Source organism: Nostoc sp. DedQUE09, from assembly GCF_034530915.1.
In the GTDB taxonomy this organism is placed as follows: domain Bacteria; phylum Cyanobacteriota; class Cyanobacteriia; order Cyanobacteriales; family Nostocaceae; genus Nostoc.
In genome coordinates this window covers 1-115,343 of the sequence record NZ_JAVRCE010000020.1, presented here as the reverse complement: position 1 = coordinate 115,343, position 115,343 = coordinate 1, and the positions used below count along the sequence as shown (strand labels likewise).

Sequence of the window (115,343 nt, the reverse complement as noted above, 5' to 3'; positions counted from 1 at the left end):
AATGTACCGTATCCCCATCAACAAATTGAGTACTACTGAGAACCTATAGACCACTCATTTTGATAGTTACATCTAAACAGTAGTCTTTGTAAATACCAGTGGCGTAGGCGCAGCCCGTCGTAGACATCGCTTAGTAAAATCCACCATGCTCCGCTTGTGCTATCTAGTTTGTACTAAAGTTAACTTTATTCAACCGAGAATTGCTATTTGATGGTTGGTTGCTGTTAGTACAAGCATCAATGACACTGCTATTAATTCAGATAGAAGTGTATTGAATAAAACTATGGCGACTAAGGTGATGAATTGTTGTTGATGAGGATGATAACGGATTCATAAAACAGTATGATGCTTTCCCCTATCTGCCGTTGTAGCTAAATCTAAATGTACATTCTAGAATCAACTTTTGATTCACTAGGGAATAAGGCTGAATTTCTAAAGCACGTTGAAAAGCTCTGATAGCTTGACTATACTCTCCTAGTGCTGCATAACATAAGCCCATACCATGAAGCGCCCCAAAATGTATTGGATTTATCTGTACAACCATCTGACAATCAGCCAAAGATTTTTGATAATCGCCAATACTGTAATAGAGGAAAGCTCGACGATTCCAAGCTTCGGCAAAATCTGGCTGGTCTTTAATTAATGCTGTCAGCGCTGTTTCCGCTTCAGCAATTTCACCTGCATCTAGTAACTTTTGACTGCGGTCAATTATTTCCAGCCCATAGATTCCCTTTTGCTGAAACCAGATCCGCCAGATTTTTCTGGTTGCCTTGTCGCGCACTGTTGCATCCGGGTTTTTCAACTCTTCAAGTAAGGAATTGATAAATAAAGAATCCATGAATTTGAGATCAGTGAATATACCTTTGTATTAACTTTCTCACAAAATATCTCGATTAAATCATTTTTAAAGTCATCTTTAAATTAGCCGTGATTAATCGCTAATTATGAAATTACTGTGTGATTGATTGTGTTCAACAATACGACTAATACCACGCTAGATATTTAGAGTCATAAAAATCAAAACTGACTAGAGGTAGCTGACAGATCCCTTTGGCGCTATTACTCAAGCTCACATCAATATGCCAGAACTGTAAGATGCACTAGACAAAGGTTGTTTAGCAGGTAGATGGCAAGGTTATGAAACCAGGTGGTACTTTGGTTATTATCAAAGCCGGAGTTGAATTAGTTTGGTATTTACCAGGAATTATCAAGCACTTTGACATTGCAGAATCACAGTTGCTTTGCCCGTAAAAAATGTCTTAAATAAATGCATAATCAATACATTACATGCACACACAAACTTCAGAGAAAACAGCGATGATTTTTCTCAACTAATCCATAATCATCTACTATAATGTTGGATACTTACATTTCCAGATTAAAACGATAAATATTACATAGTAGGTACTAATGGGACAACCGACTATTGGACAATTAGAAACAGAAATATCACAGCAAATTATAAATTTATATAATGATAGACTAGGGAAATCTCCTAGCCAAATTATTTGTCATTTTTTTGATACTGAAATCGTAATTTCTATAGAAAACTCTGTTACCCAAGCTGAACAAACTTTACTGAAAGGAGGTTGTGATACTTTAGCTGAACAAGTACGATTATATTTAGAGAAAATAATTAAACCAGATTTAAAAAATTTGATTGAGGAAATTATTGATCAACCTGTTCTCTACCTGATGACAAACACCAATTTAGCAACAGGTCGTACTGGGATTGTTGTAATTCTCAAGGAATTACCTGAATTTTGTAACCCCAAATCTATTCCTAAGATAAATGTTAAGAATTTAGCTGAATGATGTGGCGACTGATTACCACTTCTAATTGATTAAAATCATAGGGTTTAGTAATGCAATCATCAAATGCTGTAAGTATCGTGGACTGATCGTCTTGTACAGTTCTTAGAGGTGTGACTGCAATGATTGGAATGGTAGCAGTTTTTGAGTCATGCTTAAGATCGTCAATGACTTGGTTCGCACTCAAGTTAGATAGCTTCATATCTAGCAGGATTAAATCTGGTTGATGAGTTTGTGCCAACATCACAGCCCTCACCCCTTGTTTGGTACAAATACATGAAAAATTTAATATTCCTAGATGAGAATTAAGTAGCTCTAAATCATGTAAACTCTCTTCTACAACCAAAATTAAAGGCTGTTCATTCATAAGCAGTTCGTCCTGTCCAAGAAAAGTTAGGCATAAAAATTCCACCCATCAGGAAAACCTGAAAGTCTTTGTTTATAGTAAATGTTTAATTCAATGTACGAGAGTATCTTCAGAGGACCAACTAAGGCATAAAAATGAATAAGTTACTATATAATCCATCCGGTTGTCCATTAGCGCTAAATTTTAGGAAATAATATAGCAAAGCAGTCATAACATCAAGCAAATAGTAGCATAACTGATGTATGTAATTGCAAGGATTGGCTATAAAGATCGGTATTTTATGGTAACTAGGGGATACTTAAAGTACTTAAGATTGCAGATTTATTAGTTTTAGCCAGTTTAGCCAAGAGGGACAAAATTACGTAAGCATCACTTTTGTTACATTATAATAAATTAATTAAGTATATTTAACTATCAAGTAACTGACGTGCATAAGCGATCGCCTCTGTTGGAGTTGAAAGTTTCCCCTCAGCTTGTGCTACCCCAATTTCAGTTAGCAGTTGACCGATAATTGGCGAAGCTGGAATATCTAATGTTGTAATCAACTCCTTCCCGCTGACTAGGGGGGTGGGATGAGCGATCGCATCATCCGGGTTGAGGTAGCGATCGATCAAAGGTGCTAAGATTTGGTAGCTCATTGCTTTCGTTTCCACTGCTGTGTCTAGTGGCTTGTCACCAGATATTGCCTCTACCAAATTATTAATTGCTACAGCTAGCACTGCCGTAGCGGGGAACACAATATCTGCGTTATGAAACAAAAAGTATTGTTCTCGCAACGACATATCAACTACTTGAAATTGCGGTAACAGTTTCAGAGCAGTAGTTACACCTCGGATTTCGGCACGACTATAAGTTAGTTCCTGTAGCTCTATTTCTGCTAATACTGGATCTGGGTTGACAAGACAAGCAAGTTTGGCAATACCTAGCCAAGTAGTTTTAATACTATCGCGGACATATTCTTGCAGTTGTGCCCCTAGTTGTTGCCACTTTTCTGTGAGTAAGGCGGCTGCTGTGTCAACTGCTGCTAGTTTGATCAAGCTTTCACGGGTAGCATTTTTGAACAAAGGGGCAAGTAAACCATCTTCCCAAGCCGTTGCAATCCAAGGAGTACCCTGAGAATTTGCCAGTAGATAGCCAATTTCTACCCTAACTCTTTCGGCTGCAACTTTGCTGATATGCGATGCCAAAGAACGAATTGCGGCTTGGGTAGCTGGCTCAATAGTAAAACCTAGTTGAGCGGCTTGGCGATAACCTCGCATTAACCGCAAAGGATCATCTTCTAGGTTCGCAGGTGATACCATTCGCAAAATGCCTTGTTGTAAGTCTACATAACCTTGCAGAGGATCGATAATTTCTTGCGTGTGGGGATTATAAGCGATCGCATTTACTGTAAAGTCTCGTCTGTGCAAATCAACTTCTAAGCTATCTCCTTCTTGTTGGGCAAAGTCAGCTGTAGCGTGGGGAAAAACCACACGCGCAATTTGCCGTTCTGCATCGAGTAACACAAAACCAGCTTTGTAATGATGAGCGATCGCTCTCGCTACCTTCACCGCCTTAGATGGTATAACAAAATCTAGATCCAGATATTCGCGAGTTCTGCCCAGGATCGCATCTCGGACAGCACCACCTACCATGTAAGCGGGTTGTGGCAAGAATTCCAAGCTAAAAGGCCAATTTTCGGGAGCGAGGGTAGAAGGAATTGATTCAAGCATTGTAATAAAAATCAACCCAGCAACTCATGAATAACAGTTGGGCTTAAGTTAGATTAACAATAAAGGCCCCTGGAGTTGGTTCTATTATGTGTATTTGCGTGAATTGCCACTATGTAGACAGCTGTGTTACCTATCATGCCGTAGAAGGGCAGCACCAACAGCCTCACTTGACTGAAACACCAGATTTTGATCCCAATGAACCTTCTATCAATGTCAACATTCGGACTAAAGATGATGTAATTGAAATGGAATGGGACGTTGTTGGTTGTTTGAGTTTTAAACGAGAAACAGGTAAGTGGTCGAAGTTGCGTCCTGGTGAATTAGTGCCGACTTGAAACGTCAAGGTATATTATGCCTCAGTCCATTAATAACAGAATCTTGACAATTCAATTCTAAGTTTCCTAGTGCAAGCAAAAGTATTTATTTAAACTTTGCACACGTAAGTTTTTCGCGGGGGTATAGCGATCGCTATACCCCTCATTTCTTTCGTTGACCCCCTCGAAATGCTGTGTAAGCGTTTGAGGGGGTTTATTGTTATCTTTTTATCAATATTGTCAATAATTTAAGCTGATTGACGAATCAATTAGACCTTTTCTAAAATTACTCTTTAAAACCATTCACAGTAAGGGTTATACAAGGGTGAGTTTTTCCATAACTTACCCCTCACGGGGATGGAAACGCATTAGTGTTGATGAAAATTTCTTCATCAAAAGCGAAGTTTTGCAATCACTTACCTCTTATGGGGATGGAAACTTGACTATGATGTGGTTGAATATATAAATCAAGTCATCTCTAAAAAATAAATATTTTAATTAACTTTGACCACAGAACTAAAACACCTCACAACAAAATACGCTTTAGCGTTGCACACCACTACTCCCGAATTAGGACTAGCAATTAGTAATTTTTCAGGTGATACTCGCTCTCAAATTTGGAATTTGGGGCGTGATTTATCTAGCTTAGTACATCAATATTTAATTGAATTTATCAAGCCGCAAACTTGGGCGAATTTGTCCTTTATCGCAGTTGCGAAAGGGCCTGGTGGTTTTACAGGAACTCGTATTGGTGTTGTTACTGCTCGTACTTTAGGGCAACAGTTAGATATTCCTGTATTTGCGATTTCAACTTTGGCTGCGGTAGCTTGGTCAGAAGCCAGCAAAAGCCAAAATCTAACAACTTTTGCTGTGGAAATGCCAGCACAACGAGGTCAAATTTTCGCTGCTATTTATCAGTTTGAACCAGATAATTATAAACTAAAAGTTTGTTTGTCAGATAGAGTATTGACACCAGAAGCATGGCAGGAAACTTTAGGTAATTGGAACACTAATTATCAATTGATTCAAGCCCAATCTGGGCTAGCAGCAACGGTGACAAGTATTTTGGAACTAGCTAATCTTGATTGGCAAGAGGGCAAATTTCCTAATTGGTCAGAGGCTTTGCCATATTATGGGCAGCATCCAGTAGAAGTTTAACTAATATCTAAAATATGTATGATGTATGTTTTTCCAGTACTCTAGCTCTGTATAATAATTCTTTTACCACAATAAGGGAATAAGGTAGTAGGGCAGACATAAAATACCTGTAATAATGCCAATCCAATAAGGAAGGTTACTATTTTTACTAAATGTTTGCTTAATGATGAATAAAAAAGTATAAGACAATATTGGAGAGGTCAGCAACCACAAAATTAAGGCTCTATCACTGTATGAGTAAATGACTACTCTCACATCAGCAGAAGGTTTTCCTCGTACAAGTTCAGCCATGTAGTTTGACAATTGCCCGGAACCAATAACAGAAGATATTGCCCCAACGATCGCTAACATATATTTGATAGCGACTAACCAAACCCTCGAAATTAGTCTTAGTCGTGAATGATTCTGGACACCACCGCCAAAATGCGCTGCTAGCAACACACCCAATCCGTAAGTTCCTGGGAATGAACCTAACAAATCGTAAAATAGCGCCCAAGCAAAGTATTCCTTGCCTACCATTGCTAAGGTAATGGGAAAACCAAGATAACCAGTATTACCCAACATTGCGGCTAATATCAAGCTAGCCTGAGTTGGTGGTTGGGGAATAGTCTTTCTAAAGTAGGCTTGTCCTTTAATGGCTAACCAAGCTAAAAATGCTCCTAGTAAAATGGCTAGGTAAGCGATCGCAGGTGCAATCCAAATTTGCCCTGATAAACTGGATTGACGCAAAAACGATACTATGCTTATGGGTACTCCCACCCAAAAAAGAAACAGTCCCAAACGTGTAGGAACTGTTACAGGTAGTTTGCGTCCCAGGATAAAACCTACCAGGACTAATCCTCCCAGCTTGACGTATAGTTCTAAAAGGTTTGTCAAGATTGTGCCCAAGAACCACAGATGTAAAATGCTACCTGTTACGTTTACTTTTGTCCAGTGCAAAATCTGTTATGGCCATTCCACAAAAACAGGAGTTTACCGTTGAATAAGGCAGGGTTTTCTGGAAAACCGCAAAACTCATCGAATGACCTTGGTGATGATATCCCAGTGGCTGTACGCGATACCCCTGATGCAACACCTAAGTTTTGGTTGCAACCCCGAATTGTGCTGATTGGGGGAGTAGCGGGATTTATCTTGCTAGCTTTAATTAGCAGTTTTTTGTTTTTCGTCACAGCACCCAAAAAAACCGCCGATTCTCAACCTTTACCAGCTACTTCTGCTCCTGCAACTCCAACAGCATCTAATAATTCCAGCGATACTGTATTAGGGCATTTTCCATACCCAGAAGCCCTTGAGTCAGAACTAGTAACCATCTCCGCAAATAGGGGCATTAGAATGCGAAAAGCTGCTGCCCAAAAGTTTGAGGAGATGGTAGCAGCAGCCCGGAGTTCAGGTGTAATTTTAGTACCAATTTCTGCCTTTCGCTCAGTCAAAGACCAGGAGCCGTTGTTTTTTGCTGTCGGTGCCCAGCGAAATCAAACGCCAGCAGAACGAGCTGCCCTCAGCGCTCCTCCTGGTCATAGCGAACATCACACAGGTTATGCTGTGGATGTTGGAGACGGAGCAGTACCAGCAACTAATCTCCAAACAAACTTTGACAATACCAAAGCTTATCGGTGGCTGCAAGCTAATGCAGCACGTTTTGGCTTTGAAATGTCATTTCCAAAAGATAATGCTCAAGGTGTGAGTTATGAGCCGTGGCACTGGCGTTTTGTAGGCGATCGCAATAGCTTGGAAATGTTTTACAAAGCTAGAAATTTAAAACCCGCTAAGATATCACCATAAAAGACAGCAAACAGGAGTCAGGAGCAATTGATTTTATCCCTCTTGCTCTCTCTTTGCTAATGGAGGCTGAAGCACTAGTTCTGTAAGGGCTGGAAAGTAGTATTCAGCAATTTTCTTAGCGATCGCATCTGGTCGGGAAATTTTATCTAGATTGCAAAGTAAAATCACGGTAATTTTGCCATCAATGAAGCGGGTAATGTTACTTGCAAATCCTAATATCGAACCGCAGCCTGGTAGTTCCTATTTGGGTAACACTCAGGCTGATCAGCAGGTATTTCAAATTGATGATAATTTTACCCACTACTGTCAGACTAAACTTTTAGCCAGCGGCGAAGAGAATGATACTTTAGCAGAATCTGCGGGAATTATATAACTATAACTATCGGGAAAAACCCTTTTTCCAACTTTCTGCATATAACGTAGATCGGTGGAGAAATTTATAACTATGTCCCTAGCGAACGCAGCGATCGCAAAGCGTGTCCGGTTGGGAATCAGTGAAGTGTTCGCGTAGCGTCTCGTAGAGAAGCAATCGCAAAGGTTTCAAGCTTTTTATATCTCGTTAGATAGTTAGATTTATTTGTGCTTACCTACCTTAGACACCAAGTTGATTCTGAGCAAAGTGAAATACTTGTTTCATAATTATGCTCAACCACAAGTCCCATAAATACCAAATTTACCATACCTGATGTATGAAAATATTAATTCAACACCGTCATTACGACAATGAAATTAGTGGAGTTTTAACTTACATTTATTCTATTATTCCTGAGTTGGAAGCTAGATTAATTGAAGTTAAAACTATTTCTACCAAACAAGATAATATTGCAAAATGGTTTAGTTATATTGCTTGGGCAGATATAGTACACATGAATTCAAATGATTTGATTTTTACTTTAATATGTAAATTTTTGCACAAAAAAATAATTATTAAATACCATTATTCTCTTTATCAATCTACTCATACTAGTTATAAGCAGATGACATTGACGCAACGTTTAAAAGCTGAATTTAAACACACATTACCGAAAGCCAATTATCCACTCAAGTGGAAATTACACACTTTTGTCAAATGGGCGCGCCTAACGACCCGGCTTTCTACTGCCTTCTTAGCCGATTATCATACAGCTTGTAGTAACTTTTTAGGAGAATCTTCTGCTTTTCCTTGGCTAGTTGATACTTTATACAATCCGATTGAAATCAAGTCGGAAAAGCAGCTTAAAACTTTAGAAAATTTATCTCGACCATATAATTTTATTTTTGTCGGTAGATTAGCTACAGACAAAGGTGTAGATATTTTATTAAAAGCAGCGCGGATTTTACAAGATCAAAATAAAGAATTTAAAATTACTATTATTGGGGATGGCGGACAATCTCAAGAATTAAAACAGCTAACGTCTGATTTAGGAATTGCCAACAAAGTTGATTTTTTAGGTAAAGTTACTCAAAAAGAAGTACTTCTAAAAGTTCAAGATGCTTTGGCTTTAATTGCTCCATCTCGTTGGCAAGATCCAGCACCTTACGTAGTGCAAGAAGCCTCTAGCGTTCAAACCTGCTCGATTGTTTCAAAAATGGGAGGATTGTCAGAAGTGGCAGGACCGCACAGCCTATTTTTTGAAAATGAAGATGCAGAAGAATTAGCCAAATGTATGCGATACTGCTTAGATAATCCGGATGAAGCCATTAACCTGGGTTTTCAGTCCAGCCAATATGTTGCGGAAAAGTTTTCGGCTGCGCGTGCTGTTAATAGACTACTGGAAATTTGTAGCGAACTTACTCCTAAAGCATTGGTAACAAAATCTGATACATAATTCCCGTTACAGGGTAAGCTAATCGTCATTCATTTTTCCAGAATGAATCCCTTTTCTGAAGTTGTCACCAATAGTCTCAGACTAGGAATACCGTCAATACTTTTCGGATAAACCTAACAATCTCTCTTTTGATCTGGGGTAAAGGTTAAAGGGGAAAGGTAAATTCAAACCCTTTTCCTTTCCCCTTTCACAGTTAACCGGAAAGTATTGAAGCAGGGGGACAAGGTGATTTAGTCTTTCCCCTTGTCCTCTTCCTCTTACCCAATGCCCCACACTTAATTTCGTCTGCTATTTCCTGGATTTTCAGGCACTGGTTTCTGATACTTACCTGGATACTTGTGCTGAAAATATTCTTCCATAATTTGTAAGATCATGGGCGCAGCAATGCTACCACCACCGCCACCAGAATGTTCAGCAAATGCCACAATCACAACTTCTGGCTGTTCAGCAGGTGCATAGGCTCCAAACCAAGCGTGATTTTGCTTAACACGCCCTTTCCACGCTTCAGCAGTGCCACTCTTACCAGCCACTGTGGGAACTGTTGGCTGCTTCAAAGCTTTACCTGTACCTTCAGCTACTACTTTCCGTAGTCCCTGACGGAGAACACTTATGGTTGTCGGCTTCATATTTAAAGATTCTCGCCAGCTTTTTGCTTCTTCATTGTCTTTAAGCAAATGTGGCTGGACTCGATAGCCACCATTAGCAGGCACGGCAAACATAATGGCGACTTGCAAAGGTGTAGTTTGTAAAGCACCTTGACCAATTGACATATTAATGCTATCACCTACTGTCCAAGGTATCTTCCAAGTTTTCTGCTTCCATGCCTCATCTGGTACTAAACCTTTTGCCTCTTCGTTGCCAAACTCAAAGCCAGTTCTTTTACCAAATCCATACTTGCGAGTCCACTCAATTAAAGTTGGGCCGCCGACTCCGCGACCAATTTGATAGAAGAAGGTATCACTACTCCACTGTAATGCTCCGACAAAACCCAATGGTCCGAATCCGGCGTGATTCCATTCACCAAATCGGGTGCCGCCAAAACTTAAGGAACCATAAGTTTGCAGGACTGTGCTAGGAGAAAATTTACCTGATTCTAGACCGGCTGTGGTGGTAACAATTTTGAAGGTGCTAGCGGGTGGAAAGGCACTGAGAGCGCGATTTACCAAGGGATGATCTGCACCTTGGACAAATTCCCAATCTTTTTGGGTGAGTTTCTGCTTCGAGAAAATATTTGGGTCAAAGGTGGGATGAGATACCATTGCTAAAACAGCACCGTTCTTGGGGTCAAGAGCCACGATCGCACCATCGCGATCGCCTAAAGCTTTTTCTGCTGTCTTTTGCATATTTAAATCTATGGTCAAGTGCAAATCATTACCCGCTTTTGCCTGTTTCTCACCCAAAACCCGGAGCGGGCGACCTGCACCATCAACTTCTACTTGCTGACCACCCCATTCACCCCGTAGACTTTTCTCATAAGCTTTTTCAACTCCCATTTGACCAATCACATCACCCAATCTGTAACCTTCTTGCTTCTTTTCTTTTAACTGCTCGGCGGTCAGTTCTCGCGTATAACCTAATACATGAGCTAGTTCCTTGCCGTGGGGATAATAGCGAACCGCCTCTGTAGAGATTTCCACGTCTTGAAGTTCGGCTTGATACTCCTTCAATGCTGTGATTTGCGCCTCGTTCAAGTCACGAGCGACCCGAATCAGTGAAGAAGAGTTAGCACCTGCCTCTTCTAATTTCTTTTCCATCTCTTCTTGGGTAACTTCGAGAATTTGAGATAGACGTGCCCCTACAACTGGCCATGCTGGCTTGGTATGTGCCATCGGCCATAAATATACAGAGCGAGGATAGCGAGTACTGGCTAAAAGTTTGCCATTGCGGTCAAAGATATTGCCTCGTTCTGGTTGTTTGGGGATCATCCGAATTCGATTTGACTCGGCTCGTTTTCGGTGGCTTGCTCCTTCAGTAATTTGTAAATATGCCAAACGAACACTGATACCAGTCATCATCAGTAGAGTAAATATAATTAAAAATATCGGCTGGAAACTCCTTCCTACTGTACGTGTATTTTTTTGTCCGCCAAGTGGAGATGGATTCAATAAACTCATAAGCCAAAGAGGATTTCAAGATTAAGATTATTTTTAAACAATTAATTCTGTACCATTATTCGGATCGAGTGCTGCGATCGCACCTCGGTGATTTCCCAAAGCTTTTTCGGCTGCATGACTAAACGCAATCCCGGACAGCCTTTTAGCAATTGCTAATATGCAATTTTAAGGTATTTTAACTTCATTACAGAATATTTAATCAAAAAGTAGTATATAAAAATACCATAGTATAATTGCCATTACTGAGCATAAAAGAATCGGGCGAGTATATTCTTGAACAATTGTTTTTGGCGGATACAATAAACCAAAGTGTCAAATATAGTCTGCCCAAAAGACTAAAGCAATTGACAAAATAACGTAATATCACGGCATTCTACTGAGGATTATGGCTCAAACTGTCATGCACAATCAGAGGGGGATAACAAGTTTTCAGGCACTTGATGTTGAACTGCGTAACGTCTTCAAGTTTTTTAACCAAGAACCAGCAGTAAATGGAATTGATTTGGATGTCAGACAAGGAGAATTTTTTAGTATTTTAGGCCCCTCCGGTTGTGGTAAAACAACGACACTGCGCTTAATTGCTGGGTTTGAAATTGCTGACGCTGGTAAGGTGTTAATTCAGGGTCAGTCCATGACTAATGTGCCCCCTTACCGCCGACCCGTCAATACTGTATTTCAAAGTTACGCTCTATTTAACCACCTGAATGTCTGGAATAACATCGCCTTTGGACTGCGGTTAAAAAAAATACCCAAATCTAAAATTGAAGCTAGAGTCCAAGAAGCTTTAAAACTAGTGAAAATGGAAAGTTTGCGATCGCGCTTTCCCAATCAACTTTCTGGTGGTCAACAGCAGCGAGTAGCTTTAGCAAGGGCTTTAGTCAACCGTCCCACCGTGGTACTACTGGATGAACCTTTAGGGGCGTTAGATTTAAAACTACGTAAAGAAATGCAGGTTGAGTTATCAAATTTACACAAAGACTTGGGGCTAACCTTTGTGATGGTGACACACGACCAAGAAGAAGCATTGTCTTTGAGCGATCGCATTGCCGTGATGAATCAAGGCAAAATTGAACAAGTTGGCACTCCCAGCCAAATTTACGAACGTCCCTGTACATCCTTTGTTGCTGATTTTATTGGTGATACTAATTTATTCAGTGGTGAAATCGTCGCGGTAGACTCCTCTAATATTAAAATTTCCACAAAAATGGGACTGTCAATTGTTATTAGCCGCGCTGAAGATACACCAACTCAATTATCACAAGCTGTAGTAGTAAGTGTGCGTCCAGAAAAAATACAGCTTTCGCTGTATCCACCTAATTTGCCAGTTAACTGCTTTGAAGGACGGCTTGTCAACGTTATGTATTTGGGCACACACGTTAATTATGTTATGGAATTAACAAATGGCATTAGCATTAATGTGTTGCAACCTAATACTTTGGGCACTTTACCAGACCGCGACACACTTATTTACGCCTGGTGGGCAGAAACTGATTGTTTAGCTATTAATCAATAGTCAACCCCTTTGGTTAAGTCAAAAGTCAAAAGTCAATGGTCATAGAAAACAGCGATAAACCAGTACAAATTCATGGTTAAAAAGTAAAAAGATAATCCCGATAAATAAATTTAAAGGTTAAGAACCATTCTTTATTTTCTTTCTTTTGCCTTGTTGATCAATGCTGAATTGGAATTGTAATTATAAACTCTGTTCCTACTGCTGGTGATGAATGACATTCCAGTTTGCCACGATGTGTTTCTGTGATAATTTGATAACTGATAAACATTCCCATACCTGTTCCCTTCCCTACAGGCTTGTTGGTGAAAAATGGATTAAAAACTTGTTTTTGAATCTGTTCTGACATACCTATTCCATTATCAGCGATCGCAATTTTTACCCAACCGGAATCTATGACTGAGGTACGAATGACAATCGTGGGAGTTAACAACCCAGTTAAATTGTCTATTCTTAATTGCGCATTCTCAATTTTCCATTCTTCTAAAGCATCAATGGCATTTGCCAATATATTCATAAACACCTGATTGAGTTCTCCGCCATAGCATTCCACTAAAGGTAATATGCCGTAGTCTTTGATGACTTGAATGGCTGGAAGTTTTGTTGTTTCTTGGAAGCGATGTTGCAATACCATTAGGGTACTGTCGATGCTTTCATGAATATCCACTGCTTTAAACTCGGCTTCATCTATGCGTGAGAAGGTTCGTAGCGACAACACAATCTGACGGATGCGCTGAGTACCAACTTTCATCGAACTCAATATTCTTGGTACATCTTCCTGGATGTACTCTAGGTCAATTTCCTCACACAAAGCCTGAAATTCCAACTTATTACCAGATTGCTGCTGATGGTGAATTATTCGTAACAGGTCTTGAGTATATTCCTCAAGATAGCTGAGATTACCGTGAATAAAATTAACGGGGTTGTTGATTTCGTGGGCAACTCCAGCCACAAGTTGACCCAAACTAGACATTTTTTCTGCTTGAATCATTTGTGCTTGAGTTTGTCTGAGTTCTTGAAGAGTTTGTGCTAAATTTTCTGTTTGTTGTCGCAATTGGTCTTCCATCTGTTTGCGTTCACTGATATCCCTGGCGACACAAACAACGGTGTTTTCGTCCATGCTGGCAATATTCGCCTCAAACCAAACCTCTTGCTCGCCTATAGGCAAGCTATATTCTACCTTCACAGTTTTTTTAGTTAAGAGTGCTTGTTGAATAGAGTTGAGAAAATAGTCGGCACAAGCAGAGGATAAAACCTCATGTATTTTGCTGCCTAGCAGTTCCGCAGGAGGTTGGTAGATTAAAGGCGCACCACTAGGAGCGATTTTGAGGTATCTTCCTTCGGCATCTAAGACAAGAATTACATCCTGCATAGCGTTGAACAACGCAAGTAATTCTGCTTGCGAGGCTTTGATTAATTCTTCGGCTTGTTTGCGACTGCTGATATCGCTAATAGCGCCATGAAGACCAATAATTTCACCGTCTGAGTCGAAAATTGGCGAAGCCACTGACCTCATCCAGCACCAATCTCCATCCTTTTTTAGGTGGCGAAATTCTATTGCGATCCGCTGCCCCTTGGTTTCCACCATTTCTTGGATTTTTCTTTGGGCTAGGGGGAAATCATCAGGATGAAGCAGGGGGGCAAAGGTTTGACCAAGTAGGTCTGAAGGTTCCCATCCTAAAACATTTTTATACTGTGGTGAGACATAAGTAAAAAGACCTTGTACTGACATGGAAAAAATCAGGTCGCTGATATTTTCCACGAGTTGGCGATACTTAGCTTCACTCTCAGCCAAAGCAGTTGCCGCCGCTTGGTGATGCTGTTTGCGAATTTTCTTTGCTGATTCTACAAAGGCAGAATTATTTGCCAATTTCGACTGTAATTCTATCGGTTGTAAATCCTGTGGGACTTCATCAGTAACTAATTCCCAAATTTGATGTTGTTCGACTAACAGCGTAGTTGAATAAAGGTCTTGCAGTGCTTCTAGCTGTTGCAGCAATTGGGTATTTTGCTGACGTAAAAGCGATATCTCTTCATTGTTGTTGTTAGTAGACATGTTCAACTCCGATTTACTTTATTTAGTGCTGTTTGCTAGGGTTGAGCTAGTCCTGCCTGACTCAGGACTTATGCAAAAATTGCTCAAAAGCTTAATTTATCAAACCGCCAAGATGCCTTTCTGGCGTGAACGCTACGTGCCCATGAGCAACTGGGGTGACAGAATCTTCTTAGCTAAAGTTGGTCTACTCAGCACTGTTTATTGCCTCGTTGGAATTGCAATTACAAACTCTGTACCTTTTCCTGGGGAAGAGTTACAGTGTATTGAACCCCCGTGTTTTTCCACAACAATTTGACGGGCGATCGCTAATCCTAAACCCGTTCCTTTTCCTACAGATTTCGTCGTAAACAAATGGTCAAATATCTTTTGCTTGACTGCTTCATTCATGCCATTAGCATTATCAGCAATCGTTATTTTAACCCGATCACCTTGCAAGGAGGTTTGGATTTTAATCTGGTTAGGATTATCTTGGATATCTGCAAAACTCCGCCCAGCATTAGACTCATCCAAAGCATCAATGGCATTAGCTAGGATATTCATAAATACCTGGTTTAATTGTCCAGGAAAACATTCAACTTGAGGCAAATTTCCATAATCGCTTATTACTTCGATTGCTGGACGCTGCTCATTAGATTTGAGGCGATGTTTGAGAATTAAAATTGTACTTTCAATCCCTTCATGAATTTTAAATGGCACTTTGTAATCTCTATCGGTACGAGAGAAAGTTCTTAAACTAGTACTGATATTTTTCAGGCGATCGCACGCCATCACCATTGAATCTATTGCCTTGGGTAAATCTTCTAAACTATAATCTAAGTCAATTTCTTCTGCATGGTCAATAATTTCAGCACCTGGATTAGGTAAACTTTCTTGATAAAGTTTTAAGTGTTGCACAACATCAGCAATAGTGGGTTTAACTTGTTTGAGACTCGCAGAAATAAAGCCCAAAGGATTATTCATTTCATGGGCTACGCCAGCAACTAAATTACCCAGTGCTGACATTTTCTCACTTTGAACAATTTGTAATTGAGCTTGCTGTAAATCTTCTAAGGCTGTTCCAAGTGCTTGAGATTTTTCTGTAACTGCTGATTCAGCTTGTTTGCGCTCGCTAATATTAATAGTTGTTGCAACTATGCGATAAACTTTGCCCGCCTGATCTTTTAATGGACTGAGTGTGGTTAACCACCAAGTTTTCTGCTCGTTAAATGTTAGACATTCTTCATAGGTGATGGGTATTCCGCTTTGGAAACAACGCAGATAATTTTGAGATACCACTGCACCTTCATCACCATGTAAATCTTGCGGAGTTTTACCCAGAACTTGGGAAGCAGGTATACCAACTGTTAATTCGCACGATTGACTCCATCCTGTGTACTCAAATTTACCATCATCCCGAACATCAATCACACAGATCAAACAGCCAACACCTTCGTAAATACTACTGAGGAACTTTTCTCGCTCCTGGAGATGATTATATAACTGGGCATTTTCCAAAGAAATTGCGGCTTGAGTGCAGAGAAAATTAACAACAGAAAGGCGATCGCTAGTAAATACCCCTTGAGTCAGTAGATTTTCTAGGTAAAGAATCCCTACTAAACGCCCTTGATTAATAATCGGGGTACATAATACACTTTGGGGTTGTGTTCGGCGCATATATTCCCCAATCAACCCAATAATGTCTGTTTTGCAATTGTCTATAACAACTGTTTGTTGAGTATTTTTGACGTAATTGATAATTTTTGCAGGAATATCTTGACAATTAGCGAGTGATTGTGGCTCAAGAATGGTTTGTATTTGGTCATGATTGATAAAGGTAATTGCCCTAACTTCCCAATTATCATCAGACACTTTCTTCAACAAGGGTTCCCCCCGGACGGTAGTATCCTCATCTTGGGGAAGAATGAGTACAGCTTTCTTGGCGCCAGAGTTTTCTAGGATAATGTGGGTCAAGCTGGCAATGAGTTGATCTAATTCCAGAGAACTGGAGATAGCTTGAGCGGCTTTGAGGACAGAGGTAAAATCTAATGTCTGGGAAATACTAGTGCTGCCAGTGGTAGAAGTGCGAGTAGATGAGGAAGTGCCACGAAAGCTAATAGTTTCTAAGGTATTGAAGTTGATTCGTTGCTGTTGCAGAATTGATTGGAGTAGTTGGGGATAGCGTTTTTCTAGGTCTTCTATTTTGGCTCTTGCGCCCCAACGAGCGTAACAGTAGTAAGCTTCTTGCATATATGCTTGGGCAACTCTTTCTTTACCCCAATCGAAATAAAATTTGGCTAGTAGTTCATTGCTAAGTGCTTCTTCTTGGATGTAGCCGTTGGCTTTAGCTAGAGTTATGGCGCGATCGTAATTTTCAAGTGCTTCTGCTTTATTGCCTAAAACTCGTTGTTTCTCAGCCTCAACTAAATGCCATTTATGCAGATGATTTGTAGGAGCATTTTGCGCACAACGGTACAGAGTGGTTTGATGGATTTCTACCTGGGCAAGAATTACAGAAAGTTCAATTTCTGGCTGGGTGGAAAATAGGGCTAGATACGTCAAGGCTGCATAGAAATGAGAAATCGGAATAAAAATCAATCCTGATACCGCAAGTAAATACTTTTCCCCTTCGTCAATGTAAGCGATCGCAGCTTTGTAATCACCAAAAGAATAGGCAAGCAACAATTTGTAGATATACAACTCAGCCATCACCGTGAGTTCATTAGCCTGACGATGTTTGGCAATCATCACCGTTTCATCGTAGATACTGCCGCTCAAACAATCGGGCTGAATTTGGGTTTCCCTAAAGTTCTGTGCCGCCTGCCGCATAATACTTACATAAGTCTGGGCAGAATGTTGCTTCGCCTGAGTTAAAGCGGCGTTGTAACTTGCTATATCTAATTCTAAATTGCTAAGTTCAGAGCCACTCCAAAAGACCGCATAGCTGTAACAACATACGTTATAGCCAGCGTGTAAAAAATCACCAGTTTCCATACCAGAGGTAAAACCAGCTTTCAGCAACGGTATCGTTGCCGAGAGAGCTTCTTGGTGATGTTGAATAAAGCCACCAAACAACATAGAAATCGTGGATTGAAATTCCCGCACATTGAACCGATCCAGCAAATTCAATGCCAATTGCCCAAAGCCGTAGCCCCCTTGAACCTCTCCGAAAAAGGCACACAGCACCATTCCGTGCAGCGCATACCCCACAGTGGAGGCGGGTGTATTCCCAAACTGAAGCGATAGAGTCACCATTGTGCAGCTAATCAGAGGCAATAAACCCGGCATTCCTTGGAAAACAGGTGCAAACAACATTCCTAACAGTTGCATGGCTGCCTGTGCTTGGGGATCGGTCATCGCTCGTAAGTCAGCTAATTCCTCAATTCGTTTGCCTGCGAGTTGACAAGCAAGGGCTTGTATGGCTTTACCAATCTCAGCATTGTTTGGCTCAATGGGTAGTTCAACCCCCAATTGTTTTAAAGCATCTGTGCCAACTGCGATCGCTTCTAATAGTCTGCTCTGGGCTGTCTGGGCAGCAATTTGAATTTCGTAAATTTTAACTTTGTCTAAAATTGTCTGCGCTGATTGCAACACCTGTACTGCTATCTGTTCCATGCCATCAAAGTCAGCATTTAAGTAAGCGGCTTCAGCGGCGGCAATATAGAGACTCAAAGTCAATTCATATTGATCTTGCCAGCAATTCACTGTGAGTAGCTCAATCCCAGTTTGTAAATAGGCCCTGGCAGCAGTGTATGCGGTGGAATTTTTGGCTTTAGCTCCTGCTGCCAAGTTAAGTCGAGCCAAGGCTTCTCGCTCGTTTGTTTGGGCGATCAACTCTTGCCCTAAATTCAAATGGCCGACAATATCAAATAGTTTTTCTTCTTGTTCTATTTGAGAAGAATTTTGTAGAAGTAATTGACCAATTTTGAGATGAGTTGCTTGTTTCTGGTTATCAGGAATTAGAGAATAGGCAGCTTGTTGTACTCTGTCATGTAAAAATCTATAATAAGCTGTCCTTTGTCCTCTGTCCTTTGTCATTCGTTCGCTCTTTTCTAATGACAAATGACCAATACTTTGACTTACCTCGACTTCGCTCGGCACAAGTCGCTCAGTACAAGTGACCAATGACGAATCTTGATAAAATTTATAAACATCACTAATTGGTAAAATCAACCCTTCTTGTAAAGCTTTCCATAAGCTAGCAGCTGTTTCAATTTCTGATGACTCCCAAACAATCGCCAAAGTTGCTAAATCAAATTGATTGCCAATGCAAGCGGCTAACTGTAATACATTTTGAGTTGATTGAGGCAATCTTCGTAATTGAAATACCATGAAATTAACAACATCATCTGTAACCGCTTGCTGATTTATTTGGGTGATATCACATTGCCACCCACCCGAAGCCTCTCCTTGATAAGAGGGGGTTGGGGGGGTGAATTCAATTAATCCATCTTGGTGTAATGCCTTGAAAAACTGTATGGCAAAAAACGGATTACCCTGAGTTTTCTGAAATACCAATTGAGAAACAGGTAATGCCAAATCTTTTGTACATTTAAGTGTATCAGCAACTAATTGATTCACTTGCGATTGACTTAGAGGCGCTAAAGTAATCGTATTAATTGTAGCTGCTGTTTTTTGGATATCATTCAAAGTCAATATTAATGGATGTCCTGAATTGACTTCGTTATCACGATAAGCACCAATTAAGAAAAGATGTTTTGTATCAGCCATTAATAACTGTATTAACATCAACGATGCTGAATCTGCCCATTGCAAATCATCTAAAAACATCACTAATGGATGTTTTTCACTGGTAAAAACTTGGGTAAATTTATGAAATAATAAATTAAACCGATTTTGGGCGGCAGTTCCTGATAATTCTGTAGCAGGTGGTTGTTGACCAATAATTCTTTCTAATTCGGGAATGACTTCAATAATTACCTGTCCATTATCACCTACAGCCGCTAAAATCTTGGTTTTAAATTGCTGGATTTGAGTATCGCTTTCTGTTAATAATTGCCCCATTAAATCGCGGAAAGCTTGGACAAAAGCAGAAAAGGGAATATTTCGTTGAAATTGGTCATATTTCCCTTTGATAAAATAACCGCGCTTTTTGACGATTGGTTTATGAACTTCGTTAACTACAACGGTTTTACCAATACCCGAAAAACCAGCTACCAACATCATTTCTGTAGCACCTGTACTAACACGCTCAAATGCTTGCAGTAGAGTTTCTACTTCTGTTTCTCGTCCATAAAGTTTATCAGGGATAATAAAGCGATCGCACAGATCCCGTTGAGCAATTGGGAAATGCTTAATTTCACCAGTTTCTTGGAGTTGAGATAAACAAGTTTCTAAATCAAATTTCAACCCCAATGCACTCTGATACCGATCTTCAGCATTTTTTGCCATCAATTTCATGACAATATCTGACAACACTTGCGGAATCTCTCCACTTTTAATTTCCCAAAGGGATGGTGGAAGTTTTGCTAGATGACAATGTACCAACTCCATCGGATCGTTTGAATGGAACGGTAACTCACCCGTAAGTAGTTCATAAAAAGTGACACCTAAAGAATATAAATCAGTCCGGTAGTCAATCCCCCGGTTCATTCTTCCTGTTTGTTCTGGAGAAATATAACCAAGTGTCCCTTCCAAAACATTAGGATTCATCAGTGTTTGAGTTTGCCGTGGTAGTAGGGATGCAATACTAAAGTCAATTAATTTAACTTGTTTGGTTTCTGGATTAATTAAAACATTGGCAGGTTTGATATCTTTATGAATAATCCGGTCGCGATACAATATATCTAAGGTGTTGCACAGTGCGATCGCTATCTGTAAAAACTCCATCAAAGATTCCAGGTTTCCTCTCACTCCCCATTCTTTCAGAGAAATCCCGCCAAAGTCTTCCATTACCAACGCATAGCCATTTTGGTAGGGTTCCAGGCTATAGGTTTGGACGATCAGAGGTGAGTTGAGATTCTTAGCTATGGTGTACTGGTTGCGAAACGATAAGAGTTCGCTGAAACTCGGATAAGGATTTTTCAGCAGTTTAATCACTACGGGTAATGAGTCAGTCTCTCGATACCCTCGATAAACTATGGTTCTGGAACCATTGTAGAGTTCTTCGCTTACTTTATATCCGGGAATATTGACAAGAGTGCTAACCATACTGCTAAATCTTTAATACTTCCAGATTTAGTGTTCCCAGAATATATAAATTTATTTATAAAGAAGAGCAAAAATTTTCGCCGGAATTTCAATGAAAAACTCTGTACCTTCACCTAGAACTGAGTTAAAAATCAATTTCCCGCCGTGAGTTTCCTCAACTATTTGATGAGCGATCGCCAACCCTAAACCCGTCCCTTTTCCAACGGCTTTAGTAGTAAACAAATGGTCAAATACCTTTTGTTTTATTTCTTCATTTATCCCCTTGCAATTATCTTTAATATTAATAATTATTTGTTACTTATCATCGCTAACTTGAGTAACAATTGTAATGCAATTGGGATTAACTTTAATATCTTCAAAACTATGTCCAATGTTTGACTCTTCCAAAGCATCAATAGCATTTGCCAGAATGTTCATAAACACCTGATTCAGCTGCCCAGCAAAACATTCTACTAATGGTAGTTGACCATATTCTTTGATAACTTTCCAATTCCCTGTTTCTAATTGCTTGGCGGCGCTGTTGAGTTGTAAAATTGGTAGCACTACCAGCGATCGCGATAGCCAACGCACTAAAAATACAGTCAATAACAACACAGCCAAAAAAGTTACTAGAGCAAATCCGGCAGCCCGAATTTCTAGGCGCACTACAGAACTTCCGTCTAATTCAACCACCAAGAATCCATTTACCCGACCCTGGAGATTGGTAATTGGGGCATAACCGTAAAGAATGGTTTCGCCATTTGCAGTTTGCTGAAATTCCTGACTCCAGCCCTACTTTGTTAGTAATCTGTTGCCATTTTTGTTCAATCGCGGCATCCTTTACTTTTGGTGCTGCCTTGGCATGAATTACACTTGTCCATACAAGAGCCATAGTCTGGTGTACCGTCACCATTCAAGTCTTTGCCGTGAAACTGTTTAGCGATCGCCACATACTCATTCCAGTTTGTAGGAGGTGTTAACCCTGCCACGCTGGGTTTCCTTGATAATTTGACGATCGCTCGTTCGCTTTGTTATTTTTTATAACTCAAGCTTGATTAAAAACCGTGACTAACACTAGCTGACAGCAGTAACTTATTAACAGTTGCACAGGTAGATACACTTAAGTTAATCTTTAAACTAGCTATGGGCACTCCAATTAAAGGCATATCTAAAATCAATCGGCAACAACACAAAAGATGATTGACTATTAACTTAATGACTAACAGACGCCAATTTTTAAAAGGGGTGGCAGCACTTTCTAGCTTATCTTTAGCTGGTTGTGGCTGGAGGCTGGCTGAAGTACGTGCTAATTCTAATACGAATGGTCAGCGTGACCAACTTTATATCTTTACCTGGACGCAATATACTGACAACCAATTATTGAAAACTTTTAGCGCTCAAACTGGCATAAAAGTGTTGGCAGATGTCTATGATTCCAATGATGTCATGCTGGCTAAATTGCAAGCTGGAGGCGGGGGCACTTACAGCATTATCAACCCATCTGATTACATGGTGCAGAAGATGGTAGATAAAGGTTTATTAACAGAAATAAATCATGATCGCTTAATCGGTCTAGAGAATTTATTTACCCGGTTTCAAAATCCTAGTTATGACTCCAATAACCGCTACAGTATCCCTTTTAACTGGGGGACAACAGGTTTCCTTTACAATTCCGAAAAAATCAAAGATGCACCACAAGACTGGGATTACCTTTGGCAAAATCAAGAGCAACTTAATCAGCGAATGACCTTGCTCAATGATGTTCGAGAAGTCATGGGTGCAACCTTACGAATGCTCGGTTATTCTTATAACTCAAAAAATGAACAAGAAATCAAACAAGCTTATGAAAAATTGAAGATGCTAAAACCTGCGATCGCGCGTTTTGACACCGACGCTTGGCAAAATCAAATTCTGGCAGGAGATTTACTACTAGCAATGTGTTATTCAGCAGATGCAGTGAAAATATCCCAAGAGAATCCTAAACTCAAATATGTAATTCCTCGCAGTGGTTCTTCATTATGGACAGATACTATTGTAATTCCCAAAACAGCCCCCAACCAAGCTGGAGCTTATGCTTGGATTAACATGATTTTGCAACCAGAAATAGCAGCCCAAATCACTCAACGCCTAAATATTTCTACGCCGAATAGCGCTGGATTTGAGCAATTACCAAAAACAATCCAAAACAACACTAATTTGTTTCCGCCAGAGTCACTGTTAAAAAATTGTGAACGTGTTACACCTGTAGGAGAATTTGAAGAGGTTTACGATCGTTATTGGACTCAATTAACTAGCAGCTAAAAGAGTTAGAAGTTAGGAGTGATTAATTTGGAAAAAAATGAGATTTCTAAAATAGAAGAATTGCAGCACCCCGTCAGAAATTGGCTGCAACCCTTAGTATTGCTTGCACCATCTGGGATTTGGTTATTATTTTTGTTGGTGCTGCCAACTTTGATAATTTTCGAGTTAAGTTTAGTTGCAGACATCCGACCAGGAGATTTGGTCAATCCCAACGGATTCAAAAACTACATCCGAATATTTGACTCCCTTTACCTGCAAGTAATTGGTCGATCGCTATTTTTTGCCTTTGGCACTACGATAATTTGTTTAATTTTGGGCTTTCCCGTCGCCTATTGGATTGCTCAAATAGCGCCGCAGCGTTGGCGAAATTTGCTGCTATTAGCCTTTGTTCTACCTTTATGGACTTCTTCATTACTCCGTTCTTACGCTTGGATTACAATTCTTCGGCCTACTGGTTTATTGAACAGTTTACTCAGTAATTTAGGCTTGCCTACTTGGGAATTACTTAATAATAGTCAAGCTGTATTAATTGGCATGAGTTACAGCTTATTACCCTATATGGTTTTGATTTTATATGCTTCTCTTGAAAAGCTAGATAAACGATTGCTAGAAGCCGCAGCTGATTTAGGTGCAAATCCAGTAGAAACTTTTTTTCAAGTAACTGTACCGCAAATTTTTCCGGGAATTGCGGCTGCTTCCATGCTTGTATTCATCACAGGCTTGGGGGATTTTGTTGATCCAGAATTACTCGGTGGTGCTTCTAGTATGACGGCGGCGCGGTTAGTTTACAATCAGTTTCTTGGAGCAACGCAAAATTGGGGATTTGGTTCAGCCTTGAGTATGACGTTAATTTTGCTTGTTAGTATTGCGATCGCATTTTTAATTAAGTTTGGAGAAGCTACACCCAAACGTTAAAATTTTGGTCGCTCATTTATAATAAAGGCATCAAACGCCAGCGAGACAACGGTTATGCTCTCACCCGATCTCAAAAATGCGTTACCAACTACCGATGAACTTCCCTGTTCAGACGATACGCCAGTGGATAACGAAGATCAAAATTTTTTGCCCAATATTTTACTCTTCTTACTTAACTCCATTTGGGCAAATCGCATGGATTGGTACTTCGGAGTAGATATGGGAGTGTATCACACCACAGGAGTAAATCCCAGAGTACCTGTAGTCCCAGATGCTTTTTTAAGTCTGGGAGTAGAACGGAAAAAGGGTGGTAAATCACGCAAAAGTTACGCGGTTTGGGAAGAAAATGGGATAGTTCCAATATTCACATTAGAAATGGTATCCCATACTCCAGGGGGTGAATACGACGAAAAGCTAGATATATATAGAAAACTTGGTGTATTGTACTACGTAATTTATAACCCTGAATTTTGGCGACGCGACCAACATCAACCCTTTGAAGTGTATAAGTTGCTCGATGGAAACTACCAACTACAAATAGGTGAACCTTATTTGATGCCAGAGGTGGGTTTAGGCATAGGGCGACACCAAGCTGTAATTGGCGGGATACAACAGGAGTTTTTATGTTGGTATGACGAGCAAGGAAACCGCTATTTTACAGATGCAGAACAGGCACAACAAGAGCGATCGCGGGCTGAACAAGAACGGCAAAGGGCTGAACAATTAGCCGAGTATTTACGCTCTTTAGGAGTAGATCCAAATAACCTACCTGATAATTCGTAATTCGTAATTTGTAATTAAAAATTGTTAATTATTTTTCACTATGAGTAAATGATCTAAATCATCTGCATTACTGTTCATTAACTCTTTGATTTTAGAGATAAACTCATGCTCTAAAAAAGGTTTGGTTAAGTAAGCTTTTGCCCCCAACTCTTTAGCAAGCTGTCGATGTTTTTCAGCGCTGCGAGAAGTAAGAATCACAACAGGAATTTTTGCTAAATTTGTGTATTGGCGGAAATTGCTCAACAACTCAAAACCATTCATCCGTGGCATCTCTAAATCAGAGACGACAACTTTAATTTCAGGATGTAACTGCAATTTTTCTAGAGCTTCTACACCATTTTGAGCTTGTATTACTTGATAGCCAGATTTTTGGAGAGTCAGAGAGAGAGTTTGGCGGAGACTAATTGCATCATCTACTACTAAAACAACTTTTGGTGATTTATAATCTGGCTCTTGAGAATAACTGAGTTGGGTTTCGATAGTTGTTGTGGAAGTCGATGCCGCAAGTAATGGTGTAGATGAAAAAGTATGCCCTGATATCGGCAAGGCTTTTTTATTTGATGAATAAGCTACTGGTAGCGCCCTGATATCAAGTGTTGTTTGTTGGATTTCGCTAGATTTTACCAGCAACAAAGCATCAATTACTAAGATGAGATTACCATTAGCTAAACTACTACAACCATAAATGTATTTTGGCGGTGCGATCGCGTTTCCTAAAGGTCTGATTACCAATTCTTGTTCGCCGATTATTTGGTCAACTTCTAAAGCAACCTTTCCCTGATTTCGCTGTAGTAAAAGCACCGGATTCTTTGCTACACTTTGGTTATGAGTATTTGAAGTATTGTATGGAGTCTCGTTATTAATGAATGAACCATTATAATTAATCAACTTTGAAAGTTGGCGAAGGCTGACCATAGTAGTTTCATCATTGTCTATATTCAAATGTAAGACTTTTTTCCCTTCAATTTCTTTAATCTGTTGTTCAGAGGGAATCAATATTTTTTCGATACTGTCCAACATCAGACCATAAACAACACCTTTGGCTTGAACTAGCATTAACTTTTCTGTAGTCATAGAAAAAGGGATTTTGAGGATGAATATTGTTCCTTGGTTGGGTAAGGATTGAACTGAAATTGAGCCGTTGAGCGCGTGCATCTGAGTACGCACAATATCTAAACCCATACCGCGCCCAGAAATTTCACTTACTTTATTTGCAGTAGAAAATCCAGGCGAAAATATCAAATCTAAAAGTTCAGGTTCAGCCAGACTAGAAGCATAGTTTCTAGTTTTTTCTTCAGTTTGTATGGGATAAAGTTCAGCAGCTTTTCTGCGAATTCTGTCTAAATTCAATCCCTGACCATCATCTCGAACTTCGATAATAGTTTGGCTACCCTGATGATAAGCGCAGATTTCGATTAAACCTTCTTCTGGTTTACCAAGCTCTCGGCGAACTTGCGGAGCTTCAATACCGTGGTCAAAAGCATTACGCACTAAGTGTAACAAAGGATCGTAGAGCTTTTCTGCGATCGCTTTATCTACTAGTACTTCACTACCAGTAAGTTTCAATTCTACAAGTTTGGCATGAACATTCCCCAACTTATTTACCATGTGGGGGAAACGATTCAGAATATTGCCCAAAGGCGACATTCGTGCTTCGACTAGGCTATCTATAATATTAAGAGTTAAATTCTCTTGTTTATCACTAATTTGAGTGGCTTGTGTCAAAAGTAAATCAAGTGACTCTGTGGTTTCTTGTAGTTGCAGTGTCTCTTCTATTGCTTCATGCAATGTCATGTGAAATTCTGTATATACATCCATTTCTAGAGAGTCAAAATCCACTGCAAAACTTTGCGTTTGTTCTGATGCAATATTTTGTATTTGTAAAGGTAGATCGCGTAACTCATTTAAAGTTGTTTGGTGTCTAGTTAATTGCTGTACTAGCTGCTCAATTATTTCTTTGACTTGTTCATCTTGCAAACTATGCCGTTTTTGGGAAATCAGCAATTCTCCTGCTAGATAATTGAGGTGTTGCAGTTTCTCTGTATCTACGCGAATAAATGAAGGTTGGCGAAAGTTTTTAGTTTGAACATACTGTGATTTGTCTTCTATTTCTTTGTTGATTTGTATAGCTATCTCAGGCATGACTTCAATAGCTGCTTCCGAAACATTTACAACTACCTGTTCGCTGACACTTAATGAATCAAGCTTTCCTGAAGAGTCATCAGTCTGGGTTGTCACAACTTCAACAGCAAGGTCTTGCCTAGCTTCTGCTCCCCATATTTCTTCTAGCAAGTTATCAGTTGATTGAGAAGATACAATCTCTTTAATCACTAACAGGTTTTGTAAATTGGGGCTATCAAGCCAATTTTTCTCTTCGCTAGTAACAGGGGGGTAATTTTTATATTCTTTTGCTAATTTGTGAATTTGGTTTTGTAATAATTTAATTCCTGAAAGGTGGCTATCAGATGCTTTCAGAGAATATTGAAACTTTGCAACTGCAAATAGGATAATTAAGATTATACCACGTCGATAAATACAAAGACTTTGACTATCTTCTTCATCCTGAACAAAATCAAGAAAGTCTTTTAGCCAGTTTTCGATATAATTAAGCAGATTTTTTCTTTCTAACCTGGGAACTAGTAAAGTCAAACTGAGTTCCGCTTCTGGTATTTGCATCTGGTGATTAAACCAGCCATAAATGTAGCGAATTACTTTTAAATAAAACTTGGCAGTTGTTGGCTTTACCGATTCATTTTTATTGTTATCAGATGTAGTGAGAAACTGATAAAATTCTTCTTCATGGATAAAAAGTTTACTAGCAGATGAATCATTTTGTAATTTTTTAGATAACTCATCATTTGCCATTATTGTGAGTTTTTGTAAACCTGATGAAGGTTCTCCACCAGATGTGCGATCGCCTGCTAATACTAATTTTTTTGCTTGTTGTAAATCTGCAAGGGCAATTTCTGCAATTTGCTGTACCTGAGTAGGATTTGCTTGCAGCGCTGAGAGAATTGTTTGAGAAATTTCTCCCAATCCAGGTAAATTTAGAGATTCTGCCAAGCCCAGAAATACTTCAGCTTGAGAGTGTAAAAACTCAATAAATTCGTCATTATTTGGTGGATTGTTAACAAAGCCAGCAATACTGTTTAGACGTTGTTCTACTCCTACTTCAAAAACAGATTGTACAATATCAAATCCCAATTCTTCAGAAGTGGGAATATGAGATTCAGCACCAAATGCATCACCCAGCTTTTCTTGCAACTGTGCAAATACCAAAGTTGCTCGCTGAAGCAGTTCTTCGTCATTAACAGTACTACCTACTAATTCAGTATTTAGTGCTATACTCAAACACTCATAAGCTTGTAATAAAAGTGTTTGTAATTCTGCATTAACTACCACTTTTGGATTGTATAAAGCTTTAAATACATCTTCTAAAAAATGGGCGATCATCTTAATTAATTCTAGCCCAACGTTAGCTGCACCACCTTTAAGTGTATGAGTAGCTCGCATTAGATTGTGAATTTTAGCAATGCTATAATCTTCTGATAAGCTAAATAGTTCTTGTTCAATAATTTGGACTAATTCTGGGGCTTCAGCTAGAAAGTAGATGTATCCTTGTTCGCGAATTTCGTTATCTGTAATCATAAGTAGGGAGTGGGGTGTAGGAAGTTAAAAGTTAGGAGTTAGGAGTCAAGAGTTGATCGACCAAGTGATTTTTCAGTTGTCTTGACTATTGAACTCAAAATCCGAATGATTTCGTCTGCATAGATTAGTTCATTAGTTAAATCAATCTTTACTAGTTTGGACTGTTGTAGTAGACGTAGCCAGTATTTGGTTTCCCTAGCTTCTTTGTATGCAATATACATTTTAGCCAAGAAATCCTTTCTACTCTGACCACCGCTAGCCTCTTCAACATTCGCGCCAATACTTGTCCCACTTCGTAGTAATTGCTTAGAAAGCACATATTCCCGTTGCTCTTGCAGTTTAATATATAGGTTAATAATTTCTAAAGCAAATTTAAAACTTTTCTGTTGAATAATGCTCTCTGCTAATTACTCTTCTCCTCTGTTTAACTAAAAAATTAAAAATAATTAAGTCAAAGCATTTTATATTTGCCAATAAAACAGTGTTTTATATAATTAATGCTTTGACCTAATAACTTCTAACTCTTAACTTTTAACTCCTAACTCCTAACTATTTTTCATTTCACTTTAAACTTACTAGCAGTTGTTAATAGTTCTTGCGCCATGCCTGATAAATCTTGGAACACAGTCGCAATCTCTTGAGATTCCGCAAAAGTTTTATCGGCAATCTCTGCAACATCTTGCATTGATTTAGTTACTGTTACAGACTGCGCCATTTGTTTTTGAGTCGCTGCGGTAATTCGCTCGATTAGCTGACTAATTTCAGCAGTCGCAGAAACGATCGCATTTAAGTTTTGGCGAGTGTCACTAACCAGATTTGTACCTTCTACTACCTGCTGAATACCAGTTTCCATCGCTACTGCAACTTCTCCGGTTTCTGCTTGAATCTCCTGAACTAATTTTTCAATTTCGATGGTTGCTGCTGCTGATTGGCGAGATAAAGAACGGACTTCATCAGCCACAACTGCAAAGCCTTTGCCATATTCACCAGCACGAGTAGCTTCAATGGCTGCATTCAGAGCGAGTACGTTTGTCTGTGTAGCAAAATTACCAATCAAATTCACCACTTTAGAGATCTTTTGCGAGGATTCGCTGAGGCGTTTAATCTTTTTGCTGGTTTGAGCAACGGTTTCACGAATTCCTTGGATTGCTTTTACAGTCAGGTTCATGGCAGTATCGCCAGACTCTACAGTTTGATTGGCTTTTTGCACTGCTAGTTGTACTAACTCAGCATTCGTTACTACAGCTTGAGTTGAGTCCACCATCTGTTGAATGTCACCTAAAGCTGCGCTAATATCCTCAGACTGTTGTTGTGCCAGATTGGTTAGTCCCGCTAATGAAGACTCGCTATTGCTAGAAGTTTGGGCAACTTGTTGAGCAGCACCTTGTACTTGAACAACAATTTGCCGCAGTGCTTGCAGAGTATTATTGTAAGCATCTGCGATCGTGCCTAGTTCGTCTTCTGTAATCGGTGCGCGTACCGTTAAGTCGCCGTTGAGAGCGGGTCTAAGGGCTGTTAGGAGTTGAATTGATCGTTGTTGGAGTAACTCCTTGGCTGCCTTTTCCCGTGTTGCTGCTTCTGCTAATTTTGCTGACTGCGCTTGTACTTGTTGCAAGTATTCGGTGTGTTGTAATGCCAGTCCTAACTGGCTGCCAATACGTGCTAACAAAGTAACTTCCGATTCTTCCCAATCACGAGTGACCGAATTTTGATAAGCTGCTAGCAATCCCCACAATTGTTCCCCTGCAAATACAGGAACAATTACATAAGCTTTGGCTTCAAATTGCTCTAAAACTTCAATGTGACAAGGAGAATGACCTACCTGATAGATATCATTTACAACAAAGTTTTCTCCTTGGGCATATCGACCTCCCTGAGTTTCTTGTAAGTGGGTATCTTCCCAGACGGTTTTGATATCGGGGCCTACCAATTTTACCCACAGATGACCTGCTGACTCTGCGATAAATTCCCCACTCCAGTTCGGATTGAAACGATACACGGCAACGCGATCGCATCGCAGTAATTGCCTTACTTCTTGAGTAGTTGTTTTGAAGATTTCTTCTACATCTAAAGATTGCCGGATGCGGTTACTGATCTTGGTAACAGCTTTCTCTTGTTCTGCTATTTGAGCTAGTTTCTCAGATTTCACCCGCACTAATTCCAAATAGTCTATCTGTGATTTAGCTAGGCTAAATTGCAAGCTAGTTTGAACCAAAAAGTTCACTTCCCAGCTTTGCCATTCACGGGAGCTAGAATTTTGATAAGCTGCCAGCAATCCCCACAATTTATCCCCGAAGAATATCGGAACAATGATATAAGCTTTGGCTTCAAACTGCTCTAAAATCTCAATATGGCAGGGAGCTAGCCCTACTTCATAGATATTATTAACGACAAAGTTTTCACCTCTGACATACCGACCTCCCTTGGTTTCTTGCAAGTAGGTATCATCCAAAACGGTTTTAATATCAGGGCCTACCAGTTTTGTCCAACCAGTACTCACAGACTCAGCCACAAATTCACCACCCCAGTCAGGGTTAAAACGATAGACAGCAACGCGATCGCATTGTAGTGATTGACGCACTTCTTGAGTAGTTGTTTTGAAGACGCTTTCTACATCTAAAGATTGTCTGATGCGGTTGACTATTTTAGTGAAAACTTTCTCTTGTTCAACTATTTGAGCTAGTTGGTCAGATTTTGTCTGCACTTGTTCGAGATATTCCCCTTGTGAGATAGCTACACCAAATTGCAACCCAATTTGAGTTACAAAGGTTTCTTCCCAAGGTTGCCAATCACGAGGCCCAGAATTTTGATAAGCTGCTAACAAACCCCATAATTTTTCTCCAGCAAATATGGGTGCAATGATGTAAGCCTTCATTTCATACTGCTCTAAAATGTCAATGTGACATTGAGAATGGCCCATTTGATAAATGTCATTAACTACAAAGCTTTCACCCTTGGCATAACGTCCTCCTTGAGTGTCTTGTAAGTGACTATCTTCCCAGACCATGTAAAAATCAGGGCCGACCATTTTTATCCAGCCATTACCCACTGACTCAGCAACAAACTCACCACTCCAGTCAGGTTTGAAGCGATAGACACCGACGCGATCGCATTTTAGTAATTGGCGTACTTCTTGAGTAGTTGTTTGAAAAAGCTTATCAACATTTGATACCCGCAGAATTTTGTCGATGACTTTAGCTACCGATTTTTTTGCTAGTAGCCGCTGTTGCTGTTCTTTTTGGAATTCAAAGCTTTGTAATTTGTAAATCAGTTCTGTTGTCAGTTGAGATAGTAGGCTAATTTCTACTTCTTGCCACTGCCGCTTTGAGTAGCAATTATTGACTGCTAGTAAGCCCCACACTTTACCTTCTACTACAATCGGTAAACTCAAACTAGCTTTAATTTGAAATTTATCTAGCAGTTGCTTTTGATAAGGAGTAAGTTGAATCTGATTGATATCATCAATAACTACAGCTTCTACATAGTCTTGATTGGTATATAAACCAAAAATAATTCCGGGAATATTTTCGCCTAAAGTTGGAGTCCAACCTAATGTTCTTGATTCTGCTAAAACATTACCTGATTCTCGCGAAGTAAACTGATAAATTAAGGCGCGATCGCAGCCAATCTTTTCTCTAATTTGTGCTACGGTAATTTTAAATAATGTATCAATGTCTGGGGCTTGGCGCATGTGACTTGTGATGTCTTTCATCTGTCGCCGCCAAGTTTTAAATTCTTGAGCGATCGCACTTAATAAAGATATTTCATTACTAGCAATATTTGCTATATGAGCGTTACCATTTTGATTCTCTAATTCAGAGATTAGATGCTCGTTCTCATGGCTATTGTTATACAAAAATGTCATTTGATTAACCTCAAAATTGTGATTGGTAATAACTGGATATGTAGCAAGCGATATTTATTTGATATTTACTCATTAAGAATTAAGAGTTTTCACAATTCACATCTTAATAAATATTCAATTATGAATCCCCCATGCTGAAGATTGAATAATAGTTGTCGCATCCAAATTAAAAATTATCTCCTCCGAATCATTAATAAAGTATCCCTGTAAAAAAGGTGATATTTTTGGATAAAACAATTCAGTATTTGTAGCTTTCATTTCTTTAGCATCCAGCCATTCAATATCTATAATTTGCCGCACCAATAGTCCCAAATACTTACCTTTATTTTCTAGAACAATCGCCATCATTTTTGAAACTAAATTTGACCCTGGGGAAATTGGAGGATAACCTAACATTGCCTCTAAATCGACTAACCAAAGCATCTCACCGCGCCAATTATAAATACCCAAGACACTACTTGGCATTTGAGGAACGCCGCATATTTCTGGTAATGATACTTGCAAAACTTCTGCGATGTGTCGTAAAGAAATTACGGCTGTATCAGTTACTCCCAAATTAAAACTTAAAAACTTTTCTTGGGTTTCCAAAGCTATCGATCCTTTGTTCTTGATTATTTATATTTAACCAATATTTGCAGTTATTGTTTATTCTTGAAAAAATTCATTTAAACAATTGTGGTTTTTATTATTTGTTAATTTATGATATTTTACTAATTAAGTAGTCGCTTTAAAATTACCACTAATTCGTCTCGGTCAATCGGTTTTGATAGATAACCATCAGCCCCTAACATATTACCCCAAATTTTATCTACATCACTATTTTTTGTAGAGCAAAAAACTACGGGTATCTTGCTAGTGTCCGGATTATTTTTGAGTTCTCTGCAAATTTCAAAACCACTTTTACCCGGTAAAATTACGTCAAGAAATATTAAGTCTGGCTTATTTTTATCTATTTTGTCTTGAGCCTCTTCACTACTAGTGGCGCTAATCACAGAATAACCTGCCTGTTGCAAGTAACGGCTGATTATTTCCATATCTGTTAAGCCATCTTCAACAACTAAAACAGTATTCATGGCAATTACTCGTTAACTTTCTCTCAAAATATAAACAAAATAGACAAATCCTAAATGATTCCTTAAAAAGACATGGAAGGGACTAGAGACTAGCCCTAACCCCTCTGCCCTAAACAATATTTAACCAATTAAATAGGACTGCTATAAATACAAGAATTTGTATTTGTCTAATTTTGATACAATCTTGATGTATCAACCTCAGAAAAAGTACGTAATAAATATAAATCAATAGGATATAAAATATCTTTAAAATATAATTTTAAATTTTGTATTGAATATTGAAAATTTCACATAGACTAAGAGCAAGATAATTTTAAGGCAAGAATAAATCTAAAATTCTAAATCAATTGACAAGCCTTTGATTTGATAAATAGAGTAAATATAAAATTGTTTAACCTCAATAAATTAATTTTTACTGAGGTGAAAAAATCTAGAAATTTTGAGGAATAATTCAGAATCAAAAATTGCTTTTAATTCTTCCTAATTACAAACCTCTAAATTAGATTTTCTTTTATCGTGGGATACGTTGGATATGCTCTGTGTAGGTAAATACTTACGTATTATACTCATTACCTTATCAGCCACTACAGGTTTAGTGAGAAAATCTGTAGAACCAACTACTTTGGCACGAACTCTATCTAAAAGACCATCACTGCCTGTTAATATAATTATTGGTGTGTTGGAAAATGTAGATATTCTTCGTAATTGAGTACAAATTTCGTAACCACTGGCGACTGGCATAATCAAATCCAAAAAAATCAGGTCTGGTTTATCCTGAATCAGAGTTGGTAGAGCTTGTACAGCATCTTGAATTTTGACAAACCTAAATCCATTGGAAGTGACAATATGCTCTACCATTTTACATACTTGAGGGCTATCATCGACGCAAGCCACTAGTGGAGCAATCCGCTTCTTGGCTTGTGTGGTGGTAGAGTTATTGTTAACTTCAGTAATTCCTAAAGGTAAGTCAGGTACTTCTACTAATTCGATGATTCCTTTAAGGATATAAGGAAGCAATGAACGAGTCAGTGGTAATACACTCTGCTTCATTTTCATGGCTAAATCTCGCAGAGTGAATTTGCCATTGATTAAATTTACAAAGTTTTTGTAGACAGATGGACTTACCATCTGCTCAAGTTGTTCTGGTCGCCGTAGAATTGGTGCTAAGTCAGGAGAGAAATTTGCTAAACCTGTTTCTGACCAAATTTTCCATGAGTCTTGCATGTGCTTTACAGACATTTCTGCACTCGTGAAACTCATTGGAGTTTCTAAGATAACTTCCTGGGTACGATTGCAACTTAGAGAAGCAAAGTTTCCTTGTAAAGCTAAGTCAAATAATAATTCTGCTATTGTATTTTCTGCAATAGATTGAATCTGTTCTCTCTGAATTTTCTGTTTTTTATAAAATACTTCTATAAGTTTATAATCCCAGTAATCAATTGATAGGTCTTGCCCACGGAACTGCAACTTATCAACATCAATCTGGGGACAATTTTGAGCTATATGTCTACGCCAACGTCGGAAGGGATGAGTTCCTCCTGTTGCCCAAACTATCCGTCCTAGTCGATAGTAAAAAGTCCATTGGCTGCCTTTTGAACTTTTAATATTTAATTTGCCATTGTATTGCAACTGAGTACAAGTTTTGAATTCATTTACTAGGTTATTTGAAATAAGTTCTTGATGAGGCATAGTTTGTTCCTTTTATTAAAAATCTAGCCATTAAAAACCGATACTAGTAGAACGCGCCGTAAATCCACCTACCATCTCAAGTAACCAGACAAATTTATTAGGTCACTTGTTAAAGATAGGCAACACTTTGATGGCAGTGTTCTAGCTATATAGCGATGGCAGATATATGAATAAGTGCAAATGCATTTGATATATAGCAGTCTAAATCAAGATTATTAAAAGCAACGCAGATGTTAAAATGGCAAAACTATTGCTAGTAAATAATTTATCTAGCATAAAGTCTTTATTGGCAGAGTTTACTTTTCTGCTAATATTTATAACTAAAGTAGGTTGCCATAGTCAACATCATGGTGTACTGATATATTATTTTAAGAATTTTCATACTGAATCATATCCGTATAAGTTCTGAATTTTTGTTTAAAAAACATTAGCATTCTCCAAAGAGTTATACTTTAGTTATTCACATTGAGAATATATGTTAAAAATATTTATTTAAGTTTACTATTCTTAATTATGCTAATGAATGTTAGCTTTTCTAAGAAATATTTTTCTTAAAAAAAGGCGTGCTACTAAAACAAGTAGCAGCCAGATTAGAAAGTATTTATTTAGAAAATGTATTCAAGGTTGTTTGTGGTTTTCATAGCTGACAACAGCTGCTCTGAGATTACTTTGGTGTTCTGAAAGTAGACGATCGCCTTCATCTTTTTCCAAACCAGTCCAGTGCATCAATAGCGCCAGCTTGACCCATTTACCACTACGTTCTAGTAAAAAACCCGCAGTTTCCCGACTTAAACCTGTGAGGTCTTGCAAAATTCGCAAAGCGCGATCGCGTAATTTTTGATTTGTTACTGCTACATCCACCATGCGATTGCCATAAACTTTGCCTAGCTTGACCATCACGCCGCTAGAAAGGATATTTAAAGCTAATTTAGTGGCTGTACCAGCTTTCAGGCGAGTTGAACCGGCAATTATTTCTGGCCCTGTTAATAGACGAATGTCAATATCAGCATCAAAGCTAACTTGTTCAGCAGGAACACAGGCGATAAAAATAGTTGTAGCTCCTCGCTGACGAGCAGCATGAAGCGCACCGTGCACATAAGGCGTTGTCCCACCAGCGGTAATGCCAACTACGACATCTAATTGGGTAACGTGCCGCCCGGCGATCGCAGCCTCACCATCTTCAATACTGTCTTCTAAATCTTCAGAACTGCGTACTAGTGCGCCAGCACCACCAGCAATAATCCCCTGTACCAACTCTGGGGGTGTACAAAAAGTAGGTGGACACTCCGCAGCATCTAACACCCCTAACCTGCCACTTGTACCCGCACCGATATAAAATAGGCGTCCTCCGTGGCGCAAACGCTCTGCGGTGCGCTCAATTGCCTCTGCCAACTGAATTTTAGCCGCTGCAACTGCTGCAACAGCCTTTTGGTCTTCGTCATTAAATAACTCTACCAATTCCAGGGAACTAAGCTGGTCTAAGTTCAGACTATTAGGATTGACCAGCTCAGTTAAAAGATGCCCGCGTTCTTGCAAATTTGTCATTTGTCATTTGTCCTTTGTTCTACCCTACGCCGCCCTTTCTTTGGGCATCTATCTATGTCCGTTGTCATTAGTCAGTTAGCGACCAATGGCTAATGACCAATGACCAATGACTAATGACTAATGACTACTTACAACAGCCCTTCCAATTTGCGACGAATTTTCTCTAATTCAGAATCAGACAATTCTGGTTCTTCTAGCGGCTGTTGATTGAGAGGGAAAGTGTCTTCAACAGTATCCTCCTTCTGGGCATCTTCTTGCCAGTCAGTTTTTTCGACGTTAAGTTCTGGGGGAGTTACAACTAAATTGCTGTTTTCTGGGATGATTTCCCATTCATATCCAGCACTTTCGCAAAATTCCTTGATTTCTTCAGCATCGATCGGCTCCGGTGTGGGCGCGGGGAAATCTTGAGCTTCTAACATTAGGGCAAAGCGTGTCGCATCGTCTTCTGACTCGAACATCAGAATTTTATTGCGATCGCCTTCCCGAATTGTGTGAATCCCCTCATTTTCCGTTCGAGCATTAAAAATTAACACAAAAACACGCATTGGTGTAATCATCTGTCCTTTTTAAGGTTTATTCATATTAAAGTTCGAGATTGTGCCTCAAGGAAAGTCACAGGAATAATTTTCACTCTATTCAGATTTTCCTGAAAACGCCAATATTATTAAGCATAAGTATTGGATCGATAAAATACCGTAACTCAACCAATGGGGTCTTGGGTTTAGTTGGCGTATCCTGGAAATGGCATACTGAACCAATGTGCCAGTTAATGCTTGTGTGTGCCAGCGACATCCGGCAATTAATACAGTGAAAGCAAATGACTAAATCTACCAATCAAGATATTCATTCCCCCTCCCTTATCCGCAAACGTTTGTGGTTGCTGGTGTTGAGCCGGGGTAGCATTGCCTTGAGTGGACTTTTGCTGTTAGGAGTTATCGTTGGTATTTGGCGGTTGTGGACTTTTGTCCAAACAGAGTTAACGCCGTTAGCACAACAAAGTCTAACTACTACACTCAACCGTCCGGTAAAACTGGGAAGAGTCACACAATTTTCGTTGACAGGTGTACAATTTGGGGCTTCAGCTATCCCAGCCACACCTACAGATGCAGATCGGGCCACAGTCGAATCTGTAGAGGTGGGTTTTGATCTGTTACAACTAATTTTTAATCGCCATTTAAAGCTAGATGTAACCTTAGTCAACCCAGATATTTACATTGACCAGGATGACCAAGGGCGTTGGGTTTCCACTACCATTGCGTCGTCAGGTGGAAGCAGTGCAATTAAAACCGATTTGGACTACCTGCGGTTTCGGAATGCCAAGCTGGCCTTGATGCCGGATGAGAGAGTAGAGGGAGATGAGGGGGTAGAGGGGCAGGGGGGCAGCACTTCGGCTACGCTCAGTGACCGGGGAGCAGGGGAGCAGGGGGGCAAGGGAGAAGACCCAAATTCTAACTCAGCACTGGCTCAACGCGCTGCTACTACTAACAATACTCAGCAATTGCCTGTGCTATTTTCTCAACTCAACGGATCTGCTCGACTTCTAGCAAATAACCAGTTGATCCGATTTGAAGTTGGGGGTCAAGCAGACAGTGGTGGCAATATTTCCATTCAGGGAGAGACACGTTCTAAGGTGCTAGCTGGGACTTTCCAGGTGCAAGCACAAGATTTTCTGGCTGAGAATATTACTCGGTTGATTAAATTACCAGTGAACTTACAAGCGGGTCGAGCCAATGGCGATTTGTTAGTTCGGTTGGCACCAGGACAGCAAACTTTATTGTTTGGTAACGCTACTGTGCAAGGGGTAACGCTACAAATACCCAAAGTCTCGCAACTGTTGAGCAATAGTCAAGGAAACCTCCACTTCCAAGGAACAGAGTTGCAGTTAAATAATGTGACTAGCAACTACGGCAAAATTCCTTTAGTGGCTACGGGAATCGTCGACACGAAAGCAGGCTTGAAGTTGGCAGCGCGTGTAAATGCGGTGAGTTTGGCGAATGCCCAAGAGACTCTTAAGGTAAAATTACCTGTACCGATCGCTGGACAAGTGCAAGCTTCTTTGCAGATTACCGGATCGACAAAAGAGCCAATACTCTCCGGCTCAGTTGCCACAATCCAAACTGCCAGAGTTGACAAAGTTGATTTTAATAGCATCAGTAGTAAGTTTGAGCTTGTTACTAGTTCTTCTTTAATTACCCTAAAAGATATTCAAGGTAAAGCTAAAGTTGGTGGTGAGATTACTGGCGCTGGTACAATTCAACTTGGTAAGAGTCCGCGACTGGATTTAAATTTCGCTGCCAAGAATGTTCCAGGAGATGCGATCGCCAAAGTCTACGAAGCAACGCCCACCTTTCAAATCGGCAATGTCTCTGGTACCGCTCAACTAACTGGCGCTCCTACCAATGTCCAAACTGTGGTACAGTTCCAAGCTCCTAATGGAACTTATCCCGGAACGGGCGAAGTTGCGATCGCTCCAAATCGCACTGTCTCTTTCCGTAATGTGGCTCTGAATATAAGTGGTGGTACAGTTCGGGCAACTGGTAGTTATTTTAATGAGCGTTGGCAAGCTCTGGCTGTTGCCTCTGGGGTAAAATTAGAACCCTTTGTAGACAAGAGTCAACTGCAAAATGTCTCCTTGGCTGGGGCACAATTCAATGGTCGTCTCATCCTCTCAGGCAGCACAGCACCATTTGAAATTGCCACAATTCGCAGTGATGGTGCAGGAGTTCAAATTGGTGGCGGCACAGTTGCAGTTTCTAATATCCAACTGCAAGACCAAAGTTTCTCGGCTCAACTTGTAGCTAATGGTGTGCGGTTGGGACAAATATTGAAACAGTCTCCCCCAGCTTTAGATAATCCTTTGGCGGGAACGTTCCAAATCGCAGGTAGCAGAGATGATTTCAGCCTGAAAACCTTCCGTGGCAGTGGTGAGGGTCGCCTTGCTATTGGCAAGGGTACGGTTACAGCCTCTAATATCCAAGTGGCAAATGGTGTATATCAGGCACAAGTTCAGGCTAAGAATGTGCCTGTGCAAAAGTTGGCAAAAGTACCAAAGCAGTTTCAAGGGGCGTTAACTGGTAAGTTCGATGTAGCGGGTTCTGTTGATTCTTTTAAACCACAAACTATTCAAGCCAGTGGTCAGGCGCGGATAAATGTTGGGCGTGGGACGATCGCAGCCTCTAATATCCAACTTGCTAATGGTGTATATCAGGCACAAGTTCAAGCAAATAATGTACCGGTGCAGCAGTTGGCAGCAGTACCACCGCAGTTTCGAGGGACGTTAACTGGTCAAGTAAACGTAGCGGGTTCTGTAGAGTCCTTGCAACCGCAAACTATCCAAGCCAACGGTCAAGCGCGGGTAAATGTTGCAGGTGGAACCATTACAGCCTCTAATATCCAAGTGGGTAATGGTGTATACCAGGCGCAAGTTGAGGCAACTAATGTACCGTTACAACAGTTAGCAGCAGTACCACCACAGTTTCGAGGGACGTTAACTGGTCAAGCAAACGTGGCGGGTTCTGTTGATTCTTTCCAACCGCAAACGATCCAAGCTAACGGTCAGGGACGGCTGGATGTTGCAGGTGGAACGATCGCAGCCTCTAATATCCAAGTAGCTAATGGTCGCTATCAAGCTGTCGTCGATGCTGCCGGTGTGGAATTAAATCGGCTCAATCAGCAATTACGAGGTCAGTTTGGCGGTCAATTGCAATTAGCCGGTACGCTCGGATCGTCCAAATTAGCTGATGTGCGTGCAGCTGGACAGGTGCAATTATCTCAAGGTATCCCTGGTTTAGAGCAACCCTTGACGGCTGCGATCGCTTGGAGTGGTGAAAGGCTGACCATTGAACGAGCAACTGCTCCCGGTTTAAGTGTGACTGGTAACATATTAGCCAATGCAAAACAAGCAGGGATACCGGAAATTACTGCCCTAAATCTCAATGTCCAAGCGCAGAATTACAACTTAAAACAGTTACCAATCAATCTTCCCAATCAAGTTGCTGTGGCGGGGAAAGTAGATTTTAATGGTCAAATCACTGGTAAGTTGCCCTTGCCAAATGTCGTAGGGCAAATCAACTTACGAGACTTGGTTGTGCAAGATATTGCTTTTGAGCCATTGTTAACTGGAAACATCGATTCAGTACAGGGACGCGGTTTGAGTTTAAACTTGGCAGGTAATAGCGATCGCCTATCTTTCAATTTAGATGCCAATAATCGCCCGAAATCTTTCTTAGTCAAGTGGCAGCAAGCATCAGCTACAGGTAACGTTCAAGGAAATGATTGGGCACTGAAACTGGCAAATTTCCCCTTACAAATATTGAATTTGACTCCGCCACCGATTACTCGCCTGGGTGCTGGTAAGATAGCTGGATTGTTAACTGGGGATTTGCTGTTTAATCAGCAGACATTTGCCGCTACGGGAAATTTAGCGATCGCAAATCCCCAAATTGGCCGGGTTAAAGGCGATCGTTTAGCTGCTCAATTCCGCTACGGTAACGGTAAAGCCACACTCACTAGTAGCGAATTTGTTAAAGGAAAAAGTAGCTACACCGTTGTCGGTACTGTGGCTCAAAGCCCTAAAGGGCCTCAATTACAAGGCAAACTGAACATCAAGCAGGGTGAGATCCAAGATGTTCTGGCTGTAGCACGAGTATTTGATTTACAAAATTTGCCAGGTGGTTCGCCAGAAATTTACGGCACCGCAGCGGATCTGGCTACCAAACCCCAAGGAACGCCAAATGAACCCTTATTAACCCAAATCCAACGGTTTTCTGAAATTGAAGCTTTGGTGGCAGAACAGGAAGAACAGCGACTTAATTCCACTCCAATACCAGATTTAGCAGACTTAAAGGGGACTTTCAATGGAGAAGTGGCTGTAAATACAGCTACAGCCAATGGATTATCAGTGGATTTTAATTTGAATGGACAAGACTTTGCCTGGGGTAAAAAGGAAGAACGAAATCGTTTTTATACTGCCGAAAAAGTGATTGCCGAAGGCAACTTTGAGAACGGTGTTTTAAGTTTGCGACCATTACGAATTGAATCTCAAAACAGACTGATTGCATTTACGGGTAACGTTGGTGGTGATGAACAATCTGGTCAGCTGCGGGTGAATAATTTTCCCGTACAACTATTGAATAATGTTGTCAAATTACCAGTTGGAATCACAGGTAATCTTAACGGTACAGCAGCTTTAGCAGGCAGCATTGCTAATCCCCAAGCTAGAGGGGAATTGCAAATCACAGAAGGAGTACTCAATCAGAGCAAAATAGAGTCAGCAACAGCAAGTTTCAGCTATGCCAATGGACGCTTAAACTTTGGTAGTAGTGTAGCAGTTGCTGGACCAAAACCTGTTGATATTACTGGCAGCATCCCTTATAAATTGCCTTTTGCTTCCGTCGCACCAGATAGCGATCAAATCAGTTTGGATATGAAATTGGAAAACGAGGGATTAGGGCTGTTAAACGCATTGACTAATCAAGTGGTATTTGAGAAAGGTGAAGGAGAAGTAGACCTCAAGGTACGAGGAACACTGAAAAAACCTGAAGTAAATGGAATTGCTACTGTTAATAATGCTACTTTTTCAGCCCAGGCTTTGCCACGTAAGCTGAGAGGTGTCACAGGTAGAGTGCTGTTTAATTTTGACAGTATCTTAGTAGAAAATCTTCAAGGTAGATTTAGCCGTGGGACGGTACAAGCTGCTGGTGAAATTCCCATCTTCAACAATGAGAACGTAACTATCAAAAATCCCCTGACTGTTAATCTCGATCAGTTAGCGTTGAATCTCAAGGGACTTTACCAAGGAGGCGCTAGTGGCAATTTGCAAATTACTGGTTCTGCCCTTAATCCCATAATTGGCGGTAGAGTAAATTTATTTGATGGTAAAGTATTGCTGGCAGAATCTACCGCCGCCACGACATCTGAAAATGGTAGTATTGGCGTATCGCCCACAAAAGATAATAAGCAGAGCAAATCTGAAATTGGGAATGGGGTAGGAAATGCGATCGCCAGATTTAATAATTTAGATTTGGAACTAGGTAAAAACGTCCAAATTACCCGTGACCCTATTCTCAACTTCCGCGCCAGCGGTAATCTCATAGTTAACGGCTTAATCAATCAGCCGATACCCGATGGTACTATTCAGTTAGAAAAAGGAGGAGTAAATTTATTTACTACCCAATTTAACCTTGCTCGTGGCTATAAACACACTGCAACCTTTAGTCCTTCTCAACCCCGCGACCCCAACTTAGATATTCGGCTATTTGCCAAAGTACTAGATGTAACTCAAAGTAATGACTTCAGCCGGGTAAATTCTACAGGTTTATCAGCGTTAGAGAGTGTTCGAGTCGAAGCCACTATCAACGGTTTAGCTAGCAAACTAAATGAAAATCTAGAATTAACAAGTAGTCCGTCACGTAGTCAAACCGAAATTGTTGCTCTTTTAGGAGGTGGATTTGTAGACACCCAAGGACGTGCAGACAGTACTTTAGGTCTGATTAACATCGCAGGTTCGGCTGTGTTTAACAATTTTCAATCAGCTTTTAACCAAATTGGGAGTACCTTTGGCTTAAGCGAACTGCGGATATTTCCTACCGTTATTTCTGAAAATCCCGAAGCTGGAAGAAGCAATTCCACTTTAGAATTAGCAGCAGAGGCTGGGGTTGACATTTCTTCCAAAATATCCGTTTCCAGTATTAAAATTTTGACAACAAACGATCCCTTTCAATGGGGTATTAATTACCGGATAAATAATGAATTTCGTGTGCGTGCCTCCACTAACTTAACCGATGACAGTCGTGCTGTAGTGGAATATCAAAAGCGGTTTTAAAGAAATCTCTTCAATTACAAATTACTTCCTGTTCCCTCTTCTCCTTGCTTTTCAATAGCTTGTCGTACCTGTTTAACATCTAACTCTAATGCTTCAGCAATTTGCTCTATACTTAAACCCAACTTAAGTAGACGGGGTATAGTATCGAGCTTTGTTTCTTTGCGAACCTCTTCTTTTACTTCCTGCTTTGTTTCTTCCTTTACTTCTTGGTAAAATTTAGTTTTTCTCCAATCGGTTAATCCAAACATTGCTTCTAACTCCTGCTGACTTTTGTTTACAAATTTGTAGATAAGCATTCTCTCTACTAATTCTAAAAGATTGTTACGGTTAGCTTCATCCGTTTGTTGTACTTGTTTTATCAAGTTTTTCGCTTGCTGTACGGCTTGATCTTCTGCTGCAACTACTAACTTAATTATGCCTAGCCCAATTGAAGATGATGGTACATTATCTAATTCGTCTAAATAAATTATACGAATTTGCTGTGGAGCTAATGATGTTTGATAAATGAATGGTATGCCTGGGTCGAGACTACGTTGAGCAAAAAGTAATACTGCTTGCCAGCGACGTTGAGGTTTATATTGATTGATATAGAGGAAAGCTTCTGTGATTATTCGCCAGTAAATATCATCATCGCGCTGAAACTGTACCTCAACAAAATAGATTGTATCTTCTGGAAATTCAGGTTTGGGTAAGAATAAGCCATCGATACGACGTGCTAGTTCTTTGATTTCTACTGAGGTAAATTGCTAGTTTAATGCTAAAGCTTGCGATTGTTCCAAAAGTTCAAATAATACACCTGGAAGAGTTTGGAATAAGGTGTAAAAAATCGTGTCTGTTTTCATGCACTCTCGATATTTAAATATTTTTAGATTATCGAGGTTGAGGAAAGATAATTTGTTCTAAATTTATTAAATTGTGATATCATCACCTTGCTGATTAATAGCTAATCGCAAAATTGACAATCCTAAAATTATTAAAAATAGCACTAGACCGATCGTGCAAGCATAGCTAATTTCTAAGTTATTGAAGGCTTGCTCATATAAATAATAAACAATCGTTTTTGAGCTACTGAGTGGGCCTCCTTGAGTCATAATGTAGACTTCTTCAAAGACTTTGGTCGCAGAAATAGCCGAAATTACTGCCACTAGGGCTAGATATGGCTTCATTAAAGGTATGGTAATATCCCAATGTTTACTGATACCATCAGAGCCATCAATAGCTGCGGCTTCGTACACATCAGCAGGAATTGATTGCAACCCCGCTAAATAAATCACCATGTAGTAGCCTAATCCTTTCCACACGGTGACAGCCATGACGCTGGCAAGAGAAATTGGTACAATGCCAAAAATTTTTGCTGGGCTAGTTAGCCAAGGAATACCTTCTGGAAAAAGACCTAAAGCTTTAAATAACTGATTCAGTAATCCATTTTCTGCATACAGCCATTTCCAAGCTATTCCCGCAACCACCATTGAAATTACCACTGGAGTGTAGTACGCTGCTCTAAACCAATTCATTCCCCGCAGTTTCTGATTTACCAAAATTGCCAGTACTAAGGGAGCGATTACTAAAATTGGTACTACACCTACAAGATATAAAAAAGTGTTCTCCAAGGTTTTCCAAAAAACTGCATCCTTCCAAAGCTTGAGAAAGTTGGCGAAACCTATCCATAGTGGCGGCTGGGCAATGTCTTCATAGCTGGTAAAGCTGAGGTAAAAAGCTTGCAATGCAGGCCAAAAGACAGTTAAGCCTAAAAGAACTAAGGCGGGTAGTAAGAACAAATAAGGGGTAAGCCGCTGTTTGATGAACATCCAATTTTTAGGTATCAATTGATTCATAAGAAGTTTAATAGTTGTTTTTGCTTTGTTAAAACAAGAATTTGGAGATGTGAGTAGATTTAAGCTTCAATATTTTAAGGGCATTATTTGCTTGTGTAAGCATTGGCGTAGCCTCTCGTAGAGAAGTTCGTCGTAGACATCGCTAATTAATAACTTGGAGATCAATTGCAATGGAAACTCAGCATAATCCGCCAATTGAACATCAAAATGTCCCCATAAACCACCGTGGACTGCATGATTTTTTGTATAGTTCTGACAACGAACACGCCGCTATTGAGGTGAGTATAACTCCTGAACTGGCAAATAATGGTACTGAAATCATTGAGTTTGAGGGTTGGAGTGTAGCTGCTCAGAACGCTAAAATTGCCGGAGTTTACGCAGTATTAAATGCTCAACGTCGCACGCAGTACATTGGCTATTCTCGAAATGTGTTGCTTTCCCTAAACAGCCATCTTCGCCAAAATGGCAGGCAAAAGTGTGCTTTTGTACGTGTGCAAGCATTCAAGTTTCCCAAACGCCAAGAAATGGAAGATTTGCGAGATGCGTGGATAGCAGAACTCGAAAGTACGCCACCTGGTAATGCAACTGAAAGCGGAATGTGGGCTAGTACGGTAGGTGAAGCAACTAAGGCGGTAATGTCAGAAGCCCAACTTCAAGCCTACGAGGAGAAAAAGCTAAAACTGCGGAAAGCAATGGCTGATACAACCCTTTCTAAAGAGTTAGAAACAATGGATGCGAGTGAAGCTGAACGTCAGCGTCAACTTGAAGCTGCTGTGAAAAACGATGACTGGAGTGTAATTATTGACGCACAGACACAGGAAACCAAATATTGATTTTTGTCTGCTTGAGTGCGCTATCTGACTTTTTGAGTAAGTGGCATGAAAGTTCTGTGAAAGATGAGAGTTAAGATTTTAAAACGCAGAGGGGGCTGAGGGAAGCGCAAAGGTTCGCAGAGGAGTGAATTCTTTGCGTTCCTCTGCGTTAAAAAAGGATATATATGACGACAAAATTAGATGCTCTAATTAATTCTCTAGAAGCAAGGTTCTTCAATTCCAAACTCAAAATTAGCAAACTACAGAAACACGTATCAGAAATTTCTCTGTATATTTGTGTAACCTACCTCTAAAAAGCTAGTTGCTGGGCGTTTATAATTTGTGGTTTGATTTTAACAGCCGTGGGGATAACCCAAAATCCAACATTCCAATAATCGCCCATGATTGAAATTGACGGTTCCTACGGAGAGGGAGGCGGACAAGTTCTTCGCACTTCCTTAAGCCTAGCCGCCATTACCGGCGAACCCATACGAATTACAGGCATTCGCGCTGGACGCAAAAAGCCAGGATTAGCAGCACAACACTTAACAGCAGTTCGGGCGGCGGCGAGAATTTGTAATGCCCAACTACGGGGTGATGCTTTAGGTTCAATGCTGCTGGAATTTATCCCAGGTAGTGCGGTGCAAGCTGGAATTTATACCTTTGATGTTAGTAAAGCACAACAAGGGGGTTCTGCGGGTGCGATCGCTTTAGTTTTACAGACAATTCTTTTACCTTTGGCATTAGCATCTGGCAATTCTCTGGTGACACTAAAGGGTGGAACTCATGTGAACTTTAGCCCGACAGCGACGTACATTGAGCAAGTGTATCTACCCATACTGCAACGCATGGGTGTAGAAGCCCAAGTCAAGTTAGGCGCTTGGGGGTGGTATCCCCAAGGTGGGGGAGAGGTAGAGTTACAAGTAGATGGCGGTGGTAAACTCGGTGGGATCGACTTGCTGGAACGGGGCGATTTACAACAGGTGCGAGGACTAGCAGTGGTGACAGAATTGCCTTCCCATATTCCGCAACGGATGGCGAATCGTGCGGAGAATTTATTACGGGAAGCCCATTTAAAGGTTACTGTACAGACTTTGCGAGAAAGAGGTGTGGCACCTGGGGCAGGTATTTTCTTAACTGCTGAGTATAAAAACAGCTTAACTGGCTTTGGTGGATTTGGGCGTTTGCGGTTGTCGGCGGAAACAGTTGCAGAGATTGCTTGTCAGCAACTGCTTGAGTTTCATTACACAGGCGCACCAGTGGATGAACATTTAGCAGATCAGTTATTATTGCCAGCTGCTTTAGCTTCACAAGAAAGTCAGTATCGAGTGGCTGAGGTGAGTAGGCATTTGACGACAAATGCAGCAGTTATTGAACAGTTTGGGCTGGCGGAGATTAGAGTAGATGAAGCTGAGAAAATCGTGTCAGTTATTCCTATAATTAGTGGATAAGATTAAAGACTAAACACTTTCTTAAGAGCCTTGATTTTTGTAGTATCAATGCCACATTCAAGTTTTGAGATAGGATTTAAGCTTTTCCATTTGCCTTTACTAGCACTGAATATAACATCAGATGATTTTTCTAGATCAATTGCTTCAAAACCATCTATTTGGAATTTTGATAAATAACTCAAACGAGTAAACACTTCATCTCTTGATGCAGATTTAATACTCACAATTTTTGGTGGTGGTAAAGGCTCTGGCTCTGGTGATGGTGAGAAAAAGAATACTTTGGCAAGAGTATCCAACTTTTTACCTTTAGTAATTCCACATTTCAAGGTAAGAATAGGGTTAAAGTTAAACCAAGTTTTGCGATTAGATTCTGCAATTCGGTTTGTGGCAACAATAGGATCTACGCCTTTTAATGCACTACTTGGTTCTGATATTAAGTATCTGAGTGCAGCTAGAATAGTATCTCGTGATGCTGTATTCAAATTTACTTTAGGTAAAACTTCTCTAGCTAAAATTTTTGCCTGCTCAATACTTTGAGAATTTGGTGAAATGACTATACACCAGACTCGCTCTAACTTAGCTTGTTGAGCAACTATATAAATAAAGTGGTTACTAATAACTTGATATTGATAATCACCAATTTCTTTAACAATAATAGGAATCCAATTTCGCCCATCAGCTTGTAAGATAGACTCTGCTGCTGCTTTGATGATAAATTCCGATTCCGAAAACTGCTCTCCAGATTCAATATCAGTCAACTTCAGATGCATTAGTTTGCCAATATTATCAAAATCACTCATAAAATAAAGTACTCCTTAGCTAGACCACGATAATATTCAGCAGCTGTAGAATTTTTGAAAGCTGCTGGGATTCGAGAAAATGCAGCATTTGCTACAATCGCATAGCTTGGCAGACTATATATAGTTTTGTCAATGTTAGCTCTTGTAGTCTTTGGCCAAAAGTAAGGAAGTAAATTAAACTTAGATACTTGCATTTCTCTTGTAATAATGGCTTCAATTTCCTGAGTTGCTGTTTTAAGTTGAGGAGGAGTGATACTTTCACCATTAAAAAATATAGGTAAGGCGATTGGGCCACCATCTCGTCTAGCTGCCTTAACTTTTGGTACTAACTCTTTAATTACTTTAGCTGCATTATCTAGAGATGCTAAATTATTGTGTTTGGTAGGTATTAAAACCACATCACAGGCGTAAAGACTACTTTGACTAAAAAACATCCAATTTGTTGGACAGTCAATAAATATATAATCATATTCATACACAAAAGCTTTTAGAGCATCTTTTAACCTAGCAGACCCCTTTTCAATTCTTGTAGCTAAGTCTTGCTCTGTCAAATTTTCCAGTTTGGGATCTGCGGGAATAACGTCAAATTGTAATGATTTTCCAGATTTAAATTTGACTGTAAATGGTTGAACTGTATCGTGAATGTTTAAATATCTATCGGATAGACAATCATATAAACTAATTTTTCTTACTTGTAGACCAAGAGATTTAGTTAAATCTCCTTGCTGTGGATCAAAGTCAATTACTAACACTCGCTTTCCTTGTTGTACAAGAGTAGCTGCTAGATTAACAGTTGTTGTAGTTTTTCCCACACCTCCTTTGTTGTTGTAAACACAAATAGTTAAAGCTTTGGGCGGATTGTGAATTAAATCTTTTAAATTGGAAACAATAGCATTAATATTATCTTTTTTAATTAAAATACTTTGAGTTGCAGGAAATACAACTTTTCCATGTCGCCGAAATAGCTGAATATGAACTGAATTAGTAATAAGACCCCATTGAGATTTGTTGCACTTAGAAGCAAGTAAATATCTTTTTATTTGCTCTCTAGTATTTATGTATTGAGGTGTGTCTTCTGATAAATTAAATTTTGCTCCTGCTCCTGTTGCTGGTGCTTTGACTTCAATCAGTAAATAGGGATTGACTCTAGACAATGCAAAAATATCACTGTCAACATTCTTACGCGCAGCAAAATCTACTGTCCCATTCCCCGTAGTAAATTCTGAAAAATGCTCTTGCTGATTAAATCCAAGTGCTTTTATTAGAGGTCTGACAAAAATATCACTGATGTATGCCTCACTACTTTCATCAGGCAAAATATTGTCTAAAATGTGGTTCCAGTCTGTAAGTAGCATTGCTTAATAAGCAAACGGGAACAATGACAAAACCGTTTGTTTGATTAATTGAATCAAATTTGCCACTTAATCAACCTCAGTATTTATAACTAATTGAATTGATTGCTATATTAAAGCTTGTCCCTAAAAGCGATCGCTAGCAAAAGAAAGATTAAGCATAAGTCAATATACTAGGTTAAGGAAAATACATTGCAGCACTAACATTTTGCCTATATCCCCGATGACAAAATTACGCATGGGTGTATAGCAACATAGAAAATTGCCTCATTTCTAAGAGTTGAAATGAAGCAAAGGAGCTTATACAAGTGAAGACAGAAAACTTTTGATACTTTATCTAGTACATTGCAAGTAGGGTTAAAACTGAGTTCCGTTGTTCTTGATACTTACTATTTAATTAAATATCGAACATAGCCTTTGAATTTACCTCTGCTAAAGGCATATATTTAGGTTAAGTTAGTTTGCGATCGCAAATACAAGGGACTGGGCATGGGGCATCGGGGATTAGACACAGAGATATTTGTTGTTGACTGTGTCTATGCCCAATCGGGTATAGGACTTTTTTTTGCATTTAGTAAATTATGCTCTAGGATAAACCTCTGAGCTTTGTCGATGAACGTTTAAACTTTCTGGACGAACGTTTGAACTTTCTGGACAAACGTTTGAGATTTGTCGATAGACCTAATTTTTGCCAATGGGATCGTGCATGGAGTGTTCAGCAAAATAGAAATTTGCCCTATTCCCAACACTGTAAATAAGGCAAAGGAGTTCTTATAAGGGGAGATAGAAAACTTTTGAGAAGTATAGCAGCGTAAATAATTAAAGGTTTGTAGTGATGATTTTAGCCCTCTTTACGAGACGCTACGCGAACAAATGAGGGCTGAAACACTTACTATAAAATAATCTTCAGTTTTTTTATATTACTTAATATAGTTTTATTTATTCTTGCTGACTTACTTAGTTTATCTAGGAGCATTTGCAATTGAATCCATAAAGCTGCATTTATTGCAACAATAAGCAACTGACAAATGTACTAGGCGACTGCAAGTATCGTTCGAGAATAAGTTCAGCCGTTCTTAATATTTACTACTGACTTAATATAATTCGATAGCATTGAAGTAGCTGTTAAAAAACATGGTAATAAATTTATTAGGAACATATATAGAATTGGAACAAAACCATGATTGATGAACAAGAAATAGAAAAATTGTGGCAGGCTTTCAAAGTATTAGACGTAGACGGCAACGGAGCGATCTCAACTGAGGAGCTAGGGGAGGTAATGCGATCGCTAGGGCAAAATCCCACGGAAGCGGGGCTGCGGGACTTGATTAAGGAGATTGACGTTGACTTGTCAGGCACTATCGATTTTGAAGAATTTAAAACGCTGATGATTGCGAAAGTAGGCGATCGCCAAAGCCGCCTTAAGTTAGCCTTCAGTGCCTTTGATGAGGACGGTAGCGGTGAAATTACTGCCGTTGAACTGCGGACAGTGATGACTCAGTTTGGGCTGACAGACGCTGAGTTGAAAGAGATGTTGCAGGAAGTAGATCATGATGGCGATGGCTCAATTGACTTTGAGGAATTCTGTCAGCTAGTACCGGAGGAGTCAAGCAAAACTGGTTATCAAGACTCACCAATTTCTCTAAATAGTTCGCTCAAGACAGTTGCTACTTCCAATGAGGCCGCAGCAGCTAGCACCCAGCCGACGCCAGAAGCAACGACTCCAGAGTTGGCACAGCTAAGAGAACAGTTAGCGCAACAACCAAACTCACCTAATCAGAAAAAAAGCGGTACGTCTCCCTTACAAATGCAGATTGGTTTGTTTCGTTTGATTCAAGGAGCAGCCTACCGCAGTTTCCGTGAGAGTTTCTCTGCAAATCACGAAACTCACTTGCGGGTGAAAAACTTGCCATACAGAATTACTGATTTTGTGGAGTTTGTTAAACAGGCGATCGCACTGTACAAAGCATTAGGTATAGTATCCGAGGATTGCTACCCTGTCCTGGATGCAGTGGTTGAATCAATTGCCGATGAATATGCCCGATTGCAGGAGCGGATCAAAAACTGGCAAACAGTGGCAAAAACACCAGAAATGTTGGCAGAACAGCAAGCGATTTTAGAAGCACGGAGTAAATTTGCCAATGTCAAAGAAAAGTTTGCTGCTGGAGTCGAGTTTGCAATTACGATCAAAAAGAAAAGTCTCAGCTTGGGTGACATCGTAGAAGGTGTGCTAGCCATTAACGAACTCAATCGTCTCAGGGGAATAGAACTGAACGAAGAAATGGCTCCACCACCAACTAAATCTCAGGCAAATCCAAAAGACTATTTGCACAAGTGGAACCGCGTCATTATCTCCCAGGCAACCGAGGAAATAGATGGTGCAATCATGCCAGTAGCATACTGGTATGAGGACTTTATGCCAAAGTTGTTAGCAGCGTTTAGTATTTCTACCACAGCAGATATCCAAAGTAACACCGTACCCGACGAGACGGCTTTGGATGAATGGTATCAGTGTACAAAAAACTCAGGAGAATTTAACCGTTATGGGGCAGATGTTGCCGAAAATTTTCCCCATTGCACTCCCAAACAGAAATTGAGCCTCAAACAAGCATGGCGGTTAACGCATCACTACCTAAATGGAGTACAGAAACGCCGCGAACGCTTAGAGTTTGGGCGAGAATCAGGTGCGCTATCGCAGTATGTAGCATTCATTGATGTCTATTTAGATCGGACTGAGGTGAAGGATTCGCAAATGCGAGTCAGCTTCCCCTACTACATCGGCCCAGCAGTGTGGCGCTTCTTCCATACCACAGCTGAGATTGTGTGTACAAAGACTGATGTACAGCAAAAAGCCGCAGTAGCAATCTTCAAAGATTTCTTCCAGCTGTTTGCCACAATGTACCCCTGTCCTTACTGCCGCCACCACCTGAATATGTACGTTGTGCAAAATAAGGAAGTGGATATGTATCCTGTAGAGTACCTTATACTTGGGCGCGATCCCAACCTGACTGACTTTGAAGTGTCAATGCAGGCAAAGCTATCCACCGTGGTCGATGGTTCCTCCCTGCGGTTATTCTTCTGGAAACTGCATAACACCGTTTCCTCTTCCATTGCGCGATCGGAAGAATGGTATCACAAGGATGAGAAAGCGTTCTACACCACCCGTTTTTGGCCCAGCCTTGACTCTGAGTTAGCAAGAGCCAATGCACTCAAATATACCAGCATAGAAACTGCTCGGATCTATAACATCTACGGAATTCTCAAGCCATTGGCACGGCTGACAGGGGTAAAAACAGAATTGCCAAAGCTGCTGGAGAAGGGCGATGCGAATAACCTCAAGGAAGCGTGTATAGTTGCACAGAACCACATCAAAGATTTAGAGGAAGCTGTCATTAGCGGACAGTTTCTCCAAGAAACATACTACTTTGAACCTAGCCTTGTCGATAAACCCCCACTCTTCACCCCTGAAGAAGAAGAGTTTGCCCGAACTGGTATGTTTACAGAAACGATTTAAATACTTAGGAATGCTTTAATTCCCCCTCTTTCAAAGTTGCATCGGTAGGGGAATTAAAGCGCGACCCATTAAAACCCATCTGCTTGACCTACAGCCTGCCAAATGCTTGTGGCTAGCGACGCCGTTGCAACATTATGGATTGTCTAATGAGAATCGCCCTTGGTAGCTAGCTTGAAATATCGATGATATAAAGGAGACAATAAAAATAGCCAAAGTAGAAGCTTGCCCCGAAAAGGCAATTTCAATGCTTTGAAAAGTCACAGCAGTGTTGGTATCTCACCCTGTATATGCCTTTGAATATCCTCTAAAATTAATGTTTAGAAGCGTAAAAATCTAATTTATAGAGGATTTTTTCTAAAAGATAACCACCGATGTAGCCTGTAACCGTACATGACCAATCGAGAGGAATTAATGAAGAACGAGTCAACGTTAGCAACCAACGCCAACGTAAATTTCCTTATCGGTGGAGGTGAAATGGGGGCTAGGATGCGAGAACAGGATTGGTCAAAAACGTCCCTTGGGCCAACACAGCAGTGGCCACAAAGTTTGAAGACTGCCGTGCGAATTATGCTAACTTGCCGTCAACCGATGTTTGTTTGGTGGGGTGAGGAACTGATTAACCTTTACAATGACGCCTACAAAACTATTATTGGCGGCAAACATCCAGAAGCATTTGGGCAGCCAGCTTCATACGTATGGCGGGAAATATGGGATCAGGTTGGGCCTCGCGCCGAATCAGCGATGCTAAAGAATGAGGGTACTTACGACGAAGCGCTACTGCTAATTATGGAGCGCAATGGCTACCCAGAAGAAACCTATTATACTTTTTCATATAGCCCGGTTCCTAATGACCAGGGCGACACAGGTGGGATCATTTGCGCCAACACAGAGGACACGCAGCGAATTATCAGCGAGCGTCAGTTGGCACTTTTGCGCGAACTAGCGGCAAGGACAGCAGACGCGCGGACATTCGATGAAGCCTGTACACTAAGTGCAAGTTGTCTGGAGAGCAACCCTTACGATCTCCCGTTTGCCATGATTTATCTGGTCGATCCCGATAAACAGGAAGTTTTTCTGGCTGGAACGTGCCGCATTGGGCAAAACCACGTAGCAGTTCCAGAAACAATGGCTCTCGATGCTGATGGGGTTTGGCCCTTTGCGGAAGTGAGCAAAACGCATCAAGCCAAACTGATTTCCGATTTGGAAATGTCTTTTAGTAGTCTACCCTGTGGTGTTTGGCAGCGATCGCCCCATCAAGCGATCGCAGTACCCATTGCCGCATCTGGTCAAAGCGGAAAAGCTGGTATATTAATCGCTGGTTTGAACCCCTTCAGGCTATTCGATGACAATTATAAAGGATTCATTGATTTAGTTGCGGCTCAAATTGCCGCCAGCATCGCTAATGCTCAAGCTTACGAGGAAGAACGCAAACGCGCTGAAGCCTTGGCAGAAATCGATCGCGCCAAAACCGTCTTTTTCAGCAACGTCAGCCACGAGTTCCGTACCCCACTGACTCTGATGTTGGGGCCATTAGAAGACACCTTAACCACTTGTGCTACTCTGCTTCCAGCCAAAGAACGAGAGCAGCTAAAAATGGTGCAACGCAACGGACTTCGGCTGCTGAAACTGGTCAACAGCTTGCTAGATTTTTCACGCATTGAAGCCGGAAGGGTTCAAGCCTCTTATGAACCCACCAATCTTGCCACCTTCACCGCAGAACTAGCTAGTGTATTTCGTTCCGCAGTAGAACGGGCAGGGATGCAGTTATCAGTTAATTGTCCTACCCTGCCAGCACCAGTGTATGTAGATCGAGAGATGTGGGAAAAAATTGTTCTTAACCTGCTCTCGAATGCCTTCAAGTTCACGATGGCTGGAGAAATTGCGGTCAGTTTGCAGTGGTTAAATGACCATGTTGAGTTTGCAGTCAAAGACACAGGCATCGGTATCCCAGCAGAAGAAATCACCCACCTTTTTGAACGATTCCACCGCGTCAAAGGGGCGCAAGGACGAACTTTTGAAGGGTCAGGGATTGGATTATCACTGGTGCAAGAATTGGTGCAAATGCATGGTGGAACAGTTAATGTTACCAGTGTTCTCGGAGCAGGCAGTTGCTTTACTGTGTCAATTCCAACAGGATATACTCATTTGCCTCCAGATCGGATTAGTGCCCCGCGAACTTTAGCTTCAACTGCATTAGGTGCAACACCTTATTTAGAAGAAGCCCTGCGGTGGCTACCGGAAGAGGCAGGGGAGCAGGGGAGCAGGGGAGCAGGGGAGCAGGGAATAGGAAATAGGGAAGAATCTTACCTATCACCTCTCACCTATCATCTGTCACCCTCTCCTGCTCGGATTCTCTTGGCGGATGACAACGCAGATATGCGCGATTATGTTAAGCGGTTATTAAGTCAGCAGTATGAGGTGGAATCAGTGCCGGATGGTTTAGCTGCTTTGGATTCGGCTCGTGGACGTGTCCCCGATTTAGTACTGACAGATGTGATGATGCCTGGATTAGACGGCTTTGGACTGCTGCAAGCTTTACGAGCCGATCCGCTGACGCAAAAAGTTCCAATCATTCTGTTGTCGGCACGGGCGGGGGAAGAGGCACGGGTGGAAGGCTTAGAAGCGGGAGCCGATGATTATCTGATTAAACCTTTCTCTGCCCGTGAATTGTTGGCGCGGGTAGAGGCAGCCCTAAAAATGGCTCGTCTCCGCCAAGAAGCAATGGAACGCGAGCAAGGGTTGCGAATTGAAGCTGAGGTCGCCAAAGCACACCTAGAGACTGTTATCGCTGGTATTCAAGACCAGTTCTTTGTATTGGATCGAGAATGGCGTTATAGCTTTGTCAATGAACAGGTAGCAGAAATTGTTGGCATCCCCAAGGAAGAGTTGCTAGGTAAGATCATTTGGGAAGTGTTTCCCGATGTGGTTAAAAGCGAGTTTTATACTGAGGTTCATCGGGCGAAGGCAGAAAACACCGTTGTTCAATTTGAATACTTTTATGCGCCTTGGCAGCGCTGGTTTGAGAACCGCGTTTACCCCTTTGCAGAAGGAGTCAGCATTTTTGTTACAGACATTAGCGATCGCAAACAAGCAGAAAAAGCACTTCGTGAAAGCGAAGAAAAGTTCCGCAACATGGCTGATAATGCCCCCTTCATGGTTTGGGTGACAGATACTAATAGCTACTGCACCTATCTCAGTCAAAGCTGGTACGATTTTACAGGTCAGACCGAGGAAATGGGTCTGGGATTTGGCTGGTTAAATGCTGTGCATCCAGAAGACTATAATGACGTTAGGAATGTTTTTCTGGAAGCTAGTAGCAGTTACTCGGCCTTCCGTTTGGAGTACCGCTTGCGGCGCAAAGACGGCGAATATCGCTCTTGCATCGATGCCGCTAATCCGTGGTTTGGAGTGGACGGTGAGTTTAAAGGTTACATCGGCTCAGTAATTGACATTACCGAACGCAAAGTCGCAGAAGCCGAACGCGATCGCCTCCTGGAACTTGAGCAAGCTGCTAGAACTGAAGCCGAAAGAGCCAACCGGATTAAAGATGAGTTTCTAGCGGTACTTTCCCATGAATTGCGATCGCCTCTGAATCCGATTCTGGGTTGGGCGAGACTGTTGCAGACTCGTGAGTTTGACACAGCAGCCATAAAGAAAGCGATCGCAACTATCGAGCGGAATGCTCAATTACAAGCTCAACTAATTGAAGATTTGCTTGATGTCTCTCGAATCTTACAAGGCAAGCTCAACCTGAAGATGTTACCTGTCAACCTAGTACTGGTGATTGAGGCGGGATTGGAAACAGTCCGTTTGGCAGCAGAAGCTAAAAATATTCAAATTCAGACGATGCTGGATGCTTCTTTCGGGCAAGTTTTGGGTGATTCCGGTCGTTTACAACAAGTTATTTGGAATCTCTTATCGAATGCCGTTAAATTCACTCCGGAAGGAGGAAAAATTGATATTCAACTAGAGTGCGTTGACGCTGAAGCTCAGATTACCGTCAGCGACACAGGTAAGGGAATCAGCCCTGAGTTTCTACCTTATGTGTTTGAATATTTTCGTCAGGCTGATGGCACGACAACCCGAAAATTTGGTGGATTGGGGTTAGGGTTAGCAATCGTGCGTCATTTGACCGAATTACATGGCGGCACGATTCAGGCAGAAAGTTTAGGTGAGGGGCAAGGAGCTATTTTCCGAGTCCGGCTACCACTAATTAAAAAAGATTTAACCCCAAAACCAAACATAGATATTGCTGCACTAAATTCTTCTCCTCCGATTGAAATTCTGACAGGCATCCAAATCTTAGTTGTAGATGACGACGATGATACCCGTGACTTCCACACATTTGTACTAGAACAGGCTGGAGCAATGGTGACAGCAGTGACATCAGCAAAAGAAGCATTACAAATTTTGGCAGAGTCAGAATCAGATATGCTGCTCAGTGATATTGGGATGCCGGAGATGGATGGCTATATGTTAATGCGCCAAGTTAAAGCATTGCAGGCAAATCAAGCCAAACAAATTCCGGCGATCGCTTTAACTGCTTATGCCGGAGAAATCAATCAGCAACAAGCACTTGAATCAGGGTTTCAAAAGCATCTATCCAAACCCGTCGAACCAGATGAGTTAGTCAAGGCAATTGCAACTCTAATTGGTAGAACTGGAAATGTCTGAGTATTCAGTAGCAGTGCATAAAGCGTGTAAATATCTTTACACGAAGAATTGATAAATTTATTCGTGGAAGAAATACCAACATTAGATATTTTCCCCAAAATCATTCAATCGAACTTTTGCACAAATGCAAAATTCGCCCTCATCTCCCAACCCCTTCTCCCAATTTTGAGAGAAGGGGAGCTAATTTCAAAGTCCCTCTCCCAATTTTGAGAGAGGGATTTAGGGTGAGGACTTTTGATTTATGGCTTATATCATGTCCGCCTAATTAGTTATGATTTCCACAGTCATTGCACCCCACACGCCAGATGCTCCACTTGGGGAGACCCCAAGACCGCACTGGCTCCCCTTAATCCCCTCCCCGCTCTTCGGGAGGGGAGACGAAGCGTAGCTTTGGCGGGGTGGGGTTCTTCGGGTTTAGTAAGTAATCAAGCGAACATGATATTAATATATTAACTTGTTTCAAATATTTTGTTATTTCTTGAGATATATTTGTTTTTCAAAAGATATATTTATTTTGAATTAATTTAGTTAAAAACTGTTTCTAATCTGGCTGATTTAACCTTTATTTTGTAACTTAAATTGTTAATCTAACTCTTAAGTTTATTCCTTAATTGCACAAAATGTATCGGCAATTACTTGAGTAGTCAGTATAAATTTTAGTATGTGCTACTAAGTTGCTTACTCAGCTAAATTATTCAGTTTATTTAACTCATCAAATCTTCACGTAATTGAAGTATAGTTTATCTTTTAGACTAAAAATATTGGGAATAATAGAGTACATCGGATTGAGCAAATTCAAATTATTTAGCTATGAGCCAAATATGTCCTATCTCCAAAACCTGTGCTTGTCGCAATGTTGCACGCTGCCAGAATAAGGAGGCAGGTAGGCTTTTTCTCTGGTTTCCCGTTTCACATACCCTGATAAAAGTCACCTCCTATCTACAGCAGTTTGCCCTTGAGTATGAACTGATGCACGAACGACCAGGTTTGAGTTTGAATTGTAAACCTGGACAGTCCCTAGAAATTGCTCGTAATCTGGCCAAACTACTTGCACCAAGAGAATTAAAAGAGACGCAAGTCCTTTTCATTCAAGGTACTTTCCAACCTCAACTCCATGATTTTAGTGACATAGCCTCATTACAACGCTTCATTAAGTTGAACCAATCCGACTGGCTGGTTGAAATGCTGGCAACACAACGATTTACTAGTTACTTCCAACCAATTGTCTCAATTAAAGATACATCGCAAATTTTTGGGTATGAATCGCTCTTGCGAGGGCTGGATGAAGAAGGTAATTTAGTGCTACCGACACCAATTTTAGAGTTAGCAACCGAAGCCGGACTCATGGCACAACTCGACCAAGTTGCTCGTCTGAGCGCAATCACTCAATTCAGCCGCTATCAAGTGAATGGGCACATCTTTATCAATTTTGCACCAACGTCACTTTATGACCCAGCTTTTTGCCTACGTAGTACGGTAGAGGCAATTGATACTGCCGGAATTCCCCACGATCGCGTTGTTTTTGAAGTCGTAGAGTCAGACAATCCTCAAGATTTAGCCCACCTCAAGGCAGTGCTTCAATACTACCGGAATGCTGGATTTTTAGTCGCTCTTGATGATCTCGGTTCTGGCTATTCCAGCCTAAACTTGCTGCATCAGTTACGTCCAGACTTTATCAAGCTGGATATGGAGTTAATTCGAGATGTACATCAAGACCTTTACAAAGCATCGATTACCGAGAAGCTTCTAGAGATTACTCAAAAGTTAAACATCCAAACTGTTGCTGAAGGAATTGAGTGCATTGAGGAACTGAATTGGTTGCGAGAACGAGGTGCAAATTTTGCTCAAGGCTATTTGATTGCTAAACCCAGTGCAGCGCCTGTCACTACAACCCCTTACTTTGAGCAGATCGCATTAACTGTAGCATCGACACATTCTCAGCAGGTTGTGCAGCGTGTCCAACACCAAAGCGAGTCTGAGCGAATTGTTGCGGCTGTAACGCAGCGCATTCGCCAATCGTTGGAGTTAGACGAGATTTTGCAAACCACAGCAGCCGAAGTGCGACAACTGTTTGAGGTAGACCGAGTGCTGATTTACCAGTTTGAGCCAGACTGGAGTGGATTAGTCGCTGTAGAATCCTTAGCAGAAGGGTGTATGTCGATTTTTGGATTTCACGTCATGGACACGTGCTTTAAATCCACGCGTGCAGCTTACTATCAGCAAGGTAACACCAGAGCGATCGCAGATATTGAAACTGCGGGTCTATCATCGTGTCATGTTGACCTCCTTAGAAGTCTGCAAATCCGGGCAAACCTTGTCGTACCAATTTTGCAGCAAGAGCGTTTGTGGGGATTATTGATTGCTCACCAATGCCGTCAGCCTAGACAATGGCAGCAATCAGAGATTAACTTGTTTAACCAGTTAGCAGGTCAAGCTGCGATCGCTATTCAGCAATCAGAACTTTACCACCAATTACAACAAGCAAACCAGGAATTACAGCGTCTTGCCTGTTCCGATGGTCTAACCCAAGTGGCAAATCGACGCTGCTTTGATGACACGTTAAACACGCAGTGGCAATGGTTGGCACGAGAGCAAGGTTCGCTATCTTTGATTTTGTGTGATGTCGATTACTTTAAGCTTTACAACGATACGCATGGGCATCTGGCAGGAGATGATGCACTTAGACAGGTTGCTAAGGCAATCTCTCAGACAGTTAAACACCCTGCTGATTTAGTGGCTCGTTATGGCGGAGAAGAGTTTGCAGTTATTCTGCCGAATACTAATATTGAAGGGGCCATTGCAGTTGCAAGAGATATTCAGATCAATGTTAGTGCATTACAAATGCCTCATCCCCATTCTCAAGTCAGTGAATTTATTACCCTAAGTCTTGGTGTAGCAACCATCACTCCTCATAGTCAATTATCTCCTGCAACCTTAATTGCTGCTGCTGACCAAGGACTCTACCAGGCAAAAGCACAAGGAAGAAATTGTGTGGTGCAGATGGATTGTAAGAATGCTGATGCTAAATAATCCTCTTTTATCCCGTCTACCAGCTTTCGTTGGAAGGATAATCATTTCCCCCTGACAGTGCCAGTAAATCTTTTTCACAGCTAGCCGTTCCTGAAATGATTTTTTAGGAATCCCAATGGAACAAAAACCTTTTCTCAATTGGCTAAATTCAAGGGTAATCATCTTCAGCATCGCTTAAATAAAGCGGCATCAATAATTAAAGGTTTGTAGTGAGTTCAAATGAGGGCTGAAACCCTCACTAAAAAATAATCTCAAGATTTTTACATTACTTAATTTACTTCGATTTATTCTCACTTACTTAGAGTTGGTGAAGATAAAACGAAAATTGAACATGTGAATAAAATGTTAATGGCTTGACAAGGTGTGATTATATGAAATAATAATCATCTATGTATAGAAATACTTGATGTTATCAATATATTTTCATATACAACTGTTAAATTAATTCAGTTTTCTGTTCATATATGAATATATTAATTATTTTGGCTGAAGTCAGCTTGATAATCTTTGTTTTTTTATTACTGAACTGGGTTTTCAGCAAATTATTCAAGCTATTTACTAAAACCTTTATACCTAAAAGCGACAATAGAAGTATCAAAACCCTCCGCCGAAATATCACAGGGTTATTGTTACTTGCTTGCGTGGTGTCGTGCATTATGATTGTGGGTGTTAATGCTTATCTAGTTTATCAGGGCGAAAACCTTCAGCAATACACACTGTTGTTGATTGAGCGTATCCCATCAGGATTTTGGGTGACATTAGGAATTGGCATAGCTCAGAGTCTTGGCACTTTGATTTTAGCGGCGATCGCGCTGAAATTTCTAAAATATTGGCTCAAGGTAGCTAGCGCTCGCACTAAGAACTTAGAAAAAAATACTGCTGACGATGAAAGTATTGATGCTTTCTTTAACGCCTTCTATGACAGAATCAGTGGTGGAATCTGGTTGTGGGCTACCATCTTGTGTGCCCATTTTCTCAAATTGCCAGCAACGGTTTCGGAATATTTGTACATTGCGCTGCGAATCTATCTAATCATGGCCGTCGGCTTGCTTATACTTAAAGCAGTCGCTGCGATCGTTGATAGCCTAGATGCTCTCAGCATCAGATACTCCAATCCTGATAACCTGCTAAGATTCTATGATCGCCTCCGACACCTGATACCTTTTTTAAAGCGCTGCTTGGAATTTGTCATTTATGTCTGCATGGCAACATTGGTGATTCAGCAGGTGCAGTTAATAGCCAATGTCGCAACTTTTGGCCCGCGAATTATCAAGATAATTGGTATCATCTTCATTAGTCGCGTGTTGTTTGAGGTCGTTTACTTACTTATTGAAGAGGTGCTGTTCAAAGAGCAGAATCTAACTGATATTCAAAGAAGTAGACGCCTGACGCTCGTTCCTCTGTTTCGTAGTTTCTTACAATACTTAATTTACTTTGGTGCTACAGTTTTCATTCTCTATGCCCTGAGTATCGATCCAACTCCCATACTTGCGGGTGCTGGTATTGTCGGCATCGCTGTAGGTTTAGGGGCACAAACACTAATTAATGATATTGTCTGCGGCTTCTTTATTTTGTTTGAAAATTACTACTTAGTAGGTGACTATATTGAAGCTGGAAAGGTTGAAGAAAAAGTTGTCGAAGGTATTGTCGAGGCAATTGAACTCAGAACTACTCGTATTAGACATCCTAATGGTCAATTGCAGATTATTCGCAATGGCGATATTGGCTCAATTACTAATTACTCCAAACAGTATATTTTTGCAGTAGTAGAAGTTGGCGTGCCTTATGATTCCAACTTAGCGCATGTTTACAAAGTCATTGAGGAAGCGGGAGAGCAGTTAAAAGCAGACTACCCAGATGTACTCGAAGCCACACAAGTGGATGGAGTCGAAAGCCTGGGAGAGTCTAACTTGTTGCTGCGGACATTGACGAAAGTAAAGCCAGGAAAACATCTTCAGATTCAGCGCGTTCTTCGGAAGATTTTTACCAATGCACTGCTGCGGGAAGGAATTGTAATTACCGTGCGCGCTGAAAGTGCCGAAGGTTAATTTGGCACTTTTTTCTACATTAGATTAGGCGGATTTATACCACTGCAATTGGCTTTATAGTAGAGGCACTACGCCGACGACGCGATCGCAACATTGAAGTGTCTAGATGCTGAAGTTTCGGATTGCGTGGCAGTTGAAGATTCTATCAGTGGGGTAAGGGCTGCCGTTGCTGCTGGAATTGGGCGGATTATCGGTTATGTAGGGGAAATTCATCTAAGCGAGGATGAACGAAAAAGCCGTGCAGATGCTCTTGAGTCGGCTGGTGCCGAGCAAGTTATCGAGCGGATGCACGATCTGATCGGGCTATTGTAATCATGGTAACAGCAGGTGTGAAAAATCAGCTTTTATCAAGAATAGCTTGGGCGACAACTTCATCGGTGATCAGTCCCGTAATCAACTTGCCACGCAGAGCCGCCAAAATTGACTCCACCTTTTTCACACCTCCTGCAATACCGATAATCAGCCGTTGGGCAGTTTGTTCGAGCGGGACACCGGCAACTCGGCTGTTAGTTGCACCTTGAATTAAGACTCCTTGGCGATCGTATGCCCATCCTGCAATTTCCCCAACTGCCCCCAGTTCAATTAATTGGGTCACTTCATCGTCATTAATGAATCCGTCTTGGTGTAACGGTGCATTCCAATCAATTGGGCTAATACCTACAAAGGTTGCTTTGGCTTGCTCCACAAGGGTTTTTACGGTGATAAACGATCGCTGAGTTTGCAAGAGTTCTCGTTCTTCAATACTGGTTGCTACGACTGGAGTTGGAACTGGATATACTTGGGAACCAACGCGATCGGACAAATGCATCACCACTTCATAACGACCTGCACGCCCATATTGAGACATATTCCCAACTATTGAGACAATCTTATGCTGAGGTTGATTCATGGATGGGATTTGCTCCACCATCGATCGCAAAGTCCGACCGGTAGAAAATGCCAGGATTGTTGGAGTTTTAGCAACAAGGTATGTCTCTAAGTGAGTGGCAGCACATACAGCAATTCCGTTGAAGGTATCGCTACTCCCTGCATCACTTGGAACCACTTCACAAAGCGATAGTTCAAATTTGTCTCTGAGCAATTCAGCTAAAGCAATACACTCATTCAGAGGATGATCGAGGCGAAATTTGATCAGTTTTTCACTCACCGCTAGTGCGACCAAACGCTGTGCCGCCTGCCGGGACACGTTCAACTTTGCGGCAATCTCTTCCTGTGTGTTTCCTGCAATGTAGTAGAGCCAAGCTGCGTGAGCTGCTTGGTCTAACTTGCGAGTCCGAAGGGACAAGCCACGCTCTAAGAAGGGTTCTTTCATATTGCACCTATAGGAAGTATGCATCCCCCAAAGAGTAGATAAGGTATTTGAATATCTGCTCAAGGACACATTTTTTGCTCAATCATTTATGTATACGTTATCACATTCTAAGTTAATAAAAGTGGTCTGAAATAAACTCAAGCGCAGCAAAACATTGCAGTAATAATCCTGGAGGCTGACAATATTACTACAGCAGATTGCAAGTAGATAGAGTACACCCCTCTCCTTACCAAGGGGAGGGTTGGAGATAGGACGGGTGGGGTGGTGGGTGTACTTCATTTAGATGAAAAGTGCTGTAATTTGGCAATACCCGTTTTCCCTATTGCCCGCCAGTAAGCTCCAAATTAAAGCCCGTAATGTAGCTTGCTTCATCGCTCATGAGAAATGCCACACTGTTGGCAACTTCTTCAAGGCTCCCTAAACGCCGCATCGGTACTGAATTAATCATTTGCTGTTCTACTACTTGAGGATCGGCATCAAAGTACTGTGACCTTACACCCGCCTGCAATTGAGTCTGTCGCGTCCACATTACACCAGGGCCAATCAGCGAAGGCGAAAGCGCATTCACCCGAATGTGGTAGGGAGCCAAGTCTTTTGCTGCTGTTTGAGTTATGCCAATTACAGCAAACTTTGAGGCTGAGTAAGCGATCATATTTGGAGGGCCGACTACTCCTGCATAGCTTGCCATATTAACGATCGCTCCTCCACCCGATTTGCGTAAGTGTTGTGCCGCCGCCTTGAGAACGTGAAAAACTCCGACAACATTGATGTCAATTACCTTTTGAAAATCCTCTTCGGGATACTCGTCGGTTTTGGCAAACACTCCTTGATAACCCGCATTGTTAAAAACATAGTCGATCCGCCCAAATTGCTCTACAGCAGCAGAAAAGGCTTGAGCAACCTCATCAGAAACGGTGACATTGCAGCAAAACGTAGCAACTGGAATTTTATAAACTTCTAATTCGTGAGAAACCTCTGCCATCTTCGCTGCGTTTAAGTCTAGAAGTACTACACCTGCACCATCTCCGGCAAAACGCTGTGCAGTAGCCCGACCAATATCACCAGCACCGCCCGTAATCAAGATGGTTTTGCCAGCAAAGTGATAGCTTGCTTTAGCTGCCATATCTTCAAACCCTTGTGAATATATATTGCAAATAGTATTTAACTGCTCAGTATTTAATATCAGCTAGTATGATTCAATTATTGGGACTTTGCCCAATAGTAGAGCATAAAATCATTTTTTTCTATGATTTTAATACTAAAGGAGCTGTGCGATGCGTATGCCTCGCTTCGCTAAAATCTTGGTTTCATTCCTCCTTGGAGTAATGCTGGCACAGCTGCTACATGGCTGTGTGGGTTCGCAAGCAGCAGCGAAAACAAGGCTGACGATCGCTACTGTCAATAACGGCGACATGGTGGTTATGCAAGGGCTTTCCCGCAACTTTGAACAAGCCAATCCAGATATTCAACTGCGGTGGGTTGTCTTGGAAGAAAACGTCTTGCGCCAACGCACCACCACAGATGTTGCTAGCCAGGGTGGACAATTCGATGTCCTGACAATCGGTTCCTATGAAACGCCGATTTGGGCAAGACGGGATTGGTTAAAACCATTGGATCTCCCCGCAAGTTATGACGTGAATGACCTGATAAAACCCATCCGAGAAGGGCTTTCCAATAACGGCAAACTCTATGCTGTGCCTTTCTATGGGGAGAGTTCCATGCTGTATTACCGAAAAGACTTGTTTGAAAAAGCAGGGATTACGGTTCCTGATCAGCCAACCTATCCCCAAATCAGAGAATGGGCGAGTAAGGTTCACGATCCAGCGCATGGAGTCTACGGTGTTTGTCTACGCGGAAAACCAGGTTGGGGCGAAAACATGGGGTTTGTGTCCACATTGGTCAACACCTTTGGCGGACAGTGGTTTGATATGAAGTGGCAACCCACTATAAATACTCCAGCATGGAAACAAGCGATCGCTTTCTATGTCGATTTGCTCAACAAATATGGCCCACCGGGTGCTAGTTCCAATGGATTCAATGAGAATTTGGCACTATTCTCAACGGGTAAGTGCGGTATGTGGGTAGACGCAACCGTTGCCGCCGGGCTGTTATCTAACCCAAAAGAATCTCAAGTTTATGACAAAGTTGGCTTTGCCCGTGCGCCAATTGAGAGATATCCAAACGGCTCGAATTGGCTCTGGGCATGGGCATTAGCGGTTCCAAAAACCTCAAAATCTCCCGAAGCCGCTCAAAAGTTTGTTGCTTGGGCAACCTCTAAGGAATACATTCAATTAGTTGCTAACCAAAGTGGCTGGGTTGCTGTACCACCAGGTACGCGGACTTCCACTTATAACAATCCCAACTATCAAAAAGCCGCACCGTTTGCTTCGATTGTGCTGAGGTCGATCCAATCTGCTGATATTAGCCGTCCAGCCGCACAACCAACCCCTTACAAGGGTATTCAATATGTAGATATTCCCGAATTTCAGGCGATCGGTTCTTCGGTCGGGCAAACTATGGCAGCAGCACTAACCAACCGCCTTTCAGTCGATCAGGCGTTGCAGCAATCGCAGAGTTCGACTGAACGGTTTATGAAACACACCGGATATATTGAGTGAACTCGGAGTTCCCCTCAACGACCCTTTTTAAGGGGGATTTAGGAGGATCTAAATCTGACGGAGAAGTTTGAAAATAAGCCAATATCTGTCTATAAAACTTTCACAATCTAAAATCCAAAATTTATCAGGCTATGTCTTCTTCAGTAGCTGTAACGCGTCACCACGAAACGCCACCCACTAGGCAACGAACAAAGCGACAGGCATCAACCTTACCCCTGGTTGCGCCTTCTGTGATTGCCTTGCTGCTGTGGATGATTGTGCCTCTGGTGATGACACTATGGTTTTCCTTTCAGAGGTATAACCTGCTCAATCCAGAAGCACGCAAATTTATTGGAATTGAAAATTTCACGTTCATCTTGAGCGATCCAGGTTTATGGACTTCGATCGCCATCACAATAATTCTGGTTGTGTCGGTTCTGGCGATCACAATTGCTCTAGGCACACTTCTAGCAATCCTATTTGACCAAGACTTTTATGGCCAGGGGATTGCGCGGGTGCTAGCGATTTCTCCGTTTTTCGTCATGCCTACAGTCAGCGCCTTAGTCTGGAAGAATATGCTGATGCATCCAGTAAATGGACTGTTTGCTCAATTCACAAGAAGTTTGGGTTTGGGGGCGATCGATTGGTTTGCAGATTTTCCCCTGCTTGCCATCATTATCATTGTTTCGTGGGAATGGCTTCCCTTTGCTCTGCTGATTTTATTGACGGCAATTCAATCACTCGACCATGACCAGCTAGAAGCAGCCCGGATGGATGGAGCAAATGCGATCGCTCTATTTCGTTTCGTCATGCTACCGCATCTGAGCCGCGCCATTGCTGTAGTCGCCATGATCGAAACGATTTTCTTTTTGACTATCTTTGCAGAAATCTTCGTGACTACAGGTGGCGGCCCCGGAGTGGCAACAACCAACCTTGCCTATTACATCTTCCTGAGAGCTTTGCTGGAATTTGATGTCGGCGGAGCCTCGGCTGGGGGATTAATCGCAGTAATTCTTGCCAACATTGTGGCAATTTTTCTAATGCGTAGTGTTGCACGTAATTTGGATACATAACTATGGCACAAAAAACTTATCGCCGTTGGCTATTTACCTTGCTCGGTTGGTTTGTTGCTTGCAGCTTGTTTTTCCCGATTTTCTGGATGTTTCTCACCAGTTTCAAAACGGAGGTGGCGGCGGTTGCAACTCCTCCTCAGCTATTTTTCCTGCCGACATTGGAAAATTATGTGGCGATCCAAGATCGGGCAAACTATTTCAACTATGCCCTCAACAGTGTGGCGGTTTCACTCGGATCGACCATACTTGCGCTGCTACTTGCCGTACCTGCCGCTTATGCGATGGCGTTCTTCCCAACGAAACGCACTAAAAGCACCTTACTGTGGATGCTTTCTACTAGAATGCTGCCACCCGTTGGTGTGTTGGTGCCGATTTACATCTTGTGTCGCAACGCTCGTTTGCTGGATACCCGCATCGGTTTAATTATTATTTACACCTTGATCAATTTGCCAATTGTCGTCTGGATGATTTATAGCTTTTTTAGGGACGTTCCCAAAGATATCCTGGAAGCCGATCGCATGGATGGGGCAAACACACAGCAAGAACTGATTCATGTTTTACTGCCACTGGCATTACCTGGAATCGCTTCCACAGCATTACTTTCAATTATTTTGTCCTGGAATGAAGCCTTCTGGAGCCTCAACCTTACAACAGCTAATGCCGCTCCTTTAACTGCATTTATTGCTTCATTTTCCAGCCCTCAAGGATTGTTTTGGGCAAAACTTTCGGCAGCATCAACCCTGGCGATCGCACCTATCCTGATTTTCGGCTGGCTGAGTCAACGGCAATTAGTTAGGGGTCTGACGTTTGGTGCTGTGAAATAATCATCTGCTTTTCTTAAACTCTTTAACATAAAAATTCTATGTCAACAGTTGCTTTAAGAGATATACATAAACAGTATGCTGATACTGAGGTGATCAAAGGCATCGATCTTGATGTTGGCGATCGCGAATTTGTGGTATTTGTCGGCCCGTCCGGTTGTGGAAAATCAACCTTGCTCCGCATGATTGCCGGACTAGAAGAAATTACCTCCGGCAAGTTGTTGATTGATGGAGAGGTAGTGAATGATGTACCTCCAGATAAACGTGGTTTGGCAATGGTATTTCAAACCTACGCCCTTTATCCTCACATGACCGTAGCGGAGAATATGGCATTTAGCCTCCGTCTTGCAGGTGTGCCAAAAGCCCAGCGTTATGAAAGGGCGCGTGAAGTCGCTCGTGTCCTGCAACTGGAACCACTGTTAAACCGCAAGCCCAAAGAGCTATCGGGAGGACAACGCCAACGGGTAGCGATCGGTCGTGCCTTGGTTCGCAATCCCAAAGTGTTTTTATTTGATGAACCACTGTCAAACCTGGATGCAGCTTTGCGTGTGCAGATGCGGATTGAACTAGCTAGCTTACATGAGAGCTTGCAATCCACCATGATTTATGTGACGCACGATCAGGTGGAAGCCATGACACTTGCTGACAAAATTGTAGTGTTGCAGGGCGGCATTATAGAACAAGTCGGTTCGCCACTAGAACTTTACCACCATCCCCGCAATCTATTCATTGCCGGATTTATTGGTTCACCTAAGATGAACTTTATTTCGGTAACAGTAACAGCCGTCAATGACTCTGGTATAAGGGTCAAACTTCCTGGTGATGCCAGTGTAATGATTCCGGTGAAGCCTGGAAAACTGTCGGTTGGAGATAAAGCTACATTGGGGATTCGCCCCGAACATCTGCGACTTGATCGCAATAACCCAAGCGTGAATGGCGAAGTGTTAGTTGTAGAACGATTGGGTGGACAAACCTATCTCTATGTCAAGATTGAGGGAGGAGACACCGTAGTAGTACAAACAGACGGAGATAATTCCAGCCAGTTACGAGATCTTGTTCCTATCCACATTAGCGGCGAGCTTTGCCATCTGTTTGACTTACAGGGTGAAGCAGTTTCAAAAAGTCGTCGTCACCAACTAGCATAAATAAGATGAACAGCAATACCAGCACAGGCTCAACAATCAAGCTGAATCAAGCATCCCTGTCTCATTTACCTGGAAACGTTCGCGTACCCAAATACGATCGCCATCAAATCACTAATGGAATTGTGCATATTGGGGTTGGTGGATTTCATAGATCGCACCAAGCACTCTATCTTGATGATTATTTCCACCAGAATCCTGGGAGTGATTGGGGAATCTGTGGTGTTGGATTGCTGGACTCTGACTATGACAGGCGTATAAGGGATGCGCTGCTGTCTCAAGATTGTTTGTATACCTTAGTTGAGCAATCGCCCCAAAGCGATCGCGCTCGAATCATCGGTTCCATCACTCGATACCTGTTTGCACCAGACGATCGTCAAGCAGTCATCGAAGCAATGGCAAGTCCCGAATGCCGAATTGTAACTTTAACCATTACTGAAAGCGGTTACTACTACATCGAAGGAAGTGGCGAATTAGACGTAAACCACCCAACGATTCAGCACGATTTGCAACATCCTGACCAACCAATCGGCACATACGGTTTTTTGACCGCCGCACTCGAAAAGCGACATAAACAGGGGTTAGCACCTTTTACAGTACTGTCCTGTGACAACATTCAGGGCAACGGCAACATGGTACAGAAAATGCTAACGACATTTGCCCAAATGCGCGATCCAGATTTAGGACGTTGGATTGCTGAATACGTTACCTTTCCCAACTGCATGGTCGATCGCATTACTCCGATGACAACGCCAGCAGATATCAAAATGGTGGCGGAATTTGGTATTGATGATGCATTTCCATGCGTAGCGGAGCCTTTCACCCAGTGGGTAATCGAAGATACCTTTTGTGCAGGCAGACCTGATTGGGAATCCGTTGGCGTACAGATGACTAACGATGTTCATCCCTACGAGATGATGAAAATTCGGCTGCTCAACGCCAGTCACTTGTTAATTGGCTATCTCGGCTCTTTGGCAGGTTATACCTATGTTTATGAAGTTATGGCTGATCCCTTGTTTGAGCAAGCAGTCGCTAAGTTGATGGACGAGGTGACACCAACGCTCCAGCCTGTTCCTGAGATTAATTTAGACGATTATAAAAAGACTCTAATTGAACGATTTTCAAATCCCAAAATTCGCGATCAACTTCCGCGCCTGTGCCTGAATGGATCAGCTAAAATTCCTAAGTTTGTTTTGGGATCGCTCCGCGATCAATTACAACTTGGAGGTGCGATCGATTACCTAAGTTTAACGATCGCTGCTTGGTGTCGGTACCTCACGAGTCAGGATAAACAAGGGCAACCTATTCCCATTGATGACCCATTAGCAGACATCCTCATTCAACACGCCAGCTTGAGCAAATTAGATCCTAAGCCATTGCTCAGTATATCTGAAATTTTTGGAGATTTAGTAGAATCACCACGTTTCGTCGAGGCTGTTGCTGACCAGTTGCGTAGTTTGCATGAGTTCGGTGTTAAAGGAACACTAGTCCAATTCTCGCAAGCACACTAAGGCATTATCAACTTCATGAGCGATTTGTAGCTTTATTAAGCAACAAATCTAATTTGGGATTCTTAACTTTTAAGTATTTGAGGACTAGCCTAATGCTGCTTGGCATAGATTTAGGAACAGGCTCTGCTAAAGCATTGCTCCTAGCGACAGACGGAACCGCTATAGGTGAAGCATCAAGCTCATATCCTGTTCATGCACCTCATCCCGGATGGGCTGAGTCGGAGCCGGGGGATTGGTGGTCAGCTGTTGCCTTGGCTGTGAGAAAGGCAGTAGGAAATCATGCTGATCAAGTACAGGCGATCGCATTTTCAGGGCAAATGCATGGTGTTGTCCTAACAGATGAGTCTGGTGAGCCACTGCGTCCTGCTATCCTCTGGGCAGATACTCGCTCTAGTAACACGCAAAACATTTATCATTCACTTGATGCCACTATTTTAGAGCGATTGGGCAACCCGATTACAGCTGGAATGGCTGGCTCAACTTTGCTGTGGCTAAGAGAACATGAGCCTACTATCTACACCCAAGCGCGTTGGGTACTCCAGCCAAAAGATTGGCTACGGTTCCGGCTGACTGGAGAAATTGCAACCGAACCATCTGATGCTAGCGGTACTTTGCTTTACGATGTTGTATCGGACAACTGGGCTTGGGATGCAATCTCAGCCCTGAATCTGCGTTGTGATTGGTTGCCGAAAATTATTCCCTCTAGTGCGATCGCAGGTTACTTAACAGCTGATGCTTCAGAGCATCTAGGCTTAAGAGTTGGCTTAAGAGCGATCGCTGGTGCTGCGGATACAGCAGCCGCCGCACTTGGTAACGGACTACTAGAACCTGGTTTGGTTCAACTAACCATTGGCTCAGGTGCTCAAATCATTACACCTCGCTCCCAACCAATTCTCGATCCTCATGGTCGCACACATCTATATCGAGCCGCCGTACCTAACGGTTGGTATACTCTTGCAGCAATGCAAAATGCCGGGTTAGCGCTTGAGTGGGTGCGAAGTATCCTTGGCTTGAGCTGGGAGCAAGTCTATACTAAAGCGTTTTCTGTTCCCCCAGGATGTGAAGGGTTGACATTTTTGCCATACCTCACAGGTGAGCGAACTCCACACCTTGACCCCTATGTACGCGGGGCATGGGTGGGGCTTGGACTTCATCACACACAGGCGCACCTAATGCGGGCAGCTTTAGAGGGAGTTGCTTTTGCCTTGCGGCAAGGTTTTGAGGCACTTGAGGCAACAGGTTTTAAAGCCACAGAACTGCGTTTAGCAGGCGGAGGAACGGCAGAAATGCCTTGGAAACAATTACTAACTGATGTATTGAGAATACCTCTCTATGCAACTACCGTTGCTGCTGCATCTGCGCGTGGTGCTGCTCTATTGGCGGGTATCGGAATTGGCATATATGCAGATGCTAATGACACAAGCAAACTGGCAGCCGCACCAACGCTTGTTGCAACTCCCCAGTCAGTTGATTCAGCCTTAGAAGATGCTTGGATGCGATATCAATCTCTTTATCCACGACTTAAAAAAATCTCATAGAAGTTATGCCTCAAGACCGTAGCACTAAAAGGTATTTACAGAATAAATTGTTAAGATGAGGCTGTTTAACATCAAGTCAAGAAAAGAAGTGAGCTTACTAAGAGCATAAGTAGTGGCTTTCATAAATCTCAACTAACTAGGCCATTTGCCGAGCCATTAACTGGGCAAATAGACCTTCAACAGCAGCAAGTTCCTCAAAAGTTCCATGTTGGGCAATCCGGCCTGCTTGCAGCACATAAATACGATTAGCGTTGCGGATGGTGCTAAGTCGATGAGCGATCGCAATTCTGGTAACTTGTAACTTATCCAAGCTTTCACTGACAATCGCCTGGGTTTTGTTATCTAGCGCACTGGTAGCTTCATCGAATAACAAAATCCGGGGTTTTAAGGCCAAAGCGCGAGCAATCAATAACCGTTGTCGTTGCCCTCCAGAGAGATTGCCACCTCCTTCACTAATCACAGTATGCATAGACATAGGCATGGCTGCAACATCGTCAGCAAAACCAGACATACGAGCTGCCTCCCAAGCTTCATCGAGTGTAATCTGAGCGCCGCTAGCAATATTGTCAAAAATAGAAGCTGACATAATCCGGCCATTTTGCAGAACGACACCTAACTGTCGGCGCACTGCCTCAACATCCAACCCAGATAAATCTTGACCATCATAATAGATAGTGCCATCTTCAGGAGTTTCAAACCCTAATAGCAATCTAAATATAGTAGATTTACCGCTCCCAGAACCGCCTACAAGTGCAATAAATTCCCCAGGCTCGGCATACAGACTCACATTATCTAGGATCAGAGGCCCATCTTGTCGGTAGCGGAATGTGACATGATCTACAGCGATTTTGCCTATGAGCCTACCAGGATCAGCTTTGCTCAGATCCACTTCTGGTATAGTTTCTAAAATTGGTTGAGCGCGTTTCCACTGAGGAACAACTTGCAAAGCGCCTGTAACTGTATTGCTTACGTCTGTAGCACCTTTAATAAAAGTACCAAACGCACTGTTAAAAGCTAGGAAAGTCCCAATTGTTAGTCCGATCGCACCTGTAGTCTGAGCCTCTTGAAGCTGTTGGATGGTAAACCAAAACAGGATGCCAGAAGTTACCGTGGGCATAACTGTATTGAAAAGAACCACAGCGTCTTCAACATTCTGGGTACTAAGTTCCAGTTTTATTTGCCGGCTGTAGTTTTTACTCCAAGAAGCGAAACCCCGCTCTTGGGCCCCAGCGACACGCAGTTTAGAAATGCCATTGATTAGTTGTACTGTCTGCCCAAAGATACTTCCCTTTATTTCCAGCAGTGGGCGAACTTTGCGGACGAGGAGCATACCAGAGAGTGTAGTTACAGCTATAACAACTACTGCTACAGCCACAGCAACTAAAGCTAATTTCCAGCTGTAGTAAAACAAAAGTCCTAAGTTTAATAATGAGAACAAACCAGTGATTAGAGTAATCAAGGTTGTACCACTTAGTAGACGACGGATTGTACTAATCGATGTCACACGGGACTGAAGATCCCCTGTGGTATACTGGCGGAAAAATGATACTGGCAAGTTTAGCAGCCGATCCCATACAGCAGCTTGGGTGGAGGCATCGGAAACTGTTTCCACGCGCAAAAGTGCGAATCCTTGAGCCAGCCGAAATACTGCCGTCCCAAAAGCTGCAACCAGCAACCCCAAACCAACTTGTAGTAATAATCCGCGATCGCTATCTGGAATGGCGTTGTCAATTAAAATGGCAGTGGCGTGGAGTGTGAGCATTCCTAGCAGTGTCGCGGCAATACCAGTTAAAAAAACGATTAGTATATCTCTGCCACGATTCTTAACCGCGAACCGAAATAAATCGTTAGCCTTAAGAACTTTATCAGGCAAAGACCGATAAAACATATAAGCAACGGGCGCTAGTGTCGAAGCAATTTCAGCATCTACAGGATGACGAGTGCGATCGTTTGGATCAAAGATTTCGTAGCGAGTAGCAGAAACGGGCAGGAGTGCCACTGGTCGGTTATCCTCTTGGGTGTAGGCAACCAAAGGGCCACAGTCCTTCTCCCACCAGTTATCCCGCAACAAAATCTGTCGCATCCTTAACCGCGAAGCTCTAACAATTGCCTCCAATGGCTCCTTCACCCGCTTCAGGTTCTCTGACTTAGCTGGGGGGCGAATTTTCACACCTAAACACCTGCCCACAGCACCAGCAACAACTAACAATGGCGCACCTTCGAGGAAAAAGGTTGCTTCTTGAGTTCCTAAAGAAGATGCTAGTTCGCCTAGAGCTTCTGCTGTCACCTGATGATTGAGACGTTCCCGATCACTGAGCCGTTGTAGTTCTTCTTGGGTTTCCTGCTGTTCTAGGAAGTTGATATATTCCAGCAGTTGAGTATGAAACTGGGAAAGCCCCTCAAGCAGGATATCTGCGTTGCGGATGGCGCTTGTGGTTTGAGTGGCAAGCTGAACTTCCCCTACAGCTTCTAACCATATACCATCGCTGAGGGGGAAAATTCCCGATGTCGGATCTAGAGTTAGTTCCTCAAGCCCCATCCAGTGGACATTTCCTTGCTGAATTTGTACCCAAGCGATCGCCTGGGGTTCTGGCTGGAGAGTTTGACCATCAATTAGAGAAAATCGCGCTTCTCCTGCTGCTCGGACTTGAATTGCTGGAGTGGTAATATGGGAAAGTGTAGTGTTGATTTGCTCTACCCAACCCTCCACCAAAGAAACTATTCTGGTATCCCCATCAACAACTAACTCCTCAAAGTATTCTCGGTCTACCTTCAGCAATTCAGTTTCTCCCATCGGCACTGCTAAAAGTTGGCGGTGCTGATCAATACAGTCAGAAGCTGTTCCAAAAAGAGCCTCTTCGGGATGAAGAGTGAACAAATAACGGCGAGTTCCTTGGGTGATGCCATTTTTAATACTGACAGCAAACAACGCTACAGAGCCAGACTGCACAATCCAAATGGTCTGCGGGTCGTCTAGGAGTATTGGTTCATTGCCTTTAAGGCTGTATAGTTGCCCCTGTAAGTCTTTGCCCCTGATTTGGTTAGTGACCATAATTAAGCTCCCTCTTCACTGCTGATTAACCGTGAGTACACCCCCTCTACTTGCCATAATTCCTCATGAGTACCTCGTTGTACCACCTTTCCCCGTTCAAGGACGATGATTTCATCACAGTCGCGGATCGTGCTTAATCGGTGTGCAACAATTAGGCAGGTACACCCACGTCGCCGCAGATTTTGGTCAATAATTTTTTCCGTCTCGGAATCTAGGGCGCTGGTAGCTTCATCCATAATCAGGATTGAAGGATTATTAACTAAGGCGCGGGCTATTTCTAATCGCTGTCGTTGACCTCCACTTAAATTGGCGGCTCCTTCAATTAGTTCTGCATCAAATCCGCCAGACATAGAGAAAATCACATCATCAATAGCAGCATCCTTACTAGCCCGCACTAGATTTTTATCTGGTACTGTGGTATCCCATAAAGTCAAATTTTCCCTGACAGTTCCGCCAAACATCAAAATATCCTGCTCTACCAAAGCAACAGAGTTAGTTAATATCGATTGCGGAATCTGCTTTCTAAGTTGACCATCAAAGCAAATTTCTCCCTCCCAAGGTTCGTAGAGTCCGCTTACCAGTTTGGCAATAGTAGACTTACCAGAGCCGCTCCCGCCTACTAAAGCTACTCGTTGTCCAGGCTTGACCGAGAGGCTAAAGTTTTCAATCAAAGGCGGATCTAAACGGCTATAGCCAAATGTGACATTCTCTAATTCGACGTACCCCTGTAATCTAGGCAGAGGAGATGAGGAAGACAAAGAGATTTTTTCTTCCCCTGTTCCCCCTGCTTCCCCTGCTCCCCTGCTCTCCCGGTTACTGAGCGCAGTCGAAGTATGCTCCCCTGCTCCATCAATTGGGTTATCCAACACATCATCTAGGCGAATCAAATTGCCCTCCATTTCCTGGAGGGTACTACCGAAGTTGACAAGATTATTAACAGGTAGCAAAAAGCTCTGCATCAGTCCTTGAAAGGCTATAAGCATTCCAATGCTGAGGTGTCCATCCATCACTCGTAAACCACCTACAACTAATAAAGCCATTGATGAAAGGGAAGACAAAAGTGTAGGTAATATTGAGAAAGTCTGGTTTGTCACCCCTAGTTCTTGCTGAGAGTTAATTGCCTTGGTGTAATACCCTGACCACCGCGAAAAAAAATCTGATTCTAACCCTGATGCTTTGAGAGTTTCTATACTCTGGAGAGCCGCTATGGATGCGCCCGCAGCTTTACCATACTCTTGGATTAATCGCTGATTAGCATCGACGCGCTGACGGGAGATCCACTGCAAAGTTAAGACATTTACAGTAGCAAAACTAGCTACCAGCAAAGTTAGTACCCAGTCATATTGAAACATGACTAAGGCGTAAAAAATTACCATTACTGCATCGATAACTGTAGTCGCCAATCGCCCCGAAAGCACATCAGCCACTTGGTCGTTGAGACTAGTGCGGTTACTAATTTCACCTGCAAACCGTTGAGCATAAAAACTAACTGGTAGGCGCAGGATGTGCCACAGAAAACGGCTGGACATTCCCACAGATAGCTTGACTTTCAAGCGGCGTAGATAACGTAACCGTAGCAGGGTTAATACTCCTTGGAGGACTGCTGCGATCGCCATTGCCAATAACAACGGACGCAACCAGTGCTGCCGCCCTTGCACTAGGATTTCGTCTACAAACACTTGACTAAATACTGGTACGGATAATCCGACAAGTGTTAACAAAAATCCTGCCAGCAGACAGTAAATTAAGACACCAGTAGCACCCTTTAGCCGTGACCACAGCGATAAAATTAGGCTAGGTTTACGACCCCCTTTTTCAAACTCCGCCCCTGGTTCTATAACCAGTACCACTCCGGTATACCCCTCGTCAAATTCCTGCCGGGATACCTTTCGCGGCCCAGTGCCTGGGTCATTAAGATAAACCCAAGCAGAGCTAAATCCTTCTACTACTAAGAAGTGGTTGAAGTTCCAAAACACAATATAGGGAGGGCTGAGGTCTGGAAGTTGATCCAGTTCCTTTTTAAAGCCTTTTGCTTGCATTCCATAGCTTCTGGCAGCTTTGAGGACGTTAGAAGCTTTGCTGCCATCGCGGGAAACTCCACACTCTCGACGTAGTTCTGGCAGAGGCACAGTCCGACCATAGTAACCCAAAATAATTCCTAAAGCTGCGGCACCACATTCTACTGCCTCCATTTGCAAAAGCGTGGGTGTCTTTACCCGCTTACCTGGATTTTTCAGCAGGTTTTGCAGGTACTGCAAAGGATTAATCGGTGCCACTAATGATAGATTAGTAGATACCACTGACAGACCTCAGAATAGGTAAAACAAACGTAATCGGCGATCGCTCTTCCACCTTGACTCGCACAGATGTAGTCGTTCCAGAAGAGATTTTTAGCTGCGGCCCATCAGAAGAAGACCACTTATAGCCACTGAAAGTAGTAGAATCTGGCTGCAAGTCAGCAAATACTTGAATAAGTGCCTCTTGCTTTTCTCCTACCAAACCTGCAACCACTTCAGGATTACCCACTACACTAGCGGCTGCTTCTCTGGTAATGGGAAATGGTGAGACAGTGGTAATCTTACCGACAATACCACCAAAGCGTTCCCGCTTCACGGTTTGGGGTGTAATTTGTAACGTCATACCTGGTTGAATTTTCTTTCCTTCTCCAACCGGAAAATAGGTAATGCCAACCATTTTGCTAGATGGATTTTCTGCATCTATGCTTCCTAAACGGGTTCCGGCATCAATCACTTGCCCTGTTGTAACAGTGATTTCGAGAATACGTCCTGAGTGTTGAGAGATAATCTGGCTGTTATTGCCTAATTGTTGTTCTAGTCTAGCAATCTCTCGCTTGACTTCTTGAATCTCATTTTTGCGGGTAGTTGCAGTTTGCAGGTCTTCTTGAGCGAGAGTAGCTACTTTACTGTTCTGTTCTTGCAATTGGGCTTGAATGTTTTTGATTTCGTTCAGATTTGAGAGATATTGCTGTTGTGCATCTGCTTCTTTCAGGTCTAGTTGCTTCAACTGAGATTCGGCTTCATCGATGCTTGCACGCGCATTATCGTATTGTTGCCGCGCTTCTAAGACTACATCATCAGGAATTGCGCCTTCTTTTAAAAGCTTCTGGCGGTTTTCTAATCTCTTTTTATGAGTAGGAAGCAGCCCTTGGAGCGTTTGTAAGCGTCGCTGTAAGTTAAGGCGATCGCGTCCGATTGACACTAGCCCTTTCTCCCTCAACACGGGTGTCAAATCCTGCACAATCTTGAGTCTTTGCTCAAGAGTTAAGCGTTGCTCTTGGATTGCCTTTGTGTCAAGCTGCTGACGCTGCCCTTGTAACAAACTAGCGTTGCGATCCTGATCTTCTAGTTGGACTAGTTTAGCTCGCGCTAGTTGTAGTTGCTTACGCAAGTCAACTTGGTCAACTGTTGCTAGTACATCTCCCTTCTTGACGACATCTCCAACATTGACATTTAGAGCAAGTAACTGCCCTGCACCTTTCGATTGCAACGGCAAAACGTTACGTGGATAAATTAGTACCCCTTGACCTTCCACGGTAATCGGAATCCGTCCATAGATACTCCAGACTACGGCAACTGCTACCAAGGAGCCTAAAGCAGTTAAAGGTAGCCAGCTTTTAGGGGTGACTACCTGCATTAGTTGGTCTAGTCTTTCAGGAGAAGATAAACGCTCTAATGACTCTTTTCGGAATAAATTTTGCTTTTGTTCGACCATTTAGGATTCCTCGACAATCACTTCTGCTTGAACTGAGGATTGAAAAATTTGGTGGCGGGTCTAAATTCCTGATTAAAAACTACCGTTGGTGCTGAAGTTAAATGATTTACATAAAAAAACTAAATACCTGTTCTATTTAAAAGTGTAAGTAGTAAAATCTCTGAAAACAATCTACTTTTTTTTGATAAGACTAGCATTTTTTTAGATATAGTTTATTAATAACAACGGATAGATTGTTAGATATTATGGTAAAAAATTATGTTTCAAAATAAAATCTATTTAAAGACACGTTTAGTAAATTAATTCGTAGCAGACCGAATCACTGGTCTAGAGTTAGGTGCTGATGACTATGGCGTGGAGTTTAGCTTATTAGAGTTGTTAGTAAATTATTCGGGAAAGATTTTTTTGCGATTAGAAGTGTTACAATTATGGGGTTTTGTACCAGAGGTTTATACAGATACCCGTGTGGTAGATGTGCATATCTCTAGAAAAGCGGACAAAGGTAAAATCCGATCCCAATAACCCAGAATTTATCCTGACAGCAAGAGGTAGTGGTTATTTTTTCCTACGAATTATTTCTTGCTGTCAAGAATAGCAGAAAAATATGACTAAACTCATCTTGATTACAGGCATAAGCAAAGGTCTAGGTTATGCGATGACCGAGGGTTTTATTCAACAGGGACATACTGTTATTGGTTGCGCCCGTTCATCAGACGCTATCGATAAAATACGCCAGAAGTTTAGTGCGCCCAATGATTTCACATCTGTAGACGTGGCAAATGAACAGCTTGTAAAAAAATGGGCAGAACACGTACTTCACAAATATGCACCGCCAGATATAGTGATTAATAATGCGGCAATTACTAATTATCCAGCACCTTTGTGGGAAATTTCATCCGAAGAATTTTCTGATCTAATAGATATCAATATCAAAGGAGTAGTGAATATAATTCGCCATTTTGTACCAGCAATGGTGAAAAACAAACGGGGTATTATTGTTAACTTTAGTTCTGGCTGGGGACGTTCTACTTCAGCCCAAGTTGCACCATACTGTGCTTCTAAGTGGGCAATCGAAGGATTAACTCGTTCTTTGGCACAAGAATTGCCGGCTGGTATGGCAGCCATACCTCTCAATCCAGGGATTATTCATACAGATATGCTCTCTATTAGCTTTGGAGAAGAAGCTGCTAATTATACACCCGTGTCCGATTGGGTATTGAAAGCTGTGCCATTTATTCTCAAATTAAAACCCAAAGATAACGGGATTCCTTTGACTATACATTAAAGAGTGAATCTCAATTGCGTAGGTGTAGCCCGTCGTAGACATCGTTGCGATTAGGTGCCGACAGTTGAATTATCTCCGAAAAACGTGAATACTTAACTGCATCGGTAGGGGGATAATCCGCCGACACTGCAAGTAACCCAATTTTTATATCCTCGAAATAAATCACACCCCCAATATGCCCTTGAACTTGGAAAGCTCCATGAAATAAATTATACGGAGCTATGTATATTAGGAAAAAGTCAGTAATTTTGATTGTCCTGTCAAACATCTGCTGACAAGTTTTGTGGAGGACAGCATCTAAGTATTTATTATAAGCAGGCTCACCCAGGTCAGTGAATTCTGGCTTATCCGCAAAATGATCCATATAAAATGACCAAATATCGGACAAGTCTGCAACGTCCGTCAGTTTTTGCTTAAGTTCCTGCAATCGGTCAATTTTCATAGTATACATCTTGAGGAGATGGGACAAACAGACAGCACTGTTCAAACAGTTATCAATTATATAGGAATCGCATTTGATTTTTGAAATTATCTGTGTGGGTGGGGAGTGGGGAGTAGGGAATAAGGAATTAGGCTTTTCGATCTGTACCGAGCTTTTTCAGAAATCAAATATTAGTCCTATATTAGTTATCAGTCTCAAAATAAATCTAATTTTTTCTTAAACGGCTTAACATCCAATCAAATCTTGTTCCAGCCAGTGCCATGTTATCTAAAATGTTAGAATCCAATTCATCTTCATATTCAACATTTTCATCCAGTGATTGACCTTTGCTATAAATGCGTCTGCCATAACCAAGCCGACTGAACATTTCCTGTAATCGATTTGCAAGCAAGGTAGCAATCACCCGATAAAATCGAGAAGCAAAACCTATATCCTGTTGTAATTTTGCTGCTAATTGTTGTCGAGGAATTGACAATACAAGTGAGTCTCCAATAGCTCTAACAGTGGCAAAAGGCAAACGGGTATCAATGAAAGCTGTTTCTCCGACGATTTCGCCCTTGGATAATCTTGTTATCTCTCTGCTTGTAGTTTCTTCACCCTCTAAAACTGCAAAGGCGCGAGTTAAAGGATTGCGTTCATCCTCAGAAACAGAAACTGTCATTGTTCCATCCAGTAAAATATACAGTGCATCCACAGGCCCTCCCTCACGGATAAGTACTGTGTTAGGGGCAATTTTTTGGCTAGTACCTGTAGCAATCATCCAATCGATGTCACTATCATGCAATTGTTCCAAAACAAACAGCATATCTCTGAGCGTATTGCTCTTAACAAGTTTGCTATGGCCAAGTTGAGTGATTCTGTTTGCAAGTAGAATAGCGATCGCTCGATAAAACCGACAAGCAAAACCAATATCCTGCTGCAATTTTGCCCTCAATTGCTGCTGAGAAATCGATATTACCACCGATTTTTCAGCTGCTACCACTGTTGAAGCAGCTGGGCGGACATTAATAAACGGGATTTCTCCTATTATCTCACCACTTGAAACCCGTGCAATCTCTCGTCCTAATGTTTCGCTATCCTCCATCGCTGCAAAAGCTCGCTCCAGAGGATTGTTTGTAGCTTGCGAAACAGTAATTGTGAATGTTCCATCGAGTATTATGTGTAAGGTATCCAGGGCTTTTCCCTGCTGCACAAGGATAGTGCCAGCAGGTATTTCCTTTTTACGACCCGTAGCAATCATCCAATTGATGTCACTATTACTCAATTCCTTAAGTAGAACTTCTGTCATAACTCATATAAATTTAAGTTCAGTTTCTGGATGCTCGACTTGCATCTTTGTGAAAGTCGTCAGCAATTGGTCTAGAATTTTTTGGATATGGGAATGCGCCTGAGAGTCAGCCAATTCTTCTAATGTCAAATAAGTTAAAGCTATTAACATAATCGGTTGACTATTGAGAGTCCTTAACTCGCTTCCATGTTCAGCATCAAAGCGTTCCAAATTCTCAGCAGCAGACTTCACCAATGCTTGCAGAATCTTAAATGCGCCCTCTGAAAGCGGCGGTTGACCCCGGTAATTTTGCAATCTCCCTCCTTCTCGGTAATCTGGAAACGACTCCAGCCCCAGAAAACGCAAAAACCAATCAGCCCGATAGTGTCCGATAGCTGCCACAATACCTCTGTAGTCAGCAATCAATTCGTCGAGTAGATTATTCCGCATCGAGCCAAATAAGCGGTGTGTGAAGTAGTGCGTACATTCATGTTCCAGTCGAATATTTAGGGAAATACGCCGCCATTCTGGTTCCGAAAGTCCGATGTCACTGGCTGAAACATTGCTATAAAAACCGTCACTCAAAATAATCAACCGATCTTGATAGAGCTGCTTTTGCGGGATTAGTCGCCCAAATTCTTCTAACCAACTACTCTCGGAGCAGTTACCAAAATTTTTCATTCCCCATTGTTGGCGATACTGGCGAACCCGATCCCAGTTGTTGAAACCAGTAACCATGCAAGCTCCCATAGAAGCAGGGACTGGCTTGGGTTCATTCCGCATCGTTAACGCCTGTACCAAAGAAACAAAATCTTCTCGATTCCTGGTGAGCAAAACCGGGATGACTCCAGCCAAGCTTTGATGTAGGATCAACTGGAGTTGCTCAGGTTGCTGCAAAATCAAACCAGTCGCCTCGACCATACCATCCACTGAAGCACCCTTACGGGTAGCAGAGCGGTATGCCTCTGTTTGGCTGATGCCTTGGAGTATGGGAAACTTTAACTGTACCAATTTAGTTGATAAAGTTTGAAAGACTCCTACCTCTTGAGCCAAAGTGGCGTATTCTTCCCAGGCGGCTACATGGGGTTCGGGTGGAAGGGGAAACTTAGCGGGGAGTGTTGAAAAACTGCGATCAAAGATGTTTTGATTGTAGGAAAGCAATTCTTCTGTCTCCAAGGCAGTAGCACCATAGGAAGCAAGTATATTAGTACGAAGTTGGTGTTGGTTCAAGTGCGATCGCCTCCCACCAATACCTCCTTTAACTCAACTTTATCCACAATCTGCCGAGCAATTTCTTGCACCGTCTGGCTAAATGGATGGTCAGCGTAACGCAAGCAAAACAAACTACTGCTGGCTAGCTGAATTATCTCTTCAGAAAGAGGCACAATACCAGCCACTGGAGTGTTGTAGATCGTCTCCATTTGTTCTCGCAGAGCGTTGAAATCCATTGCTGGTAGCACCTTATTAATTACCAGCAACATTTTTTCCACCTTTAATTTTTTTGCCACCTCCACTGTTACCGCAGTACCCTGGAAGTCTTGGCGGTCTGGACGCAGGATGACGACTAAGATATCAGAAATAGCGATCGCTAGTAAGGTTTCTTCATTCAAACCAGGGTGAGTATCAATCAACAAATAGTCCAGGTTGAGATACCGGATTAAATCCTCAAAGCCTTCGTTGAGTTTGCCTACGTCATAACCCTCGCGTAAGATGCGGGAAATTTCCCCTGCTTTAATACTCGAAGGAATCAGATAGAGGCTGCCATTGCTTCCAGATGTCTTCCCTTCCGCATTTAAAGTATGACTAACATCGTAGGCAGCATCTTTAATTACACAGCGCCCCCATAAGTAGTCATTGAGGGAGCGATGCATCTTGTCCTCGTCTAGACCAAAAATAATATGAATCCCTGGTGATTGAATATCGGTGTCAATAATACCTACGCGTTTTCCAAGACGCGCAATAGTAGCGGCTAAGTTAGCAGTTAAATTTGATTTTCCTGTACCACCACGAAACGAATGAATAGATACAATTTTGGACATAATGTCATACTCCGAACAGTTATCAGTTATCAGTTATCAGTTATCAGTGAACAGTTAGCGCGACGTTTAAGATTTTGTGCTTTTTGGTGTAACTGTTGGCAATAGTCGGTTTCTGTTTCATCATTTTTGGGCATTCGCCTCTTGATTTTTTGCGCTTTTTGTTGCAGTTCCTGGAAATAATCTGTCTGTATGATGTCAGCTACCTGACGTGCCTTTTTCGCTTCGTCAATTTCAACGTTTAATTCCATCACCTGCTGTTTGAGCTTCTGCTCTCGCGCCTTCACTTCTTGGGCCATTTGCAGGAAAACGCGCACTAGTTGACCAATATCATCATTCGCGTCTGACGCTTTAGCTAACTGATAAGTATCAAAATCATCCTGCTCTACCAGTGATTGTGCTGCTTTTGTTAGGGCACGAATCGGTTTGGCAATACTCTGCGCTAAAATCAGGGCGATGATTGTTGCGATCGCTCCTACTGCCAGTAAGCTATAGCTGTTCTGCCAAATAAGTTCATTCAAGGGAGCATCAAACTGTGCGTGGGCTTTGTTCACGCCCAATACCCAAGGTTGCTCTTGTAAGGGAGCAAAGCCGACCATTTGGCGCGTCTGCTCAATTGGAGAATAATAGCTAGTGTGACTTGTCTGTTTAGCTCCCACGATCGCACCTGCTAACTCTGGAACGTCCAAGCTTTTGATTTGCTCGACACCATAAAGCCTATCGGTTTCGCTGTGGTGTTGTTTGTTAGCTGGCAAGGGAACTAGGCTATGATAAAGTAGCGATTGATCAGGATGGCTAATGATTACGCCACGCTCGTCAACCAAGAAGGCATAACTTTGAGAGCCAGCCTGCAACGCATTTACAATCGCCCAGATGTCTTCTCCCTTGATTTTTAAAACCGCCACACCGACAATTTTACCGCCCTCAGACCGTACAGGATTGGAGAAGTAAATGCCTGCTCGTCCACTCGTTGTACCAACTATAATGCTAGAAACGTAAGGGCGTCCCTGAACGCTAAAGCGGAAGTATTCACGGAAAGCGTAGTTTTGAGAAATGAATGTGGGGTCAGTGGCAGCAAGACAGTGCCCCTTTGTATCTATAATGTAGACAACATCATAGTCGGGGTTGGAGCGAAAGACGTTATCTAGCGTTCGCTGCATCGAGGAGCGGAAGGCGGTTTGCTTCTGAGGATTAGTCGCAGCTAGAAAACCCACTACATCCTTATCACTGCTGACTTGGACGGCAACACGCTGGATGTCGATAATTAACTGGTCGAGGCGACTAGCGTTACTGGTGGCTAAGAGTTCCAGTTTGCGGTATTCGCTGTCCTCTGCACTCTTGAGGCTGTCTTGGAGGTTGTGATAGGTGGTGAAGCTCATCGGTATGAGGGCAACACAGAGAAGTGCTACCGAGAGTTTCGTTCTGATAGACCAGGCAGAGGGGTTAAATAACCGACGCAAGAATTTAATTGAGCCGATTTGCTCTAAACCCGACCATACTGTGGTGGGTGGTTGGTAAGGGACAACCTTTAGCCCACCTCCGATCGCATCTAGCTCTGCATCACTGATACTATCACCTGACTTTGAGATTTTAACTAAAGCAGCTTCCCATTCTGGCAGTGTAAAACTATAGCCAGCAGCTAGTAAAATTTCTAGGCGTTGTTCATCACTGGCAGCATTTTGCAGTTGCTTTTGCAACACTTCATCCGTGGCTATCCGCTCATAAAAGGCTCGTGCGCTTTCAACAGACATACATTTTAAGAGGCTATTAAATCAGTTGCCTCAATCCCAAAGAGTAGCAGTAATCTCTGCCATGTCTAGGGACTGCTTTGCCTTAACAAGAACCTTTATTTGGCAGTTAGGTTTTTAAATATTCAGACATTGAGTTTTAAGACATTTAATTAAATTCCTTTAGAAATATTTATCAAGGTTTTCCCCAATATCAGAAACTAAGTCTTTGCCCTCTTTGTAAACGTCAGTAACAAAGTCCTTAGCAGCATCTACTACTTTGCCTAATTCTATACCACCGGAAACCGAAGTAAGCTCTTCATCAGATAACTCATTATATTGCTGTTGGGAATCAATTTTATTTTTAGGATTAATTGAATTGTTTGTCATGGTATATTTTCCCTTTGATTTTTTTAGTTTACTTCATTGAAATACTATAGGTGAATAAAGCTAATTAATCATTTTCAGTTTATCAACCTTTTATTTGAACGAACTGAAGGTTTTGATTGATATCTAATAAATTAGTATATCCAAAAGCTAAATACAATGCACAATATTTCTGTGTAACTAACAATTTTTTTATTTTGACATCAAAAAAATTATTAGTTCCATCAAAAGATAGTGTATGGTAATTATCTTCAAAGCTCAGTTAGTCTGTTTACAGGTTCAGCACTTCTAACTTGATTGCTAAAGCATAAAAGAATGAAATGTCTGAGCAAAGTTTGCTGAGAATCACGAACAGTGATCAAAATGCAACTTAGAGTTAATAGCTCAATCTGTAACCAAACTGAATGTTATTTACTGAAGGGGAAAGATATGTCTATCCAAGATGCCAAGGCGTTTTTTAATGCGGTACTCACAAATGATAATTTCCGAAGCCAACTTCAAAGCTCTAAAACTAATGAGGAACGTGCTGTAGCTATAAGAGCAGCAGGATATAGTTTCACTCCAGAAGAATCTCAGCAGTTGCTCAATCAAATTATCGAAGCAGCAGCTATTGATAGTGGTTTGAGTGAGGCCGAGCTAGAAGCAGTTGCCGGAGGAGCAGTAGGAGCAGTATCAACAGCAGGACCAGGTGCGATTCCAGGTGGTCTTATAGGTGCTGGTGCTGGGGCTATTGGCGGGGTAGTAAGCGGAGTGATCAAGGGAGGTGATGGAGGTGAGATACTTGGTGACGCTATTGGTGGGGCTGTTAGTGGGGGTGTAGGTGGTGCCCAAGGCCCAGCATAGCTCCATCAGCCCAGGTAGTAGTTCTACTCTGGTAGACTTCTAAATGATAACCAAAGCTAAAGAGCAGCTAAGTATATTTGTTTAGCTGCTCTTTACTCTCAACGTAACTTTTGAAAGTAAAAGTTTTTCTCAATGAATTTTAAAAAAAATATTACCTTCAGATCAGGAAAGTTTAGCAATTTTAGACAGATTGTACAAACCTTTTCGAGAGATTTGAAACTCCTCCAAACAATCGTTACGTCAGGGGTGATTGTGACAACTGCTGCACTTGGGAGTTTTGTTGCCAAGGTTCAGGCGGCTACCTTTACCCTACCAATTGAAGTAGCAGCCAAAGCTACAGGGGTTGATGTTTTGCGCGATCGCTACATTCAATAGAAGAGAAGCGTGAATTACCAATTACCATTAACTCAATTTGAGTTTGGTAAAAAAATTCCTCAAAATCAAGATGCCTGAAAGTTATTTTGCTTTATTTGGCAGTTAGGTTTTTAAATATTCAGACATTGAGTTTTAAGACATTTAATTAAATTCCTTTAGAAATATTTATCAAGGTTTTCCCCAATATCAGAAACTAAGTCTTTGCCCTCTTTGTAAACGTCAGTAACAAAGTCCTTAGCAGCATCTACTACTTTGCCTAATTCTATACCACCGGAAACCGAAGTAAGCTCTTCATCAGATAACTCATTATATTGCTGTTGGGAATCAATTTTATTTTTAGGATTAATTGAATTGTTTGTCATGGTATATTTTTTTGTTTACTTCATAAAACTACTATAAATAACTAAAATCCATCACTTATATTTTAATTATTTTTATCAACTTTTTATTGGAATCAACGAGAGTTTAGATTAGTATCTAATAAATTAGTATATCCAAAAGCTAGATACAATGCACAATATTTCTGTGTAACTAACAATTTTTTTATTTTGACATCAAAAAAATTATTAGTTCCATCAAAAGATAGTGTATGGTAATTATCTTCAAAGCTCAGTTAGTCTGTTTACAGGTTCAGCACTTCTAACTTGATTGCTAAAGCATAAAAGAATGAAATGTCTGAGCAAAGTTTGCTGAGAATCACGAACAGTGATCAAAATGCAACTTAGAGTTAATAGCTCAATCTGTAACCAAACTGAATGTTATTTACTGAAGGGGAAAGATATGTCTATCCAAGATGCCAAGGCGTTTTTTAATGCGGTACTCACAAATGATAATTTCCGAAGCCAACTTCAAAGCTCTAAAACTAATGAGGAACGTGCTGTAGCTATAAGAGCAGCAGGATATAGTTTCACTCCAGAAGAATCTCAGCAGTTGCTCAATCAAATTATCGAAGCAGCAGCTATTGATAGTGGTTTGAGTGAGGCCGAGCTAGAAGCAGTTGCCGGAGGAGCACTAGGAATAGGAACAGGACCAGGTGCGCTTGCAAGTGGTGTCATAGGTGCTGGTATTGGGGCTGCTGGCGCGTTAGTAGGCGGAGTGGTCAAGGGAGATTCAAGAGGTGATATAGGTGCTGACGCTATTGGTGGGGCTGTTGCTGGGGGTATAACTGGTGCCCAAGGCCCAGCATAGCTCCATCAGCCCAGGTAGTAGTTCTACTCTAATAGACTTCTAAATGATAACCAAAGCTAAAGAGCAGCTAAGTATACTTGTTTAGCTGCTCTTTACTCTCAACGTAACTTTTGAAAGTAAAAGTTTTTCTCAATGAATTTTAAAAAAAATATTACCTTCAGATCAGGAAAGTTTAGCAATTTTAGACAGATTGTACAAACCTTTCCGAGAGATTTGAAACTCCTCCAAACAATCGTTACGTCAGGGGTAGTTGTGACAACTGGTGCACTTGGGGGCTTTGTTGCCAAGGTTCAGGCGGCTACTTTTACCCTACCAATTGAAGCAGCAGCCAAAGCTACAGGGGTTGATGTTTTACGCGATCGCTACGGTCTAGATGGCACTGGAATCACCATCGGCGTACTATCAGATAGCTTCGCCACGGCAAAGACTTTTGATGCCTCTAACAACCAGGATACTTATGCCACCAACATAGCCGATGGCTACTTACCATCTAATGTTAACGTGCTAAAGGACTATGCTAAACCTGGTACCACCGATGAGGGTCGCGCTTTATTGCAGATCATTCATGCTGTGGCTCCAGGAGCTAACTTAGCGTTTCACACAAGCTTGAACACCACGGATAGCTTCGGTCAAGGCATTCAGGCTCTAGCGGCTGCCGGGGCAGACATAATTGTGGATGATTGGGGTTACGTATACCCTCCGATCGCTCCTCCTGATACACCTTTAAACCTACTAGATTTGGAGCCTCCGAACGGGCCAATTAACCAAGCGATTAACGCGGTAGTTAACCAGGGGATTTCTTATTTCACTAGTGCTGATAATAATTATCTTCCCCCCAATAGCCAAGTGCCTGGTGTTCCCATATACGGGCATCCAAATAACCCAAATGCGCTGACTGTTGGAGCAGTGTACTACGGGAACGCAAAATCCTACTCAAGCAAAACATTCGATGTTGTTGTAAAGCAGGGGCAGATAGAACCATTCTCTTCGGAAGGCAACCCAGATTCTTTCAAGCCGGATGTTGTGGCTCCGGATGGGCTAGCAATTTCCTTTGACTTAGGTGGAGGTTCTCCTCTTGATGCCAACCCCGACTTCTACACTTTCTTAGGTACCTCGGCATCGGCTCCTTTCACAGCCGCAGTTGCAGCACTGCTACTAGAGGGCGATCCAAGCGCAACACCTACTGAAATCTATAATGCTCTAAGAGATACGGCTGACAGCCCTTCGTTAGGCTTCGACTCCAGACTTGGCTTCGGACTAATCCAAGCAGACGAGGCTATTGTAGCACTGGGTGTGAAACCCAAACCAGTCCCCGAACCTTCTGCAACTCTAGGCTTGCTAGGTGTTGGTGTTCTAATTGTTGGTTTGCGCCTGAAACTCTTTAGCAGAAGTTCAAGACTATGGTTAAGCCCAGTCAGAGGTGGGGCTTCAAAGCCTTTAGTTTGAGCAGCAAACGGGTTTTCTGATTACTGAGGCGCTAGTTCAGCTTTTAACTAACCCAAGTTGCGGGTTATCGACTGATATCATGTCCGCCTAATTAGTTATGATTTCCACAGTCATTGCACCCCACACGCCAGATGCTCCACTTGGGGAGACCCCAAGACCGCACTGGCTCCCCTTAATCCCCTCCCCGCTCTTCGGGAGGGGAGACGAAGCGTAGCTTTGGCGGGGTGGGGTTCTTCGGGTTTAGTAAGTAATCAAGCGAACATGATATGATGCCCAATCGCCTTTAACAAATCGTCTGTGATAGCATATATGGCAATTATTTCGTTTAGCATATAGCCCTCCTAATTTTCTTCTTGGAGGGCATTTTATTGCTTAACTGTTCCAAAGCGATCGCCCATCAGAGTAACTAGCAACTTGGGTTAACTACTTGATTTGCTGCGCCTTCCGCCAAGCTTTGGGGGTAGTCCCGTGATACTGGCGAAACTGACGAAAGAAATGACCCTCATTCTGATAGCCCACAGCCTCAGCAATCTGATTTGTGGACTGATTAGTTTCTAAAAGTAAGGTACGTACTGCTGCCATCCGGCGCTCGACAATCCAATGATTCACTGGTTTTCCTGTCTGGCGTCGCACTAAGTCGGTTAAGTAAGCTGCGGAGTAACCTACTGCTTGGGCTACATCGCACAGGGTAATCGATTGATAATAATTGGCTTCGATAAAGTCGAAAACCTCTTTAAGTTGAGGACAAGTAGGTAAGAGTGATTGGGTATCTGCCGATGTGTCTGCGTCAGTACTTGGAACTGGCTGGGATTGAGCAACATAGCACTGGCGCATGGTTGCCTGTTTTTCTAGCCGAGTTGCGATCGCTTCCAACAATTCTTCTACTGTTGAGGGCTTGGTAAGATAGTCGTCTGCTCCCAAATTCATTCCGTGACGAATCTCAGTTTTAGTAGATTTTGCGCTGAGAAAAATGAAGGGAATTGTTGCCGTTAAAGGGTTTTGGCGCAACGTAGTTAGGACACCATAACCATCTAATCCTGGCATCAGAATGTCGCACAGTACCAAATCAGGCAAGTGTTCTTGTGCTTGCTGAATACCAACAAGACCATTTTCCGCAGCGATCGCTTCAAACCCTTCTGCTTGTAAACTGTCTAAAAATATATCTCGGCTTTCTGGCTCATCTTCAATCACTAGAATTTTAATCATAGTGTCCCCTTGTAAGCGTCAGATGAATTATGTTTTTATAGACTTTCTGGCTGTCTTGTTGCAGAGATTGTCACTGCACAGGTAGGGTAATTGTGAATGTAGTACCTACCCCAACCTTGCTGGCAACTGAAATTTGACCACCATGCAGGTCTACAAACTTTTTGACGAGTGCTAATCCCAATCCATTACCGGGGATATTGCCGACGTTCGTACCGCGATGAAATGGCTTAAATAGTCTTTGTTGATCTCCTACAGAAATGCCAATTCCTCGATCTTTAATCTGAAAAATTACTTCTTCATCCCGATGAGAAACTATCAAATCAATCGTGCTGTCGTTTGGAGAATACTTGACTGCATTTGAAAGCAAATTCCTGAGAATAGGTTGTAGCAATTTTTGATCTACACAGGCTGTACAATCACCTTGACTAATTAAGGTGACTGTATAGTCAGGAGTTTCCAGTGACGCGGAGATTGGGAAGCTATTCTGTTGTCCAGAGTTGTTGAAAAAGATGCTTTTTTTGCTCGAAAGTTCTCCCTTAGGGGCAGATTCCCTCGATAGTGGCAGGTGACGTGATTCTTCGCAAAAGGAACTGTCAAAAGGATCTGTCGGCATCAAGCAAGTGGCGTTGCTTTCATTCAAATTCATTTCTGTTAGAATCTCACTGCACAATTGGATCAGGTTAAGTGGTTTTGGCTCAAGTTTGAGCTTTCTTGCTTCTGCTTTAGCGTTGAGGAAAATTTCATCCATCAATTGGCTGATTTGTTCAACTGCCATTTCCAAACGCTGCAAGTATTGTAATTTTTTCTCTTCAGTCCACCGATGAAGATGGCGTTTCAGTAAACTAGCGGACAGTGAGATAATATTTAACGGAGTCCGAAATTCATGAGAAAGCATAGAGAAAAAGTGCGCTTTGTATTCATTAAGTAGTTTTTCTTGTTCTAAAGCCATCTCTACCTGCTGGCGCAAAACTTTCTCGCAGTATAATTGCTGATTAGCGTTTCTTAACTCAGCTATAAGCTGTTGCACTTTGCACTCTAATACTTCATTAACCTCTTGTAAGACGATAGACGTGTGCTGGCGTTGACTGATATTGCGGATCAAAATACAGCCATATTCGGTAGAGTTGTATTCCAAATAAATAATAGTAATTTCTACAGGAAAGGTCTGATCTTCTTTAGTTCTATATAAAGATTCAAAGTATAGGTAGCCTTTTTCTTTAATAGTTGTCCAATGTTTTGACCAGACTGCTGGCGAAAAGTCTGGTTTGATGTCGTACATAGTCATAGAGAGCAATTCCTCACGAGAATATCTCACCAAACTACACGCTGCATCATTGGCGTAGAGAAACTCCGCATCTGGCTTTACCCAGAAAACTGCATCTTCCATATCAACCATTACGGATTTAGTATGCTGCAACTCCTTTTCTAGTAGCAGTCTGATTGAAAAGTTGTTTTGCTCTAAAATGCGGTTGCTAATAACCATAATTCAAGTCACTGCAATTACTGGATAAGCTTTTAAAAATTACTCTTCATCACTAAGCTGCTGGTTACATCTGATCTGATACGGCTTTTGTCGAATTGAACCAGAATTGCGGCTTCCGGCAAACTTATGGAAGGATTTCAATCCTTTAAGTCAGGCTTTGTTTTCTCGAATTCATTGAAAGCGGCAAGAAACTTCATACCCTTGTGAGTGGCCACTCCCGCCACCGCTTGGGTTATTGGGCCTGGAGCATGGGGAAGAATTACCAATGCTCCATGCCCGATTCCCCATGCCCAAAAACTTCATCCCCTTGTAGGTGCGTGGAGTTTTTCTATACTCATAACCTATGTAATGTCGGTACAGCTCCTATTTGTTTCTCTTGCTACTGCAACTTTTTTTATGCGAATATCGGATTTTAGTTACAAAAGTTTACTGATTTTTTTAAGCAAAAATCAGTTTTTTACTTGTAATTGCTTATGAGGAGGTAGTTTCTTGGCTTTAAAAATATAAAGATTCGTAACATAAATAGCTGTTTTGCATAAAATTTCGGGCTAAACAGCGAGAGAAAAATAGAGATTCACTTTCGCTTTTGGAGTCTCAGATGCATCATCCCGAACAAGATGAACTAGATTCATATTTATTACAACTGGCTATTCAGGCGATCGCGCGTTGATCGATGATCGGACTAATTTGTTAACAGTTGTTGGTTTGTCAAAATTTACCTCTGCACCGTATAGCTTGGAAAAATAATTGCGATGCAGCTAAAGCGGTGGATAAACAGAGAATAACTCAATACTGACAGTGTTAATGCTGGAGGTTGGTGTTAAGAAATTTGTGAATTGTGGGGGGAACGCTTTGTTTTGTTTCTTAACTCATCTTATCTGTGATGCTAATTGCTAAGTAAGATCAACAGTAGAAACACTGATTTATCCGGGAGTAACGAACGTGGCAACTATTAGCGGCGACTCTGGAAACAACTATCTAGTAGCCGGGATTGAAGCAAGTAATCAAATATACGGCTATCAAGGCGATGACACTCTAATAGGTGGTTGGGGTGAAGACCACTTAGTCGGAGAAAGTGGTAATGACATTCTCACTGGTGGTAGTGGTGGAGATACCTTTGTCTTGAATTACTCAGATGGTGGTACTGATACAATTACAGACTTTTCAGTCTACGAGGATATTATTGAAATGACTATCGCTCCTCGTAGATCAGGTACTGATGCTGTTAACAATAATATTTTTAGAATAAATGCCGCTGGTTTTAAATCAGCTGCTCATGCTCTATCCAGCAATTATTTAAAAGTAGTTACCGTTGGTATTGGCAAAAATTACAACCAATTAATTTACGGAGCTGCTGATTCTAATTTTTTGACATATAACGCGGACACTGGTGCTTTACTTTATAACAACGATAACAACGTGCAACATGTAGCTTCGTTACCTGCTGGCCTTGACTGGAGCCAAGCTACTGTAGTGCTTGTTTGACAGAGTTAGTAATCAAAAACCTGACTCCGCAAGCAGAGTTTCTTACAAAGGGAGGGATAGGGGGAAAGGTTGCACAAGCATTACTGAAGTGGTGTTCTAGCTTCCCATAAAGTAACTTTCAAGGGTTAGGAGACAAGTTTTGTGAGTTTAAGAAACTGGTTTGGTCGCGGTTACCACTTAGGGTTGTCGGGCTTGGTGATTTTAGTGGGTGCGATTGGAATAGAAGGAAGCCGCACATCCGCTCAGGTCACTCCCGATTCCTCTTTGGGAACTAAAGTGGAGTCACCCGACAGTACAACCTACCAAATTACAGGGGGTACAACCGTTGGCGATACAAATTTATTCCACAGTTTCAGCAACTTTAGCGTTAAAAACCAGGAGACAGTAGATTTCCGTAACGCCTCTAGCATTAACAATATTTTGGTGCGAGTTACAGGGGGAAACCGCTCTGACATCCAGGGGACACTTCAAGCTCAAGGTAAAGCTAATCTCTTTTTAATAAATCCCAAGGGCATCATATTTGGAAAGAATGCCAAATTAAAAATTAACGGTTCATTTCTCGTCACAACAGCCAGTGCGATCCAGTTTCCCGGTGGTGGAGAATTTTCTATGACTTCACCCGTCAATTCGCTTAACTCCTTGTTGAGAGTGAATCCTTCTGCATTTTTATTCAATCAAATTCTATCTCAGCCTATTGAGTCGATTCAAGTCAATAAAACAAGCCAACTATCGGTTTCTAACAGTCAGAGTTTAGTGCTAGTGGGAGGCGATGTGAATCTAGAAGGAGCGCTACTGAGCGCTCCAGATGGTCGAATTGAATTAGGAGGATTGGCAGAAACAGGAACAATAGGGTTGAATATTAATAACAACAATTTTCGCTTAAGTTTTCCTGATAATGTAGCGCGAGCAAATGTATCTCTTACCAAGAGAGCTAGAATAACTGCTACTGGTCAAGGCGGTGGCAGTATCCAGGTACAAGGCAAGCGCGTTACACTCACCGATGATTCAACTATTGCGGTTAATACGCTAGGCTCAAAATCGGGAGGAACATTAGTGGTGAACGCCTTGGAGTCAGTAGAACTCTTGGGAAGAAGCAGTCTGTTGACTGAGACAACAAGCTCTGGAACTGCGGGAGAATTGAGAATTGAAACTGGGCAGTTGATTGTTCAAGATGGCTCGCAGGTTTCAGCTTCCACTTCTAAAGAATCTACTGGGCAGGGGGGAAAGTTGTTTGTGACTGCCAACTCTATCCAACTCATTGGAATCTCACCAGGAAATGACCCCAGTGTCTTGTTTACTATAACAGAGGGCGCTGGATCTGCCGGAGAATTGAAGATAGAAACTGGGCAGTTGATTGTTCAAGATGGGGCGCAGATTTCAGCTTCCACTCGTAGTCAGGAACAGGGAAAGGGAGGAACGTTGTCTGTTACCGCAGACTCTATCCAACTCATTGGAACAAAAGGTAAGAGTAGAAGCGCCTTACTTGTTGGGACTGAAGGTAGTGGCTCGGCGGGAAACTTAGAGATAGAAACTGGGCAGTTGATTGTTCAGGATGGGGCAAGGATTTCAGCTTCCACTTTTGCTAAGTCTACTGGGCAGGGAGGAAACATCATAGTTAAGGCTGAAGAATTAAATGTCTTGAATGGGGGTGAAGTAACTGTGAGTAGTCGAGGAACTGGGAATGCAGGTCTACTGACAGTGAATGCTAACTCGATCACACTGGACACCCAAGGAAAACTCACAGGTACAACAGCATCGGGTAGGGGTGGGAATATTAGTTTACAGGCGCGGGATTTAATACTAATACGTAACCGCAGTGCGATCGCCACTACAGCTGGCAATAACGGCAATGGCGGTAATATCAGAATTGATGCCCCATTCATTATCGCCCTCCCTGGTGAAGACAGCGACATCCTTGCTAATGCCAATCAGGGTACTGGGGGTCGGATTGAAATCAACACCACTGGCATCTATGGATTAGAGAATCGCACCAAGCTGCCTCCAAATCCAAAAATAAGTGAAATCAACGCCAGTTCAGATTTTGGCCTCAACGGTACTGTAGAAATTAATACGCCGGATGTTGACCCCACCCGTGGTTTAATCAACTTACCAACCCAACTAGTTGACACTGAAGTAACCCAAGCCTGTCAAGCGGATACAGCACAAAATCAAAGCAGTTTCATCATTACTGGACGCGGTGGCTTACCGCCCAACCCTAGAACCGAACCCCTCAGCAGTGATGCTGTTCAAGTTGATTGGGTAACTCTCAAAGCAATGGCTGAAAACCACGTTATTACAAATGTTTCGACTCAGACAACTAGCCCGACGGCAGCGCTGATTGTGGAAGCCCAAGGATGGATGAGAAATGATAAAGGTGAGGTAGTACTTACGGCTGATGCATCCACAGCTACGCCTCAGAGTTCCTGGCAGACACCACCTAATTGTCGTAGCGATTTTTAGATTTTAGATTGTGGACTGGGTACAGCATAGCTCATTAGTATTAACTTAGAGCTAGGGCGCGGGCTGTGTTGCCTAAACTGAGATGAGCCTCAGCGATCGCTTTTGGTAGATTGCACTCGCTTTGCCACTGCTAAACTTTTCCCTAGCACCAACTGTGATACGTTTAAATCATCGGCAACTCGGCGGACGTTGCTAAGGTCAAGCCATAGCTACCAGGCATTACTTCAGCGATTTTAGTTGCCGTATATTTGAGTATGGACAGCAGTAATTAACTACTGTTTAATTGTAAAGCGCAGTTAGGCTTTGCAAATCTAAATTACCAATTTTGGTAGAGGTTTTCTGCATAGAACATAATCTCTTCATTTGGCAATCTGATTTTTGTCTTTTGTCGAGGATACAAGCTTTCGACCGCACCTGTATCCTGTTCAATAACTGTAGCTGCTGCTTGTAAAACTGAGTTTTTAAATAGAAATTTCATCAAAGGATTGACGACTTTGGCGTACATCAAAATAAACGTCTTAGTGATCTTTTCTGTTTCCGGGTAGAGAATATGAATTTGAGCAATATCACCAATAGGCGTTTTAGCAAAAAAAGCTGTAGTTGAAGGAAAAGCGTATTCGAGTGTGTTAGCAAGCTTTTTAGGGAAGATTCCCAAAATAGGATTTTTGAGAATTTCTCCTAGCGTGTTGTTGGCTCTCGTCAGTTCTTGTTTAACTGTGGAATAGTATCCTTTTTCTTCAAAAGAACTTACATTACAAGATGTAATTTTAAATAGTTCTTTATGAGTACCATTTTGGTGGTTATAGTCATAGTTAACCATCAGGTTACTCAAAAAATCACCCTTAATACTTTTGTCCCCAGCTACTCCAATAAACTCGTATTCATCTCCAATTTTCTGATGCAAATCTGGGATAGGCAATCTTGGCTCAAATCCGGCATAAGTCCAGATACAATCATTGCTAATAATTAGCTCTAATGGTTTGATAATTGGCTGAATGTCTTTTTTATCTCCTTGCTGTAGTCTGCCTTGTCCATCAAATTCTAGGGTATGAAAAGGGCAAGTAATAGTATCTCTTTCTTGACAAATCCAGCCGTCTGACAAGGGTGCTTGCATATGCGGACAGATGTTATCAAGGGCAAATACTTCACCTTTTTGGTTTTGCCAAATAACATAATCCTGTCCATTTAATATGATTTTATTTGGTTTATTCACTCCCAATATAGATTTGTGCGCAATTAACCAAGGCGCACCAGGTAAAATTGGTTCCATTTTCCCTCCAAAATCTTGATAATTTTTTGAAAAGTCGCTAAATGCGTTATTTTTGCTAACGCAATCTTGAAACTTAAAAGTTGTAGACAAGCTGGTATCGCCTGTTCTACATCACTTTTTGGAATGTAAATTGGGATAACTAAAGTCTTGTCTGCAATGGACGAACTAATACTACCTGGCATTTGCTCGGCTAACTTCGGCTACTGCATAGACAATTTGTATAACTAACTAAAAAATTAGTTAATGAATATTAATTTAATAAATTTCATCTTATATGTCAACTACTAACCAAGTTTTTAGTTAATATATTTTCGTTATGATGATGGAGCAATGTGGGTCGTTCAACACAGTCAAAATTCTTATCTAAAAAGCCGCGTCAAGTGCGCGATGCAGAAGCGACGAAAAAGCAGATTCTCGATGCGGCGGAAGCGGAGTTTGCCAGAAATGGACTTCAAGGGGCGCGGACAGGAGCGATCGCTAGAGGTGCAGGTGTCACTACAGCGATGATTTACTACTACTTCCAGAGCAAGGAAGGGCTATACCAAGCGGTTCTGCAACGTCCGGCGGTGGAGATGCACGAAGGGTTCGAGCAGCTAAATTTGGATCATTTGCCACCAGAGGAAGCCTTGAAACTGCTTGTCAAAGAAGCGATCGCCTATGAAGCTGCTCACCCGCACAGAGGAATGCTTTGGTTCCAAGAAGCAAACCAAAATCAGGGAAAGTATTTCAAAGAGGGGAATTGGCAAGAAAATTTTAGCTATCTGATCAAGATTTTAGAGCGGGGGATGGCGGAAGGGTGTTTCCGTCAGATCGATCCATTTTTCACCACTCTGCATATTATTGGAGTTTGTAATTTATACTTCAACGCTTACGAAAACATTAAGCATACTAGACCCGATTTGCAACTGCTAAGTCCAGAAATGATTGAGCAGCATACTCAAGCAGCAGTTAATTTTATTTTGGCTGGTGTGCAAGCAATCAAAGTTAAAAGTGGGGAATGAAGAATTATATCAAATTGGTAAAAATTCAAGTAGTCGGTCAAATTAACTCACTCCAGTGACTATTGAGCGATCGCATTCTTAGCCAATATTTATGATGAATTACGAATTCCGCCCAGTGCTACTAGCCTTTAACTTCGGATAAGCAATCCGTTTGTGATGAAATTGCTGCCAAACATCCACAAATATTTGAGCAATTTGTGACATCTCTTCCCGTTTTAGTCCTGAATCGACGAGTTGATTGTCTTGCCACTTGGCACGTAGTATATTATTCAGCATTGCTAAAGCTTGTTCGCTGGAGACATCTTTAACCGATCGCTTGTCTCCCACAGATTTAGCCGATGCTTGCAGCGATCGCAGCGCCGCTTCGCAAGAATCTGCTAACATGACAATTCCGGTTTCCCGTGACTGGGGAATTGGCCCATCGTAGCGAAAATCTGCGTCGTCTACAGTTAAACTTGGATCTGACTGAGCCATTTGCTGGGCTTGGTGATGGAAATAGGCAATCAGCATCGTACCCTGATGCTCTGGAATAAAAGCTTGAATCGCCGTAGGTAAAAGGTGTTTACGCGCCATTACCAACCCTTCAGTTACGTGCTTTTTAATAATTTCTGCACTCTTCCAAGGATCTTTAATCTCAGTATCGTGTTTATTCGGCCCCCCCATTTGATTTTCAATAAAGCCAAGAGGGTCGTGCATTTTACCAATATCATGATATAATGTTCCAGCCCTGACTAATTCAACATTGCATCCTAATTCTTTGGCAGCAGCTTCAGCAAGAGTAGCCACAAGCAGCGTATGTTGAAAAGTTCCCGGAGTTTCAGTAGCAAGTCGTTTTAATAAAGGGCGGTTAGGATTCGCCAGTTCTGCTAGGCGGATTGGGGTAACTAAATCAAAAACTTTTTCTAGATAAGGACTCAAACCCAAAGCGATAACACTCCAGCATAAGCCGGATAAAGCAAATAATCCCGCTTCTTGGAAGACAATATACCAGGTTGAACCAAATACTTGACCACTTAAGATTTTAACAAGCAGGTAAATACCGCCTTGAGTTAAAGCGATCGCAACGCCTAATAATGCCAACTCCTCACGCGATCGGAATCGTTGGGCAATGTAACTACCTAATATTCCTCCCCCAGCACCAGCTAAAAGCGCAGCCTTACTCATATCCAAGCTAATGCCTAATATCGGCCATAGCAGTCCGACAACTGTCAATCCCAAAGTGGGGCCGTAAAAGCTTCCCAACAATAAACCAAGGGCGCTCCAGGTGGTATAGGGCAATCCGATGACGATTACTCCTGGCACACTTAGAGTTAGCAATAACACCAACAGGCGATCGCGTTGTCGCAATTCGTAATCAATATGGCGTTCTACCCAGACAAAAATGCCAATAGCGATTGTAATAACGCCTCCTAACTTCACCAACTCCTGCCACTTTATCTCCCGGCGAATCAGGCGATAATGCTCCAGCACCTCAAAGTTCCATGCAGTAATTTGCGCTCCTTTTTTGACAATCACCTCACCATACCGTACCTGCACCATCACGGGTGGGACACCAGCCGCGGCCTTTTGAGCATTTTGTCTGGTTTGTTCTTCATCTTTTTGCAGATTCGGCTTGAGTACAGCTAACAACAGATTTTTGGCCAAAGTTTCAGCGGATTCTGGTACAAAGGTCTGTAATTGTAAACTCACCGCATCTTGCAAGATATTTTTTGGCAGTCCTTGTGGGATGCCTTGGGTGAGAATCCGCTCTATACTTTGATGGATTCCCATTTGGGTTTTTTCCCATTCCACATCTGATAAATCCAAAAGTAGAGATTCTTCATATACTGCTTCGCGGCTAACAGTCTCTAACTTTAAAAGTTTGGCAGTGGCTTGGATGTATCTTTCACGTGTTTGGGAAATTTCGGCAATCACTAACGACAAGCTTTTCTCAGAAGTTGTGAGGCGGTAAGATTCTAGTTCTGCTACAGCTTGAGTAAAGTCAGTGTTTTGAGAAAAATCTACTGGCTCTGTCTTTTCTAGACTCTGGGAATCAGATTTGGATGTGATGCGCGGCTGGCGTTTTTGATTAGGTGTAGCGACGGATGATGGACGGGATGAAGCGGTGGTTTGTCCGATTCCCTTCTGCTGTTGATTTTTACTATTTTCTATAGCCGATAGCAGTGCTTGCCATTCTAAATCAGGACAAGAGCGGAGGTAACGTTGGGTAGAGATAGATAAAACCACAGGATCAAAGAAAGGAAAAGCTCCAGCAACAGCGCGAATTTCATTGCCATCATCTAGAAGTTGTTGCAAATTTTCGTTGATTTTTTCATTGATTCGCGTATCAAGCATCAATATCTGTAAGGAGCTTGTACTGACGGCTTTGCGCTCGGCTTCGGTTTTTTTCTGATCTTCGATGCTAGCTGTGTAAGGCGCTGTAATCGTTTGGGGCGCGGGATGTCCTACCTTGAGTTGAGTCTGATTGTATAATTTATGCCCAATCACACCTGTGAGGGACACTACAGCGATCGCCAAAATCACCGAGTAACGCTGTTTATATGTCCAATTTAAAGCAACTACATAAATACTACTCTTAATTTTGACCGATTTTGCCTTTGACCTTAGCGCTCTTTCTTGTTTTCGGCGTTCGTTTTTCTCATTGGTTTTTGATAAAAACAGGAATACATTCTTGAGCATAGTCCTTAGAAGTTCCCTTGTATGGGTTTTATTTTTGGGACTTCTCATTAACTTTCCTTTACGGCGTAGTGTTTTGTACTGTCGCCGCCAGTGAGTCAATTGCTGGTTCAAGAACTGCAAAAATTGATGCATTTTCATTATCTCTACCTGCAATTGCCAACTTTGATAGTTCAAAAAAAGACAATCATCAGGAAAGTTTAATCTGCGGCGGCTGCAAGTCGGTGGCAGGGGCTTATTTATTGCTGATTTGCCACAATAGTTAGCTACAGAATCAGTCCAAGGGTTTACTGAAAAATTCTAGTATATGAGACTAATACGACTGTGGCGGAAGTTTGCCTAGCTTTAACCCCTGATCTGGTTAATTTAAGATTAACGCGACCGAATAACGCGAGGAGCTGCATAAACTGAAAGCAAAGCCACCTCACATCCCTCCTCTGTTAACTCTTTTGGGTTTAAGGTAAGATTATACACTCCTGACCACACCCCCACAAATGCATCGGTCAATTCTAACACTTGGGAAAAGCTAGTTAGTCCCCATACTGGAGAATTGCTCCGCAAGAGCAGAACTTGCCAATTTACGGGAATTCCGCCTGTCCCGTTATATGCTCCCGATAAAGCACCAGCAATTGCACCTGTAGCCTGTGAGCTTAGAAGCGTAGCATCTTGCACCGGAGAATTGTCATTGTAAGTAGCCTGCAAAACTGTCAAGCGAAAGTCTTCTAAGGTACTCAAAAAGCAGTAAAATGCCATAGCAATAGTGTTACTGAGCTTTTCTTCCTTAGCAAACTCAGCTTGCGCCGTTGATAATCCAGCCCCTTGCTCTAATAAATTCTGGACTCTTAATAATTTTTTTGGTATTGTTGTCGGTGTTTCTCCGATAAAAGAAATTGTTTGTGGGATAAGAGTTAGAGGGTCGAGTTTTTCAGTTAGGGCAAGAGCGATCGCATATCCTACTGCTAGCGTTCCATCCCTGACTACTGGATCAGCCTCCCAGATTTTCAGCACACGCAGCAAGTTTTGCCGGAGCTTAATTGGATTTTCGTGAAAAAAAAGTGCTACTGGTAATGTGGCAATAATTATTCTTATCGAGATGTCATCAGTTGCTACTAAATGAGGAGATTCTTCTTGCTGACGCTCTATCCAATCATCTAAATCTAATCTACCTAACGCAATCAAACTCTGGATACCCAGAACCGCCATTCTGCCTAAATCTAGGGATCTCTCAAACTGTACTTTACTGCCAGGAGCTAAACTTCCTCCCAGGAATGCTCCGAGTAAAGTTCCTTTAAAACGACTTATAGGAGAGTAACGCATAAATTATGTAGTTAAAAGTATGAAGTTAATGAAATATTACTAATTCCTAACTTTACTACCAACTACCAATTCCTAACTCTTGTACAGACGCGATTGATCGCGTCTCTCCTAACTCCTAACTCTTAAATGATCTATCAAAGCTTGTAAGCCCAATAAGTAACTTTGAAAGCCAAAACCACTTATTTGGCCGATCGCAACTGGGGCGATATACGAATGATGGCGAAATTCTTCCCGGCGGTAAATGTTACTCAGATGTACTTCCACTGTCGGCAAATTCACAGCAGCGATCGCATCTCGCAAGGCCACACTTGTATGGGTGTATGCTCCTGCATTAATCAGAATTCCCTGATGTTGCCCTAACGCAGCATGAATACTATCTACCAAAATTCCTTCATGATTTGACTGCAAAGGAAAAACTTTCGCCTGTAATTTGAATGCTTCTTCTTCTAACAGGCGGTTAATTTCAGCTAGTGTCAACGAACCATAGATTCCTGGTTCTCGCTGTCCTAGCAAATTTAAGTTTGGCCCATGCAGTGCCAGAATACTTAAAGGTTGCAACGTCGAGTTTACCACTGTGGGGTTAGTGGCGACGCCGAGAGCGATCGTTCACAGGAATCGGAATCAGTTCCGGTTCCGGTTCAGCCTCTGGCCCTAATAGGCTTTCGATTAGCCTACGAGCTAATTCCTTAAGCTTTTCCAGCACCTTTTCTATATAGTCCATGAACTGATCGCTCCTGAGATACTACCTCAATTTTTGATTAACAGGTACGCAGAAAAGACATACTTTCGCACCTCTGGCTTCCAATCGGGCTGATACACAATCCCGCATTTGGGACATAAGCCACTTCTAAAATTTAGTGTTGTGTTTTCCCTTACTTTTTAGAGTATCACACTTGAACCTACTGAACTGTATCCTATCAAGGATGGATATCAAGGGTCAAGAGTTAAAAATCGGACTTTAGATAGACTATTGAGTAGGAATTTTAGATTTTAGATTTTGGATTGAGAGAATTTTAGGGTTTATGGGTTGCCCGTTATGAGCAAAATCCATCTAAAAAACACTCCTCCGTTGCTAACGCTACGCTAGCGTAAATCTAAAATCCAAAATTGTTTGACTTACCACTAGCCTTCTGTACCCTTTTTCTTTGCAGCAGTCGTTGAGGATTTAGCAGTTGACTTAGATTTGGAAGTCGTTGATTTACTCGTTTTGCGAGTCGATTTTCCAGTCGATGCCTTAGCTGCCAACAAACTCAGCGCCGCCGCCAGGGTTATATCTTCTACCGTTTGACCTTCTGGGATACTGACATTAGTTTTACCATGCTTGATGTAAGGGCCATAGGGGCCATCGTAGATGTTAATTGTTTCCCCGTCCTCTGGATGCGTACCCAATTCGCGTAAGGCTGCCTTAGACTTGCTGTTGGTAGAACTGCGTCCCTTTTTGGGTTCAGATAGCAATTCCAATGCACGTTCTAAGCTAATTGCCAATACATTATCAGCAGCTTTCAGAGAGCGGTAGTCTTTCCCCTCCTTACCCTGGTCATGAACCACATAAGGGCCAAACCGTCCCAAACTTGCTTGAATTTTGCCACCAGTAACTGGATGAACTCCTAATGTCCGGGGTAGTGCCAACAGACCAACAGCCATTTCCAGGGTAACGGTTTCTGGAGTGACACCTTTGAGTAAGGAGGCTTGTTTCGGTTTGGGGTTTTCGTCGGTTTTGTCACCCAATTGAACATAAGGCCCGTAAGCACCAATTTTCACATAAATTGGTTCGCCAGTTTCGGGATGGCGACCTACTTGGTCAGGGCCTGTAATTTTTTGCCGCAGCAATACTTCTACCTGTTTGGGGTCGAGGTCAGCTGGTGTCAGGTCTTTGGGAATTGAAGCGGTGATAACTCCTTCACCATTTTCAACTTCAATATAAGGGCCATATTTACCAATGCGGACTTTGGCATCTAGATTCTCTAGTTCTACAGTCCTAGCTTTGGTGGCATCAATTTGACTTTCCTGTTCTTTTACCAGCGTTTCTAGTCCTTTATCTCCCAGATAGAATTTCTGCAAGTAGGGCAGCCATTTTGCTTCACCTGTGGCAATATCATCGAGAGTTTGCTCCATCTTCGAGGTAAAACTGGGATCAACAACGTCCGGGAAATATTTTTCCAGCAAGTCGGTGACGGCAAAAGCGGTGAAGGTGGGAATGAGAGCGTTAGTCACCAAATGGGCATAACCCTTGTCGATAATTGTGCCAATGATGCTGGCGTAGGTACTAGGACGACCTATACCTTCGCTTTCTAAGGTTTTCACTAAAGTTGCTTCGGTGTATCTAGCTGGCGGTTGAGTTTCGTGCCCAACAGCTTCTAACTCTGTACAATTTGGATGATCTCCCACTTTCAGATTTGGTAAAATTACCTCCTGGTCTTCCAGTGCTGCTTCTGGGTCATCTGAACCTTCGACGTAGGCGCGTAAGTAGCCGGGAAATTCAATCCGTTTGCCAGAAGAACGGAATCCAGCGTCCTCGACTTGCAATTGCACAGTAATTTGAGTTTGCCGCGAATCAGCCATTTGACAGGCGACAGTCCGCTTCCAAATCAAATCGTAAACGGCAAGTTCTCGACCGCCCAAACCAGTTTCTTGGGGGGTGCGGAAGGTGCTACCTGCTGGACGAATTGCTTCGTGTGCCTCTTGTGCGCCTTTGGATTTGGTGGTGTATTGCCGGGGTTGGGGACTGAGGTATTGTTGACCGTAGAGCTTTTCTACACAACTGCGAGCAGCTGCGATCGCTTGATCTGACAAATGTACCGAATCTGTCCGCATATAGGTAATATACCCTTGCTCGTACAAATTCTGAGCAACCCGCATCGTGTCACGAGCCGAGAGACGCAGTTTCCGGTTAGATTCTTGTTGCAACGTCGAAGTGGTGAACGGTGGCGACGGTTTACGCGTCACTGGGCGTTCTTCGATGTCGTTAACATTCCAGGTTTTCCCAGTTAGGCGTTCCTTGAGTGCTACCGCTTGTTCCTCGTTGAGCAACAAGACATTGCGACCTGCGGTAATTTCTCCGGTCGTTGCGTCAAAATCGCTGCCGTTAGCGATTTTAGTTCCTGCCAATGTTACCAACTGGGCAGCAAAAGGGGTTTTTTCCTTTGACAAACTAGCTTTTAAATCCCAGTATGTACCCTCATGGAAAGCGCGACGTTGGCGTTCCCTAGTAACTAAAAGCCTCACAGCTACAGATTGCACTCGCCCAGCAGATAATCCCCAGGCGATTTTTTTCCATAGGAGAGGAGAAAGGGTATAGCCCACCAGTCGATCTAAAATCCGCCGGGTTTCTTGGGCGCGAACCAACTGCTCATCGATATTGCGGCAATCTTTCAGAGCTTTTTTGATCGCCTCTTGGGTAATTTCGTGAAACACCATCCGCTTAGTCGGAACTTTCGGCTTCAGCAATTGGTATAAATGCCAACTAATGCTTTCACCTTCCCGGTCTTCGTCTGTTGCCAGAATCAGTTCATCTACATCTTTAAGGGCATCTTTAAGTTGGGTAACAATTTTCTTTTTGTCTTTCGGGACAACATACACCGGTTCAAAGTCGGCGTCCACATTTACCCCTAGCTGCGCCCATGATTCCCCTTTGACGGCAGCGGGAATTTCACTAGCCGACTGGGGTAGGTCACGCACATGACCCATAGATGCCTCCACCCGATAGCCTGCTGGCAGGTAGTTGCGAATGGTACGAGCTTTGGTTGGAGATTCGACGATGACGAGAGTTGACATGGAAATTTCAATAAAAAGAAGAGCTACTAAGCTAAACAGTCAAATTGAGGTAACTTTTACAAATTGTCAAGATAAATGGTCACGCTTAGGGCGGTGATTTAATCCTCACATAAACTGCCTGCTTGGGAGAAAATCCGCTGAACTTAATGCCCAGTCTGTCCCAGAGGATAAATGAGGATACGCTGGGTGTGAATTTCCAGCTATTTCAATCTTTAACTTATCTAACGCATAATTGGCGACTACAGTTTGAAAAATTTGGGGATTGGGTACTGGGAGATAAGAAAGCAGGGAGAGCAAAAGAAGAATAACTATCGATTTGACCAATGCCCAATTCCCACTTTCATATAGCTTGTGCCAAAATTAAACCAAACTTGAGAGGAAAAGCGAAGTAGCATTTATACCTATATCAGGAAAGCAAAACTATGCAACCAATTCGTCAGGGTGATGTTATTTTACTACCTGTGCAGCAGGTTGAAGGACAAAAAATACCTCACTTAACTTTGGCAAAAGGCGAATTTACGGGGCATAAGCATCGCATTACTGAGGGAAATGCTGAATTATACGAAAAACATAGCACACTCTATTTACGTGTGTTTTCAGAGTCGGCATTGCTTGACCATGAGGAGCATAAAGCTATTTCTATTCCCCAAGGTGACTGGATGGTGAAAATTCAACGGGAATACGAGCCTGAAGGTTGGCGTTATGTCGCTGATTGAAAAGTTAACACCTGAGCAAGAGGCTTTGATTCCAGTTTATCGGGAGAAGTGGAGAGCGATCGCGCTTTCAACTGAGCGAATTGATCGTGAAAAAGCTGCGGAAGTTGTCAAAGCTGCATATACAGCTATTAATAAACAAGATCCGGAAATTATTTTTTGTGAAAGTCCTTATGCTGGTTTAAAAATTATTTATCAGAAGCTACCTAATTTAAGTTTTAAAAATCTAGAATTTCTAAGTTTAAATGATAAGGTTTGCGGCTATATTACGGCAAGCTTAACTAATAAATATAGAGATTTTTCATATCAAACAAATACGCAGATTTTTAGAAAGTTAACTATTTTTGAACCAAGTTTCACTCCCAGAGAATATGTATTAGAAGATAAAGTCCATAATCAGCCTAAATTTAATATATATTTAGGAGATCGTCTCTGGCTAAATTTCCAAAGTTTGGCGAATCGTTGTTGTCATGTGGATTTTTACGTTTCTGTATTAAATTATCATTACAGTAAAAAAAGATGGGAAACTTTACAGTCTTTATCAAGGTTTTGTGGTTGGCTCTCTCCATTTGAAAAATTTTGTATAATATGCGATCGCCCTCTTCACCTGCGCTTCGACAATCAAAATCGCCTCCACGCTGAAGGTAAACCCGCCATTGAATTTACTGATGGATATAGCCTTTACTCATACCACGGCGTAACCTTGCCTGAAAAATACGGTAAAATCCACCCGCAGCAATGGCAATCTCAATGGCTTTTGACAGAGGAAAACGCCGAACTACGCCGAGTGTTAATTCAGGGTATTGGTTACGCTAGAATTTGCCAAGAATTACAAGCTATTGAATTAGATACTTGGCAAGAATACACTCTATTAAAAATTAATGCTGATGTTGATGAAGAAGCAATTTATTTATTAAAAATGACTTGCCCCAGTACAGGGTTTATTCACGCCTTGCGAGTTCCACCGAGCATGAACTCAGCGCGTGAAGCAATTAGTTGGGTAAATTGGGGTGTAGATCCAGAGACATTTGGCGTGCAAACATAATTATTTAAAGGGCTTCCCCATTTATAAATTGTTCAAGTAGATGAAAGTTTTTGATTAGTAAAAATGATTCACACGCTAACACCTGAGCAAGAGGCTTTGATTCCAATTTATCGGGAGAAGTGGAGAGCGATCGCTAAATTTTAAGGTAATGACAATCCATTCATGCTAGATGTCACATTAGCAGAAAGGGCATAGTATATTTATTAAATGCAGTAACTTGAGAGTTAATTATTCATTTTTGAGTAGTACAGTGAAGATACTACCATTTGGATAATTATCTTCAATAGTAATTGAACCAGAATGTGCGTCGATCGCCATTTTGCAGAAAGCCAATCCTAAACCAATTTGCGAAACTTCTGGTATCGAAGTTCCAATTTCATACTTCTCAAAAATGATTTGTCGTAACTCCAGACTTACTCCCGAACCAGAATCAGCGACTTGCACTTTTACACCGCCTGCTGCTAAATACTCTCCCCGTAGGGTAACTTGAGACTTGGACGGGGAGAACTTAATGGCATTGGAGAGCAAATTATCCAGCACTCGACGAAAGATAACTGCATCTATTGCAACAATGCCACCAGGTTCGGGTAGTTCGCGTATCAGAGTCAGGTTTTTTTGATTAGCGATCGCCTCAATATCTGCTAATGCTGACATACATAGCGTACAAAGGTCTACTTCTGTGTAGTTGAGAACCATTTTTCCAGATTCCAGCTTTGCCATGATCAGCAAGCTATCGATTAATGATTGCAGTTGTTGTCCAGCAACTAAAATTTGATCGACTTTGCCTTGCTGTTGTTCAGGTGACAAACTTGACAACCGTAGAATCTCTGCGCCTAAAACAATACTGGTAAGTGGATTTCGCAGATCGTGCACAATCATGTTTACCATGTCTTCTCGCAGTTTGAGCAATACTTGCATATTGTCGTACTGCTGCTTAATCCGCAACATGGAGTGAACTCTAGCTCGTAATTCTACACCATTGACTGGTTTACTAATGAAGTCATCTGCACCTGTCGCCAGACATCGAGCCAAATCTTCTTTATCGGTTAATGCTGTCACCATAATGATCGGCACTGCTTGCCATTGTGAATCAGCTTTGATGCGTCGGCAAACTTCCATCCCATCAAGATCGGGCATCATCACATCTAATAAAATCAGATCGGGCTGAAAACTATCGAGGCGATTTAGAGCTTGTTGACCACTAGGAGAGTAGTATAGCTGGTACTTTTCACCATCCAGCAGAGTTTCAACAACATCAAAGTTATCGGGTTCATCATCGATCACTAAAATAGAGGGTTGACTATCCATCGAGAATTTCCGCTACCTTCCTAAAAGTTGTTGAATTGTGGTTACAAGCTGTTTAAGTTTTATGGGTTTGGTCAAATATTCATTAGCCCCAGCGGCTAAACAAGTTTCGCGATCGCTGGGCATAGCTAATGCTGTTAGTGCAATTATGGGAATATGCGCAAATTGGCGATCGTTACGGATGCGGCGGATTGCTTCTAACCCATCCATTCCCGGCATTTGGATGTCCATCACAATTAAGTCGGGGCATTGAACTCTCACAAGGTCAATAGCTTGTTGTCCATTATTTGCCAAAATGATATGATACCCTCGACTTTCAAGATAAGCAGACATCGTATCAATATTTGGTTGATTATCTTCTGCCAGCAAAATCAAAGGATTCTCCAGAAAGACTTCTGGCACTACAATTAAATTTGGCGAGTCAGAACGGGCAGGATGTTGTAGCTTCTCTATAGTTACCTGAAGTTGAGCGCGGGTAATGGGTTTGACCAGATATTCAAATGCTCCCTGAGCCAGTCCTTTGCTATGCTCATCCATAACTGAAATGATGATTGTTGGAATATCTTTGGTTTTTGGGTTGCTCTTGAGTTGATTTAGCACCTCCCAACCCGATAGGTTCGGTAGTTGCAGATCGAGAATGATTAGAGCAGGTTGAACTCGCAGCACTTCTTCTACGGCTCCTTCACCTTGAGAATAGATGATGGGTTGCATTCCCATCTCGCGGAAGTAACGAGTAATCTGATCGGCTGCCGCCACAGAATCTTCGATAATCAAAACTTGAGCATTTTCAGCAAGTAAGGGATAGCTGGGTAATGAAGTAGTTACCTGCGTCCTGAGAACATTATTGCTGCTGGTACGGTAGGGAATGCGGACGGTAAAACAACTTCCCTTTCCAACTTCACTGCTAACTAAGACTGTTCCTCCATGTAGGGTAATAATCTTTTGTACCAGTGCCAAACCTAGACCAGTGCCACTGTACTGGCGGTTAAGGCTGCTGTCAAGCTGGATAAAAGGCTGGAACAGCTTGCTAATTTCTTCAGGGGCGATACCAATGCCGGTATCACTGATATGGAAACAGAGATTTAGAGAAGATGAGGAAGACAAGGAAGAATTTACTTCCCTTACTTCCCCTGCCCCTCTGCCCCTCTGCCCCTCTGCTCCCCTGCTCCCCTGCTCCCCTGCTCCCCTGCCCCTCTGCTCCCCTGCTCCCTTGCTCCCCTGCTCCCCTGCTCCCCTGCTCCCCTGCCCCTCCAGCCGGACTTCTAGCGTTACAGATCCCCGTTCTGGCGTAAACTTGACAGCGTTACTTAGCAGGTTGATGAGTACTTGGCGCAGGCGGCGATCGTCTACTTGGATGCTGGCAATATTGTCAGAAATATGAGTAATAAGACGAATATTTTTTTTCAAAGCCATCTGTTTGACAAAGGCAAGGCTGGTATCACATAGGCTCCTAACCGAAACATCACTTAGTTGCAGTTCCAGTTTGCCAGATTCAATTTTAGACAAGTCTAGAATGTCGTTGATTAGTTCTAGTAAATGTCTGCCACTGCGTTCAATAGTGGCGATCGCTTTTGCTTGTCTTTCATTAAGAGAACCGAATACACTTTCTTGTAAGCCTTCTGACATACCCAAAATCGCATTGAGAGGTGTTCGCAGTTCATGGCTCATGTTTGCAAGAAATTCATCTTTGAGGCGAGTGGCACGGGCAAGTTCCATATTTGCGTTAGCAAGCTGCTCATTCGTTTGCCGCAATTGTGCTTCGGCTTGTTTGCGTTCTGTGATATCTTCGTGAGATACCACTATGCCAATCACCTCTCCTACACTATTGGTCAGGGGAACTTTATTAGTTCGTAGCCAGAGTTGTTCGCCATTATCCCCTTCAAATGGCTCCTCATAGCCTAGTTTAGGTGTTTGGGTGTTCATCACCATCGCATCGTCTGCATAGTAGAGGTGTGCCAACTTTGCCCAAGGTAATTCAAAATCGGTCTTGCCGATAATTTCATCGGCTGTCAATTGAGAATCGCGAATAAATGCCGGATTGCAACCGATAAACCGCGATTGGCGGTCTTTCCAAAAAACACGTTGCGGAAATGTATCTAGTACCGTTTGCAGCATTTTGCGTGATTCTTCCAGTTCTTGCGCGGTCTGTTTGCGCTCACGGACATCAAACAGGGTGCTGCGGCTGTATAGATAGTTACCCTCAGCATCCTTGACAGCAGTAGCGCTTACCAGCACTGGCAAAATTGTGCCATCTTTACAAACTATGTCAAACTCCAAATTCTTCACCGAACCCTGCTTTTTGAAGCGAGGATAGCTTTGTGCGAAGGACAAGCGACTGGCTGGGGTGAAAAAATTTACCAGGGGTTGGCCAATCATTTCTTCACGGGTATAACCCAACCATTGCAGTTCAGTCTCGTTGACCTTAAGCAATCGACCTTCGCTGTCAAGGGAATGGTAGCCACAAGGGGCATTATTGTATAAATCTTCGACCTCATAGGCATATTTTGCCAATGCCTCTTGTGCCTGTTTGCGTTCGCTGATATCAGCAATCCGGACTAGATGCATGGTACGTCCGGCTACAGTAATCGGCTTGGCTGCAATGTTTCCCCAGAAAATTTTACCCTGAAGAGTAACATATTCAATCTCTAGGCTCCAGACACCTTTTGACTGCATATCTCTGACGATCGCATCTGTTTCGCTGGCAGTGAAGGGACGAAGTTGGAGTGTTTGCCCACTAATATCGATCAATTCAGTTTTGTCAACCGCCTCAAACAGTTCTACCGCCCGCCGATTACAATTCAAGGTGAGCAGTGTTTGCGGATCGACCAGAAAGATGGCATCGGCAGATTCGTTAAAAATTACTTCTTGCAAATCTCGATTGTGGATGAGTTCCTGTTCGGCTTGTTTGCGTTGTGTAATGTCAACATGGCAACCAATCATCCGCAAGGGATTGCCGTCTCGATCCCAGGCAATGACACGACCGGAACAAATGACCCAAACGGTAGAACCATCCTTATGTCGATATCTCACCTCATTGTAATAGGGGATTTGTCCACGACTTTGGATGTGTTGCTCAAAAAGTTGCAGAACACCTGGTAAATCCTCTGGAAAAATCAGGCGTTGCCAGCTCTCTGGTGTATTTGCCAACTCATGATCTTCATAGCCGAACATCTGCTTGAAGGTTAAACTCAAGTATTCCTGATTGCCTGGAATATCCCAGTCCCAGTAACCTGCTAGAACTACTTCGAGTATCTGCTCTAGAAGACGTAATTCAATTTGCAGCATCTGCGTGCGTCGCCGCTCCTCCTCCGAGAGCTTGCGTTCTGTGATATCCATTAGCACGCCCAGCATTTGCAGCAATTGCCCGGTTGCATCGTAAACTCCCCGTCCTTTTGCCGATACCCAATGAATGCTGCCATCTTGCCAGACAACTCGATATTCCACTGCATAATCGGTTTGTGTGGCGATCGCCTGCCTCAATTCTTGCTCAACCCATTCTCGATCCTCTGGATATAAATGATTGGCCCACTTTTCATAAGTCCAATTCACATCACTCAGATCGGAACTAAAACAGCGAATTGCGTTCTCACTAGCAAATATTTGATTGGTGATTGGGTTCAACTCCCAATAACCAATACCAGCAAAACTCAGGGTAAGCTTGAGTTTCTCTTCACTGGCTTTGAGAGCTGCTTCTGTCCGTTGGCGTTCTGCTAGTTCTGCCTGTACTTGCTCATCAGAACTTCCCTGTTGAATGGCGATCGCTATTTGCACCGCCAGTTGATCCAACAAATCTAGTTCTACTGATTGCCAATGGCGAGATGCACTACATTGGTGAGCAATTAATAATCCCCATAATCGCTCTTCGACCAAAATAGGTACTACCAAATTGGCTTTGACTTCAAATTGTTCTAGAAGTTGCAAATGACAATTCGTTAAGCCAGCTTGATAAATATCGTCGATTGCTCGTTTTTTCCCTTGGCGATAGTCACTTCCGGTTCCCTTGTAAAAGCAGGTGTCTAAAATCTGCTTTCCCAAAGCCACTGTCCAACCTGGAAGCACTGACTCTGCCACAATTGTACCGCTCATATCCGGCTGAAATTGATAGATAACTACTCTGTCTGCTTTGAGAAACTGCCGCACTTCTGTGGCTGTGGTACGCAGAATCTCTTCTAGTTTCACACACTGACGAATCCGTAAAGCGATCGCAGCAATCAGTTGCTGCTGTTCCCGACTTTGTTCTAACTGTCGAATCAAATCCATCCGTTCAACGGCCTGATGAATTGCGCCTTGAAGAACTTCAGGTGTGAGTTTCTTTTTAACCAGATAATCTTGTACACCACTTGTCATCGCACGCACAGCAATGATTTCATCCCCTTGTTCTGTCAGCACAATCACAGCAGTTTGGGTATTGCTATGGCATTCCCGAAATTGCTGAATAAACTTCAGTCCATCCCTATCGGGTAACGCAAAATCTAGTAAAACGATATCTGGTATCTCCTGTTGACACCATTTCAGTGCTAGCTTTCCCGTCTCAAACTCCAAAAAGCGGTAGGTATACAGACTGTCTTGCTCCAAAAAGCGACGATATGCTTCTCGATCTTCAGCGCAATCATCAATCAGCAGGATCGTGAGGCAAGAAGGATGACTCATAAGTTAAAAATACAAACGCGATCGCGTTTCAAAAAAATTATACCTCGATATCATCGTGTTAATAGCCTGATGTAACGCTTGGCAATAATCTAGCAGATTTCCCTAACATGATAAGGATTTAGCGCTTTTGTCCGCTTCACGAGCCGTTGTACTACATCGCCTACAACGCTATCAGATGGAGTTTATAATATTGTTTCGTTTAACGTCGTAACTCTTATATCAATTTACATTGAAGTTGCATATAATAGAGCGTCGAGTGTGAGTGAG

Annotated in this window: 77 protein-coding genes and 3 pseudogenes; 36 read left to right on the top strand and 44 right to left on the bottom strand. The window is 42.1% G+C overall.

All coding sequences use genetic code 11. The features are described 5' to 3' along the window. Positions 1–355 precede the first annotated feature (355 nt). Positions 356–838: a tetratricopeptide repeat protein gene (locus RMY27_RS15365; protein ID WP_322664566.1), complete on the bottom strand. Its 483-nt coding sequence runs from the start codon at positions 836–838 to the stop codon at positions 356–358. Between the two features lie 299 nt (positions 839–1,137). Here RMY27_RS15365 and RMY27_RS35520 point away from each other — a divergent pair, with 299 nt between their 5' ends. Together RMY27_RS35520 and RMY27_RS15355 are read left to right on the top strand one after the other, a co-directional pair. Continuing rightward, positions 1,138–1,251 (top strand): hypothetical protein, encoded by a 114-nt coding sequence (locus RMY27_RS35520; RefSeq protein ID WP_416212345.1) that lies wholly within the window; start codon positions 1,138–1,140, stop codon positions 1,249–1,251. A 159-nt stretch (positions 1,252–1,410) separates the two neighbouring features. After that, positions 1,411–1,815 (top strand): DUF2294 domain-containing protein, encoded by a 405-nt coding sequence (locus RMY27_RS15355; RefSeq protein ID WP_322664564.1) that lies wholly within the window; start codon positions 1,411–1,413, stop codon positions 1,813–1,815. Here RMY27_RS15355 and RMY27_RS15350 read toward each other — a convergent pair. Together RMY27_RS15350 and RMY27_RS15345 are read right to left on the bottom strand one after the other, a co-directional pair. Continuing rightward, positions 1,796–2,179 carry a response regulator gene (locus tag RMY27_RS15350; protein ID WP_322664562.1) on the bottom strand — a complete coding sequence of 128 codons (384 nt, stop codon included), beginning with the start codon at positions 2,177–2,179 and terminating at the stop codon, positions 1,796–1,798. The two genes, RMY27_RS15355 and RMY27_RS15350, sit on opposite strands and share 20 nt — an antisense overlap. 407 nt (positions 2,180–2,586) lie before the next feature. Next, on the bottom strand, positions 2,587–3,891 hold the full coding sequence (locus tag RMY27_RS15345) for a CCA tRNA nucleotidyltransferase (protein ID WP_322664560.1): 1,305 nt from the start codon (positions 3,889–3,891) through the stop codon (positions 2,587–2,589). 86 nt (positions 3,892–3,977) lie between these two features. Between RMY27_RS15345 and RMY27_RS15340 the strand changes: the two genes are divergently transcribed. Together RMY27_RS15340 and tsaB are read left to right on the top strand one after the other, a co-directional pair. After that, positions 3,978–4,226, top strand: a complete 249-nt coding sequence (locus RMY27_RS15340) for a Ycf34 family protein (RefSeq protein ID WP_251960287.1) — start codon at positions 3,978–3,980, stop codon at positions 4,224–4,226. Between the two features lie 483 nt (positions 4,227–4,709). Continuing rightward, the gene (gene tsaB / locus RMY27_RS15335) at positions 4,710–5,363 is read left to right on the top strand and encodes a tRNA (adenosine(37)-N6)-threonylcarbamoyltransferase complex dimerization subunit type 1 TsaB (protein WP_322664558.1); all 654 of its coding nucleotides are present in this window, start codon (positions 4,710–4,712) and stop codon (positions 5,361–5,363) included. 63 nt (positions 5,364–5,426) lie between these two features. On the opposite strand, the gene RMY27_RS15330 is transcribed toward tsaB, so the two are convergent. Continuing rightward, entirely contained in the window at positions 5,427–6,239 is an 813-nt protein-coding gene (locus tag RMY27_RS15330; RefSeq protein WP_322664556.1) for an AEC family transporter, read from the bottom strand. A 102-nt stretch (positions 6,240–6,341) separates the two neighbouring features. Between RMY27_RS15330 and RMY27_RS15325 the strand changes: the two genes are divergently transcribed. Beyond that, a complete protein-coding gene (locus tag RMY27_RS15325; RefSeq protein ID WP_322664554.1) occupies positions 6,342–7,145 on the top strand; it encodes a M15 family metallopeptidase in 804 nt (267 codons plus the stop codon). Positions 7,146–7,178: 33 nt separating this feature from the next. On the opposite strand, the gene RMY27_RS15320 is transcribed toward RMY27_RS15325, so the two are convergent. Then, the gene (locus RMY27_RS15320) at positions 7,179–7,313 is read right to left on the bottom strand and encodes a hypothetical protein (RefSeq protein ID WP_322664552.1); all 135 of its coding nucleotides are present in this window, start codon (positions 7,311–7,313) and stop codon (positions 7,179–7,181) included. A gap of 28 nt (positions 7,314–7,341) precedes the next feature. Between RMY27_RS15320 and RMY27_RS15315 the strand changes: the two genes are divergently transcribed. Together RMY27_RS15315 and RMY27_RS15310 are read left to right on the top strand one after the other, a co-directional pair. After that, positions 7,342–7,518 carry a hypothetical protein gene (locus RMY27_RS15315; RefSeq protein WP_322664550.1) on the top strand — a complete coding sequence of 59 codons (177 nt, stop codon included), beginning with the start codon at positions 7,342–7,344 and terminating at the stop codon, positions 7,516–7,518. A 316-nt stretch (positions 7,519–7,834) separates the two neighbouring features. Beyond that, complete coding sequence (locus RMY27_RS15310) at positions 7,835–8,953, top strand: glycosyltransferase (protein ID WP_322664549.1); 1,119 nt, start codon at positions 7,835–7,837, stop codon at positions 8,951–8,953. A 275-nt stretch (positions 8,954–9,228) separates the two neighbouring features. Here the strand turns inward: RMY27_RS15310 and mrdA are convergent, their stop codons facing one another. Next, on the bottom strand, positions 9,229–11,067 hold the full coding sequence (mrdA, locus tag RMY27_RS15305; RefSeq protein ID WP_322664547.1) for a penicillin-binding protein 2: 1,839 nt from the start codon (positions 11,065–11,067) through the stop codon (positions 9,229–9,231). Positions 11,068–11,452: 385 nt separating this feature from the next. Here mrdA and RMY27_RS15300 point away from each other — a divergent pair, with 385 nt between their 5' ends. Beyond that, positions 11,453–12,580 (top strand): ABC transporter ATP-binding protein, encoded by a 1,128-nt coding sequence (locus RMY27_RS15300; protein ID WP_322664545.1) that lies wholly within the window; start codon positions 11,453–11,455, stop codon positions 12,578–12,580. 157 nt (positions 12,581–12,737) lie between these two features. Here RMY27_RS15300 and RMY27_RS15295 read toward each other — a convergent pair whose 3' ends face one another. The 4 genes and pseudogenes from RMY27_RS15295 to RMY27_RS15280 form a co-directional block, all read right to left on the bottom strand. Next, on the bottom strand, positions 12,738–14,633 hold the full coding sequence (locus tag RMY27_RS15295; RefSeq protein WP_322664543.1) for a PAS domain S-box protein: 1,896 nt from the start codon (positions 14,631–14,633) through the stop codon (positions 12,738–12,740). A gap of 198 nt (positions 14,634–14,831) precedes the next feature. Next, the gene (locus tag RMY27_RS15290) at positions 14,832–20,780 is read right to left on the bottom strand and encodes an AAA family ATPase (RefSeq protein WP_322664541.1); all 5,949 of its coding nucleotides are present in this window, start codon (positions 20,778–20,780) and stop codon (positions 14,832–14,834) included. Positions 20,781–20,831: 51 nt separating this feature from the next. Further along, positions 20,832–21,266 (bottom strand): annotated as a pseudogene (locus tag RMY27_RS15285) (sensor histidine kinase); the annotation flags it as partial. A 317-nt stretch (positions 21,267–21,583) separates the two neighbouring features. Beyond that, positions 21,584–21,748: a hypothetical protein gene (locus RMY27_RS15280; RefSeq protein WP_322664539.1), complete on the bottom strand. Its 165-nt coding sequence runs from the start codon at positions 21,746–21,748 to the stop codon at positions 21,584–21,586. A gap of 226 nt (positions 21,749–21,974) precedes the next feature. Between RMY27_RS15280 and RMY27_RS15275 the strand changes: the two genes are divergently transcribed. From RMY27_RS15275 to RMY27_RS15265, 3 genes are read left to right on the top strand one after another with little or no spacing between them, the layout of a single operon-like run. Then, positions 21,975–23,060 carry a spermidine/putrescine ABC transporter substrate-binding protein gene (locus tag RMY27_RS15275; RefSeq protein ID WP_322664537.1) on the top strand — a complete coding sequence of 362 codons (1,086 nt, stop codon included), beginning with the start codon at positions 21,975–21,977 and terminating at the stop codon, positions 23,058–23,060. Positions 23,061–23,081: 21 nt separating this feature from the next. Further along, entirely contained in the window at positions 23,082–23,975 is an 894-nt protein-coding gene (locus tag RMY27_RS15270) for an ABC transporter permease (protein ID WP_322664570.1), read from the top strand. A 54-nt stretch (positions 23,976–24,029) separates the two neighbouring features. Next, positions 24,030–24,758: a Uma2 family endonuclease gene (locus RMY27_RS15265; protein WP_322664535.1), complete on the top strand. Its 729-nt coding sequence runs from the start codon at positions 24,030–24,032 to the stop codon at positions 24,756–24,758. 24 nt (positions 24,759–24,782) lie between these two features. On the opposite strand, the gene RMY27_RS15260 is transcribed toward RMY27_RS15265, so the two are convergent. The 8 genes from RMY27_RS15260 to RMY27_RS15225 form a co-directional block, all read right to left on the bottom strand. Then, the gene (locus RMY27_RS15260) at positions 24,783–28,406 is read right to left on the bottom strand and encodes a response regulator (protein ID WP_322664534.1); all 3,624 of its coding nucleotides are present in this window, start codon (positions 28,404–28,406) and stop codon (positions 24,783–24,785) included. A gap of 38 nt (positions 28,407–28,444) precedes the next feature. Further along, positions 28,445–28,798, bottom strand: a complete 354-nt coding sequence (locus RMY27_RS15255; RefSeq protein WP_322664568.1) for a four helix bundle protein — start codon at positions 28,796–28,798, stop codon at positions 28,445–28,447. Positions 28,799–28,962: 164 nt separating this feature from the next. Beyond that, positions 28,963–32,271, bottom strand: a complete 3,309-nt coding sequence (locus RMY27_RS15250; protein WP_322664532.1) for a GAF domain-containing protein — start codon at positions 32,269–32,271, stop codon at positions 28,963–28,965. 114 nt (positions 32,272–32,385) lie between these two features. After that, positions 32,386–32,859, bottom strand: coding sequence for a chemotaxis protein CheW (locus RMY27_RS15245; RefSeq protein ID WP_322664530.1), 474 nt, complete (start codon positions 32,857–32,859; stop codon positions 32,386–32,388). Between the two features lie 122 nt (positions 32,860–32,981). Next, positions 32,982–33,344: a response regulator transcription factor gene (locus RMY27_RS15240; RefSeq protein WP_322664528.1), complete on the bottom strand. Its 363-nt coding sequence runs from the start codon at positions 33,342–33,344 to the stop codon at positions 32,982–32,984. A gap of 480 nt (positions 33,345–33,824) precedes the next feature. Next, positions 33,825–35,033 (bottom strand): response regulator, encoded by a 1,209-nt coding sequence (locus RMY27_RS15235; protein WP_322664525.1) that lies wholly within the window; start codon positions 35,031–35,033, stop codon positions 33,825–33,827. 618 nt (positions 35,034–35,651) lie between these two features. Beyond that, on the bottom strand, positions 35,652–36,578 hold the full coding sequence (gene murQ / locus RMY27_RS15230; RefSeq protein WP_322664523.1) for an N-acetylmuramic acid 6-phosphate etherase: 927 nt from the start codon (positions 36,576–36,578) through the stop codon (positions 35,652–35,654). A 128-nt stretch (positions 36,579–36,706) separates the two neighbouring features. Continuing rightward, positions 36,707–37,135 carry a DUF3110 domain-containing protein gene (locus RMY27_RS15225; protein ID WP_292737701.1) on the bottom strand — a complete coding sequence of 143 codons (429 nt, stop codon included), beginning with the start codon at positions 37,133–37,135 and terminating at the stop codon, positions 36,707–36,709. Positions 37,136–37,395: 260 nt separating this feature from the next. On the opposite strand from RMY27_RS15225, the gene RMY27_RS15220 reads away from it, so the two are divergent. Then, complete coding sequence (locus RMY27_RS15220; RefSeq protein WP_322664521.1) at positions 37,396–43,401, top strand: translocation/assembly module TamB domain-containing protein; 6,006 nt, start codon at positions 37,396–37,398, stop codon at positions 43,399–43,401. A gap of 14 nt (positions 43,402–43,415) precedes the next feature. On the opposite strand, the pseudogene RMY27_RS15215 reads toward RMY27_RS15220, so the two are convergent. Beyond that, positions 43,416–44,243 (bottom strand): annotated as a pseudogene (locus tag RMY27_RS15215) (Rpn family recombination-promoting nuclease/putative transposase). A 66-nt stretch (positions 44,244–44,309) separates the two neighbouring features. Continuing rightward, positions 44,310–45,236, bottom strand: a complete 927-nt coding sequence (locus tag RMY27_RS15210) for a sugar ABC transporter permease (protein ID WP_322664519.1) — start codon at positions 45,234–45,236, stop codon at positions 44,310–44,312. A gap of 170 nt (positions 45,237–45,406) precedes the next feature. On the opposite strand from RMY27_RS15210, the gene RMY27_RS15205 reads away from it, so the two are divergent. Further along, on the top strand, positions 45,407–46,069 hold the full coding sequence (locus RMY27_RS15205; RefSeq protein WP_322664518.1) for a GIY-YIG nuclease family protein: 663 nt from the start codon (positions 45,407–45,409) through the stop codon (positions 46,067–46,069). Between the two features lie 380 nt (positions 46,070–46,449). Further along, positions 46,450–47,499 (top strand): RNA 3'-terminal phosphate cyclase, encoded by a 1,050-nt coding sequence (gene rtcA / locus RMY27_RS15200; protein WP_322664517.1) that lies wholly within the window; start codon positions 46,450–46,452, stop codon positions 47,497–47,499. Positions 47,500–47,501: 2 nt separating this feature from the next. Here the strand turns inward: rtcA and RMY27_RS15195 are convergent, their stop codons facing one another. Continuing rightward, a complete protein-coding gene (locus tag RMY27_RS15195; RefSeq protein WP_322664515.1) occupies positions 47,502–48,299 on the bottom strand; it encodes a Rho termination factor in 798 nt (265 codons plus the stop codon). Next, positions 48,296–49,654, bottom strand: a complete 1,359-nt coding sequence (locus RMY27_RS15190; RefSeq protein ID WP_322664513.1) for an AAA family ATPase — start codon at positions 49,652–49,654, stop codon at positions 48,296–48,298. The genes RMY27_RS15195 and RMY27_RS15190 overlap by 4 nt, the downstream gene beginning before the upstream one ends. 1,177 nt (positions 49,655–50,831) lie before the next feature. Between RMY27_RS15190 and RMY27_RS15185 the strand changes: the two genes are divergently transcribed. The 5 genes from RMY27_RS15185 to RMY27_RS15165 all read left to right on the top strand — a co-directional run bounded on the left by RMY27_RS15185 (position 50,832) and on the right by RMY27_RS15165 (position 63,229). Then, positions 50,832–53,165 carry an EF-hand domain-containing protein gene (locus RMY27_RS15185; protein ID WP_322664511.1) on the top strand — a complete coding sequence of 778 codons (2,334 nt, stop codon included), beginning with the start codon at positions 50,832–50,834 and terminating at the stop codon, positions 53,163–53,165. Between the two features lie 411 nt (positions 53,166–53,576). Further along, complete coding sequence (locus RMY27_RS15180; protein WP_322664509.1) at positions 53,577–57,839, top strand: ATP-binding protein; 4,263 nt, start codon at positions 53,577–53,579, stop codon at positions 57,837–57,839. A gap of 810 nt (positions 57,840–58,649) precedes the next feature. After that, the gene (locus tag RMY27_RS15175) at positions 58,650–60,869 is read left to right on the top strand and encodes an EAL domain-containing protein (RefSeq protein ID WP_322664507.1); all 2,220 of its coding nucleotides are present in this window, start codon (positions 58,650–58,652) and stop codon (positions 60,867–60,869) included. Positions 60,870–61,333: 464 nt separating this feature from the next. Beyond that, a complete protein-coding gene (locus RMY27_RS15170; protein ID WP_322664506.1) occupies positions 61,334–62,917 on the top strand; it encodes a mechanosensitive ion channel family protein in 1,584 nt (527 codons plus the stop codon). Between the two features lie 126 nt (positions 62,918–63,043). Continuing rightward, positions 63,044–63,229: a hypothetical protein gene (locus RMY27_RS15165; protein WP_322664505.1), complete on the top strand. Its 186-nt coding sequence runs from the start codon at positions 63,044–63,046 to the stop codon at positions 63,227–63,229. Between the two features lie 25 nt (positions 63,230–63,254). Here RMY27_RS15165 and RMY27_RS15160 read toward each other — a convergent pair whose 3' ends face one another. Then, positions 63,255–64,229 carry a sugar-binding transcriptional regulator gene (locus tag RMY27_RS15160; protein WP_322664503.1) on the bottom strand — a complete coding sequence of 325 codons (975 nt, stop codon included), beginning with the start codon at positions 64,227–64,229 and terminating at the stop codon, positions 63,255–63,257. A gap of 319 nt (positions 64,230–64,548) precedes the next feature. Further along, the gene (locus RMY27_RS15155) at positions 64,549–65,352 is read right to left on the bottom strand and encodes an SDR family NAD(P)-dependent oxidoreductase (RefSeq protein WP_322664501.1); all 804 of its coding nucleotides are present in this window, start codon (positions 65,350–65,352) and stop codon (positions 64,549–64,551) included. A 151-nt stretch (positions 65,353–65,503) separates the two neighbouring features. Between RMY27_RS15155 and RMY27_RS15150 the strand changes: the two genes are divergently transcribed. From RMY27_RS15150 to xylB, 6 genes are all read left to right on the top strand, one after another. Continuing rightward, positions 65,504–66,847: a sugar ABC transporter substrate-binding protein gene (locus RMY27_RS15150; protein WP_322664499.1), complete on the top strand. Its 1,344-nt coding sequence runs from the start codon at positions 65,504–65,506 to the stop codon at positions 66,845–66,847. A gap of 131 nt (positions 66,848–66,978) precedes the next feature. Continuing rightward, the gene (locus tag RMY27_RS15145; RefSeq protein ID WP_322664497.1) at positions 66,979–67,899 is read left to right on the top strand and encodes a sugar ABC transporter permease; all 921 of its coding nucleotides are present in this window, start codon (positions 66,979–66,981) and stop codon (positions 67,897–67,899) included. Between the two features lie 2 nt (positions 67,900–67,901). Beyond that, on the top strand, positions 67,902–68,723 hold the full coding sequence (locus tag RMY27_RS15140; RefSeq protein WP_322664495.1) for a carbohydrate ABC transporter permease: 822 nt from the start codon (positions 67,902–67,904) through the stop codon (positions 68,721–68,723). 38 nt (positions 68,724–68,761) lie between these two features. After that, the gene (locus RMY27_RS15135; RefSeq protein WP_322664493.1) at positions 68,762–69,865 is read left to right on the top strand and encodes a sn-glycerol-3-phosphate ABC transporter ATP-binding protein UgpC; all 1,104 of its coding nucleotides are present in this window, start codon (positions 68,762–68,764) and stop codon (positions 69,863–69,865) included. Positions 69,866–69,870: 5 nt separating this feature from the next. Continuing rightward, positions 69,871–71,373, top strand: coding sequence for a mannitol dehydrogenase family protein (locus tag RMY27_RS15130; RefSeq protein ID WP_322664492.1), 1,503 nt, complete (start codon positions 69,871–69,873; stop codon positions 71,371–71,373). A gap of 92 nt (positions 71,374–71,465) precedes the next feature. Next, entirely contained in the window at positions 71,466–72,911 is a 1,446-nt protein-coding gene (xylB, locus tag RMY27_RS15125; RefSeq protein WP_322664491.1) for a xylulokinase, read from the top strand. Between the two features lie 136 nt (positions 72,912–73,047). Here xylB and RMY27_RS15120 read toward each other — a convergent pair whose 3' ends face one another. Genes RMY27_RS15120 through RMY27_RS15110 form a run of 3 tightly spaced genes read right to left on the bottom strand, consistent with a single transcriptional unit; the run spans position 73,048 to position 79,695 of the window. Beyond that, positions 73,048–75,963 carry an NHLP bacteriocin export ABC transporter permease/ATPase subunit gene (locus RMY27_RS15120; protein ID WP_322664489.1) on the bottom strand — a complete coding sequence of 972 codons (2,916 nt, stop codon included), beginning with the start codon at positions 75,961–75,963 and terminating at the stop codon, positions 73,048–73,050. A gap of 2 nt (positions 75,964–75,965) precedes the next feature. Next, positions 75,966–78,263, bottom strand: a complete 2,298-nt coding sequence (locus RMY27_RS15115) for an NHLP family bacteriocin export ABC transporter peptidase/permease/ATPase subunit (RefSeq protein WP_322664487.1) — start codon at positions 78,261–78,263, stop codon at positions 75,966–75,968. Then, positions 78,250–79,695: an NHLP bacteriocin system secretion protein gene (locus RMY27_RS15110; RefSeq protein ID WP_322664485.1), complete on the bottom strand. Its 1,446-nt coding sequence runs from the start codon at positions 79,693–79,695 to the stop codon at positions 78,250–78,252. The genes RMY27_RS15115 and RMY27_RS15110 overlap by 14 nt, the downstream gene beginning before the upstream one ends. 306 nt (positions 79,696–80,001) lie before the next feature. Here RMY27_RS15110 and RMY27_RS15105 point away from each other — a divergent pair. Further along, positions 80,002–80,290 (top strand): annotated as a pseudogene (locus RMY27_RS15105) (winged helix-turn-helix domain-containing protein); the annotation flags it as partial. Positions 80,291–80,299: 9 nt separating this feature from the next. Continuing rightward, positions 80,300–80,980, top strand: coding sequence for an SDR family oxidoreductase (locus tag RMY27_RS15100; protein ID WP_322664483.1), 681 nt, complete (start codon positions 80,300–80,302; stop codon positions 80,978–80,980). Between the two features lie 10 nt (positions 80,981–80,990). On the opposite strand, the gene RMY27_RS15095 is transcribed toward RMY27_RS15100, so the two are convergent. The 6 genes from RMY27_RS15095 to RMY27_RS15070 form a co-directional block, all read right to left on the bottom strand. Then, positions 80,991–81,422 (bottom strand): hypothetical protein, encoded by a 432-nt coding sequence (locus RMY27_RS15095; RefSeq protein WP_322664482.1) that lies wholly within the window; start codon positions 81,420–81,422, stop codon positions 80,991–80,993. Between the two features lie 205 nt (positions 81,423–81,627). Further along, a complete protein-coding gene (locus RMY27_RS15090) occupies positions 81,628–82,710 on the bottom strand; it encodes a cyclic nucleotide-binding domain-containing protein (RefSeq protein WP_322664481.1) in 1,083 nt (360 codons plus the stop codon). A gap of 3 nt (positions 82,711–82,713) precedes the next feature. Further along, a complete protein-coding gene (locus tag RMY27_RS15085) occupies positions 82,714–83,919 on the bottom strand; it encodes a DUF7005 family protein (RefSeq protein WP_322664480.1) in 1,206 nt (401 codons plus the stop codon). Further along, on the bottom strand, positions 83,916–84,728 hold the full coding sequence (locus RMY27_RS15080) for a MinD/ParA family protein (RefSeq protein ID WP_322664479.1): 813 nt from the start codon (positions 84,726–84,728) through the stop codon (positions 83,916–83,918). Before RMY27_RS15080 ends, RMY27_RS15085 begins: the two co-directional genes overlap by 4 nt. A gap of 29 nt (positions 84,729–84,757) precedes the next feature. Further along, positions 84,758–86,476, bottom strand: a complete 1,719-nt coding sequence (locus RMY27_RS15075; protein WP_322664478.1) for a Nif11-like leader peptide family RiPP precursor — start codon at positions 86,474–86,476, stop codon at positions 84,758–84,760. 159 nt (positions 86,477–86,635) lie between these two features. Beyond that, positions 86,636–86,842: a bacteriocin gene (locus RMY27_RS15070; protein ID WP_322664474.1), complete on the bottom strand. Its 207-nt coding sequence runs from the start codon at positions 86,840–86,842 to the stop codon at positions 86,636–86,638. Positions 86,843–87,268: 426 nt separating this feature from the next. Between RMY27_RS15070 and RMY27_RS15065 the strand changes: the two genes are divergently transcribed. Next, on the top strand, positions 87,269–87,682 hold the full coding sequence (locus RMY27_RS15065; RefSeq protein ID WP_322664476.1) for a Nif11-like leader peptide family natural product precursor: 414 nt from the start codon (positions 87,269–87,271) through the stop codon (positions 87,680–87,682). Between the two features lie 252 nt (positions 87,683–87,934). Continuing rightward, a complete protein-coding gene (locus tag RMY27_RS15060) occupies positions 87,935–88,057 on the top strand; it encodes a hypothetical protein (protein WP_322664475.1) in 123 nt (40 codons plus the stop codon). A 155-nt stretch (positions 88,058–88,212) separates the two neighbouring features. Here the strand turns inward: RMY27_RS15060 and RMY27_RS15055 are convergent, their stop codons facing one another. Continuing rightward, positions 88,213–88,419 carry a bacteriocin gene (locus tag RMY27_RS15055; protein WP_322664474.1) on the bottom strand — a complete coding sequence of 69 codons (207 nt, stop codon included), beginning with the start codon at positions 88,417–88,419 and terminating at the stop codon, positions 88,213–88,215. A 418-nt stretch (positions 88,420–88,837) separates the two neighbouring features. Between RMY27_RS15055 and RMY27_RS15050 the strand changes: the two genes are divergently transcribed. Next, a complete protein-coding gene (locus RMY27_RS15050) occupies positions 88,838–89,245 on the top strand; it encodes a Nif11-like leader peptide family natural product precursor (protein ID WP_322664472.1) in 408 nt (135 codons plus the stop codon). A gap of 252 nt (positions 89,246–89,497) precedes the next feature. Then, the gene (locus tag RMY27_RS15045; protein WP_322664470.1) at positions 89,498–90,691 is read left to right on the top strand and encodes a S8 family peptidase; all 1,194 of its coding nucleotides are present in this window, start codon (positions 89,498–89,500) and stop codon (positions 90,689–90,691) included. 423 nt (positions 90,692–91,114) lie between these two features. Here RMY27_RS15045 and RMY27_RS15040 read toward each other — a convergent pair whose 3' ends face one another. Then, complete coding sequence (locus tag RMY27_RS15040) at positions 91,115–91,897, bottom strand: response regulator (protein ID WP_322664468.1); 783 nt, start codon at positions 91,895–91,897, stop codon at positions 91,115–91,117. Between the two features lie 70 nt (positions 91,898–91,967). After that, positions 91,968–93,380 (bottom strand): sensor histidine kinase, encoded by a 1,413-nt coding sequence (locus RMY27_RS15035; protein WP_322664466.1) that lies wholly within the window; start codon positions 93,378–93,380, stop codon positions 91,968–91,970. Positions 93,381–94,322: 942 nt separating this feature from the next. Between RMY27_RS15035 and RMY27_RS15030 the strand changes: the two genes are divergently transcribed. Continuing rightward, the gene (locus tag RMY27_RS15030) at positions 94,323–94,865 is read left to right on the top strand and encodes a hypothetical protein (protein WP_322664464.1); all 543 of its coding nucleotides are present in this window, start codon (positions 94,323–94,325) and stop codon (positions 94,863–94,865) included. Between the two features lie 141 nt (positions 94,866–95,006). Beyond that, a complete protein-coding gene (locus tag RMY27_RS15025) occupies positions 95,007–97,325 on the top strand; it encodes a filamentous hemagglutinin N-terminal domain-containing protein (protein WP_322664462.1) in 2,319 nt (772 codons plus the stop codon). A 316-nt stretch (positions 97,326–97,641) separates the two neighbouring features. On the opposite strand, the gene RMY27_RS15020 is transcribed toward RMY27_RS15025, so the two are convergent. Then, positions 97,642–98,595: a Rieske 2Fe-2S domain-containing protein gene (locus tag RMY27_RS15020; RefSeq protein ID WP_322664460.1), complete on the bottom strand. Its 954-nt coding sequence runs from the start codon at positions 98,593–98,595 to the stop codon at positions 97,642–97,644. A 332-nt stretch (positions 98,596–98,927) separates the two neighbouring features. Between RMY27_RS15020 and RMY27_RS15015 the strand changes: the two genes are divergently transcribed. After that, positions 98,928–99,596 carry a TetR/AcrR family transcriptional regulator gene (locus RMY27_RS15015; RefSeq protein WP_322664458.1) on the top strand — a complete coding sequence of 223 codons (669 nt, stop codon included), beginning with the start codon at positions 98,928–98,930 and terminating at the stop codon, positions 99,594–99,596. Positions 99,597–99,695: 99 nt separating this feature from the next. On the opposite strand, the gene RMY27_RS15010 is transcribed toward RMY27_RS15015, so the two are convergent. From RMY27_RS15010 to topA, 5 genes are all read right to left on the bottom strand, one after another. Further along, positions 99,696–102,413 (bottom strand): HD family phosphohydrolase, encoded by a 2,718-nt coding sequence (locus RMY27_RS15010; RefSeq protein ID WP_322664456.1) that lies wholly within the window; start codon positions 102,411–102,413, stop codon positions 99,696–99,698. 231 nt (positions 102,414–102,644) lie between these two features. Continuing rightward, a complete protein-coding gene (locus RMY27_RS15005) occupies positions 102,645–103,589 on the bottom strand; it encodes an ADP-ribosylglycohydrolase family protein (RefSeq protein WP_322664454.1) in 945 nt (314 codons plus the stop codon). 108 nt (positions 103,590–103,697) lie between these two features. Continuing rightward, on the bottom strand, positions 103,698–104,162 hold the full coding sequence (gene aroQ, locus RMY27_RS15000; RefSeq protein ID WP_322664452.1) for a type II 3-dehydroquinate dehydratase: 465 nt from the start codon (positions 104,160–104,162) through the stop codon (positions 103,698–103,700). Between the two features lie 7 nt (positions 104,163–104,169). Next, positions 104,170–104,310, bottom strand: coding sequence for a hypothetical protein (locus RMY27_RS14995; protein ID WP_012410890.1), 141 nt, complete (start codon positions 104,308–104,310; stop codon positions 104,170–104,172). Between the two features lie 401 nt (positions 104,311–104,711). Further along, positions 104,712–107,363: a type I DNA topoisomerase gene (gene topA, locus RMY27_RS14990; protein WP_322664450.1), complete on the bottom strand. Its 2,652-nt coding sequence runs from the start codon at positions 107,361–107,363 to the stop codon at positions 104,712–104,714. A gap of 422 nt (positions 107,364–107,785) precedes the next feature. Here topA and RMY27_RS14985 point away from each other — a divergent pair, with 422 nt between their 5' ends. Both RMY27_RS14985 and RMY27_RS14980 read left to right on the top strand, forming a co-directional pair. Next, a complete protein-coding gene (locus RMY27_RS14985; protein ID WP_322664448.1) occupies positions 107,786–108,079 on the top strand; it encodes a hypothetical protein in 294 nt (97 codons plus the stop codon). Beyond that, entirely contained in the window at positions 108,066–109,121 is a 1,056-nt protein-coding gene (locus RMY27_RS14980) for a DUF6745 domain-containing protein (protein WP_322664446.1), read from the top strand. The genes RMY27_RS14985 and RMY27_RS14980 overlap by 14 nt, the downstream gene beginning before the upstream one ends. A 228-nt stretch (positions 109,122–109,349) precedes the next feature. On the opposite strand, the gene RMY27_RS14975 is transcribed toward RMY27_RS14980, so the two are convergent. Further along, on the bottom strand, positions 109,350–110,429 hold the full coding sequence (locus RMY27_RS14975; protein WP_322664444.1) for a hybrid sensor histidine kinase/response regulator: 1,080 nt from the start codon (positions 110,427–110,429) through the stop codon (positions 109,350–109,352). 12 nt (positions 110,430–110,441) lie between these two features. Then, the gene (locus RMY27_RS14970) at positions 110,442–115,076 is read right to left on the bottom strand and encodes a response regulator (protein ID WP_322664442.1); all 4,635 of its coding nucleotides are present in this window, start codon (positions 115,074–115,076) and stop codon (positions 110,442–110,444) included. Positions 115,077–115,343 lie beyond the last annotated feature (267 nt).

Excerpts from the sequence above, each read along its gene's own strand:
- RMY27_RS15365 (WP_322664566.1), bottom strand. The coding sequence starts at position 838 with ATGGATTCTTTATTTATCAATTCCTTACTTGAAGAGTTGAAAAACCCG.
- RMY27_RS35520 (WP_416212345.1), top strand. The coding sequence starts at position 1,138 with ATGAAACCAGGTGGTACTTTGGTTATTATCAAAGCCGGAGTTGAATTA.
- RMY27_RS15355 (WP_322664564.1), top strand. The coding sequence starts at position 1,411 with ATGGGACAACCGACTATTGGACAATTAGAAACAGAAATATCACAGCAA.
- RMY27_RS15350 (WP_322664562.1), bottom strand. The coding sequence starts at position 2,179 with ATGAATGAACAGCCTTTAATTTTGGTTGTAGAAGAGAGTTTACATGAT.
- RMY27_RS15345 (WP_322664560.1), bottom strand. The coding sequence starts at position 3,891 with ATGCTTGAATCAATTCCTTCTACCCTCGCTCCCGAAAATTGGCCTTTT.
- RMY27_RS15340 (WP_251960287.1), top strand. The coding sequence starts at position 3,978 with ATGTGTATTTGCGTGAATTGCCACTATGTAGACAGCTGTGTTACCTAT.
- RMY27_RS15315 (WP_322664550.1), top strand. The coding sequence starts at position 7,342 with ATGTTACTTGCAAATCCTAATATCGAACCGCAGCCTGGTAGTTCCTAT.
- RMY27_RS15310 (WP_322664549.1), top strand. The coding sequence starts at position 7,835 with ATGAAAATATTAATTCAACACCGTCATTACGACAATGAAATTAGTGGA.
- mrdA (WP_322664547.1), bottom strand. The coding sequence starts at position 11,067 with ATGAGTTTATTGAATCCATCTCCACTTGGCGGACAAAAAAATACACGT.
- RMY27_RS15300 (WP_322664545.1), top strand. The coding sequence starts at position 11,453 with ATGGCTCAAACTGTCATGCACAATCAGAGGGGGATAACAAGTTTTCAG.
- RMY27_RS15295 (WP_322664543.1), bottom strand. The coding sequence starts at position 14,633 with ATGTCTACTAACAACAACAATGAAGAGATATCGCTTTTACGTCAGCAA.
- RMY27_RS15290 (WP_322664541.1), bottom strand. The coding sequence starts at position 20,780 with ATGGTTAGCACTCTTGTCAATATTCCCGGATATAAAGTAAGCGAAGAA.
- RMY27_RS15275 (WP_322664537.1), top strand. The coding sequence starts at position 21,975 with ATGACTAACAGACGCCAATTTTTAAAAGGGGTGGCAGCACTTTCTAGC.
- RMY27_RS15265 (WP_322664535.1), top strand. The coding sequence starts at position 24,030 with ATGCTCTCACCCGATCTCAAAAATGCGTTACCAACTACCGATGAACTT.
- RMY27_RS15260 (WP_322664534.1), bottom strand. The coding sequence starts at position 28,406 with ATGATTACAGATAACGAAATTCGCGAACAAGGATACATCTACTTTCTA.
- RMY27_RS15250 (WP_322664532.1), bottom strand. The coding sequence starts at position 32,271 with ATGACATTTTTGTATAACAATAGCCATGAGAACGAGCATCTAATCTCT.
- RMY27_RS15240 (WP_322664528.1), bottom strand. The coding sequence starts at position 33,344 with ATGAATACTGTTTTAGTTGTTGAAGATGGCTTAACAGATATGGAAATA.
- RMY27_RS15235 (WP_322664525.1), bottom strand. The coding sequence starts at position 35,033 with ATGCCTCATCAAGAACTTATTTCAAATAACCTAGTAAATGAATTCAAA.
- murQ (WP_322664523.1), bottom strand. The coding sequence starts at position 36,578 with ATGACAAATTTGCAAGAACGCGGGCATCTTTTAACTGAGCTGGTCAAT.
- RMY27_RS15225 (WP_292737701.1), bottom strand. The coding sequence starts at position 37,135 with ATGATTACACCAATGCGTGTTTTTGTGTTAATTTTTAATGCTCGAACG.
- RMY27_RS15220 (WP_322664521.1), top strand. The coding sequence starts at position 37,396 with ATGACTAAATCTACCAATCAAGATATTCATTCCCCCTCCCTTATCCGC.
- RMY27_RS15210 (WP_322664519.1), bottom strand. The coding sequence starts at position 45,236 with ATGAATCAATTGATACCTAAAAATTGGATGTTCATCAAACAGCGGCTT.
- RMY27_RS15205 (WP_322664518.1), top strand. The coding sequence starts at position 45,407 with ATGGAAACTCAGCATAATCCGCCAATTGAACATCAAAATGTCCCCATA.
- rtcA (WP_322664517.1), top strand. The coding sequence starts at position 46,450 with ATGATTGAAATTGACGGTTCCTACGGAGAGGGAGGCGGACAAGTTCTT.
- RMY27_RS15195 (WP_322664515.1), bottom strand. The coding sequence starts at position 48,299 with ATGAGTGATTTTGATAATATTGGCAAACTAATGCATCTGAAGTTGACT.
- RMY27_RS15190 (WP_322664513.1), bottom strand. The coding sequence starts at position 49,654 with ATGCTACTTACAGACTGGAACCACATTTTAGACAATATTTTGCCTGAT.
- RMY27_RS15185 (WP_322664511.1), top strand. The coding sequence starts at position 50,832 with ATGATTGATGAACAAGAAATAGAAAAATTGTGGCAGGCTTTCAAAGTA.
- RMY27_RS15180 (WP_322664509.1), top strand. The coding sequence starts at position 53,577 with ATGAAGAACGAGTCAACGTTAGCAACCAACGCCAACGTAAATTTCCTT.
- RMY27_RS15175 (WP_322664507.1), top strand. The coding sequence starts at position 58,650 with ATGAGCCAAATATGTCCTATCTCCAAAACCTGTGCTTGTCGCAATGTT.
- RMY27_RS15170 (WP_322664506.1), top strand. The coding sequence starts at position 61,334 with ATGAATATATTAATTATTTTGGCTGAAGTCAGCTTGATAATCTTTGTT.
- RMY27_RS15160 (WP_322664503.1), bottom strand. The coding sequence starts at position 64,229 with ATGAAAGAACCCTTCTTAGAGCGTGGCTTGTCCCTTCGGACTCGCAAG.
- RMY27_RS15155 (WP_322664501.1), bottom strand. The coding sequence starts at position 65,352 with ATGGCAGCTAAAGCAAGCTATCACTTTGCTGGCAAAACCATCTTGATT.
- RMY27_RS15150 (WP_322664499.1), top strand. The coding sequence starts at position 65,504 with ATGCGTATGCCTCGCTTCGCTAAAATCTTGGTTTCATTCCTCCTTGGA.
- RMY27_RS15145 (WP_322664497.1), top strand. The coding sequence starts at position 66,979 with ATGTCTTCTTCAGTAGCTGTAACGCGTCACCACGAAACGCCACCCACT.
- RMY27_RS15140 (WP_322664495.1), top strand. The coding sequence starts at position 67,902 with ATGGCACAAAAAACTTATCGCCGTTGGCTATTTACCTTGCTCGGTTGG.
- RMY27_RS15135 (WP_322664493.1), top strand. The coding sequence starts at position 68,762 with ATGTCAACAGTTGCTTTAAGAGATATACATAAACAGTATGCTGATACT.
- RMY27_RS15130 (WP_322664492.1), top strand. The coding sequence starts at position 69,871 with ATGAACAGCAATACCAGCACAGGCTCAACAATCAAGCTGAATCAAGCA.
- xylB (WP_322664491.1), top strand. The coding sequence starts at position 71,466 with ATGCTGCTTGGCATAGATTTAGGAACAGGCTCTGCTAAAGCATTGCTC.
- RMY27_RS15120 (WP_322664489.1), bottom strand. The coding sequence starts at position 75,963 with ATGGTCACTAACCAAATCAGGGGCAAAGACTTACAGGGGCAACTATAC.
- RMY27_RS15110 (WP_322664485.1), bottom strand. The coding sequence starts at position 79,695 with ATGGTCGAACAAAAGCAAAATTTATTCCGAAAAGAGTCATTAGAGCGT.
- RMY27_RS15100 (WP_322664483.1), top strand. The coding sequence starts at position 80,300 with ATGACTAAACTCATCTTGATTACAGGCATAAGCAAAGGTCTAGGTTAT.
- RMY27_RS15095 (WP_322664482.1), bottom strand. The coding sequence starts at position 81,422 with ATGAAAATTGACCGATTGCAGGAACTTAAGCAAAAACTGACGGACGTT.
- RMY27_RS15090 (WP_322664481.1), bottom strand. The coding sequence starts at position 82,710 with ATGACAGAAGTTCTACTTAAGGAATTGAGTAATAGTGACATCAATTGG.
- RMY27_RS15080 (WP_322664479.1), bottom strand. The coding sequence starts at position 84,728 with ATGTCCAAAATTGTATCTATTCATTCGTTTCGTGGTGGTACAGGAAAA.
- RMY27_RS15075 (WP_322664478.1), bottom strand. The coding sequence starts at position 86,476 with ATGTCTGTTGAAAGCGCACGAGCCTTTTATGAGCGGATAGCCACGGAT.
- RMY27_RS15070 (WP_322664474.1), bottom strand. The coding sequence starts at position 86,842 with ATGACAAACAATTCAATTAATCCTAAAAATAAAATTGATTCCCAACAG.
- RMY27_RS15065 (WP_322664476.1), top strand. The coding sequence starts at position 87,269 with ATGTCTATCCAAGATGCCAAGGCGTTTTTTAATGCGGTACTCACAAAT.
- RMY27_RS15055 (WP_322664474.1), bottom strand. The coding sequence starts at position 88,419 with ATGACAAACAATTCAATTAATCCTAAAAATAAAATTGATTCCCAACAG.
- RMY27_RS15050 (WP_322664472.1), top strand. The coding sequence starts at position 88,838 with ATGTCTATCCAAGATGCCAAGGCGTTTTTTAATGCGGTACTCACAAAT.
- RMY27_RS15040 (WP_322664468.1), bottom strand. The coding sequence starts at position 91,897 with ATGATTAAAATTCTAGTGATTGAAGATGAGCCAGAAAGCCGAGATATA.
- RMY27_RS15035 (WP_322664466.1), bottom strand. The coding sequence starts at position 93,380 with ATGGTTATTAGCAACCGCATTTTAGAGCAAAACAACTTTTCAATCAGA.
- RMY27_RS15020 (WP_322664460.1), bottom strand. The coding sequence starts at position 98,595 with ATGGAACCAATTTTACCTGGTGCGCCTTGGTTAATTGCGCACAAATCT.
- RMY27_RS15010 (WP_322664456.1), bottom strand. The coding sequence starts at position 102,413 with ATGAAAATGCATCAATTTTTGCAGTTCTTGAACCAGCAATTGACTCAC.
- RMY27_RS15005 (WP_322664454.1), bottom strand. The coding sequence starts at position 103,589 with ATGCGTTACTCTCCTATAAGTCGTTTTAAAGGAACTTTACTCGGAGCA.
- RMY27_RS14995 (WP_012410890.1), bottom strand. The coding sequence starts at position 104,310 with ATGGACTATATAGAAAAGGTGCTGGAAAAGCTTAAGGAATTAGCTCGT.
- topA (WP_322664450.1), bottom strand. The coding sequence starts at position 107,363 with ATGTCAACTCTCGTCATCGTCGAATCTCCAACCAAAGCTCGTACCATT.
- RMY27_RS14985 (WP_322664448.1), top strand. The coding sequence starts at position 107,786 with ATGCAACCAATTCGTCAGGGTGATGTTATTTTACTACCTGTGCAGCAG.
- RMY27_RS14980 (WP_322664446.1), top strand. The coding sequence starts at position 108,066 with ATGTCGCTGATTGAAAAGTTAACACCTGAGCAAGAGGCTTTGATTCCA.
- RMY27_RS14975 (WP_322664444.1), bottom strand. The coding sequence starts at position 110,429 with ATGGATAGTCAACCCTCTATTTTAGTGATCGATGATGAACCCGATAAC.
- RMY27_RS14970 (WP_322664442.1), bottom strand. The coding sequence starts at position 115,076 with ATGAGTCATCCTTCTTGCCTCACGATCCTGCTGATTGATGATTGCGCT.